This window comes from Paenibacillus sp. 01T442, assembly GCF_056398345.1.
In genome coordinates this window covers 57672-173014 of sequence record NZ_JBFTPF010000010.1, presented here as the reverse complement: position 1 = coordinate 173014, position 115343 = coordinate 57672, and the positions used below count along the sequence as shown (strand labels likewise).

Annotated in this window: 71 protein-coding genes and 1 pseudogene (1 of these 72 only partly in view); 3 read left to right on the top strand and 69 right to left on the bottom strand. The window is 45.7% G+C overall.

Translation table 11 applies throughout. The features are described from left to right. From AC1DLM_RS11730 to AC1DLM_RS11660, 15 genes are all read right to left on the bottom strand, one after another. Positions 1-719, bottom strand: partial view of an aldo/keto reductase gene (locus tag AC1DLM_RS11730; RefSeq protein WP_477570009.1) — the 5' portion only. 133 nt of this gene lie to the left of the window's left edge; 719 of the gene's 852 nt are visible here — the first part of the coding sequence; the start codon lies at positions 717-719; its stop codon lies off the left edge, out of view. A 22-nt stretch (positions 720-741) separates the two neighbouring features. After that, entirely contained in the window at positions 742-2502 is a 1761-nt protein-coding gene (locus AC1DLM_RS11725; protein ID WP_477570008.1) for a glycoside hydrolase family 2 protein, read from the bottom strand. Between the two features lie 83 nt (positions 2503-2585). Further along, complete coding sequence (locus AC1DLM_RS11720) at positions 2586-4658, bottom strand: sialidase family protein (protein ID WP_477570014.1); 2073 nt, start codon at positions 4656-4658, stop codon at positions 2586-2588. Positions 4659-4757: 99 nt separating this feature from the next. Further along, complete coding sequence (locus AC1DLM_RS11715; protein ID WP_477570007.1) at positions 4758-7124, bottom strand: family 43 glycosylhydrolase; 2367 nt, start codon at positions 7122-7124, stop codon at positions 4758-4760. 101 nt (positions 7125-7225) lie between these two features. Then, complete coding sequence (locus AC1DLM_RS11710; protein ID WP_477570006.1) at positions 7226-8062, bottom strand: carbohydrate ABC transporter permease; 837 nt, start codon at positions 8060-8062, stop codon at positions 7226-7228. An 18-nt stretch (positions 8063-8080) separates the two neighbouring features. Then, the gene (locus tag AC1DLM_RS11705; RefSeq protein WP_441989275.1) at positions 8081-8980 is read right to left on the bottom strand and encodes a carbohydrate ABC transporter permease; all 900 of its coding nucleotides are present in this window, start codon (positions 8978-8980) and stop codon (positions 8081-8083) included. Positions 8981-9061: 81 nt separating this feature from the next. Beyond that, positions 9062-10450, bottom strand: a complete 1389-nt coding sequence (locus AC1DLM_RS11700) for an ABC transporter substrate-binding protein (RefSeq protein ID WP_441989274.1) — start codon at positions 10448-10450, stop codon at positions 9062-9064. A 298-nt stretch (positions 10451-10748) separates the two neighbouring features. Further along, positions 10749-11672, bottom strand: a complete 924-nt coding sequence (locus AC1DLM_RS11695) for an ArsR/SmtB family transcription factor (protein WP_441989273.1) — start codon at positions 11670-11672, stop codon at positions 10749-10751. Positions 11673-11921: 249 nt separating this feature from the next. After that, a complete protein-coding gene (locus AC1DLM_RS11690) occupies positions 11922-12860 on the bottom strand; it encodes a malonate decarboxylase subunit epsilon (protein WP_477570005.1) in 939 nt (312 codons plus the stop codon). A 14-nt stretch (positions 12861-12874) separates the two neighbouring features. Beyond that, positions 12875-13501: a malonate decarboxylase holo-ACP synthase gene (locus tag AC1DLM_RS11685; RefSeq protein ID WP_477570004.1), complete on the bottom strand. Its 627-nt coding sequence runs from the start codon at positions 13499-13501 to the stop codon at positions 12875-12877. Continuing rightward, positions 13492-15207 (bottom strand): biotin-independent malonate decarboxylase subunit beta, encoded by a 1716-nt coding sequence (locus AC1DLM_RS11680; RefSeq protein WP_477570003.1) that lies wholly within the window; start codon positions 15205-15207, stop codon positions 13492-13494. The genes AC1DLM_RS11685 and AC1DLM_RS11680 overlap by 10 nt, the downstream gene beginning before the upstream one ends. Next, positions 15204-15497, bottom strand: a complete 294-nt coding sequence (locus tag AC1DLM_RS11675; protein ID WP_441989269.1) for a malonate decarboxylase subunit delta — start codon at positions 15495-15497, stop codon at positions 15204-15206. Before AC1DLM_RS11675 ends, AC1DLM_RS11680 begins: the two co-directional genes overlap by 4 nt. After that, a complete protein-coding gene (locus tag AC1DLM_RS11670; protein ID WP_441989268.1) occupies positions 15472-16368 on the bottom strand; it encodes a triphosphoribosyl-dephospho-CoA synthase in 897 nt (298 codons plus the stop codon). Before AC1DLM_RS11670 ends, AC1DLM_RS11675 begins: the two co-directional genes overlap by 26 nt. A gap of 8 nt (positions 16369-16376) precedes the next feature. Further along, entirely contained in the window at positions 16377-18035 is a 1659-nt protein-coding gene (gene mdcA / locus AC1DLM_RS11665; protein ID WP_441989267.1) for a malonate decarboxylase subunit alpha, read from the bottom strand. A gap of 15 nt (positions 18036-18050) precedes the next feature. After that, complete coding sequence (locus tag AC1DLM_RS11660) at positions 18051-19493, bottom strand: carboxylesterase/lipase family protein (RefSeq protein WP_441989266.1); 1443 nt, start codon at positions 19491-19493, stop codon at positions 18051-18053. A 100-nt stretch (positions 19494-19593) separates the two neighbouring features. On the opposite strand from AC1DLM_RS11660, the gene AC1DLM_RS11655 reads away from it, so the two are divergent. Then, positions 19594-20472 (top strand): LysR family transcriptional regulator, encoded by an 879-nt coding sequence (locus AC1DLM_RS11655; protein WP_441989265.1) that lies wholly within the window; start codon positions 19594-19596, stop codon positions 20470-20472. A 327-nt stretch (positions 20473-20799) separates the two neighbouring features. Continuing rightward, positions 20800-25488, top strand: a complete 4689-nt coding sequence (locus tag AC1DLM_RS11650; protein ID WP_477570002.1) for a X2-like carbohydrate binding domain-containing protein — start codon at positions 20800-20802, stop codon at positions 25486-25488. 289 nt (positions 25489-25777) lie between these two features. Here AC1DLM_RS11650 and AC1DLM_RS11645 read toward each other — a convergent pair whose 3' ends face one another. From AC1DLM_RS11645 to AC1DLM_RS11635, 3 genes are all read right to left on the bottom strand, one after another. Continuing rightward, complete coding sequence (locus AC1DLM_RS11645) at positions 25778-26629, bottom strand: carbohydrate ABC transporter permease (protein ID WP_441989262.1); 852 nt, start codon at positions 26627-26629, stop codon at positions 25778-25780. Beyond that, complete coding sequence (locus tag AC1DLM_RS11640; RefSeq protein ID WP_477570001.1) at positions 26589-27551, bottom strand: carbohydrate ABC transporter permease; 963 nt, start codon at positions 27549-27551, stop codon at positions 26589-26591. Before AC1DLM_RS11640 ends, AC1DLM_RS11645 begins: the two co-directional genes overlap by 41 nt. Before the next feature lie 69 nt (positions 27552-27620). Further along, positions 27621-28937 (bottom strand): ABC transporter substrate-binding protein, encoded by a 1317-nt coding sequence (locus AC1DLM_RS11635; protein ID WP_477570000.1) that lies wholly within the window; start codon positions 28935-28937, stop codon positions 27621-27623. A gap of 242 nt (positions 28938-29179) precedes the next feature. On the opposite strand from AC1DLM_RS11635, the gene AC1DLM_RS11630 reads away from it, so the two are divergent. Beyond that, positions 29180-31507, top strand: a complete 2328-nt coding sequence (locus tag AC1DLM_RS11630; RefSeq protein WP_477570013.1) for a helix-turn-helix domain-containing protein — start codon at positions 29180-29182, stop codon at positions 31505-31507. A gap of 124 nt (positions 31508-31631) precedes the next feature. On the opposite strand, the gene AC1DLM_RS11625 is transcribed toward AC1DLM_RS11630, so the two are convergent. The 51 genes and pseudogenes from AC1DLM_RS11625 to AC1DLM_RS11375 all read right to left on the bottom strand — a co-directional run bounded on the left by AC1DLM_RS11625 (position 31632) and on the right by AC1DLM_RS11375 (position 115338). Beyond that, a complete protein-coding gene (locus AC1DLM_RS11625) occupies positions 31632-31862 on the bottom strand; it encodes an ATP-binding cassette domain-containing protein (protein WP_477569999.1) in 231 nt (76 codons plus the stop codon). A gap of 96 nt (positions 31863-31958) precedes the next feature. Continuing rightward, positions 31959-32290: pseudogene (locus AC1DLM_RS11620) on the bottom strand (sigma factor); the annotation flags it as partial. A gap of 210 nt (positions 32291-32500) precedes the next feature. Then, on the bottom strand, positions 32501-32782 hold the full coding sequence (locus tag AC1DLM_RS11615; RefSeq protein WP_477569998.1) for a hypothetical protein: 282 nt from the start codon (positions 32780-32782) through the stop codon (positions 32501-32503). A 25-nt stretch (positions 32783-32807) separates the two neighbouring features. Further along, positions 32808-33113, bottom strand: a complete 306-nt coding sequence (locus tag AC1DLM_RS11610; protein ID WP_477569997.1) for a hypothetical protein — start codon at positions 33111-33113, stop codon at positions 32808-32810. Positions 33114-33488: 375 nt separating this feature from the next. Beyond that, positions 33489-34931, bottom strand: coding sequence for a four-carbon acid sugar kinase family protein (locus tag AC1DLM_RS11605; protein WP_477569996.1), 1443 nt, complete (start codon positions 34929-34931; stop codon positions 33489-33491). 6 nt (positions 34932-34937) lie between these two features. Further along, entirely contained in the window at positions 34938-36197 is a 1260-nt protein-coding gene (locus AC1DLM_RS11600; RefSeq protein ID WP_477569995.1) for a ribulose-bisphosphate carboxylase large subunit family protein, read from the bottom strand. Positions 36198-36231: 34 nt separating this feature from the next. Beyond that, on the bottom strand, positions 36232-36918 hold the full coding sequence (locus AC1DLM_RS11595; RefSeq protein WP_477569994.1) for an aspartate/glutamate racemase family protein: 687 nt from the start codon (positions 36916-36918) through the stop codon (positions 36232-36234). A 46-nt stretch (positions 36919-36964) separates the two neighbouring features. Next, entirely contained in the window at positions 36965-38689 is a 1725-nt protein-coding gene (locus AC1DLM_RS11590; RefSeq protein ID WP_441989252.1) for a glycoside hydrolase family protein, read from the bottom strand. A gap of 13 nt (positions 38690-38702) precedes the next feature. Then, positions 38703-40271, bottom strand: a complete 1569-nt coding sequence (locus AC1DLM_RS11585; protein WP_441989251.1) for a response regulator transcription factor — start codon at positions 40269-40271, stop codon at positions 38703-38705. Between the two features lie 36 nt (positions 40272-40307). Next, on the bottom strand, positions 40308-41126 hold the full coding sequence (locus AC1DLM_RS11580) for a carbohydrate ABC transporter permease (RefSeq protein WP_441989250.1): 819 nt from the start codon (positions 41124-41126) through the stop codon (positions 40308-40310). After that, positions 41126-41995 carry a carbohydrate ABC transporter permease gene (locus tag AC1DLM_RS11575; protein WP_441989249.1) on the bottom strand — a complete coding sequence of 290 codons (870 nt, stop codon included), beginning with the start codon at positions 41993-41995 and terminating at the stop codon, positions 41126-41128. The genes AC1DLM_RS11580 and AC1DLM_RS11575 overlap by 1 nt, the downstream gene beginning before the upstream one ends. A gap of 78 nt (positions 41996-42073) precedes the next feature. After that, positions 42074-43435, bottom strand: a complete 1362-nt coding sequence (locus AC1DLM_RS11570) for an ABC transporter substrate-binding protein (protein WP_477569993.1) — start codon at positions 43433-43435, stop codon at positions 42074-42076. Positions 43436-43544: 109 nt separating this feature from the next. Further along, positions 43545-45353, bottom strand: coding sequence for a sensor histidine kinase (locus AC1DLM_RS11565; RefSeq protein WP_477569992.1), 1809 nt, complete (start codon positions 45351-45353; stop codon positions 43545-43547). A gap of 119 nt (positions 45354-45472) precedes the next feature. Beyond that, positions 45473-48079, bottom strand: a complete 2607-nt coding sequence (locus AC1DLM_RS11560; protein WP_477569991.1) for a family 78 glycoside hydrolase catalytic domain — start codon at positions 48077-48079, stop codon at positions 45473-45475. Positions 48080-48392: 313 nt separating this feature from the next. Beyond that, on the bottom strand, positions 48393-49640 hold the full coding sequence (locus tag AC1DLM_RS11555) for an OmpL47-type beta-barrel domain-containing protein (protein WP_477569990.1): 1248 nt from the start codon (positions 49638-49640) through the stop codon (positions 48393-48395). Positions 49641-49655: 15 nt separating this feature from the next. After that, entirely contained in the window at positions 49656-54551 is a 4896-nt protein-coding gene (locus AC1DLM_RS11550; RefSeq protein ID WP_477569989.1) for a pectinesterase family protein, read from the bottom strand. A 59-nt stretch (positions 54552-54610) separates the two neighbouring features. Continuing rightward, positions 54611-57001, bottom strand: a complete 2391-nt coding sequence (locus AC1DLM_RS11545) for a hypothetical protein (protein ID WP_477569988.1) — start codon at positions 56999-57001, stop codon at positions 54611-54613. Positions 57002-57328: 327 nt separating this feature from the next. Then, the gene (locus tag AC1DLM_RS11540; RefSeq protein WP_477569987.1) at positions 57329-61198 is read right to left on the bottom strand and encodes a glycosyl hydrolase family 2 protein; all 3870 of its coding nucleotides are present in this window, start codon (positions 61196-61198) and stop codon (positions 57329-57331) included. Positions 61199-61269: 71 nt separating this feature from the next. Continuing rightward, the gene (locus tag AC1DLM_RS11535) at positions 61270-62580 is read right to left on the bottom strand and encodes an ABC transporter substrate-binding protein (RefSeq protein ID WP_477569986.1); all 1311 of its coding nucleotides are present in this window, start codon (positions 62578-62580) and stop codon (positions 61270-61272) included. Positions 62581-62689: 109 nt separating this feature from the next. Beyond that, a complete protein-coding gene (locus tag AC1DLM_RS11530) occupies positions 62690-64603 on the bottom strand; it encodes an ABC transporter ATP-binding protein (RefSeq protein ID WP_477569985.1) in 1914 nt (637 codons plus the stop codon). Between the two features lie 13 nt (positions 64604-64616). Then, complete coding sequence (locus AC1DLM_RS11525) at positions 64617-66611, bottom strand: alpha/beta hydrolase family protein (protein WP_441989239.1); 1995 nt, start codon at positions 66609-66611, stop codon at positions 64617-64619. A 48-nt stretch (positions 66612-66659) separates the two neighbouring features. Further along, positions 66660-67946, bottom strand: coding sequence for a Gfo/Idh/MocA family oxidoreductase (locus tag AC1DLM_RS11520; protein WP_441989238.1), 1287 nt, complete (start codon positions 67944-67946; stop codon positions 66660-66662). A gap of 206 nt (positions 67947-68152) precedes the next feature. Beyond that, positions 68153-71296 carry an S-layer homology domain-containing protein gene (locus AC1DLM_RS11515; protein ID WP_441989237.1) on the bottom strand — a complete coding sequence of 1048 codons (3144 nt, stop codon included), beginning with the start codon at positions 71294-71296 and terminating at the stop codon, positions 68153-68155. Positions 71297-71487: 191 nt separating this feature from the next. Beyond that, on the bottom strand, positions 71488-72372 hold the full coding sequence (locus AC1DLM_RS11510) for an ABC transporter ATP-binding protein (protein WP_477569984.1): 885 nt from the start codon (positions 72370-72372) through the stop codon (positions 71488-71490). 1 nt (position 72373) lies between these two features. Further along, the gene (locus tag AC1DLM_RS11505; RefSeq protein WP_477569983.1) at positions 72374-75274 is read right to left on the bottom strand and encodes an ABC transporter permease; all 2901 of its coding nucleotides are present in this window, start codon (positions 75272-75274) and stop codon (positions 72374-72376) included. Positions 75275-75286: 12 nt separating this feature from the next. After that, positions 75287-76330, bottom strand: a complete 1044-nt coding sequence (locus AC1DLM_RS11500; protein ID WP_441989234.1) for an efflux RND transporter periplasmic adaptor subunit — start codon at positions 76328-76330, stop codon at positions 75287-75289. Beyond that, complete coding sequence (locus AC1DLM_RS11495) at positions 76311-77012, bottom strand: ABC transporter ATP-binding protein (protein WP_441989233.1); 702 nt, start codon at positions 77010-77012, stop codon at positions 76311-76313. Before AC1DLM_RS11495 ends, AC1DLM_RS11500 begins: the two co-directional genes overlap by 20 nt. A 93-nt stretch (positions 77013-77105) precedes the next feature. Next, positions 77106-78470, bottom strand: coding sequence for an S-layer homology domain-containing protein (locus AC1DLM_RS11490; RefSeq protein WP_477569982.1), 1365 nt, complete (start codon positions 78468-78470; stop codon positions 77106-77108). A gap of 190 nt (positions 78471-78660) precedes the next feature. Further along, a complete protein-coding gene (locus AC1DLM_RS11485) occupies positions 78661-80004 on the bottom strand; it encodes an ABC transporter substrate-binding protein (protein ID WP_477569981.1) in 1344 nt (447 codons plus the stop codon). A 55-nt stretch (positions 80005-80059) separates the two neighbouring features. Beyond that, positions 80060-81076 (bottom strand): hypothetical protein, encoded by a 1017-nt coding sequence (locus AC1DLM_RS11480; RefSeq protein WP_477569980.1) that lies wholly within the window; start codon positions 81074-81076, stop codon positions 80060-80062. Between the two features lie 210 nt (positions 81077-81286). Next, entirely contained in the window at positions 81287-82015 is a 729-nt protein-coding gene (locus AC1DLM_RS11475; RefSeq protein ID WP_477569979.1) for a hypothetical protein, read from the bottom strand. Positions 82016-82040: 25 nt separating this feature from the next. Then, positions 82041-82778 carry a hypothetical protein gene (locus AC1DLM_RS11470; protein ID WP_477569978.1) on the bottom strand — a complete coding sequence of 246 codons (738 nt, stop codon included), beginning with the start codon at positions 82776-82778 and terminating at the stop codon, positions 82041-82043. A gap of 42 nt (positions 82779-82820) precedes the next feature. Further along, entirely contained in the window at positions 82821-83519 is a 699-nt protein-coding gene (locus AC1DLM_RS11465; protein ID WP_477569977.1) for a hypothetical protein, read from the bottom strand. A 29-nt stretch (positions 83520-83548) separates the two neighbouring features. After that, positions 83549-84505, bottom strand: a complete 957-nt coding sequence (locus AC1DLM_RS11460) for a carbohydrate ABC transporter permease (protein ID WP_477569976.1) — start codon at positions 84503-84505, stop codon at positions 83549-83551. Between the two features lie 34 nt (positions 84506-84539). Continuing rightward, positions 84540-85406 (bottom strand): carbohydrate ABC transporter permease, encoded by an 867-nt coding sequence (locus tag AC1DLM_RS11455; RefSeq protein ID WP_477569975.1) that lies wholly within the window; start codon positions 85404-85406, stop codon positions 84540-84542. Next, on the bottom strand, positions 85403-87682 hold the full coding sequence (locus AC1DLM_RS11450; protein ID WP_477569974.1) for a DUF5696 domain-containing protein: 2280 nt from the start codon (positions 87680-87682) through the stop codon (positions 85403-85405). The genes AC1DLM_RS11455 and AC1DLM_RS11450 overlap by 4 nt, the downstream gene beginning before the upstream one ends. Further along, positions 87679-89799, bottom strand: coding sequence for a YIP1 family protein (locus tag AC1DLM_RS11445; protein ID WP_441989223.1), 2121 nt, complete (start codon positions 89797-89799; stop codon positions 87679-87681). The genes AC1DLM_RS11450 and AC1DLM_RS11445 overlap by 4 nt, the downstream gene beginning before the upstream one ends. Before the next feature lie 32 nt (positions 89800-89831). Beyond that, positions 89832-92921 (bottom strand): glycosyl hydrolase, encoded by a 3090-nt coding sequence (locus AC1DLM_RS11440; RefSeq protein WP_477569973.1) that lies wholly within the window; start codon positions 92919-92921, stop codon positions 89832-89834. 56 nt (positions 92922-92977) lie between these two features. Next, positions 92978-95017: a beta-galactosidase gene (locus AC1DLM_RS11435; protein ID WP_477569972.1), complete on the bottom strand. Its 2040-nt coding sequence runs from the start codon at positions 95015-95017 to the stop codon at positions 92978-92980. Then, complete coding sequence (locus tag AC1DLM_RS11430) at positions 95014-97107, bottom strand: hypothetical protein (protein WP_477569971.1); 2094 nt, start codon at positions 97105-97107, stop codon at positions 95014-95016. Before AC1DLM_RS11430 ends, AC1DLM_RS11435 begins: the two co-directional genes overlap by 4 nt. Beyond that, positions 97062-100139, bottom strand: coding sequence for a glycosyl hydrolase 2 galactose-binding domain-containing protein (locus AC1DLM_RS11425; RefSeq protein ID WP_477569970.1), 3078 nt, complete (start codon positions 100137-100139; stop codon positions 97062-97064). Before AC1DLM_RS11425 ends, AC1DLM_RS11430 begins: the two co-directional genes overlap by 46 nt. A 43-nt stretch (positions 100140-100182) precedes the next feature. Beyond that, positions 100183-101838, bottom strand: a complete 1656-nt coding sequence (locus AC1DLM_RS11420; protein ID WP_477569969.1) for a hypothetical protein — start codon at positions 101836-101838, stop codon at positions 100183-100185. 3 nt (positions 101839-101841) lie between these two features. Beyond that, positions 101842-102690, bottom strand: coding sequence for a sugar phosphate isomerase/epimerase family protein (locus AC1DLM_RS11415; protein ID WP_477569968.1), 849 nt, complete (start codon positions 102688-102690; stop codon positions 101842-101844). Beyond that, positions 102687-103784 (bottom strand): Gfo/Idh/MocA family protein, encoded by a 1098-nt coding sequence (locus tag AC1DLM_RS11410; protein WP_441989216.1) that lies wholly within the window; start codon positions 103782-103784, stop codon positions 102687-102689. Before AC1DLM_RS11410 ends, AC1DLM_RS11415 begins: the two co-directional genes overlap by 4 nt. Before the next feature lie 247 nt (positions 103785-104031). Further along, entirely contained in the window at positions 104032-106401 is a 2370-nt protein-coding gene (locus AC1DLM_RS11405) for a glycoside hydrolase family 95 protein (RefSeq protein ID WP_477569967.1), read from the bottom strand. A 21-nt stretch (positions 106402-106422) separates the two neighbouring features. Then, positions 106423-107901, bottom strand: coding sequence for a DUF5605 domain-containing protein (locus AC1DLM_RS11400; protein WP_477569966.1), 1479 nt, complete (start codon positions 107899-107901; stop codon positions 106423-106425). Positions 107902-107904: 3 nt separating this feature from the next. Then, on the bottom strand, positions 107905-109332 hold the full coding sequence (locus AC1DLM_RS11395) for a DUF5060 domain-containing protein (protein ID WP_477570012.1): 1428 nt from the start codon (positions 109330-109332) through the stop codon (positions 107905-107907). 41 nt (positions 109333-109373) lie between these two features. After that, positions 109374-110273 carry a carbohydrate ABC transporter permease gene (locus AC1DLM_RS11390; RefSeq protein WP_477569965.1) on the bottom strand — a complete coding sequence of 300 codons (900 nt, stop codon included), beginning with the start codon at positions 110271-110273 and terminating at the stop codon, positions 109374-109376. Beyond that, positions 110274-111248 carry a carbohydrate ABC transporter permease gene (locus AC1DLM_RS11385; protein ID WP_441989211.1) on the bottom strand — a complete coding sequence of 325 codons (975 nt, stop codon included), beginning with the start codon at positions 111246-111248 and terminating at the stop codon, positions 110274-110276. Beyond that, a complete protein-coding gene (locus AC1DLM_RS11380) occupies positions 111235-114201 on the bottom strand; it encodes an extracellular solute-binding protein (RefSeq protein ID WP_477569964.1) in 2967 nt (988 codons plus the stop codon). The genes AC1DLM_RS11385 and AC1DLM_RS11380 overlap by 14 nt, the downstream gene beginning before the upstream one ends. A 15-nt stretch (positions 114202-114216) precedes the next feature. Then, a complete protein-coding gene (locus AC1DLM_RS11375) occupies positions 114217-115338 on the bottom strand; it encodes an ABC transporter ATP-binding protein (protein WP_477569963.1) in 1122 nt (373 codons plus the stop codon). Positions 115339-115343: the final 5 nt, after the last annotated feature.

Sequence of the window (115343 nt, the reverse complement as noted above, 5' to 3'; positions counted from 1 at the left end):
TTAGAGAGAACAAAATCTAAGGCGATCCTATGAGGATTGATCGTCTCAAGTGACTCTGGCGCAACGCGCTTCATAAAGCGATATAGAGATTGGCTCGTCAGCGGCCTCATGACGACGACTCCAACGTCATGCTTAGCGGCTTCTGGAATGATTGGATCTGCAGCACCCTGATAAAAGAGATTATACCGAACTTGAATGACATCGAAATATCCTGATCGAATGGACCAAAGCAATACGTGATCAGGAACCTCGTTCGTGATTCCGATGAAACGTATTTTACCTTGTTCTTGACATACTTTTAGTGCATCCAGCGGTCCGTCATTCACAATTCGGTGATAATCCTCTTCTGTTAAATACCCTCCATGGAATTGCATAACATCGATGTAATCGGTTTGGAGATTCTTCAAGCTTGCATCGACGGATCGAATCACATCGTCATAGCCAAGATTTGAGGGAACCTTTGTAGCAATATACGCCTCATGACGACGTTCTTTTAACACGGCTCCGATTATACTTTCGCCTAACCCATTTCCATAACCCTGTGCCGTATCAATATAATTAAGTCCCTTGTCCAAAGCCATATGAAGAGAATCGATAACCACGTCACKGCTTTTCTGAGCTTCATAAGGTTCCAAATAGTTATCCAGCCCCATCGGTGCGCCACCGAATCCAACACAAGAAACGTTTAAATTCGTACGTCCAAGTCTTCTATATTCCATTCTCAACACCGCCTCTTAACTTTTATGCGAGGTTAATTTCTTTGATAAGCTCTAGTGGAATCTTCGGTCTCCGTGCTTCAGTGAGAAGTCCGTTCATTTCCTGCTGGACATCAGTCACTTGCGTATAGCAATACCCGCAAATGTAGTCGATATCCTTAATCGCTTGGGTAATGCTTCGGAATCGCTCAATAAATGCCTCTTCCGTCACCACCTGATTGCCGTACCCCCAGCCTTTATCAGTTTGGAAAGCGATCCCGCCAAATTCACTAATGATGATGGGCTGGCCACGATACGTGTATCCTTGGGCTAGGGCATATTTCCCTTTGTTGAATGCCCATTCGTTGTTTACGATAGGGGATTTATCCGCGTAACGCTGGAGGAATTCCGAACCGGCTTCCACATAATCATGTAAAGTCAAAATGTCTGATATGGTATGTTCCCATCCGTCATTTGTGATGACAGGACGATTCGGGTCCATCGATTTAGTCAAATGATAGATGCCCTCAGTGAACTTCTGCTGCTTACGGTCATTCAAAATTTGCATGACGCCCCAAGACTCATTAAAGGGCACCCACGTTATGATGCTATGATGATTATACTGCTGCCTTACAATCTCGATCCATTCCTTGGTGAAGGTCTCAACTGCCTCATCATTAAATTCAAAGGTGGCTGCCATCTCAGACCATACCAAAAGCCCTTTGACATCGCACCAATATAGGAACCGCGCATCTTCAATTTTCATGTGCTTCCTCACACCGTTGTATCCCATGGCGAGAATAGCATCAATATCCTCTATTAATGCTTGCTCCGAAGGCGGCGTCAAATGACTGTCGGACCAGTACCCTTGGTCTAAAATTAACCGCTGATAAATAGGCGTATTATTGAGGAGAACTTTACCTTTTTCGATCGAAATCTTCCTCATGCCGAAGTAAGAATACACGTGGTCGATCACCACATCATCTTTAAATAAAACAAATTCCACATCATATAAGTTCGGACTTTGCGGAGACCATCTGCTTACCTTCCATGGACCATTAGCCTCATGCAGCAAATCTACCTCCAATTGCAGCCAAGCCCGATCCACGATCAAAGCGGTTTGTTTGAGGATCTTCCCCTTAAAACTAATTCGAGTCTCTAAGCGAAGCTGCCCCTGCTTTAAATCACCATGCGTTTGGTATTCGAAGCGTACCGATTGACGGTCTAGATCAGGTGTCATTTTCACGGATTTGATATAAGATTCCGCCACATATTCCAACCATACACTTTGCCAAATTCCAGTTGTTTGAACATAAAAGCATTCGAAATTGTCTTTTACCCAACGCTGCTTACCGCGTGGTTGCGTGCAGCTCTGGCTGTCCTCTACCTTCATGACGAGGCTATTTGACTGACCAAATTGAATATAGGGCGTAATATCAAATGAAAACGCAGCGTATCCACCTTGATGTTGACCTACACACGTTCCGTTCACCCACAATTTAGCGAGATAGTCCACCGCTTGGAAATGCAGGATGATCCGTTTGCTTTCTTGTTCCTTCGGAACTTCGAGCAATCGGTGATACCATATTTGAGGGTGAAATGCCTCTTCCCCAATACCGCTGGCCTTCGTTTCATAAGTGAACGGTACCATGATCTTGAGGTCCCCATTAAACTCCTCGTACCACTTTTCTTTCTCTCCAACGTTCCCGTCATCAAACCGGAATTCCCACTCACCGTTTAAACTATTCCATGATTCTCGCACAAACTGAGGCCTTGGATAGTCCTTTATATACATTTTTGTCGACATCTTGTGATGATCACTCCTACTTCTTATGATTGTGTATAAGTTGACCGCGCACAAACCATCTTGTACGCGGGAAATACATTCAGTTAATTGGTCCGGAAAAATTCAACATTATCGATATCTGCCCATTGGCTGCTGCTGCTATTTGAGGCGAAAAATCCGACGGCCGCTTGACCATTAGTCACGCTAATGCCGGAGATCGTCACCTGCGTCCAAGTCGAAGTAACCGGGAAATTGGTTTGTCGAGCAGTCCCACCATAGTCTTTCACTTCCATATAATTACTGGTTTGGCCGCCACTGCTCCTCAAATAAGCTCGCATCGTATACGTTCCGTTTTGCAGACCTGTAATTGTCTGACCAACATAAGCTGTACCTGGTGAACTAATGCCTGCAAGACCGATGAAGTAGTTCCCTCCTCCAGGTGCACGCGCGATGCCGTCGTTAATGCCATGAATGTGAATCCGATCTGGATAATCGGACCCATATGTCGTCCATCCGTTCACATTTGCCGTTTCATATCCCCAGTTATTCGTTAGATTGACATTCAGCGGCGTGGTCGAAGCGGTTTTGATAAATTCAACGTTGTCAATATCCGCCCATTGGCTGTCGCTTGTATTCGCAGCGTAAAAACCGATAGTCGCCTGTGTATTTATTACACTAATACCAGTGATGGTTACCTGCGTCCAAGTTCCTGTAACKGGAAAATTAGTTGTCATCGTAGGTCCACCATAGTCTTTCACTTCCATGTAGTTACTGGTTTGGCCGCCACTGCTCCTCATATAGGCTCGCATTGTGTAGGTACCTCTATCCAGACCTGTGATCGTCTGACCGATATAAGCAGTACCAGGAGAACTAGTTCCTGCAAGACCGATGAAGTAGTTTCCGCCACCCGGTGCACGTGCAATACCATCATTTAGTCCATGAATGTGAATCCTGTTTGGATAATCGGCTCCCGAAGGTGCCCATCCGTTCACATTCGCCGTTTCAAAACCCCAATTATCGGCAAGATTCACGTTCGAGGGAGTACCTGCATTTCCCGTCCGCAAGTAAATGCCAGTACTAGGAAAGTTGGCGGATGTGACTGCCATAACGCGAGTCGTATCAACAGCCATTAATGAATTCCAGTTGGAAAACTTCGTGTCCGATACAGGGAATACATTATATAAATAACCCCAAGTCGCGCCGTTATCGGAGCTGATCATCGTTCGCATCGATGAATAACTGTCTCCCGTGTTGGCGCTGTCATCATCCGTTTGGAAGCTGGCCATTAATCTGCCATCGCCCAGTTTGACGACAAATGGTGCTCCGGCTTTTTTCCCTGTATTCGTTGGAATAAACATGGTTTGACGGGAACTTGACCAGTTTATACCATCATTGGAAATTTTGTACTTGATCACAAATGGATGCCCACTTACGTCCGTGGCCTCAAACACTACAATATACCTGCCGTCTGCCATTTTTGTGAAAACCGGCATGCCGTCTCTGGAGCTATTAGCCACCCCGTCGCTGACAACTGTCGCGCTGCTCCAACCGCTTCCGTTCCAGGTTTTCATCAATAATTTCTGCTTTCCCGAGGTACCGACAACGGCCGAGCTATCATCCGCATACATGACGGAAATCGTGCTTCCCACATAACCGAGGAATGGCTCCCATACCCCAGTGAAAGAGGTTTCCGATTCGGTCGCTATTTGTCCATTTGCCAGATCCGACCAGGTGCTGCCTCCATCGCTGCTCTTTCGAACTTTCAAATAAGTGGTATACGTGCTGCCAGAATGTATGACCACGCGATAAGCCAACCAAATATCTCCATTGGTTAATAGGAGCATCTGACCGTTGCCGACATCCCCATTCGCATCAGAAGCGGCTGTAATAGGCGCTCCCCATGTAAGGCCACCATCCGTGCTTTTCGCTACCTTAACTTTCGTAAAACCTCCGTCCGCATTTGAATCAAAGGAAGCCAACATGTTGTTGCTACTCAGCTGAAGCATCCTCGGATACCAGACTCCACCTGTACCGGTAGTGTAAACTGTCGTGTTTGATGTTGGCCAAGCCATCCCGCTCGTTGCCGCTTGAGCCATATTGAAAGGAATAATAAGCGAAGCCACCATCATCAAAACCATCATGAATTTACCCAAGCGCAAACGACTTTTAGCTTTCATCTTTACATTTCCTCCTTTGAAAAAATGTTAATCTAACAGCTTGATTCATTTCGAGCTTGTGTCGTATCTAGAGGCAATATAAAGTAATTAAACTATGAATCACCTCCTTACTAAGGATAAATTGGTAAAGAGCCACGATGGCGACGCTGAACGAATACCGATTTTTCCGTGCATCCATGCATTCGCATCCGTCCATTCCAAGGCAGGTTGCTTCGAATCGTTTACATATACCTTCATTGTTGCTCCACTTACGTCTACAGCGATGTGTACGATTGATCCAGTGGCAAAACTGATCGGAGCTGAATCTACTTCATTCTGGTCATAATTCATTTTCTTCAGGATCATACGTCCGTTGCGGAAGGTCAGTTGATAACCCATGAACGAATCCCTTACTTGTTCGGGAAATTCAGATTCGTTCGTGACACGAAACAAGAGCCCTGCCTCTTCAATAGAATCTGCAGTGGATTTCAAATCAACTTCCACCCTATAATCCGTCCATTCATCGCTGCCTGCATACATTTTGGCATCGGAGCCCTCAGTCTGTACGGCATACCCTTCTTCACGTTTCATCCATTTGCCATACATATCTTCAGGCAAAATTTGACTAAACATATTTGAGTTCTTTTCAGTCGGCAGTTCAGAGATTCTGTATATATCTAAATAGCGGTAATTCAAATTTCCTTTAACCAGTTTTACTGTCAAAATATGCTCGCCTTGTGTTAGCTTCATATTTCCTATGTGCTTTTTAACCCACGGGTTTCCTTCGCTCTGACTCATATGGCCTAATTCAAAACGTTGAGGTTTCCCATCAACCTGCAGTTCCACCACATTTTCATTCCCGTCTTCCTTCATCATGGCATCAAAACCRTAGGTTCCGTCTGACTCCACATTAATTCTATATGCGAGCCAGTCTCCTTTTCCCGCCATCGTAACGTCATTACTGCCGTCTTCACTCGTTTGGATCGGAACACCGTCTTCTTCGCGCATAACAGACCCTTTAATGGGATGCCCGACATGAAATCCTTGATCTTTTTCTCCCAAATAATGAACTGCTTCAATACTTCCGGGAACCGGTTTGGCTGTCTCATAGTCACTGCTGCCATCCGCTTCGTTAGAAAAAGCTGTGTATTCCAACGTCGGCTTGATGTGGCGATATGCATACCCGATTTTCCCAGGTTTCGCATGGATATCTGTAAGAGTAAGCTTGTTCATTTGATCGAAATAGATGTTAGTACCTCGCGCATTACTCTCAACTCGAATGGTATGCAGCTTAGTAAAGTCCATTGCTTGGGGAAGCTGAGAAGTTGCAAGCTGCTTCCTATTCCCACTCTTCATCTCGAACAAGGCTATACTTCGCAATGCGGGATCAATACCAACAGAGTAATAATTATTGTCATCCGTATAGGAAAAGACGGTCTCGAAAGAAGCCTCCGCCACTCGTGTATTCTCCATGTTCATGCGAAAATTAAATTCTGCTGTAAACCGATTCTTATCGGCAGCTTTACTGCTCAACCATTTCGTTTCATTTACATTGTCACGAACATCCCAAAGCTTCTGATCCAACGGCTTATTGACGCCATCATAAAAATCCGGCATTCGTGGAACTGGTTGAGGAAAATGAGTGCCATCGCCAAGAACAACCATTTTCTCGCCATTAAAAACGATTCGGTCCATATTTAGCATCCGAACCGGAGGCCCTTCCTTCGAATGGCCAATTAAATTATGATAAAAAATATAATAAGCATCAAGGTTTGGACCTATCACACTGGAACTATGGCCCAGCCCATTAAAATCTTGTTTCGTGCTGATGACGATCGGGTTATTTTCTGGCACTTTGTAGGTGCCGATTGGCGAGTCCGTCGCTACTGCGTAATTGATCCGATATCCTTTACTGAACACGTGATTTCCTGTATAAGTCATGAAATATTTGCCGTCGCGTTTAATAATCATTGAACCTTCCGTCCAATGGCCCAAAAAAGCGCTAAGCGTCTTTTCCTCAGTCATTGTGTAAGGATCCGACATTTCGTGTCCAATAATACCTTTACCACTCGCGTGCGTAAAATACCACTTGCCGTCATCATCAATAAATACAGAGCCATCAATGGATAAACCCAGATTTTCAGTTTGAATCGTAAACGGTCCAGTAGGGCTCTCGCTGCGAAGCACATAATGGCCTTTTCCGGCAGGCGAGGTGTACATATAGAAAAACCCATTCCAGTAAACGACTTCCGGTGCGTAAGCTCCTTCGGTCAGTGGGTCTTCCGTAGCTAGCCCTTCATATTTCCAATGAATCAAATCGCTTGAGCTCCAAGCTTTAATGCCCACACGAAAATCCTTCGTACTGCAATACAAATAATAGAGTCCGTTATATCGCATCACATAGGGATCGCCTATCCCGTAATCAGGCCATTCCTGCTCAAGCGCCAATGAATTCTGATACGATTCCCCAAGCGTGGAATTCAACATAGGACCTCTTCCTTTCCCGCTAAATGAAATTGTAATCACTATGGCTAATAGGGATATAACTAGACCAATAACTATCCGTTTTGACCGTATCCTACGTTTGGTCATTTTAATCCACTAATGCTTAAGGATTCGATAAAGTACCGCTGGCAGAGAAAAAACACCAAGACAACTGGCACTAAGGCGATCAATGAAGCAGCCATCATGTTGGGATAGTTGGCTTGCGAGATATAGTTTGATTGCAAACTCGCAATAATAACTTGAATCGTTTGTTTTTCAGTCGAATGCAAATAGATCACCGGTCCAAGAAAATCGTTCCATATCCCCATGAATCCAAGTGCAGCCTGCGCGGCAATGGCCGGCTTAACGATGGGAAGCGCCACAGTAGTAAACGTTCGGAAATAGCTCGCACCGTCTATTTTGGATGCATCAATTAAATCCGAAGGAATGCTCCCTTGCATAAATTGCTTGAAGAAAAAGATCGTGACGATATTTCCGAATAAGCCAGGTACAATGAGAGGAAGCAGCGTATCCACCCAGTTCAAGTAAGAAAAACCGATAAATTGAGGAATCATCACCACGGAGTAGGGAATCATCATCGTGCCGAGCAAACAAAGAAAAATAGTCTCTTTAAACGGAAAATTAAATTTGGAAAACGAATAAGCAGCCATCGCGGAAACAAACAATCCCACGCTCAAAACACAAATCACAATAATAAGACTATTCATAAAGCCGGTTAACAACGGGGCTTTATTCCAAACCTMCACAAAGTTATTCCATGTAAATGGGGCCGGTATCCATGTCGGCGGGAGATCAAAAACATGCTCTTGCGTTTTAAATGCTGTCGAGACCGTCCATGCAAATGGAGCCAGCATAACAAAAGAACCGAGAAGTAAAATAGCGTAGGCCATTACATTCGTAGACCGCTCATTTCTATTCATCGCGCAACCTTCCTTTCTCTAGTCGTTATATACCCAACGTTTGGATAATTTAAATTGAATGAGTGTGATGATGAAGATTAAGATACCTAATACCCATGCGACCGCACTCGCGTAACCCATGTTGAAATACTTAAAAGCTTCATTAAAGATATAGAAGACGATGGTTGCCCCGCTGTATTCCGGTCCACCATCTGTTGCCATAATGTACATTTGGCTAAACGATTGGAATGTACCGATAATCCCCATGACAATTACAAAGAAATGAATCGGTGAGAGTAAAGGAAATGTAATATAACGAAATAGACTCCAACGGTTCGCACCATCAACGGTTGCCGCCTCATAATAATCGGAAGCAATGGCCTGAAGCCCCGCCAAATATAAAACCATGTTTCTGCCTATGCCCCCCCATAAGCCCATAAGTATGAAGGAAGGCTTTACCCAATGAGGATCACCTAGCCAGTTAGGTCCCTGGACGCCAAATAAACTATAAATCCAATCATTAATCAATCCATAATCATTATTCAAAATCCATTGCCATAGCAAAGCAACAGCAATGATTGGGGAAATGACAGGAATATAGTAAATCGTTCTCAGGAAAGAAACCCCTTTAAGTTTGCGATTCATCAGAATAGCAATAAAAAGAGAAAAGGCCATTCCTATTGGTATTTCAATAAGTAAATATAAGGTGTTGTACAACGATTTATAAAACTTCTCATCCACTATCATTTCTTTATAATTTCCAATGCCATTCCATTTCGCAGGACTGACCATGTCCCAATCCATAAAACTTAACACAAACGATGATACGAGGGGCGCGAGCCCGAAGATCATAAATCCGAGAACCGGAATAGCAACAAATAAGTACGACCATACGATTTCACGCCGTCTAAAACCTGGTATTTTTCTTGCCGTTATCATACTCATCCCACCTGTTTTTAGGACGAAGGACGAAACTGGAAGCCATCGGCTTCTATTTTCGTCCTTCCATATCCTTATTTATTATTTCTTGTTTCCTTTATCGTAGAGCTCTTGAAGCTTAGGTTTCATTTCTTTAGCCCATTCCTCAGCTGTTTGTTTCCCTTCCCATACGCGGCTTACTTCTTGGTTAAAGGTGTCGAGCCATTTCGTATCTACGGATCCTGCAGCAATCGGCGAATGTCCGTAATCTTCAATGATGTCTAGGAATACTTGGCGATTTGCCGGAGCCTTATCCATTTTCATGAACTCACCTTTCGCCATATCGACCAGGTTCGGAACCGCTTGACCCAACTGGTAGTTTTCTTTCTGTGAGTCACGATCTAGACTTAAATAAGCAGCCAAGTTAAATGCATCTTCAGGAAATTTGGTTTTGCTGGAAATTACGAAACCTGCTGAGCCTAACCAAGTTGCCGTTTTACCTGTTTTCGGACTTGCAGGCCACGCCGCAATGTCCCATCCGAAAGGCAGCTTCCAGAAACCAGGCTGATCCCACGGTCCCATTGGGAACATACCTATCTTGCCTGCAACAAAGCGGGCATAACCACCTTGCGCTTTCTCATCGGTTGGCGAAGGACTAACTTTATATTTCAATTTTAAATCAGCTACGAATTGTAAGGCTTCTATGAAAGCAGGCTCATCAATTTTGATGGTTCCTGTATTGTAATCAATGTAGTCCCCACCATTAGCCCATACAGCTGACTCTAATGAGTAGCCCGCTACTCCAAAAACATCGGTTTTTCCATTAGCGCCTTGTGTTGTGATTTTTTTGGCAGCTTCAATCATATCATTCCAAGTCCATTCGCCAGCTTTTGCGCTTGGATATTTTACCCCCGCTTTATCAAACAGATCTTTGTTATAAGCGAATGCCCATGGGCCGACATCTTTAGGTAAACCGTACAGACTTCCTTTCCCTAAAACTTTACCATCGAAGCGATAACGGTCTAGCCCTTTTTTCCAAACATTACTCTCTTCAAAAGATTTTGATGACTTGATGAGATCATCCATTTTTAGTAGAGTTCCGCTACCGGCAAGCTTTTGAAACAGAGGCTCACCTGCATAGAAAACATCCGGCGCTTTACCTGAAGCAACTAGTGTTTCCAACTTTTGGGCATATTCAGCAGGAGGTACTATGGTATATTTCACTTTCTTTGTAGGATACTTCTGCATATAGGAATCAGTTAGCTTTTGAAATACCGCTTTTTCCGTATCGCCGCCCCAACCCATAAAGGAAATCTCGGAATTCTCTGCTGGTTTGGCTGTTGCAGCTGCAGGTGTTGCCTGGGCAGAAGGTTGCGTGGTGGATTTGTCTGTCGATTCCGTTGTGCTTTTTGAGCATCCCGTTACAACCATAGCAAAACTTAGCATTAGAGGCACTGAAAGCTTAGCCATTTTACTTTTCAATACGTTCATTTAAACTCCCCCAAATCAGATTTTGGTTTAATAAGGCATAAAATTAATAAGCAAGAATTATGAATTGTGAAGCGGTTACACAAACAATATTTCCTTCCTTCCCTTATTTTCAAAAAAAACATTTAATTCGTTTTATTACAAATAAAATGTTTATATTCATACAATACTTAATTTTTACGTAATTGTCAACGCTTTCATTCAATTATTATGTTTGTTTTAACGAAATATACTGATAAAGCCCAACCGTTACATATAATACGTAACAGTTGGGCTTTATGGTATTTCCTATTCTATATTTTTATACATATTGAATTTTCATCACAATTGCTTGGGCATAATCGCCGAAGCCGCGACCAAATAAGTTGATTCCTCCATGGTGCAAAGCATCAGGTTTAACCCCAATTTTGAATCCAATGAAAGGATATTTCTCAAGATGAAGATCCGCAATCGAGACAGAGGACGTTTTCTCATTATCGACGGAACTCCGCTTTTCATCCACCCTCCATGTTTTCAGAATACCGTATTGCGTACTGCTGTCATTCCACCACAAAGGATTAAGCTTGCCTCTATGGTCGCCGAAATCGCCTGGTGATGTCCAGGTTCCTATCTCTATACCATTGACCCATACTGTAATGTCTGAAGGCCACTCATTGTTATAGTTAGGCGCTTCAGAACAAATTTCCAACGAAAACTCGATGGATGTAATCGTTGCATGCTGTGGAATCACTTTAGGAAAACGGTATTCAATCCATCCCTGCCGCAACCATATGATTTCAGCTGTTTTACTCTCTGGGTGATAAAAGCTAACCGGATCATCCTCCGGAATCACCATGCCGTTTAGATTGGCCATACCACAAGTCGGAGATACTTCGAAGTTTATAAAATGACCGATAGGCATCTCGATCTCATACAAATTGTTAGGATTTTTATACATGGCAATTGGATTCAAACACATGTGCACGTCATCAAAGTTACGGCTGCAAACCTTCATTGCCCCTCGAGATGCAGGCTGTAATTCCGTTAAGATAAGCCCTGATTCCTCCAATACCTTGACATTAATCGCAGTAGTCGAAACTGGAATTTTAAGCATCTCGGCAATTTCAATGATATTCAGATTATGATGTTGTAAGAGGAGTTTGATTATATTAATTCTGGTGTGAGAAGAAAGTGCATGAGCAACAGCGACTAATTGATTTGGTTCATTAATTGATAATTCCAACATACATAATCCCCCATTACCAAACTAAATTCTCGAACTTGTAAACGTTTATTACAATATATTATCGAATAATCCCATCTCTTGTCCACTTATTATATAAGAAATTATTTTTTAAGTAATAAAACACTCTTTATGTATTAAACTCACCCCGCATCCATCAATGCTATTGAAGTAAAATTAAAAAGCCCTACGATTTCTCGTAAGGCCAGTTTTATGGAGCGCAGATACACTATTGCGAAAACGCGCCCTTATTCATGTTTCGTTCCATTTATGCTCCCGGTTTATTAAGTAGACAACCGAATCAAGCCTTGTTTCCCCCATTGCTATGGATTGAACGGAAGGCAGCGCTTGACGAGCAAGATTGGTAAGAACTTGACCAGGAAGCATTTCGACAAACAAACGAACACCAAGCTCACTCAAAAGAGTTGTAGCTTGGTGCCATTGGACCGGATTCGCCACACCGCAAGCAAGATCATTGCGAATCGCATCCGCTGATCGTAATAATCGTGCGTTCGTATTCGCTACATACGGAAAACAGGGCTCTTTGAAAATCACTTTCTTCATTGCCAGCTCCAAATCATGTGAAACCTGACTGAGGAGTTTACAGTGGGACGGAACTGAGACTTGGAGAAGCTCAGCTTTTCGTGCTCCGTTCCTTCGAGCCTCCACAAACAGGTTTTGGATATGCTCCAGCTTACCAGCTATCGTGATTTGATGAGGGCCGTTGAGGTTAGCAATGCATACCTCTTGACCGCACTTGAAGGCTTTTTCAACCATGGAACGCAATTTCTGCTCTGCGATGCCTACAATGACCCCCATTCCGTAACCGAAACGAAACGAATTCTCCATCCATTCGGCACGCAATTTCACTAGCTCACATGCATCTCTAAATGACAGGACTTCCGAAATCACTGCTGCTGCGAAGGTTCCAACCGAATGCCCTGCTACGAAGTCTGGCTTTGCACCTTCCTGTATGAGCGCACGACCACTGGCAACTCCTGAGTAGAGAAGTGCCAACTGTACGGAAACCGTAGAGGATAGTGCTTCAGAAGTATCTATTGCAAGCGCATCTTTGTCCATGAACGAAGTCGCTTCATCGAGGGTTGTCTCGATCACAGGATGAGAAGGCAATTGATGCAGCATACCTGGAAATTGCGATCCTTGACCTGAAAACAAAAAAGCCACGCTCATCTTCTTTGACCTCCTTATACGTTGACCCAAGGATCCTTGACCAAACGAGGTCCTAAGTCCGCTCTCAAAAGCATGGAACCACTTCCTCTCGCATATTCCATTAATGAAACAGCTCCTAATGGCGTTTCAAGCTGAACATCGATTCGGACAGGAAATGACTTATGAAACTTGATTAATTCCTGGGCAACACTTTGCCCCAAACGTTGCGGAGTACGAATAACCACATCCAGATCACTTCCTGCGTGTGCTGTAGGTACCCCGCTGGCCAGTTCAAATCCGATACTGCCAGTTGGTCCCCACGATAAGCTATAAGCGGAATAAATCTCAATCAATTTATCAAGGAAATTAAAGGCTTCAATCTGTGAGCGCCGCGGACTTCTTTTCCATAACCGCTGCTCAATCAAGTCCTCTGGCTCAACCTTCTCTATGATGGCATCCATCGGCAAAAAAGCGGAAAACCGCTGACAGCGTGAATTCCCGCGAATACCAACAGGTATCCTGCCATATTTGGCAGTATCGCGGCGAACTACAACCCAGTTCGCATGATCTATGGAACCACCAACCCAATCCGGAATCGGGGTATCGACGATTAGGGAGCCTACCGATGGTATCCTCAGCAAATCATGTACCCTTATATCCATTGTTCCGCCAGCTTGAGACGAACTGCAATAGAAGCGGCTCGATTTATTTTCGCCTCTCCGGAAAGAAGGCGGCTGCTCAGGTCCGGTGAAGATTTACGCGAAGCCGAGATGGCATCCATCAGAAGATGCAGTTTGACTTTCACAATATCCGTTGAAGTTGGCTGGTCAGCATTAATGCCGCCTGTCAAACTGTGTAATGCTCCTAAGGTCGCAAAAGATTCGATGTCGTATGCCGCAGCTGGGATCTTTTGCGCCGTTGCCTCTAACTCTTCTATACTCCGTCGAGTCACTCTTGCAGCCGACTTCTTGGACATGACCTGCACCGAGACTCCCGGATCATTCAGCGCAACTAATCGGTTGGCTTGCAGTCCATGGGCCAGAAATGCACCGGATATCGCATTCCCAACCATAAAAGCAATCACTGTGTGCCCTGCGAGTCGTGCACTCGCATAAGCATCCGCCGCTGCTGCACAAGCTAAATAAATCCCAAGCATTTCCTCGCGATACCCGTATGCTTGACTCGGAACGTCGACGATCGCTACAATCGCCCTGCGCTGTCCATCCTTATCTTCTTCCATGGCCTGCCGAACATAGTGTGCAATCGTCCATCCTTCATCCAGACCGACTTCCCCGCTGCGGGCGCGATGGAAACGGTTGTTCCTATTCGGAACAACCGCGATGTATCGTACCCGCTCGTCTCCAATGATAGAGTCTGCGCACAGTACAGTAGGAGCTCCGTTTTGCAGCGGTTCCTGATTTCCCGTCAAGGCTTGAAACCAAGTTCTTCCCCTGCTAATTAATGTTTCTGGATTCGATTGCTGCCAAAGCGCTTTTAATGTTTGAATGTCACTATTGTCGGTATGGAGAGGGGATCTACTCCACAATGTCCGAAGCGATTTTGGTTGAATGGTTTGCTCGGTATCGATCAAGGCAAGTCTTGCAAGAAACGATTCTACTTGTGCACTTCGGAGATTGTCATGGATACCGCTCCGATAGACGCTGCGTATCGACAGAAAGATGTCCTCAACATCATCCTCAATAAGGAAATCCGCCATTCCTGTTTCATAGCGCTGCTCACCGCCGACGGTTTGCCAAATCAAAGATCTGTCTCTCGAATCCCACTCTAAGATCCCGGCTTCTTGTTCGATCACTTCTGGGCCATTCAATTGAAGTCGACCTTGCCGAGTCATCATAACCGTACTGCAGAGGCCTGCCGTAATGGACATACCGCCGAAGCAACCGATCATTCCAGCGATCACACAGACAACTGGCTGGTAACGACGCAAAGCTACGATAGCCGTGTGCATTTCCGCGATTGCAAGGAGACCGTAGTTCCCTTCTTGCAGCCTGACTCCTCCTGTTTCGAGCAGTAATACGGCACGAGTGGGTATTCCATTCCGATTATCTTGAATAGCCAGTTCCAATGCTCCTGCGATTTTGGCACCCGATACTTCACCAATGCCTCCCCCCAGAAAAGCACCMTCGATGGAGACAACAACGGCGGAATCCCCCTCTATCGTCCCTCTTCCTATGATAACGCCATCATCGCTCTGCGGAACGATGCCTAGAGCCTCCAGATGGGGGGATTCCATCTTTTCGAATGGACCTAGAAGTTCCCTGAATGTTCCTTGATCGATAACGGATTGGGCACGTTCTCTCGCATTCAGCTCGATAAAACTGTTTCTTTCCCTAATAGGAATCGTCATAACTCCAACACCTCAATGGCTTGGGCTAATCGCAAGGAAACAACTCCGGGTGTGGCTCCAAAATCGTTAATTTCAATACGAGCAGCCACATGATGTTTCAGAAAGAATCGGTCCATAATGGCTTTCCACGTATCCTCAAATCCATCAGACTGCGTGCGGATATGAACCTGTGCGGTCTGTTCTGTTAGAGGTTCGATTAATATTTCCAAATCACCCGAGCCGGCTACACCTACATGGGCACGTCGGGAAATAGACTTATTCGCATCATAGTGAAGTGTAAGCTTTTCCATAGTAAACGCCTCCCCCCGTTTCCTTGTGATGTAACGATATGTTCGACAAACGATCCACAAACAGCGTTGCTGCCAGTAAATCCGCACTTCCCCCAGGTGATACATGTCTCGTTACGAGGTCTTGGTCCAATCGCTGCAACGCCTCCCATCCGGTGACGGAAGATACCCCACCGAAATCAAGAACTTTTTGAGCGGCCTGCTGTACAACTAGTAACGTTTCCATGCCACCACGATGAATCAAACAGGTATCATCTAGGTTGGCCATGATGGCAAGCAATGCGTTTAACCGTGCATGTTTTTCAGATATCTTGCGCCTGCGAGAGTCTCGCAGCACGGGGAGTCCGACCTTCACTACGTGCGGAAAGCCATCCATTGCTTCTCCACGAGCACCTTTAACTCCATGGGTTTGCATAGCCTTTGTGCCGTTGGAGGTTGGTACTAATGCGTGGCGATCAGGAAATCGAGCTAACGTCCCCGCAGCTTCTGCGATTTGCTCCGGAGCATCTCCATTTCCGCAAATGGCAGCCCCCGCGATAAGTAAACCTAATGCCCAAATGGCGCCGCGGTGCGTATTAATGCCTCCAGTAGTATGCAGCATGTTCTGTTCCCCGTCACGTCCAATGCATGCAAGGGTCTCCCGCAGCTCTTGATTCGGCTCTCCGCCATAAGCCGCATAACCCATTGCCTCAAAGCTATCGTACAAGGACCTAGCCGAAGCAATCATAAGTGCGCCGTTCATATCCTTATGGCTGCCGGAGGACTGTAAATCCACCAATCCGGGCTTAGGAGTCAACTCCACTTCGTCAATTAGCGCTGCCACTGCCAGGTCTCCCAAGCATTGACCGCATTGTTCGGCATTCCTCCATATCATGGCTTCACCTACCAACTGCGAAATTTACCGGGAGGTTTATAAAGTCCATCTGACCATTCCACAAGTTCTTCAACACTTTTGGCCGCAAGCAAGGAGCGCTTGGCGTCTGTCCGGCGAATTCCCAAATCTTCCGGAAAGGCGATCAAACCATCTTTCCTTAATTGTTCGTTAAGGGAAAGGTTATGATTAAGGCCTAGAGGTGTAACACCAGCGATGGCAGCCAAGGCTAGCTTGCGTTCTTCCAGATTTTGCGCCTTGTATAAATAGGCGATCCCTTCCTCCGTAATCACGTGAGTCACGTCATCGCCATAAATCATAACCGGAGCTATCGGCAAATTGGCATCCTGCCCAACTGCGACGGCATCCAAGGACTCGACAAATGTCGGCTGGTCTCCTTTTTGAAATGTTTCAAACATTTGGACAACCAGTTTTTTCCCACGAACGATCGTCCCCTCATTAGAAACCATATCCAGCCAGGCTGGGGACGAATGCCTGCGCCCATGAGGATCACTGCCCATATTCGGTGCTCCGCCGAATCCCGCTAGTCTGCCTGATGTAACTGTCGACGAGTTGCCTTCCTCATCCATCTGGAGCGTTGACCCGATAAACAGATCGACACCGTACATCCCAGCCATTTGACAATAAGCGCGATTCGAACGGAGACTTCCGTCTTTTCCTGTGAAGAAGATATCCGGTCTTGCCGCAATGTACGCTTCCATTCCCACCTCTCCACCAAAACAGTGAATACTCTCCACCCAACCGCTCTCAATAGCTGGGATAAGTGTTGGATGCGGATTCAGCGCCCAATGCTTGCAAATTTTTCCGCGAAGGCCAAGACTTGCACCATAAGTAGGCAGCAATAACTCAATAGCTGCAGTATTAAATCCGATCCCATGATTTAACGACATCACTTCATGCCGCTCATAAACGCCTCGAATGGCCATCATAGCCATAAGAATCTGCATCTCCGTAATTTGTCGCGGATCTCGCGTAAACAAAGCTTCAAGCTGATAAGGCTTATCCGCTACAACGATGACATCTACCCAAGACGCTGGAATGTCCACTCGGGGTAACTCATCTACGATTTCGTTCACCTGTACAATGACGATCCCATTGGAAAAAGCTGTCGCCTCAACAAGTGTCGGTGTCTCCTCCGTATTCGGTCCCGTAAATAGATTACCAGCAAGATCCGCTTTATCTGCAGCAACCAAGGCGATGTTAGGAATTAAATCAATAAACATCCGGGCATACAATTCGAGATAGGTATGTATGGCACCCACTTCAATCAGACCGTCTTCGATCATTTGTGCAATTCGTAAGCTTTGAGGTCCTGCATAGGCAAAATCCAACTTACGAGCTATCCCTTTTTCGAAAATGTCAAGATGTTCAGGTCGCGAGATGCTGCTGATAAGCATATGCAGGTTGTTGACTTTAAGGGTATCCAGTTTAGAGAGTGCTGCAGAAAGGAAAGTCGCTTGCTTTTGATTGTTACCTTCAAGAGCTACCTTATCACCCGGGAACATCAATGCCTCCATGGCATCCACGATACGATCCGTCGGAAGGATGGCACCTCGTAACCACGATTTCACCAAGCTCATTCGGCGATTTTTTTCATCTCGCCTCTTCGTCCATTTGCGCACTTCTTGTAATTGTTCCACCACATTCATAACCTCCATAGCCTATTACAGGACGAAAACCTGCGAAGGAACGTCTTTTATAGGCTGACTAGAAATAATCTGGCACTCCTCATCAAAAATCATGGTCTTACGCTCCATAAGATCAAACTTACACCAATGCACATCGTCCACTTCCGGATTTGCGAAGTTCATGAATGAAACCCATGCTTGGTGCATGCGGTCAACTAACCCCTCGATCTCTTGCGGTCTCGTCGGGAGTTTCCAGATCAATGACATTTCCGCCCCATGGGCAGCACCCATCGGTCCCTTGCTGCAATCAAATCGGTACAGCCAAACAGGAACATCGTTCACTGCAAGAGCCTCTGCAAGTTGAACAACTGCGTATCCATATAGATAGTTAGTTAATGTTTCAATTGCAGCTTGTTCCCTCGTCGCTTGAGTGCTGGAAACTTCATACGCTTGTAGAACCCCCACACTATTTCTCCCAAATAAAGCTTGAATTTTAGATTTCTCAAAAATGCTTAAACCTTCCAATTGAACCTGAACTAAAGCCTCTTCCCTATTGGAACCGATTAAAATAGGTACTAAATTCGCTTCACCCATTTGAATCGATTCTAACGGAGGTCGTACAATCGTTTTGCCGTCAATCACAGGGCCAAACTTATGAAGTCCAGTCATTCCTCCAGAGAAAATCGATTGTGCCTCTAACAGCTGGGAAACCGGCAGCTCCAAGAGAATATCCCCTTGTTCTTTGGAGATATTCAAAGCTTTAAGAAATTGACCGGTAATTTCAGAAGCCGTATTAAAATCTCGTATCGATTGAACGCCTCCGCTCTGAATAATGGCCCTTTGGAATAATCCCTTTGCATCTAGAACGCAGAGTAGCGAGGAAGCCAATTTCGCTCCAGCTGAGTGCCCCATAACAGTAACTCGAGTAGGATCTCCCCCAAAGCTCGAAATATGTTGTTGAACCCAGCGTAAGGCTGCGACGATATCTAACAATCCGCAATTACCAGAACCTCTGTATGCCTCACCCAATATATCACCTAATTCCAAAAAACCTAACGCACCCATTCTATAATTGATCGTTACACTAACGATTCCACTCTCAGCGAATACCGAACTGTCATGTAGTGATCCTGCCCCCATAACAAAGGCTCCGCCATGAATCCAAACAACAACAGGACGCTTTCGATCATCACAGGCAGGTGTCCATATATTCAAATACAAGCAATCTTCTGACTGCTCTTCCATGATTGGGAACACAGGCTGTCTAACTTGTGGAGCTATTTTGCCAAACTTTGACGCATCCAAAATACCTTCCCATGGTTTTACCGGTTCAGGAGGCTTAAATCTTAGTTCCTTGACAGGCGGGCATGCATACGGAATGCCTTTGAATATATGCAATCCATTCTCTTGAATACCTTCAAGTTGTCCATCACTAATTGAAACTACCAATTGGACACGTCCCTTCTTCAACGTAGACATACACTTCCTTGCTGTTTCATTTTATTACCGAATCATATATAGTGTAAAATATATAAATATATATATCTTATATAACTTAATGAATATATACAGGAGGACTATGGAGTTATCTCAGCTAAAATATTTTAGACATACAGCGCGAACAGAGAATATCACCAGATCAGCTGCTGAACTGCATATTTCACAACCGGCTCTAAGTAAAATGATCGTTACCTTGGAAAAAGACCTAGGTGTAAAGCTGTTTAACCGGGAAGGAAAACACATCAAGTTAAACCACCATGGGGCTGTTTTTTTGAAATACGTGGAAATTGCTCTGGGAGCTTTGGAGGATGGACGGAAAGAACTGGATGATGTCAGTGGACGAATGGATGGGACACTGAACATAATTTTTGACGTAGCCTCCCAATTGATGCCTGATTTGTTGAAAGAGTTTCGTGACCGCCATCCTGAGGTGACTTTTCATCTCTTGCAGCATGCCAGAAATCCTACGCAAACGAAATTCGATTTTTGTATCACTTCATCACTAGTTGGACCAAGCGGAACCGAAAAAATTGCATTGCTCAAGGAAGAAATTTTTCTCGCAGTACCTGAGACACATCCTCTTGCTTCCAAAAAAAGTGTCCATCTCTCCAGTTTTGCGGAAGATGGATTTATCACTTTGAAACAAGGAAGCAGTTTGCGTGAGACAACGGATGCCTTGTGTGCACTAGCCGGATTCAAGCCAAGCATTATATTTGAAAGCGACGATCCTGCAACGGTGCGCGGATTGATTCGGGCAGGTCAAGGAATAGCGTTCGTTCCTGCCATCACTTGGAAAGGCGCAACTGACTCCTCCGTTGTTTTGCTTCATGTTAAACATCCTGAATGCACGCGTATAATCGAGCTGCACTGGATGAAGGATAGCTATCTTTCCATTGCAGCCCAAGCATTTCATCAATTCACGATAGATTATTTCTCAAGATTACCTCATTCTCCCTAAAAGTTGTGGATCAAGAATAAAAAATGGATGCCGCTTTACCGAATATTTTATTGAGCTATTCAACAGCAAATAGGACAGACGAGTTTTTTCGTCTGTCCTTTACTTATTATATCCTTGGCCTCTTACACTAGGAGCGAATCTTCGGTTCCCTTGGACCGTTCTGAAGGAAGAATGAGATCTAGTTCTTGTCAAAATTGGTCAATTGTACGGTTTAAGGTAGAAGTGTACCTATCCACGCTCAGAATTTATCTTATATAATCGGTCGTGTGCAAGTGCGGTAACGCTTACATAAAGATGTCAGTTCAACGACAAAGGAGACAAGTGAGGATGAAAAGCAGATTGCAACGCCGAAGAAAGCTCTGGCTGGGTTTGCTGCTCTCTATCGTTGTCATTGCTCAGATTGGCTACGTCCCGTCTGGCGGAGGCACGGTCAAAGCAGCCGACAATAGCTTAGCGCAGAAGCCGTATATGGGCTGGAGCAGTTACAGTATGCAGGTCTACGACGGTCCATCCGGCAATTGGATTTCCGAAGCAAAGATCAAGAAGATGTCTGACGTCATGCACGAGAAACTGCAGGCCCATGGATACAACTATATTAATATCGATGCGGGCTGGAACGGCAGCATGGATGAGTACGGCAGACCGGTGCCAAGCACGACGCTTTATCCGGGAGGTTTCCAGAATCTCGTCGATTACATCCATGGAAACGGGCAGAAAGTCGGCCTGTATCTCCTCCCCGGTGTCTCGCCTGACGCGGTAACCCAGAACTTGCCTATTTATAACGCACCTGGTTGTACGATCGGTGACATTGTTGTAAAGCCTCACAAGTTCGCTGATTACTGGAACATCGGCTACAAAATTGATTTCAGCAATCGGTGCGCCCAAAAATATATTGATTCCGTTGCGGATGAGATCGCCTCCTGGGGTGTGGATTTTGTCAAATTCGATAGTGTAATGCCTGGTTCCGGACACAACGATGTTAGTATCGATGCACGCGATGACGTCAAAGCCTGGTCAACGGCTCTTAGTAGACACAACATTTGGTTTGAGCTGTCCTGGGCGCTTGACCACAACTACGTGGATTATTGGAAAAAATACGCTAACGGCTGGCGGGTCGATTGGGATGTGGAATCCTACGACCGCGAGGTTGGCATGACGCAATGGGCTAATATTGCGCGTTTGTTCCCCGACGCTGCGCTCTGGTGGCGCGATGCCGGACCGGGAGGCTGGAATGACTTCGATTCCCTGAATGTCGGCAACGGGTCTACCTCCGGTTTGACCAAAGATGAAAGACAAACGGCGGCAACGTTGTGGGCAGCTTCATCCGCTCAGTTCTATACAGGCGATGACCTGTCCAACCTCGACGCCTATGGTCTTGACTTACTTACGAACGACGAAGTCATCGCTGTCAATCAAGCCGGACGACCCGTACACCCGGTATCTACCTCGACCAACCAACAAGTGTGGTATGCCAATAACGGTGATGGTACTTATACGGTAGCTCTTTTCAATCTTGGAAACAAAGCAGCGCCTATTACCGTTAACTGGAGCGACATCGGTCTGAGTGGCTCTGCCTCCGTTCGCGACTTATGGAGCCATACCGAACTCGGCACTTATGCTTCTGGTTATGGTCCGATTTCCTTGGAGCCGCATGCCTCGCGTTTATTCAAAGTAACGGCGTTGGGAGGTAAATCCCTCGTCAATGACGATGACACTGGCTTGAAATACACAGGCACATGGACGCGCAACGGCGGTAAAGAACTGGCTCGCGACGCCCAAGACTTGTCCATTGCCGTAACGGACTCCTCTCCCGCTCCTGCTGTTCAGAGCGAATATGTTTCGGCGCAAGCAAATGCTAGTGACGCTACGGTCTCTCATGCCGTCTATATTAACGACACGGATCCGTTGATCCAATATTCGAACAAGTGGGGACATAACAGCGGAAGACCTTTTGGTGATTACCAAGGTGACGTTCATTATGGAGAATCCGACAGCGGTACAGATCCGGAGTTCAACTTCTCCTTTACGGGTACCGGCATTGAAGTATTCTCTGAACAAGGAACATCCAATGGACGGATGGACGTTTACATCGATGGGCAACTGAAAGGCACTGTGGACGCAGAAGGTACACAGCAGTCGGGGCAATATTCCGTCTATCGTATCGCTGATCTTCCGCAGGGTGCGCACACGTTGAGAGTGGTAAGAAACGGTAGCGGTCAATATTACCTCATTCTGGACGCTTTGAAGGTGACAACCGAAACGCTCTTAGGCCAAGCTTCCGCGAACAATTTTAACAAAGATCAACCTGCTGATATCACCACGACTCTTATCTTTGGCGATAGCTCGCTGATTGGCATCAAGAATGGCTCAGCTTCGCTGCAGCCAAATACAGATTACACGATAAATAGTGGCAATCTTGTAACGATTAGAAAAGAATACCTGCTCCAACAGCCTTCGGGGAGCCCGATCCAACTAGACTTCACTTTTGCCGGCGGGGACTCGCAATCGCAATCCATCGCCGTTACGGGAACGTCGCTTAATCCTTCAACCGCCGTCTTTGACAAGAAAACATCCGCACAAGCGGACGTCTCTGCCACGCTAACACTTGGCGGCAGCAACACTCTGATAGGCATTATGAACGGCACAGCCGCCTTAACGCCTGGACAGGACTACACATTTACAGACGGCGTAGTGAAAATTTTGAAGTCCTATTTGATCCAACAGCCTGTTGGACTGACCAATTTAACCTTTACGTTCAGTTCGGGAAATCCGCAAACTCTAGCCATAACCGTCAGCACCTCGGCATCCCCCGGAAGGTTCACCTACATCAACGACGACAACCCGGATATTCACTTCACTGGGGCTTGGAACCGCAGTACAAACCGTCCTTTTAACGATTACGGCAAAGATGTTCATTATGTAGAGCAAAATAACGACTATTTCACCTATACGTTTAATGGCACTGGCATTACCTATATAACCGAAGTTGATCAGGGTCAAGGCGATGTAGACATCTTTATAGATGGTCAATTACACGGAACTGCTCATACATACGGAGCGAATTCGCATAACGATGCTGGGCAAGAAGTCTATACCGTTATGAACTTGACGCCTGGCATTCATACGCTAAAAGCTGTCAAAAAGTCTGGACAGTTCATGCTCCTTGATGCGCTTAAAGTGCAGCAATCCGACTTGATTGACATCTCTGCCGCCGACTTCAACAAAAAAGCAGCTGCAGATGTGAGCGTTAACATCATCGGCAACGCTCAGAGTTTGCGCAGTATTTCCAAAGGCACCACGGCACTCATTAATCCGACTGATTACGAAATTAGCGGCAATCAAGTGACAATTAAAAAAGAATATCTCGCTGTTCAACCTGTCGGTAACTTGAAGCTTTCTTTTGCTTTTCAAGGTGATTATGCGGATGATGTTCATGCAACGACCGTGAACGGAGACTCCTTCCTTTACACATTCACAGGAAGTGGAATTGAGATCCTCTCGCCAACAGGGCCGGAATTGGGTGACATTGACATCTACATTGATGATAAGTTGAAGGATGCCGTTAGTACCTATTCGACCACTCGGAGTGCTGGAAACAGTCTTTACCACATCTCTTCTCTTTCCAAGGGCTCTCACACCCTAAAAGCAGTCAAAAAATCAGGCAGCTACATTCTTGTAGATGCGTTCAAGTTCGATATTGCTACGGTTGACAGCTCACCTTCCTCACCGCAAACTGGCGGCGGCTTAGCAGGTGGCAATACTGACACGAGCGCACTTAACATTGTGCGTACAACACAAGCTGATGGCTCGAGCAAAGAGGCAGTCAAGCTATCGGGCGACAATACGAAAAAGTTAATACAGAAATCGCAGACTTCTGGCGCCAAATCGGCTGTGGTTTCTCTGCCCGATGACAATGATGACGTGGCCGTAACCAATGTTGCAGTAGGTAAAGATTCGCTCGGTCTGCTAAGTGAAAGCGGGCTTGGATTAGACCTCGATACAGCCAATGTCAAAGTCCAAATTTCGAACGACTTGCTGAAAAACTTGAAAGACGACATTTATTTCAACTTTGTTCCTGTAAAATCTTCGGATGCAAGCAAAGATTTAGAAAAGCGCGCCAATACTGCGACAGTCGTGCTGAGCGTTGCCGGAGACGAAAAAGCGGCACTGGTTGGCCGTCCAGTAGACATTGTGACTAACCTGCAAAATCATGAGGTTACTCTCATTCTCCCACTTCCTGGAGACTTAATTGATGCCGATATTCAGCAAATCGGAGTCTACATCGAACACAGCGATGGGACTACGGAGTTTAAAAAAGGTAGCGTCACAACGTTTGAAGGCGGCCGTGGCATTCAATTTACAACGAGTAAATTCAGTACGTATGCGCTTTTGAACGTCGATGGTAAGACATTATCCTTCTCGCACCAACCGTACATCCAAGGCTATGAAAACAACTTGTTCCATCCAGACAACCAGATTACTCGTGCAGAAATGGCTACGATTCTCTCGCGAATTACGACCAATCTGGCATCAGGTAACAGCGGCGAATATGTTGACGTGGCCACAGATGACTGGGCTTACAAAGCCATCGTACAAGTATCACGCCAGGGATTCATGCGAGGTTACGCAGACGGCACATTCAAGCCAGAGCAACCCATCTCCAGAGCTGAAATGGCAGCACTTGCTGCTCGGTTCGCGGTGAGCCCTACTGGAACTGGAGATGGCTTTACCGATACGACTGGTCATTGGGCCGAAAACGCAATTAAAGCTGCACAAGGTGCGGGCTACTTGAAAGGTTACGCAGATGGCACGTTCGGCCCTGCCAAACCGCTAACGCGTGCAGAAGCGGTCACCATAATCAATCGTGTACTCGGTAGAGGACCGCTTTACGGAGTGAAGCACTCGCCTTGGACCGACGTCCCGAACGATCATTGGGCAGTTTATGACATTGAGGAAGCTTCCGCCAGCCATTCGTTTGAGCCCTTAGCAACCGGTGGAGAAAAAACGGTAGAGTAATCCCAACAGCTATGCACACATCAGAAAGAGGCAACCGATTAACTCAATCCGGTTGCCTCTTTCTTATACCCAATAAAGTCACGCCTAGCTTTTGTACCAAATCGGTATGCGCTTTCGGGGAAAGGCAGCGACATTTTCATATTCCAGAACCCGACGGCCCAATGATAGCAACAAATTCACCTTTGCGTTATATCCAGCGAAATGTCATACTTTCATATCGATTTAAAAAGACAGCTTGCATACTCTCCGGCCCCGCAAGCGGGATGACGAGAGTTCTGCAATCTCCTTCTTATTCTTTTACAGCGCCGGCTGTTAGCCCAGCCACCATATACTTTTGGAAAAACAGGAACAGAATTACAATCGGAATCGTCGCTGTCACACAAACCGTCATAATATTCGCCCAGTCATAAGCCACCTCGCCCATGTATCTGATCGAAATGCCGGGGTTCAACGTACGCAAATTATCTTTATTAATAAGAGTTAACGAGTACAACAAATCATCCCACGAAAGAATAAACGTATAAATCCCAACCGAAAAAATCCCCGGCTTCGAAAGCGGAAAAATAATGCGGAACAGAATACCGAACCGGCTGCAGCCATCAATTTTGGCTGCTTCTTCGAGCGAATGCGGGATGTTGTCGAAGAACACCTTGATCATCCAGATTGAGAACGGCAAGGATGCCGTCGTCAGTGCAATGACCAAACCTGCATGCGTGTTCAGCAGACCGTACGATTTGTACATCGCATAAAGCGCAATCAGCAGCGAAACAACCGGAAGCATTTGCGTCGACAGGATGGCGAACATCAGAAAGTTTTTAAATTTAAAATGAAATCTGGAAAAACCGTAACCAGCAAACATGGCTACAAGCAACGTAATCAACGTCGTGCAGCCGCTGACAAACAGGCTGTTGCGGTAATAAATTACGAAGTAATTGTCCGCAAACAATTTGACATAATGCGCAAGGACAGGCTTCTTCGGTATCCATTCCGGCGGAATCTGGAACAGCACGGAATTATCTTTGAAAGAAGTGATAAACATCCAGTACAACGGAAAGATGAGGAAGAGAATGAATAGGAGCAAGCCCACATATTGCCCAAAATTAGGTAGCTTGCTTTTGCTTGACGGAGCCGATCTTAGCATGCTTCTTCTCCTTTCTAGATGCCGGTGTGTCTTCTCCCAAAGCGAAGAGCTTGTTGTAAAGACTAGAAATAAGGACCATTATAATGAGCCATAGTGCGCCGATTGCAGCGCCTTTTCCCAAGTTCATCTGTACAAACGCCGCTTTATAACTATAAATGGCCAACGTCGTCGTTTTGTCTAGCGGTCCTCCGCCTGTCATGATCCAGAAGAGCGGGAACATTTTGAAGTTCTCAATAATTGAAATCAGTGTAATCGTCTTGATGTTGTTCTTGAGCAAAGGGAGGGTGATGTTGATCAAAATCTGTCTGCGGTTCGCGCCATCGATACGCGCTGCCTCGTACATGTCTTCGGAGATGCCTTGCATGCCTGCGAGAAGCATCGTACTCATGAATGGCAGTTGGCGCCAGAGCGCCGTCACGATCACCGCTGGCAGCGCGAGATCTATATTCGTTAACCATACCTGCGGCTTGTCGATAATGTGGAGCTGCTGGAGCACGTAGTTAATCAAGCCGTATTGCGGCTGGAACAGCCACATCCAAAGCAGCGCAGAGACAATCGTCGGCACAATCCACGGAATGAGAATGAGCGTACGAAAAAATTTCTTGAAGCGGATTGAGCTGTTTAGAATCAGGGCCAATGCCATACCCAGCACAAACTGGACACTTACGATACAAAAGACATAGGTTAAAGTGACGCGAAGCGCAGTGAAAAATTCACCGTCCTGCAAAATTTCCTTATAATTCGCAAAGTTGTTCCACGGCTGATTTTTCATGCTGAGCAATGAAACTTTAAAGAAGCTCATCGTAATGGACTTTATGATCGGTATGCCAATCGTAAAGAGTAGCATGGCCAGCGCCGGTAAAATCAACGCGAGTAAAAAAAGGCGGTCCTTCGCCAGCTCGGAGAATCTTGTTCCTCTCATGTACTATTCACTCCTATCCGCTTCTAACGGGAGAGTTCCCGATGGGACTCTCCTGCCAGATGATTGTTGTTATTTCAGGGATGTTTTCAGCTTCGCATCAAGCTCTTGCGCAGCTTTTTCCGGTGTAGCGGTATCAGTCGACACTTTAAGCAGCGCATCGGCAATGTCGATGTACGCTTGCTCCATACCTGGATGATTCTTAGGTAGTGGTTGAATGTTATTCATTTGCTGCATCAATACTTTGTCAAATTCGCTTTCCGTGAACATCGAGCTGAGCGATTTGCGGGCGGAAATCACGTCGTTCTGTTTATGATAAATCGAGATCGCATCTTTATCCGTCAAATATTTAATGAAGTCAGCAGCAGCCTGCTTATGCTTGGAATCCGCCGAGATGACGAGACCGTGCGCTTCCCCGATCGACACGCTCTTGCCGGTTGCACCTGCCGGAATCGGAGCCGCCCCCCACACTTTGTCAAACTCTGCGCCTTTGCCGCTCAAGTTGCGGAACACCGCTTTCCCGTAGTTCCCGTCGACATACATACCCAATTGGCCGATAGAGAACAGGTTTCGAAGGTCCTTCAGCTTCGCGCCGGACGGGCCGATGCCGTCTTTCACCAAACTTTTATAATAGTTCAGCGTGCTCACCATTTCTGGCGTATTCGCATTTACTTTTCCATTTTTATCTAAAATAGATCCGCCAAAGCCGTACAAGTTCCGCATCGCGATCTCGCCGTTAATCGCCAGCTTGTCCGAAGGCTCTCCGAAGCCGTAAATTTTCTGACCGCTGTCTGTTTTCAAATTCGAAATCGCTTTCGCCGCCTTCAGCATTTCATCAACAGTCGCAGGTGCTTTATCCGGCAAGCCCGCCTTCTTAAACAGCTCTTTATTGTAATAGAGAATGTATGGCGTTGGTGCCCAAGGCACACCCATCAGCTTTCCATTATAAGAGAAATCTTCCTTAAAGCTCGGCATTAAATCATCTACATACGATTTGCCCATGAGATCATCCAACGGCGTAATGATATCCGATGCTGCATAAGAACCGAACCAAGCTGGGAACGTTTGAATAATATCCGGAGCATTGCCCGTCGAGGCCATGACAAACGTTTGCTGTTTAATATCTGCAAAAGGAATACCGACAAACTCAATTTTGACATTCGTATTTTTCGCCTCGTAATTTTTCACCATTTCTTCTAATGCACCCTTGGTTGCTGCTTCACTAATACTCCAAGATGCGAACGTTAATTTAATCGGTTCAGTGCTCTTTCCTGCACTCGCTGTTGCTTCTGCCTCTTTAGTTGTATCCGTGTTCGAGCCGCAAGCAGTAAGTGCACCGGTCAGCAAGGCTGCCGATAACGTTAGGTACGCCGCTTTTTTCATCTTCATATAGTAATTCCTCCCTTTTGGTTGAAGCTTCATTTGTCGTGTGAACTTCACACTTTTATTATCAATGTCCGCATGAAGGCCGTATATCTCCAATGCGAGAGGTACACACATAAATCATGACTTTACGCATCATCAAGTATTGACATCTCTCATAAATTCATGACATTTGGTCTGTATTTTAGTTTAATTTTGACTGTTCAGCTCATATCTATGGCATAATATGAGTACTTAAATTGAAGCAGGTGAGCGTTCTGATTTCTATCGTAAAACTTAAAAGATCCCTCCAAGAATTGCCAAAGCTTTTTTGGACGTATTTCATTTCCTACTTGGTTGTCATTCTCTTACCGCTTATTGCGCTGAGCTATGCTTCCTACAATTTCACCGTATCCACACTGGAGAACGAATTGAGTCAGGCGACCATCTACGCGTCCAAACAGAAAAACGCTTCCATTGAAAATACGATCTCCGTAATCCAATCGATTGCAATTCGAATCGGACTGGATGGTCGGATCACCAGCTTTCTGAACGACTCGACGAACCCATTCCTTTTAAATGAGACTCGCGATATTCTAAAGACTGCCGCTTCCGCAAACGAAGCCATCCAGTCAATCGACTTTTACGCTAAAGAAGCTAATCTGATTATTGCCTCTGACGGCTATACGCGCACATATACGAACTCAACACAGGATATTTGGATCGATGAGGATCTCGGCAAAAATGAAATGGGTTTCTGGCTAAGCTCCCGTCAGGGCAATGGCATTGATCTGGATAAGATCGTGACCTATGTCGTCAAGGTGCCCGTGCAACGGAATGGATTCCAAGGTCTCTTGGCCGTGCATATTCATGAATCCGTCTTAAGCAGTCTGCTTCAGAAAATGGAAGGCAATGCACACACCATTACCTATATTATGGATCCTCTGGGCAACGTCATTTCCACCTCCACTGCAGCTTCAATGAAGCCAGAGCATGTCCAAGCCTTATTCAATGAGAGCAACAAGGCCCCTGCCAGCATCGGGTACCGTATCTTGAAACAAGATGGCGAACGAAATCTCATTACCTATGTAAAAACGCTGCATAACCAGTGGAGCATTGTCACCGAAACGCCCTTACAGTATTTACTCTCCAAACTATCGTATATTCGGACCGTCGCTTGGGCAGCTTTTATTATTTTAGTTGCTCTGGGTCTTATTTTATCCTATTTCATATCCAGAAGGATGATCAGTCCAATCCAATTATTAATTAAAAAGGCGCTTCCTTATAACAAAAGCGGCAATGAAGCAAAGGATCCGCTCCGCCCGCAGAAAAACGAACTGGAAGCGATCTCTCATATTCTGGACCATGTTTTCCGTAAAAATGAAGCTTGGGAGCAGCAGTTTCATATGAATCTGCCTGTATTACGCGAACGCTTCCTACTTGCCCTTATCAATCATAAATACAGTAGTATTCACGAAATGAACGGCAAATTGGAATTTCTGCATCTCCAATTTCCATTTCCGCAGCACGTCGTTTTTCTCATTGAGATCGATGATTACAGCTTGCTCGTCGGCAGTTATTCCGTCACAGACCAAAACTTGTATAAATACGCCATGATGAACATTGCGGAAGAGATTGCAACCGGCAGCCATATCGCTTTGGCTGCAGAAGCAGATGAGAATCAGCTCGCGCTGCTGGTCAATATCGGCGGCGACCCGGAGCATGTGAAACACGAGCTTGCAGCGCTTGGTGAGCAAATAAAGAATGTGATTTACCAACTGCTAAAAATCTCAGTCACCATTGGCATTGGACGTCCTTATCCGCAGCTTTTGGACGCCCACTATTCCTACAAAGAAGCGTGCGAGGTTATTCGCTCCAAGATTATGGTCGGTACCAATACCGTACTCACCTACGAGGATTTGATTAAGGAAGCGGATGACGAGTTCTATTTGCCGCCGCATTTTACCAATCACATGTATAACTTCTTAAAAGCCGGGCAGCTGAACGAGGCGCTTGGCAGCCTAGACGAATTGTATCAACAAATGAAGGCACGCACAAAGCTGAGCGAGGAAGCCATTTTCCGGACGTATAATTTGATCGTTGAGGATATTTTACGCAATATGCAGGAATTTAACGTGCAAACCGAAACGATTTTCGGCAAAAACCATAACCTTTTTCGGGAGCTTGCCTCCAAAGAAACGATACATGCAATCCATGAATGGATTTGTGGCATGGTTCAAAAAATTTATCACACACTAGAGCAGCAACAGCCCAAAAAGAATGTTCACATCGAAACCGTCATCACCTATATGGATGCGAATTACAATCAAGACCTCTCGGTCGAGATGATCGCCGAGCAGGTGAATTTGAACCATGCCTATGTCAGCCGCATGTTTAAGCAAGAAGTTGGCAAAACCATACTGGAATATCTAACGCTGAAGCGTCTGGAGGTCAGTAAGGTGTTTCTGAAGGAAACCGAACAAACGATTCTTGAAATCGCGACGAATGTCGGCTATAACAACGTCAACAGCTTCATTCGGTTCTTCAAGCGCTATGAAGGGCTAACCCCGGGAGATTACCGCAAAACGATTCGCTGACATCAAATAAGAGAGCTTCATCACTTCTTCGAAGTGATGAAGCTCTCTTTCTTTTGCGATTCAATTAACTAGCCGCCCATCCCTAAACCGCACACCCCGCTTCGCCTGCTCCTCAATCTGCCGATCATGCAATCACAATAATCGTCCGACCCTGCTCGTTCAGCTGCCGGAAAATATCCATGATCTCCGTTCCAGTCTTCGAGTCCAGAGCTCCCGTAGGCTCATCCGCCAAAATAATTGGCGGATCTCCCGCCAACGTCCGAGCGATCGCTACACGTTGCTGTTGCCCACCAGATAGCTCCGACGGAAAATGCTTACGGCGATCCAGCAAATCGACTGCTTCTAGCGCTTGCAAAAACCAGCGGCTCCCGTTGTTTTCTCGATAATCCGCGATAGATCAGTGGTAACTCCACAATATTATCGATAATTTTGAATAGCGAGCCTGCATTCGCGAACGCGAAATCCCCAGCTCCTTCGCGAATTCCCGCTGCGTCCGCTCTTCGCCGCCTCGCTGCCGAGCATGTCGATGAGCGTAATCTCATTCCCCTCTTTGTCCGTTCCAATAGGATCATGCAAAAATACATCTTTACGTGTTTTCTTCAGCGAGCGCAAATGCATCAGGATCTCATTCTCAATACAAGGCGCAGCAAAAGTCGCCAACTTCGTGCCCTTGTTCGGGGAGAAGGATTCGATTGCTTTGATCAGTCCAATCGTCCCGATGGAGATCAAATCTTCCAAATCTTCCCCCGTATTATCGAATTTTTTGAGGATGTGAACACGAAGCAAGGTAAAGTAGGCGAAAATCTCAATACCTTTGGCCGTGACCATAAGTATGGATTTTCGCTTTTTTTAATCAAGATTTGTCATCATTTTTGATAACTCACACTATATTTCTCTTGGTTACGCAGCCGCAGCATGGGCTATAGCGGATATACATGAGAATAGGTCAAGTGAGCTCGCCGCCAAATATTGTTTGCACCCGTTGTTAAGATATCAGCGAAGCAGTAAATTACTATGCGCAGGCTTCATTTCATAGGCATACTCATGATGATCCAAAAGGAGACTTACCGCTGGAGAATCTCCCAGTGACCACATTTCTCCTTTCGGGAACCGTGGATTTCCAGCTGCTGCATGGTTGAAATCCACTATTTGCTGGAACAAATAATTACCGATATCTCCGTAAGGGCGAAACTTCAGAGCCAGTTCTGCCAAGCCATCACGAATCGTTGAGTACACATTACGAGGCACTACCCAAAGCGGAATAAGGGAAGCCATGACCACGTTAGCCGCATCGATGTCATTACTTAAGTTGAACTCCCTTTCCCCTTCTGGGCATTGCCTGCTGTGCGCCTCGATACAGAGTAATATCCTCACTCATGTTCAGCAAGGAAAGAATCTTCTCGCATTCCTCGTAACTTTCCTCCATCGATGCTTGGATTCGTTCCGTACCAAAATGTGCTGCGATAATCCCTTTAATTAAAAAACGAGGCGTCAACAAGGAATGCACGATTGCGAATTGGTCGTCCACTTCATTTTTGGCATCGGTATTAATGATTACACGAATTTTCTTACTTTCCGGTACCTCATAAGGTAAAAAGTTAGTCACTGTGTCATCTCCATTCCCGCATCTACGAAAGGCTTACTACTTAAAATCTAATTAAACTGCTATAAATACCACCATCACGTTCCCAAGGATGTATCGGTGTGGGTTTTCGGCACGCCTGAACTGACGACCGTACATGTCGCCAAAGAGCAAATAGCTCATTTGGCTGTGGACATATTGATCAAGTCAATCGAATCAGATGATCTGATCACAACCAAAATAACTGTAATACGTTATTCGCGAATCGCTTCATCTATGGTGACACCTCAACACCCGGGAGATCTTATCAGGAAATTTGAACCCCATTAATTCGGCATTTAGTACCGTATATCTCATAAAAAAAAAGCCCAAAGATTATTTTCTCCCTTGGGCCTCTACTCATTTATAACTAGCAACCTTCTCAAAGAAATTCACACCGCCAACCTGCCCACCCTTGAGTACGAGCTCCAGACCGTCAAACTGCGGGTCATTCGAATAAGCAAGACAGAGCGGTCCGCCTGGATCCAGTACAGACAGACATTCTAAAGCATAGATCCCAAGCTCCMTCGTCACATACCCCGAAGTGTCTCCACCTGCAATTAATATTCGTGAAATTCCAAGCTCCCGGACTAGGTCTTTCGTTAGAGAGCCAAGAGCCATGCCCAAAAGACGGCTGCTGTCTGTTGATCTCATTGCCTGTGCTGCTAGCACTTTACGAGTGTATGCTATGCTTTCATCGTTTGGCCCCGTTGCCGAGTAGATAATGACACTTTTCCCACTTGCCAGCCATTGCTGTGCTTCTTGTTTCAAAGCAGCTTTAGCAACCTCTTGAGTTTCAGCTAGTATCAACTCATCCACAGGAGCCCGAATGCCTACAAATCCTGCCCTCAGTGCATGTTGAATCTGCCCTTCAGTGACCGGCGAACAGCTGCCTGAAATGACTAATAGTGGCGATGGCGATGCCTCTGAGACTGCCATCATCTCCAATTCCATTTCGACTAATCCGTCCGCAATTGCACCTGCTTCCTTGCGCCAAACCTCACCAAGCGCATACTCAACACCAGACGAACCAATGACAAATAATCCGTCATTCGATTGTGCTTCCTCCCAAATCATTCTGCCTGCCATTTCTAACCGTTCTTTATCCAAGACGTCAAAAAGAACCAGATCGGGGCGTTCCTGACGAATAATCGACTCCAACCGCTCACGTACCTCAGTTTCCGAGCCGCCGAGCGCCAAAATATCAAGCAATGAGGTTTTCAGCGTGGTCTGCCTCTCTAGATGCTGGCGAAGATCAGCTTCCGCCATCGGCGTAACCGGGTGTTTGGCCATCGTCGGATGACGATCCAGCCGATGCACGGTGCGTCCCGCTCCGCCAGCTGCAAAATGGTTGCCGAAAACTGTATATCGGCCTAGATAGGGTACTCCCACGAGCAGTGGAATATATCTGCCTCCGAACACCTCTCGCCCGATTTCCGCCGCTTTGCCTATAGAACCCATACTAGCTGAGGAGTCGAAGGTTGAGCATATTTTATAGTGGACAACTGCAGCTCCAGCCGCTTTTAACATCGTAAAGATCGGGCGCAGCTCCTTCTCCATCTCTTCAGGGGTTAACGAGCGTCCCACGCCAGCTACACCAAAACAGTCAACGTCTTGAAAACGCGACTGCAGCAATTCAGGCTCAGGAGGTTCCAGAAAGAGGACGGTTTGGAGCCCCGCCTGAAATAATGATTCCAACACATCCGTAGAGCCTGTAAAGTCATCACCATAGTAACAGAGCGGTCGCCTAGAGACTTGACGCTCGGCAAGTTCGAGGCCACCTTGTGCAGGGATATCGTCCATCTGTCTTCAACCCTTCCCGTATTTCTCAATTGCCTTAAGCAATGAAGGATGCTGAGCCGCATAAATGTCCAAAGGCATTCCCTGAACCGCTGCCTCCCAGCCAAGCTTCATGCTCTCAAAGCCTGCAGCCGGGCCATCGGGATGGGCCAGCATACCACCTCCGGCCAAATGCATCACGTCAACCGTCCCCGTTGCCGCATAAGTAGCCGGCGCTGTTCCTGCCCATTGCGCCGAAGAAACGACAGGCATCGTGCTGTAGCCCCCGAGCAGCGGCTCCGAACAGGCTGCAATGGAACGAACCACAGAATCGTTGCTTTCGTAAAATTTACTATTTAATCCATTAACATGGAGGTGATCCGCCCCAGCCAACCGACAAAGCTTCTGATAGGCCGTAAATTCAATACCAAGCAGTGGCGAACGCGTCAACATCCCCCATTGATTGCGATGGCCATGGATGGGAACCTCACTGTATTGGTTCAAATGCGTAAGACCCGATAACCCAATACTAAGGATGCTGACCATCACACAAGTGCCGCCTGCTTTCACAACCAAATCATGATTTCGGTGCAATTCATCGTAATCACCTGTGATGTTAAAGGCATACATCAGCTTCTTGCCGGTTGCATCCGCAGCCCGTTCTACGGCCGCCATGACAGCCTCTACTTTATCCGCCAAAGGAGCATAGGGGGGATTCGCATTTAATTCATCATCTTTGATGAAATCCATCCCTGCTCTCGCCAGCTTTTCCACCAAGGCCGATAATTCCTCCATCGATAAACCTACACTGGGCTTCACAATCGTCCCAAGTATCGGCCTATTATATACCCCTGTCAGCTTTCGAGTTCCTTCTATGCCAAACTTCGGACCAGGATAGCGATCTGCAAATGCATCAGGCAGCTGCAAATCCAGCAATCGGAGTCCAGACAACTCCTGTAGCTCATACAAATTGCCAGCAAYAGCAGACATTAAATTTGGAATGGAAGGTCCAAAATTATGCAAGGGAAACGACACCGTCACTCGCCCGCGTCGATACTTGCCGTCATGATTCGGCGGTTTCTTTGCCCCTGGAAGAGATGGCACATCCGTCTCTTCTAGAGGTTCAATGCGCTCTACGATAGCACCATGTCGTTTTTTAAGCGCATCCGTCTCTCCGGGAACAGCCGTGAACGTTCCAGTTGATTGCTCTCCTGCGATAGAAGCGGCAGCTCGTTCCAAGGAATATGCAGTCTCTACCAAATAAATAGCTGTAACACGATCTTGATTCATCCTGTCCGCTCTCCTTCTACTTTCTTTGCTCGTGTTAGGAACCATTCTTCGCGTCACTGGCTGCCTCAAGAATGGCCTTCACCTGTTCAACGCCCGATCGCGGCGAAGAAAGCACAGGCTTCCCTGTCGCCTCCGCCAGCGTTTCCTCCATACGTGCCATTGAGCCTTGCGCCAAAACTAACACATCGGCCGTTTCTGCAACCCTCTTCGCCGTTTCCAGCAATAAGCGGTCATGCTCTTCAGGCTTGCCGCTGATCAAAGCGTCAAATGCGCCTTCAGCGAGCCCGCTCACAATCTGCACCTGTCTTCCTGCTTCATCTGCCTTACGGCTAACTAATCGTAATGTCGGTTCCAAAGTGGATGGCAATGTCGCCAATACCCCAATTCGAGCATAGCTAGCCACTGCCTTGTCAGCCATCCACTCATCGATACGTACAATCGGCACACCGATTTGCTCTCGAGCTTCATCCGCAACATCTCCTACAGAGGAACAGGTGTTGAGAATGACATCCGCACCAATCTCTTCTGCATGCCGGTAGTACTGAATTAAATGACGATTCACGACCTCTGGAATGTGCCCTGCACGCACGACATCACCGATGAGGCTATCATCGATAATATTCACAAGTCGTACCTGGGGCAGCAGTTCTTGAAACACCTTTTTCAAAGGATCGGCAAGACCCTGACCTGTATAAATCGCAACAACGGTTTGCATTGACATCAAAATCCTCCTTAGAGCCTCCCGGATGAGAAGCTAAGTATTTGAATTACCATACGAATTCCTTATTTAGTCGACGATACTCCCCTTCACGCATAGGAGACTGATCAAAAACTTGACGCCCGCTGTACAAAGGCTTCTTCGTGCCTTTTGGCGTAATATTAACAACATCATCACCACGCCATTCCGTCTCGAAGGTTTGCCCCACTGCATTCTCCAGCGTTCTACGGAAACTCAATGGGAAGGTGATCGTAATTTTCTCACCTGCTACTGCGGAGCCAAGCAAGAGAAAATGCTTGTTGACCCAGCTGCTCGCTTCACTTCCTTTGCCTTCGATCACTTCACCACTACGTTCGCGTACATACTTGATTTTCGTAAAGCCAGCCCACTCTGGAATTCGAATCTGYAGACGAGAAATATCCGTATGAATATCAAGCACTACCTTACCTTCGTGCGGCAGATAAGAGCTGACGTCCAGCCATTTAGAACCGCGGTTTAAAAGGAAATTAACGCTGATCGTGCCGTTCTTCTCGGTGATCGTGTGACTCCAGCCCATGAAGAGGCCTCGTGTTCCCGAGCCTAGGCAGCAAATTTGCAAATCGTTGGTATGGCCGCGGCCCTCGTTCACATCACAAACGAAATCGTTGGGTGCCGAGTAACCGGCAAAAGAGCCCCGTGTGCGCTCTGCTACTTTATAGAAGCTTTTGTTCGCAGGAATATCATCCGACTTGTCATCAGACTCTTCCACCCAATCCAGATCCAGCAGCTGCGATTCCGCCAGATGATTGCGCAAGAAACGTTCTACAGTTCCCCAATATTCCACATATCCGCTGCTTGCTAAAGTAATTCCCGTTGCAATCAAATCGACCAGAGAGCACGTTTCATGCTCATAGGCTTGTTCGTGCAGATCACCTGGCGTCCAGCCAAAGTTCGTACATTTGGTCAGTGCCCAGTCGTAGCTTTTTTTGACCCAAGCAAGCATTGCCGCATCGCCTGTGAAAACACCGAATCTTGCGATAGCATCAAGTGTGCCTATTCGCGTATGAAAATGCCCGCTCCGATAAGCAAGTGCATCATTAAAGCTGCCGTCTTGATTGAATACGCCGCTGCGTTCCATAATAAGTGCCGTGAAGAATTGGCAAAGTTCAAAGGCATCCGGATTGCCCGTCAGCTCATGATATTTCAATAGAGGCATAACCAATCGACCGCAGAAAGCTGCGGGATCGGGTGCTAATCGCAGCTGTATCGCATTGCTCGACGGCCAGCCCGATTCTTTGTATTCGGATGCCGGATAATACCATACATCGCGCTCTTTGATGGCGATTCGCTTAAGTGCCGCAACGTGACGGTCTGCCGCTTCTTTTACCTTCTGATCCCCGGATTCCATATACCATGTTGTAAGAGATAAAATAACCGCACGCTGATCAATCAGGTTCGCATTCGGCTCCCAGTCACGTGTTGGATTGATCTGTCTGTAGCTCATCCCATCTTCTTTGAAGAACGAGAGTAGGTTTGCCCGATAGCGCTCCTCAACTTCTTTGCCAAACTCTTCTCCGGACATATGGCGGGCAAGAATTAATCCGTCAATCATTCGTCCATGAGATGAGCCATAGTCCCAATCGCCATGTGTCATGAAGGCAGGTTTATGCATCAGATCTGCAGCAAAAAATGGGATATAGTTATGGTCGCGATCCGCCATGCCAATCATGGCATTGATGGCATGGGCCGCACGTTCTTCGAGCATTAGCGTATCGGGAATTAAGCGTTTTGACATCACATTTCTCTCCTTAGTGGTCCGCCTGTCCGATGACTTTGCGGTATTCACCGATGGTCATGCCAACTTTCCGTTTGAAAATCTGGCTAAAATATCGGTAATCCTCATAGCCAACCTTTTGCGCGACTTCATAATTTTTATATTTTGTTTTATTCATCAGCTCTTTGGCTTTGTGCATGCGGATATCGGTTAAATAGTCGACAAAGTTCTTCCCTGTCAACTTTTTGAAAGTCCGACTTAAATAGTCAGGATTCAAATAATAGCTGCTGGCAATTTGATGCAAGGAGAAGGATTGTTCATAATTGCTTTCCAACCATTTTTTCAACTCGCCTACAACCTTTTCCCCTTGTTTTTCACCGGAATGGCTGTAGAAGCTAAGCACGACGGGAAGCAGCTCCTCTTTGAATAGTTTCTTCACAGCGCTCAAATCATTGCGTTGGTGAATCAATTCGGAATACATTAGCGTATTTTTACCACAGATCTCCTCAATTCGTACATCCTTCTCCTGTAGCTGCTTTTCTATCGCATGAAGGAGTATATCCGCGCACCACTGCAAATGCCCTACTGTCGTAGAGTCACTCACGAATGACGCAAACAATCGCTCAAATTCTTGTTCCGCATCCTGTATATTTCCGGATTGGAGCACCCATAAGAACGAATCCTCTTTATCCTGAGGATAATTCCCAGATAAGTGCATCCCATTCTTCTCTGCAAAAAGCAATACGCCAACGGCTTCCAAAGGTTTACCCGATAAAGCTTTTCTCGCTTCGTTGTAAGCCTCCTCCAGCATAGCAACCTCCGGCTTCCCCATGCTCAAGCCAAAGCTGAAGCTAACGCTCTCTGCTTGTTTCAAGGCATTTTGCACTGTCGCATGCAGTTTGCAAAAATCTTTGGGATCCAGCACGGCTCCCGTAATGGCAAGTATCATCTCACGGCTGCCTTCCTGAATAGTCATAAGCTCATATTCCCAGCGCCCCCCGAAAAGGAATGGCTTCTTTCGGTTTAATTGCTCATGAATAGCCGGAAGCAGACATGCTAAATCACCATATTCTTCGAAAGTGTCTGACTGACCAACAAACAAAGCATATTCACCAGTCTGCCAGGTTGACGGAATGAACGGTTCCTCCCTATCTCCCTTACGAAGTAAAAGCTGTCTCAACCAACCCTCCCCATGAATACGAGACACCTTAAGCTTCTCTGCTTCGCGTCGATCCAGCTCTAGGAGGGCACTTTCCACCACCGCTGCAAGCTCTTCCTTTTTAACCGGCTTCAGCAGGTAATCAAAGGCTTTATGTCGTATAGCTTCCTTCGTATACTCGAAATCCGAATACCCACTAATGACGATCGTTAACAGGTCCGGCACCTCTTGGCTCAACATGGCAAGCAGCTGTTTGCCGTCGAGACCCGGCATACGCATATCGAGGAAGAGTAGATCTGGCTTTTTGCCCAGGGCCATTTCATATCCTTCTGCCCCATCACTTGCTTCGCCTACAAGCTCTAAGCCCCATTCGTTCCAGGAAATAGACTGAATCAATCCTCTGCGTATCCACTTTTCATCGTCAACAATCATGACTCTTCTCATTTCCTGTACCTCCTCAAAGCTTAGATTTGGATTTTATTATCCTTTCATGGAACCCGCCGTCAGACCGTCAATAATATATCTTTGCAGCAGTAAGTAAATGATTAGAATGGGTGAGACCACAATCACCATGAAGGCAAACACAACGCCCCAATTCGTGCTGTACATCGTGACAAAATTAAAGATTTGCAGGACAATCGTCCATTTCGTGCTGTCTGTCATCAGATAGAACGGACCGAAGAAATCGTTCCAAACCGAAACCATCACAACAATGGAGACGGTCACGAGCACCGTTAGCAGCAACGGTAAAATGATTTGCCAGTATAACCGGAAATACCCGCAACCTTCCAGCAAAGCCGCTTCATCTAGTTCTCTCGGGATCGATTTCATGAACCCCACGAGTAGAAACACTGCAAATGGCAGCAGCACCGCTGTGTAATACATAATCAGACTGAAGTAGGTACCTCTAATATGAAGATCTCCAAGCAGTTTAATCGTTGGTACGATGGACACGGGAACTATAAGCCCCATAATGAACGTGTAATATGCCCCTTGTAGAAAGCGATTGTCTCTGCGTTGAATGATAAACGCAGCCATGGAGGCAAATACATTCACACAGATGACAACTAAGCCTGAAATTAGAATACTATTTTTGAATCCCCGGAGAATGTTAGCCTGTTGGAAAATTTCCTTATAATTGGTAAACTGCCATTCGGAAGGAAGGGATAAGCCGAATAGTGCTGATTCTCGAATTCCTTTGAAGGAATTGATCAATATCATTAGAAAGGGAATCAGAATCAGGCAAGCCAAGCATACCGCGACGATTTCCAGCATCCAGAGTGTCCATTTTTTTCTCATTACATCTCGACCTCTCGCTTCTTCATCGCCATCAGCACAGGAACGCCAATAATGGTGACAAGGATAAATAACACAACGTTAACCGCCGTCGCGTAGCCGAATAACCCCGTACTGAACATACCGCGAATATATGTGTAAAAAACTTCTGTGGTGTAACCCGGTCCTCCCTCTGTCAGCACCATCACCATTTCAAACACCTTCATGGAACCAATCATCGAAAGGAGTACATTCACAGTTAAGGCTGGAGCTAACAGCGGGAATACAATAGAACGGAAACGCTGCCAATATTGCGCACCATCCATGGACGAGCTCTCGATCAGATCCTTTGGAATGAATTGCAAACCAGCCAAATAGACAACCATCGAGAAGCCTGCAACTCGCCATAGGTCGGTGACAATAATAGAGAACAAGGCATACTTAGGATCATTCAACCAATCATGCACCATGAAATGAAGCCCTGCTTTGTCTAACATGGTGTTGATAATGCCATGCTCAGGATGATAGATTGCTCGAAAAATATAACCTATTACAATCGGCGCAATCACGTAGGGCATAAAGAAGATCATGCGCAGCAGATTTCGCAGTTTAAGCGCTTCATTCAAGATTAAGGCTAAGCCTAATCCCAATAAATTTTGCATCAAGGTCACGACTGCAGCAAAAATGAGCGTATTGATTAAAGCCGTTTTCAATCGAGGTTCTTTGAAAAGCTCGATATAGTTCTCCAAGCCATTAAAGCGAATTTGGTCGGCATTAATATTCCAATCCGTAAAGCTGTAGTAAAACCCAATCAAAGTTGGGGTAATGAAGAACAATAGAAAAACGGCGAGGGCCGGGAATGAAAAATACAATGGATATTTCACCTTTCCCATCTCGTCTCCCCTCCTTCGGCTATGAAATGTTCCGGCCGGAAGCTATGTTCCGACCGGATAGACTTGGGTTAAAATAACTTACTTAAATCCATCTAGCAACTTGGCTTTTCCGTCTTTTTCATAGTTCGCAGAGAATTCTTTCAGCGCTTTGTCGACATCTCCGTCAATGAAGAACGTTTGCAGTGTCTTTTGGAAATCAGCGAAAGTTGGCGTCAGGCGATTCTGTACATTGATTTTTGCTTTATTGGCATCGATCAAGTCTTTCACGGTTTGCTGTACGGGGTACAAGCTGCTCTTAGCGCCTTGGAAGATAGGGATTCCAGGGCTCGTTTGATAGTAGAGGTCAACCATCTCTGGTGAAATCATGAATTTCACCAATTCTGCAGCCACATCCGCATTTTTCGCTTTGCTTGGAATCATTAACTGATTAGGTGGTGTAATCATGGCTGTTCCTGCATCAGAAGCGGAAGGGAACGGGAAGAAGCCAATTTTATTGGTCACGAAATCTTTCCCGAATTTCTTTTCCAGCTGCGGAATAATGCCGTCCAGCATGAACGTCATGCCGACTTTGCCTTCGCCMATTAGATTCTGAAGCTCATCGAATGTCCCCGCGAGCGGATTAGATTGCAGCAGTCCCAGATCCTTCAACTCTTTTTGTTTGGTGAATAAGTCTTTTAATGCCGGAATATCTGCCAGCTTGAGCGCATTCTTCTCTAAATTTGCAACGCCTGCATCACCAATTGCCGGGTCTACATTCGATACCCAACCTGTGAAGTAGAATACTTGGGGTGGCCAACCATCTTTGACCCCTTCATAAAAAGGTGTAACCCCTGCTGTCTTGATTTTCTTCGCACTCTCGATCATATCCGCATAGTTTTTCGGAGGCTGAACGCCCGCTTTAGCAAAAACATCCTTGTTATAATATATACCCATCATGCCCGTGGCGCCGAAAGGGACACCGTAAATCTTCTTATTCGCATCCGCCTGAAAATCTTTCATCGTCGGAATAACGCGATCCCATACCGCCTTATCTCCCGACCATTCGCGAAGCGTCTCGGAGGCTCTCAGTTTGACGTATTGCTTTGGTCCAGGCTGCATGAGGAATAAATCCGGGAAGTCGCCTGTGGAAAAGCGGGTTTTCATCATGTTATCAAAATCTCCGCCTGGCAGCGCTTGCAATTCAACCTTATTGCCTGTCTTTGCTTCAAATTCTTTGAAAATTTTATTAAAAGGTGTAGCGTCAACCGTATTGGCGATCGCAAAAGTAAGTGTTACAGGGTCTTTTTTGGTTGGAGCTGGTGTCGCTGCAACCGTTGATGCAGCAGGCGTCCCTCCAGCTGGCGTTGGGCTGCTGGAGTTAGTGCCCCCGCTTCCACAAGCTGTCAAAGCCATAATTGCCGCAATGGATGTTGATAGTGTTACCGTTTTCATATTCCTCATTTTCTGTCCCCCTCCTTTAATTTCGCTTACAGGATTAATTATATTGCAACCGCTTACTTTCGACCCATGCACGATAACGACTTTCTATGTTGAATATTCCTACATCATATTAGTAGCTCTGTTGGKAGGCTAACTTCAAGGTTACCGCTGTCCCTACCCCTTTTCTGCTTTCAATACTGAATTGAAACTGCTCACCGTAACGAATCGTATACCTCGCGTATACGTTCTGAACGCCAATGCCACCGCTTGCAGTAGACAACTTGTACTCCTCCTGATAGAGCGGTTGCCTAAGCGACATAAGGATTTGATCCAGCCTCTTCTCCGAGATACCGACGCCATCATCATTAACTTGGATATACACCMATTCCTCTTCCTTCCATGCGCGGAGGTGAATTGTACCTTTGCCTCTTTTGCGTTCGATCCCGTGGAAAACCGCATTTTCAACTAAAGGCTGGAGTGTCATTTTTAACATCGGATAATTGTAAAGGTCTTCTTCAATTTCTAAGCGATACGCGATTTTGCCATCGAATCGAATGCTCTGGATGATGAGATAAGCATCAATTTGTACKAGCTCTTCCTGCAGTGTGACGATTTCATCTGTATTTTTGGTATTATAGCGAAACATATCAGCTAAGGACTGTGCCATTTGGCCAATTTCCTCCACTGCGTGGTAGTCGGCCATCGCTTTAATACTATCCAGCGTGTTGTATAAGAAATGCGGATTAATCTGAGAGTAGAGCATCGCCAATTCCATCTGCTGCAGCTTAATTTGATACACATACTTTGTTTCTATTTGCTCCTGAAGCTCATCCTGCATGGCGTTGAAATTCATGGCAATTCGCCCGATTTCATCTTTGCGCTTCATATCCACCCTGACGGAGAAATCGCCACGTTTAATATGGTTAACGGTTTTGTAGAGATTAAGAATCGGATTGGTAATACTCCTTCCGAACAGCAGCGATAAGATTCCAGAAATGAAAAAGGCGATCAAAGCCGTCCAGATTGCTGTTGTTTTGATTTGATTAAGAGAAGCAAAAATTTCTTTTTTCGGCATAATTAAGACAGTTTTCCAGTTGGAGTATTGAGAACGCGTGTACGAAACAAGCATGGTCTGATCACCGCTACCCGTCCAGAACTTTCCGCTAGTCCCTTTGATCTGAGCTAATGTTTGTTCATCGATGTCAGTTGCAAGTCCATCCGAAGAGTCGAATATTGGATTATTAATCTCATTCAAAATAAGAAAGCGGCTGTTTGCCGTCAAATCCGCACGCTGTCGCATTCCTTTAAATAGACCGAAATTGTAATCAGCACGCACGACGATAAACCCTATTGGATTGGAAAAATCGCGAATGAGCATGGAGGTGGAGAAAGCGGTTCCCCCCTCTTCCTGACCACTTACTGGCGGGGAGCTGAAGAAGTTAACTAACCCATCCTTCGCAATCGTTTGTCGAAACCATTCGGCGTTCTGCACCTGGCTAGCGTTACCTAAGGAGGTGTTGTCCGACGAATTGAGCAGCTCTCCATTGCTATAATAAATCTGAAATCGGATGAAATCCGGAATGGGCGTAATGTTAAAGCTTTTTGAAAATAAATCACCAAGTTTCTGGCGAAACAGAAATTTATTCTGGCTGTCCATAGTCGGGTAGGCATTAATGTTGTCAATATATTCCTGGTTGTAATATGGAGCGAGTAGTAGATTTCGTTTATTATGAAAATCGTTATCCATGTTAAACTCGATCTGCCTGACAATTTGAGCGCTAGCCGTTTCCACTCGTTCTGCCATGGAGTTGTAGGAGATATAAAATGAAGCAGTACCAATCAATGAAATGCAAATGAGAATGATGATAAAATAACTCAATAATAGCATCGTACGAAATCTCGGAAATAAGGCCTCTAGCTTTTTCTTTATGCTATCCATCCAACGCATCCTGATGACCCGCCTCTCTTTCTATGCGAAAACAACCGAAACCGGCTAGAAGGCAGCATGTTACGCTTTACCCTCTATCCGATTCCGGTATGTTTCAAAGGAACTTGCCTTTAGTTTAGCATAGAAATGCTTTCAAACACATAATTTCCTGAACCAACCTTGTGTACGGATGCCGCTCTATCTGGCAAATGGATGGTTGCCGTCGTATTGGCAGGAACCTCCACTTCGAGACGGAAATCGCCTGCCTCCGTTCGGCTCCATGCTACCGCAATACGCCCGTACAGCGATTCATAGCTTGCTTTCACCCAGCTCAAGCCCCCACCCGGTTTCGGGCTTATGATCACATGCTTAAAGCCAGGTGCCTTTGGATCCGCTTCAATACCGGCCATATACCGGAACATCCACTCACCGACAGAACCAAGGGAATAGTGATTAAAAGAATTCATTGAAGGCGTTTGAAAGCCTTGCTCCTCTGTCCATCCGTCCCAACGCTCCCAAATTGTGGTTGCTCCATGCTTGATTGAGTACATCCAAGAAGGGAATGCTTCTTGCTTCAGCAATTTATAGGCAACATCCAAGCTTCCAATGTCCGTCAACGCCGGCAATAAGTAGCCTACACCGAGGAATCCTGTCGACAATCGATCTCCGCGCTCTTGAATGTCTGCCACAAGACGATCCTGTGCTTGTTTGCGCTGTTCTTCGGTCAGGAGTCCAAATTGCAGCGCTAAGACGTAGACCGTTTGTGTATCGCCRTGAATTCGACCATCGTTAGCGACGAACGCCTTGCGAAACGCTGTAGCGATATTGCTGAATAAAGCCTGGTACCCAATCTCATCTTCTGATTTTCCTAATACACCAGCAATGAGCGCAAGCAGCTTCGTACTGTAGGCAAAATAAGCGGTCGCCAACACTTCGTTTGGCGTGTCAGCCCCTATCGATAGCCAGTCGGCGTAATTGGCATAACCCGGACGAACCAACTCGTTCGTCGTGTTTTTTAAATAGCACACCCATTTCACCATAGCTTCGTAATGGGTTTCGAGGATGCGTACGTCCCCGTACATCACATAGATCGTCCAGGGAATGATGATGCCGGCATCTCCCCAACCGGAGTTGTCCGGAGCGAACCAGTTCAGCCGCGTGTTCCAGTTTTTGTGCCGAATCCACCCTGCATCCGGTGCAACATCCGTAAAAGCACCCGAAGGCTGCTGGCAATCCACCATATCCCAAACATATTTACTGAAAAATCGGGATACATCCATATTGTAAGCGGCTGTTCGGGCAAAAATTTGTGCATCTCCAGTCCAGCCAAGCCGCTCATCCCTTTGCGGACAGTCTGTCGGCACAGACAAGAAGTTGCCGCGCTGACCCCATGTAATGTTGGAATAAAGTTGATTCACCATCGCATCGGAAGTCTCAAGCTGCCCCGTGACGGACATGTCGGAATGAACGACTTTGCCTACGATCGTCTCCAAATCTGGCTCACTAGGGTAACCTATCAACTCGACATATCGAAAGCCGTGGAACGTAAAGTGCGGCTCATAGCACTCTTGCCCCTCACCTTTCAGGATATAGTGATCTTGCTGGCAGGCTTCTCGCAAGTTAGCCATATACAATGTGCCGTCAGGATTCAGCATTTCCGCATGGCTTAGCGTAATCTGCGTCCCACGTTCACCCTGAACCTTTACTTCCGTCCAGCCCACCATGTTTTGACCCATATCATAAATGTAAGTACCAGCTGCTGTCTTCTTCATGCTAACCGGCTTCCTCGTTTGCGTAATGCGGATTGGCGGCTCTACTTCAGCTACAAGTAGACCGTTATAGCCGGAACGAACATCCGGCGCTTCCCAGGACGAATCATCGTACCCGTGGAGAAGCCAACCCGTTAATTCCTCTCGCGCATCGTACGTTTCCCCTTTGATCATATCGGAATAGTGGATCGGTCCCTTACTCGTTCTCCATGAGCTATCCGTTATAACGTTATCTATCGTTCCATCTTCATAATGTATGCTAACCTGCATAAGGAAAAAGGGTCTTTCTCCGTAAACATTATTGCCGAGGAACCCTACGGTTCCCGCATACCAGCCATCTCCCAGGATAGCGCCTAACACATGCCCGCCTACCTCTAACTTTTCTGTGATATCTACAGCCTGGACTTGTACACGGGTGTTATAGTCCGTCCATCCTGGGGCAAGACGTTCACCAATCCGCTCGCCATTGAGATGAAAATCATAAACACCTAATGCCGTTGCATAGGCAATGGCACGCCGTACTTTCTTCTTGACTTCGAACGGTTTACGCAAAAATGGTGAGGGTTGCATGAGGGCTCCCGGCTCGGTTTTACGACCGATCCACTGCGCTTTCCACTCTCCACGCGATAAAATCCCCATCATCCAATATGCCGTTTCGCTCCATGCAGACTGCATATCCGAGCCGTCCCAGATGCGCACCTTCCAGTAATATTCCCCTTCAGCTTGAAGCGGTTTACCGTCATATGGTACATGCGTTGAAGTAGTTGAACACACTTTGCCGCTATCCCACATATCCGCTTGGTCATGCTCTAGCTTATCACGAGATGAAGCAACCCTAATCTGATAGGCGCTCTGCAAGCCCCCCTCAGTATCGGAGCGCATTTGCCAGAAAAGTCGGGGCTTTACAACATCGAGTCCAATTGGGTTTATCCTGTATTCGGTTTTACATGCTACAACTTGTATCGTCATTAGGTATGCCTCCAATTTATGTTATTAAATGTGAGATAGTTGCCGTAAGTAAGGGCTTACATGAGACGCTGAATGAAAAGGGCTCCCTTGGCTGCAGCCAACAAATTGTCCATTTAGCCTAAGATGGAACCCAGAATGCACCTTTAGCATAGTCGATGACTAGGCAGCGTGAACATTCAAGAAACCGACTTGTTATGTTATTAAATCCGTTATAAACATGTCGTGATTCCTATTTTCGGATTTCATTCAAACTGTTAACGGAAGAAAGGCTGCCTCAATATCCGGCAGCCAACCCGTACATTAGATTAAATGACTAATTCCCATTCTCGCTTTCCGTTAACGGTTCATCGCCAGTGTGCCCTTGGTCGTGAGGCACTTTAACTATTGCTGTTTGTATTGTTCTATTCCCTGCTAGGTCTGTAGCCGTGTACGTTATGGTATAGACCCTCCCTGAGCCTCCCCCATTTCTCTCTGCTCGAAGACTAAAGGACGTATCGAACATGCCGAAACGCGCATCCTGAATATCGTCATTCTGTAACTTCTCATTGCTTGTTATTGAGGTCAGTACGATGCTGCTGATTTGGGATATATCATCCCTCGCATATACATTGGCTGTAACGGTAATCAGCTTTTTATTCGCTGGCCATAATGTAGTTTTATCCAACGCGACACTTAGTGTTGGTGCGACATTATCCAATTTTAGTGTTAACGATTTTGCGGTTTCTTCATTCCCAGCTTGATCCGTACTCTTGTACTCAAGTGTATGCACACCATAAACGGACAATGTAACTGGTTGGGAGTATGTTGACCACTCAGAACCATCGATACGATATACCGTTTGTGTAACGGAAATGTTATCCGATGCCATGAGGTTCACTGTCGGGTTCGACTTATACCAACCGTTCATTCCATCAATCGGACTTGCTTTTGCGGTGGTAACCGGTGCTTTAGAATCCAATTTAATAATCGTTGATTTTACATCGCCGGGAATTCCTTGCTGATCAACACTTCGGTATTCAATCGTATGGATTCCATCTGTCTTCACATCAATCACTGTAGTGTATGTTGTCCAGTGCCCTTGATTGATGCGGTATTGGATCACATTGTTCTCTGGCATTCCGTTTGTAGCTTCGATGGTAACTGTCACAGGATGTAAGTACCAACCCTCTTTGCCGTCAGGCTGCTCGGGCGACACTTTGGACTCAAGCTCCACGATGGACGGTTTAACCGTAAATGTCGCAGTGGCACGCGAGTCGGCATTCTGGCCGCCAACGGTTACTTGATACGTTCCCGTAACTTCTTGACTGATTTTATAAATAAACTGGTAATTTCCATCTAGACCGCTAATGCTTTGATTCAAATAATCGATTTGATTCAATGGGTTCCTTACTTGAACACTTATGATGTGCCCTGCCTCTGAGCCTAATTGGCCTGAAATCGTTGCGGTTCGGGTGATGTTGTCAAACGATGCGTTTACCGTCAAAGATGACGCCATCGCGAATGGAGCCATCATGCCAAAGCACAACAGGAGCGACAGTATGATTATTGACCATCTTCTCAATCGTTTCCCCTCCTTTTAAGGACTTATGATGGTGTTGGAAATTGGCGTGATTTCGGATATTTTAGTTAGTGCAAACACCTTTACTTTGTAACCAGTGACATCCTCTGGCATATTAACAATCGCCTTKACTTGTTTATCCCCTTCTCCGGGAACCAGCTGTTTGACGAAAGCGTATTTGACCTTCCGGTCTAATGGATCATAAAGGGCCATGACAAATACCCCGTTTTGGGCTACTTTGGAATTGTTATGGATGTTCACAGTCACCATCGTATCCTGCGAACCTTTTAAACTAGAAAGCTCGTTTCCACTCAAATCATGAAATGACAATCCTGAGAACTCAAACAGTCCGCTGCCCCAATCTTGCGCATAAGTTATTGCGTATGAATTTGTCGCAGCTATGCCATACTCATCGACGGCATAAATGACGATTTCGTTTGGACCCTCCTGTAAGATTAATGGAACATGAAACGGTCCATTTGCCTGTTGAGCAGCCTGATCCAACACCGTAGTTCCATTCATCTTGACCGTAACACTGGCGTTTCGGCTTACACTCGCCAATAAGTTAAAGTTAGAAGCATGAACCGTCGCAGGTACTTCACTTGTTATGACTACCGCGGATTTGTTGTAGGTTACGATGATTGTTTTGGTATTTATGACATTACCCAGCGTGTCGCTGCTTGCTGAGATTGTGATGATGTTAACACCATCCCTAAGCTGAATCTTGTGCTCAAAGTCCGTTCCGGGATCTGTATTTACTGCGTCTACGACGGTTGAGCCATTATTCGTTATCGTCAATTTGGCACCATCAAGCATTGTTCCCTCGACGGTGTATACAGGAATATTAACGGTTTCACTTACTGGGTTTTTCACAGTAAATCCGGCAGATCGCTGAAAACTCACATCTGTGAATGTTGCAGCTGTTAAATAATCAGAATTGCTTGTTGCTTTCCCTGCGTCAACCGCCATACCGACGAAGACTTTATCCGGTAATGTGACATCTGCAGAGTCTACTAGCGCCCAACTATTTTTGTCCGTAGACACAAAACCGGAAACAACATGTTCATTTCTTACAATTTTCAACCAGAAAGGTGCTTTGAGCGTGCTCGATGTCACACTATTGGTGCGATAGCTCCCCCCCGTATTGGTACGATTCATAAAAAGTGCTTTTCTTCCGCTCGTATCAATGGTTTCATCCGATTCTGGAGATAAGACAACAGCTGCTGCGGGTGAATTAGCTGCTAAACTGCCGCGTATCATCAAACCAGCCTTAGCCGCATCATCGATTTCAGAATCAAAATTAATGTAGGCTAGCATCTCAAAGTTACCATGAACAGACTGGTACACATAATGGAAAGAATCCGAACCGTTTCTCACTTCACCCGAACCTTTCACTGTGTATGTCGTTCCCTCCAAGCTAGCGCTCCCTGCAATGGCTACAGGGCCAATATCTTGCGATGTCCAAGGAGCAACGTTGTTAGGTCCATTTACATAAATGATGCTTACTGCGGATAGAGTCATAAAACCTGCGTTGTCAATGGCTTTTGTGTAAATGTAATGCTCACCTTTCGGCGCATTTTCCCAGTTGAAGGAATAAGGCGCTGTTAGGTCTTCACCAAGCTCCTGATCACCGGAATAAAACTTAACCTTCGCAATTCCCTCATTATCCGTTGCATTTGCTGTAATCAAAATTGGAGTTCCAGCCTGAAACGATGCTTGGTGCACAGGGCTTGTTGTCGTAATTGTCGGGTTATCTGAAACCGAAACCACCAGAGAATTGATATAGTTTTCCAAATAGGTGTACCCGTTGCCAGCGATGCCTTTTCCGTCTGATGGATCATTCGGATTGAGTAGCTTGGCTGTTTCCCAAGCATCCGGTATCCCATCGTGATCGGTGTCTTGCGGAGCAGATGCCGAATACAATTCGGGCAGTCCTCCATCGCTTTGGATTGTATTGGTGATTCTACCAGATCCATTTCTGACATCATTCAGAATACGAGCATCCAACGAATCCCGTTTAGGCAATGAGGCGCCAGCCCCTTGAAGTACCTTCTCATAGGCGACTTGTGCAGTGTCAGTCGTTACAGGACCGCCGATAGGATCGGCTGTATCCGGTATCACCATTGGCTCATACTTGCGGAGCAAAGGTCCTTCTGGATTGATGACTTTCCATGAACCCTTGCTGTTCGTCACCCAGTTATTGGCCGAAACATCGGCTGCGCCTTCGATGAAGTTGCCGTCAATATACCAGGTACCGCTAAAGCTTGCGCCAGACGGGGCGACAATTCGGCTTTTTACGTTATCAAACGTACTTGGTCCAGGTTTGTAGTAATTGTTGATCATGTTGATGCCCGTTGCCTGCTCGCCGCCATACGCAGAGTTAGCCCCCCAGTTATAAACAACATTATTCCGATAGTCTATTTTCGTCGGATAATTATCCGGATCGGTTTGCCGGTCAAAACGCGGGTTTCTGCTGTTATGATTGGCAATCAGATTATGATGATAGGTTGCATTCGTTCCTCCCCATATTCCCCCGTAGCCATGTGCTCCCTTACCATGAATCGACTGATTCAGGCTGTCACTAACGATGCTCCACTGGACTGTAAAGTTTTTACGATTTTTCACAGTGAACGTCTCATCTGAGCTCCAGCTGAAGGAGCAGTGATCGACAATAATATTGTTGCCCGAAATATCAGCCGAATCACTTAACACGTTAATGCCATTTCGAAAACGAAGATAGCGGATAATCAAATCTGTTCCTACATCGTTATTTCCAAACTTGACCATATATCCGCTAATTGCAATACCGTCTCCCGGCGCTGTCTGACCCGCAATCGTCAGATTCCCGGACGTAATATCCAATCCTCTCTTTAGATGAATTGTACCGGATATTCGAAACACAACCGTCCGATTTCCCGTGCTCACGGCGTCGCGCAAAGATCCCGGTATTGCGGCTTCGCCCTTCGTCGTGTCATAATCCAATAGGTTCGTTACTTCATAAACCTGTCCTCCACGGCCACCTTTGGCATACATGGCCGCTCCTTCAGCCCCAGGGAAAGCAGGTACTCTCGTTGCAGCTGTTGGCTCGATTTCAACGCTTACATTCTTAATTGCACTTGCATTACCTGCTTTGTCAACATACCGATATTCGATTAGATTCTTACCGGTTTTATCGACTTCGAATTCAGCCGTATATGCCTTCCATTCTCCGCCGTTTATTCGATACTGAACTCGATTATCCTTCGGAAGATTACCATCCTCTTCCATATAAACGACCACTGGCTTGGTATAAGCACCGTTAAGCCCATCAGGAAGAGCAGGAGCAACCGCAGTTGTTATTTGAGGAAACATCTTGGGAATAATCACTGCTTTACTCGGATCCCATCCGTCAAACATACGTGGAATCGTCAATGCGCTGGCTTCCTCGGCTGTCATTTGAGTTCCCATGACCCGAGTTTCTGGACTTGCCCCCGGACCACTGCTGTTATATTCGCCGTAAAAGTAAGGCGGAACTTGCATAGGTGTCCAGCCTTCCGTATGGATATGACTATCCATCCAGGTGTTAATGTAACGCGTCGACGGTTTATCCTGCCATGGACGGCCAAGATAGTGAAGGCCATTTGTGGAGCTGTCTCTCAACAGCCTTGAATTCATGAACACAAGGCCAGGGTCGGTTTCATTTTTTGTTGCAGCAGCCGTTACATAACCGCCAGAGTCCCCTGCATTAATACTGACCGCATCGACATGATCGAACACGGCTGCGCTGGCTGGACCATAAATAAAGTCTGTACGTCCCCTAATCTCACTGTTGTGATAATACTGTCTTCCAAGTCTTGGACTAGCCGTTCGGATACCCGCGTACAATGTATCCTGATAACCGACAAGCTTAACGTTCTCAAACACAGCTTTGTCCGCATTAACGGATAAGGCCAATGCCTGACCATCGCTCGGCTTGGAATCATTTTCAATCGTCAGATTAGCAGCAGTAAAATTGTCGCCGCTTACAGCTACCGTTGCGCCATTGACAGCTTGGTTAGGCATATCTGCGTTTGAAAGATCGTAAACAATTGTCGTCTCATCCTGCCCAGCCCCTACAAGGCTTACATAAGGAGCAGTTACGATTGCTCTTTCCCGATAGGTCCCCTTTTTCACATAAATAACCGTACGAGCATTATTGTTAACCGGTATAGTTGCAAGCGCGTCTGTAATGTTGGTGAAATCACCGCTTCCATCCTGTGCTACCGAAACAACTCTAGCTGGGGCTACAATCATTTCTTCCGTATTTTGGCTCTCACCGTTCGTATTGACAGCAGAAACGACATAATAATATTGCTTTCCATTAGTAACGTTAGCATCCCTGTACGTCGTTGAAGTTTGATTACTGTTTACAATCGTATAGGGTCCGCCGCTCGTTTCACTTCTTTTTATGTTGTAAGAACCCGCTCCTGCCACTGACGACCATGATAACTCTACACTGCCGTCGTTTGCTGTGGCTGAGAAATYCGCAGGCACCGCAGGTGCTCCCGGCATCGAAATATACGGAAGAGCTTTGGTCTGGTTCGAGATCATACTCTCTAGTGTTGAACCGACGGCTGTCACGACATAATAGTATACCGTACCGTTCGTAGCCGAAGTATCCGTAAAGGATATATTCGAAATATTGCTTGAGATTGTTTCATAAGGTCCACCATTTACCAAACTTCGCTTTACTTTGTACGAAATGGCACCTGATACTGAATTCCAAGATAAATCAACTCGATTATCGGCTGAAACAGCCGTTAATCCGGTTGGATTCGAAAGTACCGATGTTGATTGTGCCGACGGAGCTGTCGCCAACGTTTCAGCATGCATGATGAGCGGGAATACGTTAAATCCAAGCAAAAGACACATCCCTATGCTTAGGGCTTTCTTCATGGTTTAACCTCCTTAGAGTTGTGCTTTATCAAAGCTAATTTCACCGCAATGCTCCGGATCTATTGAATGATTGATTCATCCGATAACGGTTTCATCCCATCCAAGCTGTCCCATATAAATGCTTTTAAACTGTAGCCGCTCACGTTTGTAGGAAGTAAAAAACCAGTGCTCAACGTTTTCGTTTCCCCAGGACCCAATACTTCAATAAGTGTCGAAAAATCCACCATTTTCTTGTTTGAATCTAGCAATACGACAAACAGGGTAATTGGCTTCGGAGTCTGTGTTGCATTTGTGATTTGCTTCTGAGCAATCATATCCGTTGATGAGACTAACGTTGTCATTTGAATTTCGTTCAAATTGTAAAATTCAGGCTTACCGGCCCAGAACGTGTATTCGATCGCGAAACTTTTCTTACTCTCATTACCAGCAGCGTCCATTGCGGAAATCTCAATCTGGTTCAATCCTTCAGCCAACTGCACGGGGTAGGTAAATGGTGTGTTACTTGGTATGTAGACGGAATCTACAACCGACGTTCCATTGTTCTTGATCGTTATTTGCGACTCCTCATCAACAATTCCTTGCACATTGAACAGAAAGTCTTTGACAGTTGCAGGTGGAACATTCATTTGTAAATCGGGGGCATCCGAATCCAGCTGAACAACGCCGGAAATGTGATCTGAGTAAGAACTGCCAGCTCTTCTTGCGATTATTTCAATGTTATTAACGCCAGGGGTCAGCGCAACATCCAAAGAAAATTCCGATTGTGCAATCACGCTTTCATGAACAAGCGTTTGATTGTTGTAGACTGCCAAAGTTACACCAGCTTCTTCTAAAGAACCGTTCAATGTGTAAGATGTTGTATTCGTCCAATTCACAAATGGATCCACTTTCAATCCAGTCGGGACCCGCTCAGCCATTACGAAGTACCCTGCGTTTTTGCCTGCATTATAATCGGTTGCCTGATTGAGACCMATCGTCACCGTTTCACCGGAGGCAAATTTCTTTTCATAAATTTTAAATGAATACGTCAGTGCTGTATCGGCTAATTGTATGGTATCGCCAGTATCTATCCATCCTGATGAAGACGATAGCCATTCTGGCGGTGTTTCCCTTTGGTCCATAGCCACTAAAACCGAAGCTCTATCGCGAACAGGGAAAGTAGCTATCTGCATACCCGTGGTGCTTCCGGTATATTTCATAGTGTCTGCATGCGTTTTGATCCAGTCCATGCTGCTGAATTTTGCGGGAAGAGCGGTTATCTTGAGGACAGCCGTTCGGTCTGCAAAAGGCTCATCACCTACATGAAGTCCGGAGTTGATCGACCACCTATTCGCGTTATAATTGTTGTATGCCGTAACGGTGCCAATCACGTTCGTATCAGGTGTTTCGATCGGTGTAACCGCATAGGGGGTGGCCGTAAATTCGGAAATCTCGCCCTCATAATCAATTTTTGCTGTTTCATCTCTGGTAATAACCGCTACACCTACGATGTATGTCTTCCCATTGGTTAAAGCAACAGCCGTATTGGTCACAGGATCCCAAATTTTACTCGCTGAAGGAGACGCATAAGGTGGAATTGACGTTGGAATAGATGTGTAAGTGGCTGTTGTATACCACGGATCTTCCGCTTTCTCTTTTATTTTAATACTGTACTTAGAAGCCCAAGCATCCGGTTCGATCCACATCGCAATGGATTTATCCCGCCCAACCCAATAAGCAATTGTAGGCTTTGCAGGTAAATAATTCGGGACTGTATGCGTTACTTTGATACTTCGTACATAAAGCTCGCCATTGCCTGCCGGGGTGCCGATGGAGATCTTTTTCACATCAATGGCATCGTTTGTATTTTTTCTGGCTGAAATAAGTGTCCCGTCAAACCACATGTTAAATCGCTTCGTCAATGTATTAAGTTCAACTTTAATGGTGTGCCAGGTATTTAATTGATAGGCTGTTTTCAGATCGACTGGCGCTGTATCAGGCCAGTAAACCACACCTTTCGAGGCATCCAATCCCGCAATGACCAGCGATTTGGTGCCTGCCCCATTCGTGAGGTAAATAAGCTGATCTTTGGCTTTGGAAGTACCTGGCTGCAGAAAAGTTATCTCTGCTGTAACGGTACCGTTTTTGGATTCGCTGAACGTTTTATTGATCAGGAACTGGCTAGTACCCGCACCGTTTACCTTAAGATGCATCGCTTTCTGGCTGGTTACGGGCTCAACCTCAACGACTGCGCTGCTCGTGGCCCCTGAAGGAAGTGTGGAGTAATCGAACCCAAGCTGTGACGCCGATTGTCCTTCTGCCGCGTTTGAGAAATCTTTGTCCAATAAAGTTGTAGGAGCAACTGCTGAGTCTGCTGCAACTGTAAGAACGGAGTACCCCGGCATTCCGCCTCCTATAAGCACGATCAATAACAGTGTGAAGCAAAGGATTCGTTTTAACTGATTACGCAAATGTATACACCTCCGAATGTGGAAAAATAGGTTTTAGTTAAACCTTTAAAGTGAGTAGCATGATCATTCTTGAATCCCAATGTTTCCCCCTTTCTCGACAGCATTTTTGGTAGCGCTTGCATTTTCGTGTAAGTAATTGATTCCTATGGCAATTTTCTCGATGTTTTGTCTAAAATGTATCCTAAAATAAATCCACCTTCATAGGGCATTAATTCCATGATTATAGGTTGTTTACTCTTTTAATACTAAGCCGGCACTCGTTAACTTACGAAATACCGGCCTTATTGTCTTTCCCCATAGATCATCAAATATCCAAGTCAATCTGGTCTATTCCTCTGCTAAGATGATCTCGACAGGCCCATATAATCCCCCCGTAGGGAACCATTCCTGCCAACCTGCTTCTTCCTCGCTCCGCTCTCGGTTCCAGTAGGTTATGTCAGGATTCCCTCCTACMAGACTTGTTGGCTTGCCGATTTCGTAGTGAGTACCGAGTGTGTTCGTCACTCTGATTCTCAGCCGAAGTTTGCCAGCAGGCAGAATTGGCAGTTTGAACCGATATGGCCTCCATAGCCTTACGCCTAATGGCACGTCGTCCGCCCAAACTTCTGCGGTTCCTCTGACATGTCCTAAATCAAGTTCGGCATCAGCAGCGAGAGCTGAAGTCTCAATTTCAGTTTCGTACTCCACTGCTCCGCTATGATGTGGCAGACAAAGCGCAGTTCGCCAATCACCTAAAGTTCCTTGCACAGGCTCAGTCTCGAAGCGGATCGGTGCCAGAAGTACGGCAGCTTCCGTGAATGGTACGTCAGGGTTTATTCTAACTGCTGCCATGGCACCGGCTTGCTGCGCCTTAAACGCTATTTGGCTTCCGTTTGCTTTGACTTCTGAACCGTTAATCCAGACACGCTTCTCCCCTACGCACTCGATCCGCATGCCATTCGCTCCTATGGGCAGCGGGAAACGCAGCCAAACAGGCTTTCCATTACTTGAGGGATCCGAAGAGAAAGGAAGCGGTATCTGTTCAGGAACGGATTCAGGCATAAGCCAGCCTACCATCGGAAGCGGATGAGGTCTCGGGGAAATCCATAGTGACTCCGTTTCAGCAAATTGAAGAACAGAGAAATGATGGATACCTGGAACACCACCTTGTTCGTCGAACCAATGATCCCCGGTAAAGAAAGAGACTACTTCACCATTCTGCAGTTCGATGACACCGTCAACAAACACTTCTCCTTTCCCTTCGGGCAAAGCAACTCTGATTTCATTCCTGCCCAATTGCCACAGAGCCGTTACATCGACTTCTTCCTGGCCTTGTCTGATATAAGGATTGAAATCCCCGTGCTCTGTCACATTGACTCCGTTCACATAAAGCACAGCTCTCCCTCGAACGGCAAACACGATTCGAACCCGCCGAAAGGGGTGATTATGCCTGCTTTCGATGTGATTTATCAAACTGGATTGTATGTTAGGATTCTGGGTAAATAGCCATTTCGGAAGCGGCTGACGCGCGATCGTGTTAACTTCAATGCTTGCCCTTATGACACCGTTGCCAATAGCTTGAGCCCTTAGAAGCAGCTCATTGCTCCCTTCCTGCAATTCAATCCATGCCGTCTGCTCCTCGGGTCCCCCGCTCCAAGTAATCTCTTTATTATTGATGCGTCCCGCGATGTTGGAGTTACTTTCCGTTCGAATCCAATAGCGTCCATCCGATGGCGCGATCACACATGTCTTTGCCCAAACATACTCTCTTTTTTTCAATACACCTAGATTCAGAAATCGACGAGGAACCCGCCCCATTCTCCCCGCCCAAGAACGCATGGATAAATCGCCAAACACGTTGCTGTATACCTTCTGAACTGAACGTAGTTCGTCGTACACTTCTCCATAGCAAACCTKCCAATAAGCGGACTCGCTCCATAATCTCGGCAGCCAATTGGATTCATCCAACCCCGGTTTATGCCAATCAGCCTGCTCCCCCTCTGTTTCTTCCGTCTCTACGCGCACATTCATCATGCGACGTTCAATGGACACAAGCCCTTTATTTTCCCCGTGCAAATCAAAGTCTCCATATCGATTGTCCAAGGTTGGCTCCACTTGAATGCGCCAATCGTTAGATGCTAGCGCTAACCTGCTCCCACGCGTTTTCAATGGACCGATTCGTGCAGGAAAAGGACGAGCTAGAGAGTTTCTAGGTGTACTTATCGTAGTTACAACAGCTGCTAACGTCTTTGTGCATACGATCAATGCGGCAGGCCATGAAGTGAATGGTGCTTGCACTTCAATCCATTCCCCTTCCCGTTTATACGGCATCGCCTCCATCGATCCATCAACCGGATCCCAAAGCTGGGGCACATGATCCGTCTTTAATCGGTAAACGGCAGTCGCAGGTAGAACGGTATCTGGACAAGCAGGTTGATGCATGCTTAACAAAGCGCCGGTCTCCGGGAGCAGTAAGAAGATATCTGCATCGTTGATTCTACGTTGCAAGGATTCACCCGGACCCACCACCCTTCTCGGAATACGTGTTTCCATGAGTACAACTGCATCTTCTGCTGAATCGACATAGATAGCCCCTGTCAGATCCTGCTCATCTTCGGGTACAGCTACAGCAATCACGAAACCGCCTTTGTCCAACCAAGCTTCGGTTCGTATGCGCGCTTCCTCTTCCATGACGGTTGTTCCGCACAAAAGCAAAACAGAAAAACGCTCATCCGCGATTTTAAGTTTGCCATTTTCTGATAATGCTTTCTGCAAGGCGCTATCATCGGCAATATCGAAATCCATTTGTGCTTTTCTTAGCGCACCTGGCTGTTTATGATCTCTGCGGCTCCAACTGCCTGTTAATTTCTTATAGACGTTTTGGATATGGGCTACATAAGGGTTTGGATCACGGTTCGATACCCCCATCGGATGCTCATTTGGTTTCCCATCCGTCAAAGACAAGTGTCCACATATGGCATAAGACGGATAGTGCACAGCTACATCGCAGACATGCGTACCCTCGCTCAATAAATAACAAACACGGCTGATTGTATCGGCAAAAACCGGATAATGCTCGAAATAAGGCTGACGCCATCCAGTATCAGGCGGAGCCCACTCCCACCAACCACCTCGGGTGCTATAATAGACAGCGTGGGGACTATAGACCGTTGCTCCCGCTTGAAACCAGGGTATCAACCAATGCATGGTTTCTTCCAATGTTCCTCCCCATCCACTGGAATGGAAGGCTTCTAAGAATACGCGTGAACCACCATGCAAATGCGTCATGGACGAATGCGGCTTAATCTCGCCATCCATGTCACTTCCCGAAGCGTTATACCATCGATGTGTCCTGAAATAATCCAAATAAAGCCGCTGTGCCCCATGCGGATCGGCTCTTCTCGCTGGTCCTGCCTGATCGCAGCAAATAAGCATTCCGCGCTGTCGGTGCCATTCGCCGAGTGGCATAAAGAAGGATTGTTCGGCAAGTTCAGCAGCAAGCCGGTATACACGTCGACGCACTTGATCAAATCCTGGAAGCGGATCGAACAAGGCGGGAAGCAGAGGCGTTAAATCTTCTCTATATCTTTCCTTGTAACGTGACGTCAACTCAGGTGTCCACAGTGGAAGCGGGGGAAGTTCATCCTGAAAGCTCCCCGCTATCGTCTTGCCGAGATCACCCGGGAAACGACGCTCCATCTCACCATGAATCCGGTCAATTAATAGTCCCGTTGCATGAGGGTTGAGCCAATTGAAGCCTTGGCGTACTGCCACATAAACATGCTCGTTCGTTTTATAAAGAACTTCCGAAAATTCGGGCATCTCTTCGCCGTAAGCGAATCGGCGCAATTGATATCCGGCCAGTTCCGGCTGCTCCGTGACGAGACGAGACGGCATGTTGGATCCTGAGAATCCAATTTGATCGTAAAACCACAGGAACATGCCCAATCGCTCCGCTTCTCGCAGGGCTACCTCAAACATGGACCACCAATCTTCGCTCGCATACACCGGAAGATCGCTCACTGAACCGTACTGCGGTCCTGTAGGTGCCAAATTTATAATGCCGATGTTGCGCAGCCCTCCGTCGCGAAACTTTTTCATCTGCCAGCGAATCCGCTCCGGCGTTACTTCTTCCGCACTCCACCACCAGAAGGGGACCGGTCCGAAACGCGGATCCGCCTGAGTAAATCTGTGTTGCAATTGGGATACGTTCATCATTCGTGATTCTTCCTCCTCGCAGCTTCATGAAAAAACTCCAGTCCTCAAACTGGAGTTTCAACAATTTTCATTTATTTACTAGCTTTCTCTGTTTGAATACCTTTGGTTGTTTGTTCTTCAATCATCCGCAGCGCGGTCATCGAATCTTTGGATTCTCCAAAAATCAAAGGAGAAAATACATTATGGAGCGGCACATCAACATAGGTTAAGCCACTCGCACGTGCTGCTGGAGGCATCGCATTTTGACCGTAGAAGATCGACTGAACATGTTTACCCTGCATTTGCGGCAGGTTTTTCCCAAACGCTTCTTGAACCGCTGGGGTTTGCAGCGAGCCGATAATACCTTCTTTGGCTAAATTGACCTGCATCTCTTCGGAAAGCATGTATTGGATTACTTGGAACGCCTGGTCCTTCTTCGTGGATTGCTTCGTAATAAATGCGGCATACATATTAGGCTGCGCTTTCGTATTAGGAGCATCGGAGAAAGACGGCATGGCGGCGATATCGAAATTCAGGTTTTTATTTTGCTCATACCACTGTACAATTTTCTCGGAAACGTGCACACTCATCGCCATATTCCCTTTAGGGAAATCGTCAACAGAAGTAAATTGATTGGCCGGAATTTCGTAGAAGCGTCTTAGGTTGTCAACTTCCTTCTTCCATCCATCTGTTGCCAGTACGGCCTTGTCCTCCGTCAAACTGAAAGGTGATAACCCGAGTTGATTATACGTCATATATAAACCGGGATGCTGCTGATAGCCCTTATACGTTTTTTCGCCTTCTACACGCGTCAGCTTTTTAGCCAATTCGTAAACTTCATCATAAGTCATGCCATCTTTGGGATAATCAACTCCGAATTTATCAAAAATATCCTTGTTGTAGAAAAGCACGAAATCGCTTAATTGATATGGCAACCCGTATATTTTTCCTTCCGGCGTCTTATTTTTCATTTTCGCCATGGCCGCTGGGTTTAATTTGGTCGTATCAAAATTATACTTTTTGATCAAGTCGGTCATATCGTATTGGAGATCGTTCTGAATAATGCTCTTTTCATAGTTGCCGCTCGAATTCTCGATAATAATGTCCGGAATCGTACCAGCTGCGATCAGATCCTTATACTGTCTGCCAGGATTATCCCAATGAACATGCTTAAAGGAGAGATCAGGAAACTTTTTCTTCAGGTACTGCCCGATTTGCTTCTCGTAATTTTCTTCTTTTGCATAGAAAGCCGGGTACACTGTATAAATAAAAATTTCGTTATCTGGTGCTTTCTTTGCGGTGCCTACACTCGGGGATTCTTGTGCTGTAGGCTGTGATTCACAGCCTGCAATCACGGTTATTGCTGTCAAGATCAACAAGGATGCTTTAAGGTGCTTTTTCATATTTCTTTGAACCTCCTTAGAGTTGTGCTTGCGTATAACTTTCTTAATTCTTACTTTAATGGAAAATTGCAACGCTTTCATTGGGTGGTATTACATAAATATAGGCTCATCATACTTTCAACTTCTGTGGTAAATTCAACTCTTCAGGTCTCATTGCTTTCAGCTGCTTATCGTATAACTCGCGATATAAGCCATTTTGAGCTAGCAGCTCTTGGTGTTTGCCTTGCTCCACAATCCGCCCCCGGTCGATGACAAGTATCTGATCTGCCCGAACAACCGTAGCCAGTCGATGCGCTATGACAAACGTCGTTCTGTTTGTCATCAATCTTTCCAAGGCTTCCGTAACCAAGAATTCTGACTCTGCATCCAACGCAGAAGTCGCCTCATCCAAAATCAGGATTCGAGGATTTTTAAGAAGTGCCCGTGCTATTGCGATCCGTTGTTTTTGCCCACCCGAGAGTCGGACCCCTCGTTCCCCGATGACAGTATCATACTGCTGTTCCCACTCTTCAATGAATTCATGGGCATTAGCTGCCTTTGCTGCCGTGTATACTTCGTCACGGGTAGCTTTAGGGTTGCTATAGGCGATATTCTCGTAAACCGTTCCAGAGAACAATATATTGTCCTGAAGTACGAGAGCGATATGGTTGCGTACATCTTCTAAGTCGTAATCTCGTAAATCCATCCCATCCAACAAAACCTTGCCTTTGTCCGGATCATAGAAACGAGGAATGAAATGAATAATGGTGGACTTACCGCCACCGCTAGGGCCGACAAGCGCCACGACATCCCCGCTTTTCGCATGGAAACTAATCCGCCTTAGGGCCTTTCTTTTCTCCAAGACAATTGGAGGAGGATTCGTTTTTGATTTAGGCGGAATCCAATAGAAACGCTTGTCAGGCTTTATGTTCGGCATCCTATGCTGATCCCTCTGATGAGCTTCGCCTTGCCGCTCGGGTCTTTCGATGACATACTCGAAACTGACTTGATCAAATTCAATCTCGCCTCGACAATCCTTCAAGGGAAGAGGGTTCTCCTTATTTCGAATGTCCGGTTGAATGTCAAAAACCTCAAAAATCCTCTCAACGTTCGTCAGCGAATTTTGGATCGTGACATTGATATCAGAAAATCGTTGAATAGGACCATACAGCTGGGACAAATAGGCTTGGAACGCGATCAATTCCCCAACTGACATCCTTCCTTGGATCACCATGCTCCCCCCTACAAACCAGATAATCAGGCCACCTGCGTCTTGGAACGTTTGGCTGATACGTCCTAATGCATTAGACAAGAGGTGAGCAGACATCGTATAGGCATAATGATCAGTGGCTTGATTCTTAAATCGATTAAGCTCCATCCTCTCTCGATTAAATGCTTGAACGACCTTCATCGCTGAGATCCGTTCCACCAATACACCGGAGATTCGCTCCATCTGTCGATGGACGGATCGCCAAGCATAACGAATCCGTACATTAAGATTCGTAAACGTTAAATAGTAAAAGGGTAGAAGCCATAAGGATAGCAAGGCAAGTTTCCAATCCATACTAAAAAGCATAAATCCGGCGAAGAGGACAAGAAAAAGGTCAATCAACAAGTTGATAACCCCTCCGCCGACCAAGTTTTGTGCGCCGTTCACATCATTAAGTATGCGGGACAGAATGCTCCCTACTTGGCGACTGTCGTAATAACGTTGGGAAAGCTTCTGCATATGTTGATATAACTGAAACCGGATATCTATAATCATGGAATTACCCATTTTTGCCGTTATATATTGACGAAAAAAGTTGGTCGCTATACTAAACAGATAGACGCAAGCCAAAATCATGATCACCTTATGCAGGGACCATACGCTCTCTTTTAGCGGAAGCACTTCATCGACCATAATCTTCGTCATCCAAGGTACAGTCAAAGGAGCTGCGAATTGAAGAATGCCCAGAACAATAATCGTCAGAATATACAACCGGTATGGTTTCAGAAATGTGATATAGCGCCGTACAAGTTGAGAACTTCTAGGATTAGACAACCTCATCTCCCCCTCATATCACAACATCACTTCCAACAAAAGTAGAATGACAAAGTTGGCCAGCCTCGGCAAGCCATCTATCCATATCGGGAAGATCGAAATATCTGAGCATATGGGGTAAAATAAAGCTTAAAGAATCCATTTCATCGTAAATGGGTTCCTTAATCCAATCGGAGATGCTGGGCATTCGGTTCTCCATGGAAACCTGTTGGATCCGTTCGTCAAGCAACGCAGCCAATCCGGCATAAATCGCATAGCGTCCGTTTCCATATAACCGAATGTCCGAAGGATCGATATTGGTCGACTCACAAGCAAGCTCCACGGCTCGCAACACATCATAAGTTCGTAGTGCGGCCATGCTATCGCCCAACCACATCAATTCGTCCGTATATCTGTCCATCATCCCGAATCGTTTGAACGGTTTATCGGTCGGTGAATTCAGATGCGGAAGAAGCGGCCCAATCCCAGTTGGATTGAGGACCATAACCAGCCGGCCAGAAGCGGTTGTTTCTTCAATCCACTTGGCATGCATTTGGAGCTGGTTGGATCCACCGTCCCAAATGGCAATGGTTACCGGAAGTTTAGCACCCGCAAGCTTTGAATCGAAAAATTGCAGACCATGATTTAATAATCCTGTCTGGCTCCACCAGATTTTGCGGATTATCCACATATTCGCTACATCGCCTCCACCAGAAGGACGCGGGTTCAGATCGCACTGCTCTCTTCCCGAAAATACTCGCTTTCGAAGCCATTCGATCGCTTGCTTTTTCAGTTCCTCCTCTGTCAAAGCTTGACGTGATCGTTCAAATATCGCTAACCGCCCCATATTTTCAACGTGTGTGCTTTTAGCATGCTCCAATTCACCGATGACCTGCCCGCTTTGTGTGCACCATAGCTGCTGAGCAGGGATCAACTTAATTTCTTCTTCCGTAACATTTCTAGCTGTGCGTCCAAGCAAATGCTTGGAGAAAAACTGTGCCGCCGCACGTGCTAAGGGAACCGTAAATCGATGAACATTTTCATCTTCGAAAATGTCAAGATTTTCACTTCGGCCGTACATCTCCCAAAATCTTCGGTTGATAGCTAAAGTATGCCTTGGACCTTCTATAGGGACGGAGTCATACGTCGTAGCAAGAATTCGCACAGGCCTTGGTGCCATCGCCAAAACAATGTCTTCATGGTCAAATCCGAGTGCTGAGAAGCCAGGCCATTTCTGTTCAGCATCCTGGGCTTTGCCAGTCAGCAGAAAGTAATGTCGGTTCATAATAAATCCGCCTGGCGCTGCTGCGGCAATACGATGATCGTACATCATCACCAGCGAAGTCTGCGTTCCGCCCCCTGAATGACCTGTCACACCTATACGTTTCGGATCAACCTCTGGCCGGGTGCATAAATAATCAATCGCCCTTACGGCGTCATGGAGCATGTAACGGGCTAAGCTATCGCCTAACGGCATACACTGCCGTCCGACATTTTCATGCTCGGTAACGCTGGTCATCGGAGCCAGTTTCGTTTCAGGATCATAAAATCCGAACCTCTCTCCCTGACCGACGGGATCTAACGACATCACGATAAGACCGGAATGAACCATATAATGGCAAACCGTTTGATATTCGTCACAATGTTTAGCTTGTTCGCGATGACCACATAGAAGAAGCACTGCTCCACGGGGGGCTGATACCCCATCGGGTATATATAAATTGGCAGTCGCATAGACATGTGGCCTTGGTTCAAAAATAATCTTTTCGACACGGAAACCGTTCCCTATTACCGTTCCAGTAATTTTCGGATTTAACGGAGTATCTGAGGGAGGCATACCGCCGATGCAGCGTTCAAGACCAATACGGATGTCTTGCTGCCTCAGCTTAAGTTCTGTCTTATTCGTGATGGCCGAGCGCGCCTCTACACCCTTCTCTGCTGCCCTCATTGCGGATTCGTAAACCCAGCGAGGAAGCTGGCTTTTTACATCAAAATGGGCGATTCCCACATTCTCTAGTTTCTCATACACAGCATTAGGTTCCCCCTTCTTTCCAAAAATAAGAATTATTTGTACCAATTAGTCAGATGAAACTAACAGGTCGGCAATGCGAACAGGCATCCCTGTTAGAACGGACTTCCATATCGCTTCACCAGTCAACACCGAAGCAGCTCCCGCTTCCGCTCCTGCCATAATCTCATAGGGGCGGAGCGGATCTGCTCCTAAGAACAAGTCTTCCAAAATGAGAGGATCTCCGCCTCCATGCCCACCTGGCCGAGGTACCACATGGATTGTTTCTTTCCCGCCAAACAGTGGAAAATAATCAATGGTTTGTTCAGTTATCTGATTCGTTGCCCGCTTGGAGAGGATTTCTTGCGTTTCAATTCTCCCTTTTGTCCCGTTAATAGCCAGTCGATATCCTTCATAAGGCAGCGAAAAGTTAACGGAATAGCTCATCATAGCACCTTTGTTATACTTAATGGCTGCAACGTAAGTATCCTCAATATCGATGTCCGAATCGAATATACAGCTGTCCGCACGGTAGCCTATGTTACTGCTCGGTTCTACAACCATATTCGTCAAATGATCGTCTTCAGGCACAACCTCTTTGCTACGAGTCGACCATCGCATGAAATAAGCGCAATTCTGTTTGACTTGGCATGTACCGCAGTACCTGCCATCTTCTTTGTGCGGGTTGAGCTCGCCCTCTGGACCGAAATAATTCAATGCTCCGTAGGCAAACGCCTCCACAGGCTTTTGATCAATCCACCAATTGACAAGATCAATATGGTGGGTGCTTTTATGTACTGATAATCCGCCGGAATTGCCTCTTTTACGATTCCATCTTTTAAAATAACTGGCACCATGATACGTATCGAGATACCAATTTAAATCGACCGAAGTGACTCTCCCGACTCTACCTTCAAGAATCAGCTCCTTAATTCTCGTATGAATCGGAGCGTAGCGGTAATTAAATGTCACGAACAGCTTTCCCCTGCTATTGTTCTGCGCATCAAGAACACGCTTGCAATCCGCCCCACTCGTAACCATCGGTTTTTCCGAAATGACATTAAGATGGTGTTCCAACCCTTTCACAATGTAATCCGCGTGGGTATGGTCCGCGCCTGCGACAATAACGACATCAGGGCTCGTTTCCAGGATCATTTGTTCGAATTGATCGGGCAGGTAAACCGGCAATTCGTTCAACGTCGGGAATTTCTTGAAACAATTCGTAAATCGTCCGGGGTCTGTGTCCAGCAATCCAACAACTTCACAATGCGCCTGAAAAGTTTCCAGCATGTGTTTGATGAACATACCGTTCGCTCTTGTACTGACGCCGCAGATGACATATCTTTTTCTTGCCAACGTATTCGCCCTCCAATCTTAGGTTAAGTATACAAAGATGAGAAGGTCAAAGAATTAGTAAATACGATCTTGATTATAGGTCAATCCTGTCGAAGGCGTGTTGGAGCAATATGATAATACGCGTCATGCCATTATTTCTTATGTCCCATGTAAAAGAAGTCCCTGCCGAATTAACCGACAGGGACTTCTTTATGAACAAGTTAAGATTATTGCAAATTCACTACAAACGATTTGGAATACGTTCCTGCAACGACATAAATGGTAAACTGCTTCATGTTGCTAGTGCTTCCTTTTTTGGTGTAAGTTAAAGTGAAATCGGGATTGACCGTGATCGAATCCTGCTGAGCAGTCGTCGTACCATCAGCATAAACTAGGTCGCTGATGAAAGCCTGAACCCCTGCAAAGCCTAATAAATAAGTAGCTGAATGCAGATTAACTGTACCATAATTTGTGGTTGACTGTAATTTGCCCAACAGACTGGAATCCCAGATGTACTTACCGTTCAGCGTAGTCGATGGGTCACCTGTAATCGTAGTTGGAGTACCATTTGTTTTTATCTCAGTAATAATTAGTGTATCTGCATTGGCACCTTTTGTTATAGTGAGCTTCTGTATGCCTCCAAGCGGAGAATCGTACCAAACCGTCAAGTTGGTTTTACCCGTATCGAGCCCAATAATTTTATTTCCTCTGGTACCGATAACTTTTGGGTTATCAGAAGTAACCGCCTTTGGAGTAATGGAAAAGGCTTCTACACTTGATCCATCTTTAACTTTAATAACAGCGGTTTGGGTAAACATCGAATAGTCAGTCATTAAGTACGTTATATCCGTAACAGAGGCGGCTACTCCAGTGTCGTAAAGCGTTCTTTGGATCGCAAAGAGATCACCGCTGCTCGACATCTCAACAGAGTAGGTCAAGTTCGCATTGGTTATATTCTTCACGTCTACCGTTACCGAATCGGTGCTCAATGTCTCTAAAATTTGCCCATTCGTGTCAAGTTGAACGACCAAAGCCGTCAATTTATAACTGCCTGATAATGTAGTAGATGGGTTAAACGTGATGCTTTTTGAGCTTATATCCGCAATTCCTTTTAGTGCCGTCGGACTCGCATCTGAGAGCGATACAGCTCCAGAAGTATTTATAATCGCCCCCGTATCACCGCTGATTTTCTCGAGTTTCATTTGAACCTTATAATCAGTTCTGTTCGTTTTGTATTCTGTACCTGTCTGATCGTAAATGATGAATTGCGCTTTGCCTGTCGTCGTCGTTGCTCCACTACTGGAAAACTTAGGATTTATCCCATTAAGCGCCAAAACGTTCGGTGCAGAGCTATTCAGATCAACCTTTATGGAATCGGGCTTGCGGGCAGCCATGATATTGATTGGAAATGATATTGTTTGATCGAGCCCATTAATTCTCACATTAACAGACGCTGGACCTGCCCCCGTCGCCTGCTGAACGATAATTGACCCCGTAGAATTAATTGCCGGATTAGCTAATACGAGCCCTCCTGTGGTGTAAATCATAATTTTTCCTGTCGTTAGGAGATCTGCTCTTTCTGTGGCAGACAACTCATAATTAGCAGAATCGACGACTTTCAAATTGATAGAAATGTTCGTATCGCCTTCTGTCAAAGGATTCGTTAATGGACCGATCTTGATCGTACTAGGCGTCTTAGGTGTCTTTACAGTAACTGTCTGAGAGACCTTCTGACCTTCACTGAATAATGTGACGATCACTTCCTTATCACTGTCCAAATTTGGATAGGCCATCAATTGCAATTCAGGATATCCATCGTTCTCAAAATCGATGAAATCATTTTGCCCTTCATTTCTAAGCACATTTCCAATAACTCCAGTAAATAGCCTGCCTACTCCCATATTCAAATACAGGGGATCAATGACACGATTTCCATACTGGTCAAACGCTTTGAAAGAAAGGTAAGCTTTCTCTCCGGCTTTAAAGGATAACTGCCCGATAGGGAGTTTCAAATTGTTTTTCGTATCACCTAAATCGATTTTCTTCACTAACGGAGGTTCTCCAACAGTGAAGGTTTTATTGACGGATATATAACTGCTCTTTTCGAGTATCATAACGGTTATTGTGCTATTTGGATTAATCTCACTCAGATCGAGACCGATTACACTGTTGCTGGAAAATACAGTCGGGGTGACAATCTTATGTCCAGATACGATGATACTCGCATTGCTTGCTGATAACAGCATCTTCTCGCCATACTGATTCGTCGCTTTATACTCAATAAGCGTTTTAGCTTTTGGAAGCTTTTCAGTTGCAGTTACGATCTCCAGTTTTGTTACCCGTTCATTATCTGGAGAGAAGTTTATTTCCCCATTTAAAACATCAACCCCAGTTAATGCAACTTGATATGTACCAAATGTGAATGGATCGTCCATATCAAGTTTAGCGGTCGTATTGTCATCGGTCCAGTCGGTACCTCCAGTGAATATCACGGGCTTATTATCGGAATCTAAAGCCCCTTCTTTCGTAACAGTCAGAACCGCCTTATTAATATCGACATCTCGATTCAGCCTTACGGTCATTTTATTTTTCCCGATCACTTTTATTTCGGCAATGGAAGCTTTTGCAGGCTTCGCTGTTGTCAAGTGCAGCTGCATGGCCGCATAAACAGTAAGAGCGAACTCCTTTTTTGTAACAGGAACACTTCCGCCGAATTTGCCATCAACCTGATTTGTCATGATTTTTTGCTGAAGTGCGTAGGCGACGTAGCTCTTGTATGTATTGTCTACCGTTTCATCCTTGGTAGGAGTCGCTTGCTTCACCTTCTCATCCAATCCAAGTCCTTTGAGCAGCAGCATGGCAAGTTCTTGGCGGGACATTTGCCCGGAAGGAAGAAACTTATCTCCCGCATCGTAGATTAGACCTGATTTCTTCAAAGCCTCGATATAAAGACGTGCGGGGTCATCCGATTTAACGTCGGAGAAACTCGATGTAGTAAGCATATTATCAATACGCAATCCTAAAACGATAGCAACCGTTTTCGCTACTTGCGCGCGAGTAACCTGTTGGTTAGCACCAAAAGAATCTGCCGATGCCGTGTCGATCGCTTCGATTTTCAACAACGAAGCTATCTTTTTCTTGTCATCCTTCGAGCTGCTTTTCAAGTCCGCGAGCTGGTCAGCCAGATACGTATCAGAAGTAACTGTCGCTGAAGGAGCTGTTGATGCGTTCGAAGTCGCAGGTTTAGTAGCTGTAGATGGTGTCGCTGATGTTTGTGTGTTTTGCGATGTGGCTTCCTCCGCATAAGCCAATGGTGTTAAGCAGTAGCAGAAGAGTAGAAGCGATAAGAATAATGCAAGTTTTTTATGCATACGATACAGGCACCTCCCCAATAGTATAACCTCTAGCGAAACTAAAACGCTTACATTTTTGACGAGACACTGAATTATCTCTAGACACGCCAACCCACTCTCCAATCTCATATTTACTGCGTAACCTAACTATATGGCAAAAATGAGAACTTTCCATAGGTGCCTTTATGCATCTTTATAGGTTGTTTATTTCATCCTGCTGCTGGAGGCAGAAGGACAATTCTCCCCTCCTCCAACGTTACCTGAACTTTATTCGTGTCCTTCAGCCCGATAGAATCCAAGTAACCCGGAGGAATTTGCAGCCGACCTGCTTGGTCCAACACGGCATATTCGACATGGGACTCTTCTTCCTGGTCTTCGAACCCGTTTTCAGCATCCAGTAGTTCTTGATCGAACGATTTACGCCGCAAAATTTCCGATGACGTTTTCCCGTCTCGAATGGCAACTACGCGATCCACCTTTTTGGCAATCATCGGATCGTGCGTGACAATAACGATTGTAAGTCCTAGACTCCGGGTCAAATGACGGAATAAATCAAGAATTTGGTTGGCCATGTTCGTATCGACGGAGCCGGTTGGCTCATCAGCAAGCAAAAGCTTCGGATGGTTTGCCAGCGCGATCGCGATCGCAACCCGCTGCTGCTCACCGCCCGAAAGCTGATTCAATTTGTTTTTTAGCCGGTGGCTTAGGCCTACGGCTTCCAGAAGTTCCATAGCCCGTTCTTGCTTGCGCTTGCCCTGTAGTAAAATGGGCAATTCCACATTTTCCTGTGCAGTCAAATAAGGAATTAAATTCCGCGCATTGTTCTGCCATACGAAGCCAACAGTCTCTCGTTTGTAACTCACAATGTYTTTCTCTGACATGCTTAATAAATCTTTACCATTCACACTTAATTTGCCTGCGGAGGGGCGATCAAGCCCCCCAAGCATATTCAACAAGGTGGATTTGCCGCTTCCGCTGTTGCCGATAATCGCCATTAATTCACCAGCCTCTACATGCAAATCCAAACCTTGTAAAGCAACTACCTCCAAATCAGCCATTTTATAAATTTTGACCAAATTTTCACAATGAATCATACTAGTCCTCCCCCAGTTTAACCGCTTGATGAATCCGAATTCGGGATACGAAAGATCCGAGCACGCCTAACCCTATCGAGATCATCACCGTGATAATCCAGTACAGCCGGACTTGATCACGAGGGTCAAAGGTAACTTCGAATGGCGGAACCTGCGTTTTTGGATCGAACGATAATTCAAATAAAGGAACGAACAAATGACTCGCTACGTTACCAGTCAGAATGCCAATAACGATCGCAGCACCCGAAACCAAGATTTGCTCGCCAGCAAGCATCCATATTAACTGATATAAGGAAATGCCCATCGCTCTGAATATGCCAAACTGCAGCGTTCGTGCGAATAAGGATAGCACCCAATATAACAAGAATCCAAAAAAACAGATGAAAATCGAAATCAGAAACCCAAGCGTCATCACACCATTAATAGCCATTTGGAAAGGATCTTTGATCGACTTGATCTGCTCCTGGTTGGCATCTCTTAAAGATTCGATCTCATAGCCGTGATCAACGATGGCTTGATAAACCGTTTGGCTGCTTGCCCCTGGCTTCAGCTTCAGCCAAACCTCATAGGGCTCTAATGCCAGATTGTTCTGAATATACGGCAGTTGGCCGATTACAAGCTTTGGTTTATTAACTTTCGTGGTAGTGCCCGTCTTTGTCGTAGTTGTTAACGTATCATTAAACCCTGGATTTGGATTCCAAGAGGGCCAATAATCAATTACACCATACACAGTAAATTGGGCTCCTTCCACACCTTCCCAACCTAAGGTTAGGGTGTCGCCGGCTTTCAGACTATATTCTTCAGCCATCGATTTCGAAATTAGAACAGCAGAAGGGTTGCGAGCGATCAAGTTTAAATAGTCATTGAAATGATGATCAAGTAATCGATCTCGCAGCCAAGCGGTTTCACCAAATTGTTTGCTTTCGATTCCCATAAGCTGAATCTTCTCTGTTGTCTTTCCATGCAAATAAGTCGCATCTTTTTTATTAAACACCTTTGCGGCGTGTTCCACACCATTTAGCTGTGTAAATGGCAAGAATGAGGGCTCCGTATACTGTGTCTTAATTGGAGCCTCGGATCCCGCCGCAGAACTGGACTCCTCCTCTTCCGAATCTTCTAGCAACCCGGTTAAAATAGCCGGAGGGGCGTCATTCTCCCAACGAATTTGCATCGTAATATCGGCGCCTGCGGAATAAAGGATTTTATCCGCAGTATTCTTGTTGATTGTGCGTGTTGCACTGGCACTGAATAAACCTGTGGCAATGGTGATAATTAGAAAAACCATAATAAATTGATATTGGATGGTTGAACGGCTGACTTGTATAAATGTGCTGTATAGCGAAGGAGGCCACCATCGTCTGCCAAGCTGAAATACCAATCGCATAATCCAAGGATAGATTCGCAGAATGAGCAGACCCATCCCTAATATAAACAATGCGGGAATGAGAAATAGCAGCGGATCAACCTTCAAGTCACCGGATTTTAAGCCGAGTGACAGCAGCTCCTTTATTCGCGTTTTATAATTATTCAAGCCATAAAGAGCTACCCCAATCAACACGACATCAATGAAATACGTATGCCAAAAGGATTTTTTCTCCTGCCTGGCCGACTGCTGTTTTTGCCCAACAATCGTAACTCGCATGGCAAGGAATACTGGAATCAACGTCATCACAAGTGAGCTTGCGACAGCAATCAACCCATATAGGAAAGCATCCCGATTCACCTCAACTTCAAGCTTGGCCCTCTGTACGAATTCCAGAAATCCGCTGGAAGCCCCTAATAATTTAGTCAGAAGGGCGCCAAAATATGGGCCAATCAAGAACGCAATCGCACCAAGGACTAGTCCCTCCATAACATAACTGAGAATGATCTGCAATCGACTGGCACCGCGACTGCGTAATACAGCGATCTCCGTTTTCTGACGATCCGTGATCAAATTTGCAACCATATACAAGTAAAAGGCGAGCATGAGCATAACAGGCACATTCAATGACCAGAGCATGAGCCTTAGATTGGTTTCTTTCACATAATAGGCAGCAAGTGTTTGTAAGGCTGGCGCATTCATATTATGCGTTTCATAACGTTGATCCATATGGGTCGTAATTGTTCGATGGGCATCAATGAAAGTGTTCGTGGATGCCAACGACATTTGGCTGTAATCAAGCGCCAAGTACCAATAGCTAGACTGAAGATTAAGCTTGCTGCCTGCTGTGAACTCTTTTTCAAATAAATTAAAATCAATCAGAAAGCTGTTTTTATAGCTGCTTGAGATGTTATACCAGAATAAATCCTCGTAATCCTTACGATCAAATACACCTACAGGCTTAATGTAAACGGGTTGTTTCAGTTTCTCATCTTGGATTGTAAAAACGGTGTTAATCACCATGCCGAGCTCTGTCAAAGCTTCCTTTACAACAAGCGCCTCATACACCCCATTCACGGGTTCTTTCTCCGGTAGTCTTCCGTCTAGCAACCGAATGTGTTCCTCCATGCCATCAATGGCAGAGAGATCCGCCGACCGCTGTCTGTTAACATCGACTTTGTCTGGCTCGGCCGGAGTAAGACCATATCGCTGTGTTGATCTTTCACGAACAAGCTGCTGAACAGGGATACCGAAGCTCTTGCTTGCTTTGTTCAGAAATACATCGGTTTCAGAGATTTTTTCGTTCTTTTTCTGATCCTCAGGCGCCATCGTCGCTGACAGCCAGTAGATGCCGGGATACTGACTGCTAGTGGTTTGCAATTGCTGCAGCTCTTTAATCAATAATCTTTGCAAGATAGCATTCGTATATGTCGGCATTGTACTAGCAAGAGCCACAGATAACACTAGTCCGAATAGCAGGCTAAGCTCCAGCCATTTATTATTGATCATTTTGCGCAGGATCATGATAAATAATGCCAATCTCTTAACCTCCTAATTATTTAGAATAATCTTCTGCCCTTCCGTTATACCTTTGCGTATTTCCACTTCTCTTGCTGCAACAATCCCTTTCTCCACATCTATTTCTTTCCTGCTTTCACCTTCCATGACCTGAACGTAGTCCCGCCCCATGTAGCTTCGAAGCCCTGATCTAGGTATAACCAGCACATTCTCTCTCTGTTCCGTCACAATGGTAATATCTGCTTGAGAACCGATCGACACTTCTGCTGGAAGTCCCGGAACATTAATAAAAAGAGACTTTGAATTTTTATCTTGAACCGTTTTATTATCGCTAATCGGAGCGGTCATTGGCGTTTGAACAACTTTCCCTACATACGACTTGTCTTTTATTTTGACGTTGACTTCCATGTTGATCTCTACGCCAACCAAATCATTCTGACTGGAGGCCGTATACACAAGTTTCATACTATTCGGGTCTGAGATCGTCACTAGCTGTTTGTAAGCCGAGACTTGGTCGCCCAGTTTCATCGGTTCAATGTAAGTTATGATGCCGTCAACTGTTGCAACAAGCGTCGATCTCTCCAATTGGCTCCGAAGCGACTTTAACTGGAGTTGGGCACTTTCATAATCGAGCATTTTCAAACGAACATCAGGATCATCACCGCCCTTATCAGCTATTACTTGTGCCATTGAAATTTTGATTTTCTCGATCGCTATTTCCTGCAGACGAATTTTCATTTCCAAGTCGCCCGTCTCTGTTGAGGCTACGACATCGCCGGTATGGACTTTGTCTCCCAATTTCACATTGAATGATGTCAATCTACCGCTGGATTCTTTATAAAATAAGTAATCCATTTTATCGGATGCAAACGTCGCAACTCCCGTAATTTGCTTAGCTATATTAGCTTTCTTCGCTTCAAAAAGGGTTAATGATTCTGTAACAGGTTGAACAAGCGGAGGTTTCAACTCTGGTTCTTCCATTGGAAGCAAAGAGCATCCTGTCAAGGTTCCTGCCAAGCAACATACACCCAACATCGGAAACAGTATTTTACTAATTTTATTTAACAATTTGACCATCCTCCAATGTGTATACATGATCGGCAACGCGCATGATTGAGGGATCATGAGTCGTCATTATAATGGTCATCCCCTCCTGTTGAACCAAATCCTTGAATACTTTCATCACCTGAAGACCCATCCTACTGTCCAATTCGGCTGTCGGCTCGTCTGCCAGAATCAATGATGGCTTATGTGCAATCGCTCTGGCTATCGCTACGCGCTGCTGCTCTCCACCAGACAACTCATAGGGCCGATGCTTCATTCTTGTTTTTAACCCTACAAAATCGAGCGCCCTTTCCGCATAGTCCTTATAATGTACGGATGGAATGCCCGCAATTCGTAATCCGAACTCCACATTCTCATAGGCCGTCATCAGGGGAATTAACGCAAAGGATTGGAATATTAATCCCATGTGTACACGTCTTAACTCATTGCGTTTCTTTTCTGAGAATCCACTGATTTCGTTATTTTGAAAATACACTTTGCCTTCCGTTGGCCTGTCAAGAGCACCTAGCATATTCATTAATGTTGTTTTACCTGAACCTGATCGCCCTTTGAGAGCAACTAATTGATGTGGCGCAATCGCCAGATCAGCTCCTTTAAGAGCGTGAACGGCCGTAGAGCCGCGTCCGAATACCCTGGTGATGCCCTCTGCTTTAATAAGAACTTCGGTATTCTGTCGATGTTGTTCAATGATCACGGAAAATTCACACTCCTATGGGTGCTGGTTAAGCCATAATTATTGGATTTAGAAAAAACTCCAGTCCGCAAACTGGAGTTTAACGATATGAGATTAGCCGTTTTGCAATGTCCATAAAACAAGTGCATCAAGAAGCTTCCATGCGTCATTAGTCATTTTTTCATAATTACCAGTCTGAAAGTAGAACGAAAGTCGTGCTTTAACTTCATACCCGCTATCGGAGTGGGTACCCTTATTATAGTAGTAAATGGCTGCTTCATTGCTTTTGCCAGGAATGGTGGCAACTTTAACTGCTTCTTTGCCTGGAAGACCGTAACCTATTGCATATTTAGGGTTTGATTCTGTATACACTTCTACATCGCCGGAGAATCCAGCTGCAGCTTTTAATTTAGTGTCTGCAATTGTGATTGATTTGAGGTTAAATTCATTCGTGTTTTCCTCTTGTGATGAAAGGCCGAGATAGTACATGCCATGGTTTTTGGCATAAACGGTTGGAATCGCAACATCTTTTAAAATTCCACCTTTCAAATACTTGGAATTCAATGTATTGCTGATATAGAGCAAATCATATCCTTCCGTTTTTTCAACTGTGAATTTTCTATCGACAATATTGGTAACCCTGAAACCAAGCGCCTTCAAACGATCTTGAACAAAAACATCCTCAGCAGGGATACTGGATGCATCCCTTCCTACATATAGCACTCTTTTACCTTGAGCGGAAATTTCACCAGTAGGTGCAGCTGGTGTGTCCGGCTTAGTTGCAGGTGTACCTGGCTCAACTGTCGTTCCATCTGCCTCAATCAAATTCTTTGCTTCATAGCATGCGAGCGCTAACATTTGACGAGTAGCAGATTTCGAACCGCCAAACGTTCCGTCCTCTTGGTTGGTCATCAGATTCTTTTCGAGCGCAAGCGCGACATAACCTTTCGCCCAAGCGTCTACGGAACTATCAGAGACTGGTTTAACGGTTTTAGCATCTTCCTCCAAGCCTAGCCCCCTGATCAGAAACGCCGCGAGTTCTTGTCTGGACACTGCGCCAGACGGTTTGTACGTTTTGCCCTCTGCGTCATATCCGTTTGTTAGTCCTGCCTTCTTCAGCGCCTCAATATAAGGAAGCGCATAGGAATTTGCTGGATCATCCGAACGAACATCTGTAAAACTAGAGCTTGTAAGCGTTTGATCAATTGCCAATTTAAAAATGATGCCAGCGACTTTGGCGAACTGAGCACGATTCATTTGGGCATCCAAACCGAATGTATCGTCCGTTAATCCATTAAATACGCCACTTTGAATCAGTGAATTAAATTTGTCTTTTAGATCCTGTGGAAGATCCTTCAAATCTGTAAAATCATCTGCTGATTTTGCGGAAGCCGAATCCGTACCTTCTGCAAACGCCAATGGAAGCAAAGAGAAAGATAACAGAAAAACGATTAATAACGAGGATATAAGTTTTTTCATAGAAATCTCCTTTTATTAGATTTTTAAGAAACAAGCATATGTCAGTTAGTAAGTACCGGGATGAAACAATCGACGAATACATGTACACCTCCCTTACAATGGCATTAAAAGCACTATCCCTACCTTAATATGAATTTATGAATCCATTATAGGGGCTTTTACTCATGTTTATAGGTCTTTCAGAKGTTGATTATTTCTTAGCAACGTTATCAACAGCAGATTTTTCAGCCTTTCTCGTTTCTATTGCTTTTGTCGATTGTTCTTCGATCATACGCAGTGCCGTAACCGAATCTTTAGACTCTTTAAAAATCAAAGGAGCAAAAACATTCTGCATGGGGACATCGATATAAGTTAGGCCAGTTGCGCGCGCTGCAGGTGGCATAGCTGTTTTACCGTGGAAAATAGCTTTCGTATTCTTCCCTTTCATTTGCGGCAAGTTTTGTCCGAATGCATCCTGGACGGCTTGGGTCTCGAGCGGTACAATCACACCTTCTTTTGCTAAGTCGACTTGATGCTCTTCAGAAAGAATAGCAGCCATCACTTCAAACGCTTTATCCTTTTTGGTGGATTGTTTCGAGATATACATAGCGTAAAGGTTCGGTTGATACCTCGTATCCGGCACATCACTAAAAGAGGGTGCTGAAACAACGTCGAAGTTCAAGTTTTTGTTTTGCTCATGAAACGAAACAATATGGTCCACTGTCGCAACAGCCATAGCGATATTCCCTTTCGTTGCGAAAGTTTCGACGGTGTCGAATTGATTGGCCGGAATATCATAGAAACGTCTTAAGTTGTCTACGACCTTTTTCCATTCCGGTGTGTTCAAGCTCGCCTTGTCTTCAGCTAGACTTAGCGGCGAAAGTGAAAGCTGATTGTAGTTCATGTAATGACCTGGGTTTTGAGAAAATCCTTTATAGGTAATTTCACCCTCCACACGGGTCAGCCTTTTAGCCATTTCATAAGCTTCATCATACGTCATACCATCCTTTGGATAGTCGACGCCGAATTTGTCAAAAATGTCCTTGTTATAAAAGAGCACAAAATCATTATTGTTGAACGGTAGACCATAGAGTTTCCCATCGGGGGTCATATTTCTCATCTGGGCCATTTGGGCCGGATTCAATTGGTTAGTATCAAAGTTGTACTTCTTAATCAAATCACTGATGTCATACTGAAGATCATTATCAATAATGTATCTCTGTGCATTCATTCGGGTATTATCGAGGATTATGTCCGGTATGGTCCCCGCCGCAATCAAATCCTGATATTGTCTGCCTGGATTATCCCAATGCACATGCTTAATCGTCAAATCTGGAAACTTCTTTTTCAGAAATTGACCAATCTGTTTGTCGAAATTTTCTTCTTTTGCATAAAAGGATGGCCAGACGGTGTAAATGAACAATTCGTTTTCTTGATTTGAATTCACTGGTTTGTTCGTAGTAGCGACAGTGCCTGAATCTAGACTGCTTTCACAGCCTGTCAAAAGGGTGAGCAAGGATACGATTACAAAGGTATGCTTTGCAAATTTATTCATGGTTTAAGCAACTCCTTCGAAGAATAATTGCCCAATCTGAATGTGCTAATATGCATTAGCCGTTTTGCAAAGTCCATAGGACGAGATTATCCCAAAGCTTCCAGCCCTCTGCCGTGGAATTATCCTGCAGGCCATTGCTCCAATAATAGAAAGACAACCGCGCTTTAACCGTGTATCCGTTGTCAGCCTTCGAACCTTTATCGTAATAATAGAGCGCAGCCTTCGACTTATCTCCTGGGATCGTTGCAATCACTTTCGCTTCCTTGCCAACGACACCATAGCTAACACCATAACCGGTATCGGCTTCTTTATACACATCAATGGTGCCTGATAACCCGCCAGCTATCTTATGCTTGCTGTCAACGATTTCGATCGATTTTATTTTTTTAACCGTGGCTCCTTCCTCAAGCGAGGATAAGCCTAGATAGAACATGCCGTGGCTTTTCACATAGACGGTAGGAATCGCCACATCTTTCATGACACCATCTTTTAGGAACTTTGAGTTTACGGTTTGACTGAAATAGAGCAAATCATACCCTTTCGTTTCATCGGCAGTAAAATCTTTATCGCCTAGCCTCGTAACAACGAAGCCCATCCCCTTCAAACGATCAGCCATAACAACATCTTCCGTTGGAACAGGAATTTGCTCCCTTCCAACAAAGAGCACTTTTTTACCTTTTGGTGAAATGTCAGGTTGAGGCGTCGGTTCGGGTTGCGTCTCGGGCGTAGCAACAGCCGGTTCTGACGACACGATAACCTTAGGAGAATCCTTAGGTACAGTCGTTGCAGAAGCTTTGGATGAATCTGTAGGTGCAGAAGTCACAGTAGCAGTTGAAGATTCCATAGGTGCAGGCGTTGCAGCAACTGTAGAAGCACTTGGAGCAGGTGAAGGTGAAGCCGTGGAAGATTCCGTTGGCGCTACCGACATCGTGGGTGCTGGCGATACAACAGGTACTGCGGATTCGGTGACTTTAGGTGAGACACTCGTCTCTGGTTTTGTTTCCGATGAAGAGCAGGCGATCACGGTTATCGTCATCAAAGCGATAATAAGCAGTACGAGAAAACGCTTCATATTAACTAATTCCCCCTTAATTGTTAAAAAATTTCCATTGGATACGTTTGGCACTCCGTTATATCTTTACTTTATTACGAATTAAATGCGCTTACATTAGGGGAGGAGTTCTATTTTATAGGTTGTTTGTTGCATCTTTCCGATTGTTACAAATAAAAATAGGCCCTCCAAAGCGGAGTGGCCTCTCAATTTATCTTAATACATGGAGGATCACTTGCTGCCGATCGCCCATTTTACGGCTGCATCGAAGAGCTTCCATCCCTCATCGGTTTGATTTATCTCTTCTCCGCTTACCAAATAAATGTATACTTGGCGTGCCGGTACAGGATCGTTATTCAAGTTTTTCATACCTTTCTCAAACGCGCAAATAACAGCTCTTTGGTCATCATCAGGAGCTGAAGCAACAATGACAGCCTCCATGCTTGGCACAACAAAACCGATCTTCCCGTCCAGATTATAGATGTCCACATTGCCTTTTAACCCAGCTGCCATCGGATGTCCGGAGTTTTTGATCGTTATCGTCTTCCCCGTGAAATCGCCATTATCCGTATCCGTTTCTTTGCCCGACAAAGCCACATCACCTATATTTTGAGATTCCGCATAAATGACGGGAATCGGAGAAGCAATCAATTTGTTGCTAACTCGGCCGGAGTTTACCGTAGAGCTGACAAATACCAACGAATATTTCAATGCTTCGACAGCGGTAAGTTCTTTATCTGTCATCACTGAGACCTCGAACCCAAGTGTTTTCAGATGTTTAATTGAAATGCCATCACCCCCGCTCTCCCTGCCTACAAAGAGTGCCTTCTTGACTTTTCCGGACAGCTCCGGAGCATTCCCCCCCTGACTCACATCAGGATTTACCTGAGTTGTTGCTGTGCATGCCGTAGTGAGAATCAGGGTAAAGGCAATAATGAACAGGCTCAATAATCGCTTCATGAAAACTCCTCCCTAGCGGTAAAAGCTACTTATTACCTGCTGCCCATTTAATTGCAGCATCAAAGAGCTTCCAGCCATCGTCAGTTTGGTTTATTTCTTCGCCATTGAACAAATAGAAAAACACTTCGCGTACGAGTACAGGGTCACCTTTTGCGTTTTTTACGCCCTTCTCATAAGCGAAAATAGTTGCTTTTTCCTCGTCATTCGGAACCGTAGCCACAACGATAGCTTCGGCACCTGGGGTAGCGTAGCCCATTTTCCCCTCGGCTTTATAGACATCCACCAGATTCTGCAGCCCAGCTGCAAGTTGATGCTTACCGTCTTTTATTTGAATCGTTTTTGCCACATTCCCTGCATCCAGTTTCCCGTATCCCTCGTTAACCGTCATGCCGGTATCCGAGGTTGATTGCGGCTCGGCATAAATAACGGGCACTGCAGCCTTTACAAAATTATCTCGAATTTTACCGGAATTGACGGATTCGCTTACATAAATTAGCGAATACCCCTTTGCTTTCTCGGGACTTACTTCTTTGTCTGTAATTATTGTGACGTCAAACCCATGTACGTCCTTTAGCCGTTTAGTCACAATCGCATCCCCGCCGCTGTCTCTCCCGACAAAAAGTACTTTTTTCCCATTACTTTGTGTCTTACTCTGAGCTGAAGGTTGATTGGTCACGCCATCCAATTGGACAGGTGTCGCTGTACAAGCCATCAGCACCATAAACAGCAGTAAAACGGTTATCATGTTCAGTGTACGTTTCATGGATCAAATCCCCTTTACTCGAATAGTAGTAAAAAACTGAAATTACTTTTTCCCATTTTGCGCAGCCCATTGGATCGAGGCGTCGAAAAGCTTCCATCCGTCATCCGTCTGATTCATTTCTTGCCCGGATGGTAAATAGAAAAACACCTGACGAGCCGGAATGAGCTCATTCTTTATGTTTTTCGTTCCCTTTTCATAACCGAAAATGACGGCTTTCTTATCGTCTCCTTGAGCCGTTGCTATAATGACCGCTTCTTTTCCTGGAATCGCGTACCCCATATTACCCGTGCTGTTATAAACTGTTACCTGATCCTTCAATTCGGCTGCAAGTGGATGTTTACTATCTTTCATTTGTATGGTTCTCACATCATTCAGTTGTCCATAATCCAGAATTCCCGTCATACCGGCGATGCTAACCGACTGCGTTTTGGCATAGACAACAGGTACATCGGAATTTTTCAACTGGGGATCTAACTTCGAGGAGTTGACCGTATCGCTGATAAATACCACACCATAGCCTTTCGCTGCGTCAACTTTAAAGACGCTGTCTGATGTATCCATAACTTGATAGCCCAGCTTCTTCAAATGATTCATGATAACGGGATCGTTGGTGCCTTCGTTTTTTTTAACATAAAGCAATTTTTTGGCATTTGCTGGCGCAGATACCGTTTCTGTTGATGAACAAGCCATCAAAGAAACCACAACTCCAGTAGTGATGCAAAGTGCAAGGAACCGTTTCATTTCCATTCTCCTCCAGTTCTTACATGACCCTATTCCACTAATCCAGTTCTTTCTACGCCTTCTACGAACCAGCGCTGCGTGAACGTATACAGAAGCATCGGCGGAATAATCATCATGAAAGTGGTAGCCATTCGAATCGCTTCATCATTAACGGAAGGCCCGTATTGTTCGGCTTGCTGCCGGAGTGCTGAGGCTATGCGTGAAATACCCATGGACAGCGGCGCGGTTTCAATATCTGACAAATACATGCTCGGTAAATAGAAATCATTCCAGGTCCAAACAAAGGAAAATAGAAATACAACCAGAATGGCAGGCTTGGCGAGCGGCATCATGACCTTATAAAAGATCTTAAACACATTCGCACCGTCAATTCGGGCTGCTTCCTCCAATTCCTTCGGTTGTGTCGAGAAAAATTGACGATAAATGATGACAAATAGCGCTCCCTTTAAGCCAAGACCGAAAAACGCGGGAACAATAATGGGATAAATCGTATTGAGTAGCCCCAATTCTCTCGCATATATGATGTTCGGCAGGATCGTTACTTGCATCGGAACTATAAAAGTCAGCAGTAATAGGAAAAACATCAATCTCTTAAAAGGGACTTTCAATCTTGCGAAGGCATATCCAGTCACAGCACAGGACAACGTTTGCAAGATGGCCACAGATAGAGAGAGAGTCAAGCTGATGCTGAAAGCTTTGGGATATTTCAACCATTCCCAGGCTTCCTGAAGATTTCCAAGATAAAGTGTTCGCGGAAACCAGTTAACAGAAGGATCTAGTAGGTCATCCGCGTCTTTGACCATCGTGGTGATCATGTGCAGGATCGGCTTTAAATAAATATAAGCCGTATCCAGCAAGATTAAATAGATAAAAAATTTAAACAGCAATCCTTTATCCGCTTCTCTGCCAATGATCGTGTAGCGGGCTTTATTTAACCAAAGCAGAAATGATTGTGACTGTTCTTTCTTAATTTTAAATCCGATCATAGCCTCACCCCTCCTAAGTTTTTTGGGTTGCATGTTAAACCGTCTCTCTTTGCGACTTTGTTACTCTGTTGAAAATGATGAATATAATTGCGAGGAAGAAGCTGATGATCAAGAAATAAATCCAGATCAATGCGCTGTACGACCCATATTCACTTTCTCTTACTTTTCCCAAAATCGGATTTGTCGGAAACGTAAACAAATCAACGACCGTATAGATCAGATTAAGAAAAATAAATGGTGTCATCGCTGGAAGCGTAATTTTCCAAAACGTCTCCCACGGACCGGCGCCGTCTATTCGAGCCGCTTCATAAGCCGAGTTTGAAATCGTTTGCCTGCCTCCAAGGAAAATCAGGATTTGTACCCCTGAATACCAGAGAATTAACACAAACGAGTCAAGAATCTTGATGAGCGGCCCAGACCATGTAGACGATAAATTAGCAGTAATGAGGCCGGAAACGTTGTACTTGGACATAAAGCCCAAGTCGCCCTCGCCTTGCGTGAGGAATTCAGCTACGACTTGACCTGTTGCCAAGATGACGGGAAGAAAGAATATCGCACGAAAAAAAGTTCGCCCTGCAAATTTTTGATTCAGAATAATGGCAATCATCAATGCGAATAGGACAATAATTGGAATCATAAACAAGGCTTGCCGGAGAAACGGCAATAAATCGTTGTATAATAATTGTCCATTCTCGAAAAGAATATACCGGTAATTCGTCCAAGCAATATACTCAGTTGTCGTTTTCGTTGCCGTAATCGTTACTTTTTGAAAGCTCATATACAAGGAAAAGCCAATTGGGAAAGCCATGAAAATGAGAAAGCCAATAAACCAAGGAGCAATAAAGATCGCGCCTTCCACATATTCGACAAGGGATGAATTTAATCTGAACTTTCGTTTCATCGTTTTACCCCTCCTCGAATCACAACGAAGTTTTGTGCAGGTACATCCAGATCGCCACTGCGGTAGGGCTCCAAATTATAGTTCACGATAATCCGAGTACCATTCTCATAAGTTGTTTCTTTTACATTTGGGGCGAGCGTTTTGTGATTAGCAATAAATTGATCTTGTACGTTACCAAGAGCCTCATTGTATCGCTTATACTGCTCCACAGCGAATGTCTCCCAGTAGGGAAAATAGGTGTTGTAGTACCGAATACCGAACGAATTCACATATTTTTTCGATTCTGCTTGTGTGAATACAAAAGATGGCTCTGCGCCATATTCGATATCCCGTAAAAAGTCGTGCACATCCTCTTGTCGGTTATTCACATATTCCGAAGAATAGCCTACTAGGCCATGCGTAGCAATCTGAACAAAGGGAACCGCCTCATCGGAAAATAAATCATAAGAATGATCATACACCAGCGATTGAATATACTTCATTTGGGGCAGGGCATACAAATTGGCAGACTTCCCTTCTACGCCGCCTAACGAATCTTTGATCGTTTTTAAAATTCGTTCCTGAACATCCCGAGCATGATCTCTGGTCGAACCGAACCCTGAATTATAATCACTGAACAGACTTTGTCCGAGTATATTGACTGCAATTCCGTCCGCACCCATGGTTTTATAGTGTGTCAAGTCTTTCTTGACCATTTCTTCTGCAAATTTATAACTAACCGCTGGTGTTTGTACTCTGTTATATAGCGCACTTACCGATTGATTGCGCCCGGCCAAATTGACGATGGCATGATATTTCTCATCGAAGCCTGCTGCCCCCGTATTGTTCAACGCATATTCGGCCTCCAGATAAACAGGTATTCCGTAGCTGTGCGCATTGTCGATAAATGCTTTCATGCCTTTATCGCCGCCAATACGGGAATCAACGGGAAACGTGTTTCCAAAGACGCTGTAGCCACCTTTTTGCCAACCCTTAAATGTTAGGGACATATTGGCTATGCCTTTTTCATGCAAGGTATTAACCATATGTGTGGCATCATCTGTCGTGGTCAAATTGAGATATCGCGAGGTGACTAAGCCGTCTTCTTGATCCCCCCCGATAAAGTCTACATGCATAGGAATATTAGGATTAGTGACAGTGACGGGCTTCGCTCCCTTTTCTTTTATCAGATAATTCCGGTACGTTTGAGCCATACCCACATAATCTGACTTTTGGCTGTCCAGCAGATAGTAACGCACAATACGATCACTGCCGAACACTTCATCTCTGTTGTAATCGATGTACCCCCATGAATCGGGGACATTCGTATTTCTCGTAGTAAACTGCAGGAAGCTTGATCGGAAATTCATTTGAGACGTCACCCAGTTATAGTTGCTGAGAACCCCGGCAGGGGCTGCAACGATGTTGGCATATTCATCTCCGTCATGAACGATCGCTACAAAACCTTTGGAACCCGTCTTCATCCCGAATACAGGCATCACAATTTTGTTGCGGTTATTACTAAGTCCTGCGAAGGTATTGTCTTGACCGTATACAGACTCATCATATATTTTATTGACATTCAGTTGATTATCTTTAAACCGCACCAATGCTCCAGCGCCGTCTGGTATGAATAGATAACTGTCCTGCCCAGCAGCCGTATATTCGGCACCGAAGAAGGGAAACAATCTGGCCCAGACGAGGCCCATGCTCGTTTCCTTAACGCCTTCGCGTATAATCTTCGTCTCTACATAATCGTTTTCGATTCTCACCTCGATCGGGATCGTGAATCCAGTTGCAGGCAGTTCATACACCAATGAGAACCCGCCGGGAATCATCTTAACCTCTTTGACTCGTCCCCCATCCGCTGCCAAGTTTGTTTCCTTCGCTTGCAGGATATTTTTCGAGAAATCGACGTATTGGACCATCAACGGTGAAGCCAGATGCTTTTTCCAGGTCTCGGAAATCTTCTCCTTATCCCAAGAATCCGGGTTTGGAAAAGATCGGTAAACATTTGCGTTCCGTTTATCTTCCACAACAAAATGACCGGTTTTTTCATCCATTTTTAAACGCAGAAGATCGGTTTCGGCAACTTGTTTAAAGTCGCTCTCCTTTGGCAATTGAGAAGCGGCGCTCTTCACCGCAGAAACACTACTTCCCGTCTCTGCCGGCACAATAGCGCGATTTTCCGATGCTTTGAAGGTTACTTTGATATTCGTCACTGCCAAATAAATGGCGACCAAGAGCAGGATGGTGATGACTGCTGCGGTTTTACCACGTTTGATTATCCTTATCATCTCAAGATCGCCTCCTGATACATTTCTAAGATTAACGATACCAAATCATTGGTCAGTCCTGCTGTAAGAAAGAGGAGAACGCCAATGACCAGCATGGTGCACAGCGTAAACAGGATGTTTAATAGTGTTTCTCCTACACTGTAATTATGAATCCATTGGATTTTCCAAAAGATCAATAAACCGATCCATACAATCATCCCTTGTTCGACATAATGATAAATGGTGGACTCCGACATCGTCAGGACGTTCGAAATAAAGGCAAGGGGGACGCCAATAATGATGTAAGGAATGAGTGCATATGCGCTGGCGATAAAGATATCTCTAAACCTTCCCTCTCCTCGATATATGGAGCTAACGAGATAGTTCGAAATGACCCACGCAATCCATACTGTGAAAAATTGTGTAAATATCGAGTAAATATCCACATGAGTCGAAGCGTTAAATGAAAAACTGGTAACAAGTCGCTTGATCACTAGAGATGCATATACGCAAGCTAAGATGATAATCGCACTCAAATAGCTTCCTTTACCTTCATACCTTATCGCGATAAAACCATCAATCGGATGTTTCATCATGTAAAATACATGCTTAAAATTCATAAGAAAGCTAGTTTGTATCCGCTGCCTATTGCGCCATTTATCACGAAGCCTTCTTGTATAAGTCACTTTACTAAGCAGTACGTATAATAGTCCGCTGATAAAAAGTAAGCTGGCAATCCAAGAGAAGTTTTGTTGCAGCCAACTCATTCTAATTTGCCAAAAGGCGTCCGAGTACCCTTCCTGATTCCCTGCCTCCTTATATAGTCTTAACGCATCAGGATACTGTTCCTTTGTAAATGCCGCTTGGGCTAATCCCATGATGGCGGGTGTAAATTGCGCATTCATTCGAAGGACTTCCTGCCAAGATTTTTCACTATCTTGATATAACCCAGCAAGCGTCTGTTGATTCGCTTGATCTACCTTTTGACCAAATTCCGATAAGCGAAACACTTGAACGATATTCTCCTGATCGTCCAATATGTATAATTCATTCCTACTGTTCACATCAAGCGCAACAGGACTTTTCAAGAGGCCGACTTGAGATGACCCGACTGCTGAAGCGCCGCCCCAAAAGTACAACAGGTGGCCTGACGCATCATAATGACTAATATATTTGAATTGCTGATCCACAACGATCATATTGCCGCTTTGGTCAACGGCCACATCAATCAGCTGCGGACCTGAAGTTACAGGGCCTACCGGCACTGCTCCGGGAACCACTTCGCCGAAATTTCTATTGCCACTGCGAAGTAAATTGTTTCCTTTAATATTTAATTTCTTTAATTGGTCGCTCTTGGCCATACCTCCGGTGACCGTATAGATATAGCCATTTTTATCGGTAGCAACACTGTTGATCGTCTCTGGTCTCTTAGCGACTTCATTGGCATACATTTTTTTGGTGTATAACATGCGCTTCAGAGCGTCTAGCGGAGAAAGAGCCGTTTTGTTTGCTCCGAAAAAGCCCTGAAACTTGCCCTTCGGATCAAGCAGGACGATTCCCTCGTAACCGCCATGCACCGCGATATACAGGAATCCCCTTTCATCTACCATCACCTTGGCTGGATCGTAGACAAATGTCGCCGGGATGTATTTGGATTCCGGGCGTTTGAATTCCGTTTGCAGCTTACCGGTCTTATCCAGCTTTACGACTCTTTTGTTTCCCGTGTCTGCAATGTAGATATCGCCTTCCTTGGTAACAAATATCCCTTCTGGCTTATTGAGAGGGCTTTCATTAAGCGTCAAATAACGAATAAGTTTCCCTGTTTCCGTCAGATGAACGATCCGGTTGTTCCCTGTATCTACAATATAGACTTCGTTCTTCGCATCGATAAAGATGTCCTTCGGATTACTAAGTGGTGAAGGGACTTTAACGGATGGCTGCTTAGGATCTGTTGTATACAAATCCTCTCCGATTACATCGAGCGGAAAGTAAGCTGGTTGAAGCCATATTTGATTATTGTAACTGTCCTTCGTATAGGTCTTATATTTCACTTCGGCATGTGTAGTTGTTGGCAACAGCGCCGTGCACAAGATGATCAAGGAAAGGAATAGCCTCCACCTGTGGCATCTTATTTTCATGCTCAAACCTCCATTTCTGTCTCTTCCTTCCATTAGATACGGTACAGCTTTATCTGTCCAAACAAACCGTATGAACGCAGCTTATATTCTGGTGTATAACCGTCGCCTTCTTTGCGGAAAGAGGCCCAATTGGTCGTCGATGTATCACCGGATATTTGGTGAAATGGGCCGAGCATGTTACGTGGGCTCCCCATTACTTCGATTTCAATTTGGTTGTCTCCCTCGTTGAGATACGCCGTCAAGTCAACTCGGTTGGCAGCCCGCCAAGGCACGTGCCCCGCCGTTTGCCCGTTTGCTCGAACTTCAATCGTTACCGCGGAGTACTCACCAAGCTCCAACACTGTCCGTGCCATTGAATGGTTATCCATAGTGACATCGAAATGGTAGATGATACTGCCGCAATAATGCGCATATCCTTGCTTGCACCAATCTCCGAAAATCAACGTTTCAGGCTCTGTCACAACATACCTGTCAGCATCAACACCGAAATCACCGATTAAGTACATATCCTCCACTTCCATACGGTTATGGTACTTACAGGATATTAGCAGTTCATTCTCACCTTGCTTCAGTCCAGGAAGAAGCACCTTATCAAACGTTCGGTCGAGAAACCAGCCTACAGGAAGATTGGAAACCGTTTCACCATTGAGCGCAATATCGTAATAAGCCGCAGATTCTATAACGAGATACACATCATGAATCGGCACGTCCGACACTTGAAAGGTAAATCGGAATGCTGCCGATGTCCCGTTCTGTGGATGAGGATCGTCAATCCATTTATACCTTTGCTCAAGGCCGTTATAATAAATTTGTCTCATATCCAAAGCTTCGCGAATTGCCCTTTGAGCTTGCCAAACACCGGTCTCTTCCGACCAATCACCATCCCTTAATCGATAGGAGCAGGTGTCCAGCGTCAATACGTTAGGCATCGTGCGTGTAAAACGCCAAACCGGTCCTAGCTCAAGAGCCGTCGAGGAAGTCTCATCCACCCTGCACGAAGATTCTTCCGCTATTAAATCAACTGCTGCTTTAGTCGTATTCATGATGAACAGCTTGGAATCTGCCGGACCAAACACAGCTTCGAAATGAACGTACCCTTCACGGACGACGATCTCTATCTCCTTCACCTCACCAGTCAGCGCATCCCATTCTTCCACACATCCTTCGCTTTCCATGCGAATGGTTATTCGATGTGTGCCCGCACGGTCGTTATTCACGACAAACAAGGCTCGGCAATCGCCTATGTCCCTTAACATATATAACATTTCAGGCGCTTCTTTCGATTGCCTGTTCGTCAAGCTGACTCGCCGTGGCAGAATGCCCTCCAGGGCCGAAACTGTATCTGCAACGTCACCTACGACGGTCATATTCACATGGTCGTATAGCTCAGGTAGCAGCTCTGATTGTCTGCCCTCGATCATCGTCGGAGGCGACCCGACGGCAATCACTTTTCCCCCTGCCTCCAGGAACGCTGACAGAAGCCGAAAAGTGCTGCTTAACATCGTCTGTATAACGGGAATGACGACGATACGATAGGTCACTAGATTCACAGCTAGTTTATCCCCCTGTATTTCCCCTGTTTCCGCCAAAATCGTCTCATCGCCGAGATCGAAATCATAGTGTGCACTGAGTAATTTGCCTAGAAAAGCATTAAATTCATGACCATATGTATTCGTTGCGGAGACATCCCTATCTTTCCCGCGGGCAGGGAAGCCGTACGGACCTGTCCCAACCATACTCCAAGCGGTGGAAGAAGGATGCAGGACAAGCACATCGCGAATTGGCCTGCCTTCCGTCAAAACTGAAGCCAATCTGGCAAAATAATTGTCCACCACATGATTGTATTTCCACCAGCTCGTATTGTAGTTGAATACAGGAGGATAATCCCTCTTCCTGCACCCCTTGATCGAATAAAGTGCCAAATGCTGCGACCTCATATTGACACCGAGCACGTATTGAAAATCTCCCACCCATTTTTGTCCCTCGAAGGTGAACGCCCAACCGGTGCATCCATACGTTTCGGAGAGAACGAACTTTCTACCGTATTGATTCGCTACACTTGTGCATTGCTTAACCGTGATGTATTCGTTCGTCTGCTCGTTTAACATATCGATTCCCGGAACATGCTGATACCTGTAGTTAGGCATAATGGCTCCACAGACGCGGGTGGCAGTACCCAAATTATTTTCCCAGAGGAAATGGCCAGTGAAGTCGATCCCGTTATTCTCGCACCATTCACCCAGTTGCTTAGAGTACGATTCGCTGAATCGTTCGGTGAGCGTCCACCAGTAATCATGACGCGCTTGCGAGGAATACGCGCCATTGAAGTACATGTAGGGGATGACATCCAAGAGATCATAACCCCGTCTTTCTCGAAAAAAGTCAGGAAATGTTAGGGTCCACGGGAGCCAACCGCGGCCAGGAGTAAACTTACAGTGGCTGTCATGCACGCTAGGTTCATCCGTAAATACGCCGCGAATCGTTTTGCCAAAATGATCCCCTACTTCTTTCTTGTAGGCTTCATAAGTGATGTCAATAAAGGCCTGAACTGTCTCTGGATTCAAGTTGTCAGGCGGCGCTTCGTTGTTGAACCAAGCACTGCGCTCAGAAATTTCTACGCGAAATACTAAGAGGACTTCATCCTCATTCAACGCGATATATTCGCCATCATGCAGTCTTTCGCAGCGAACCAAGTTTCTTTCGTCGATGACAGCCTTAAACAGCGCCATACTGTCTGTCAAATCGTGCGGACCAATCTGCATGCATATCTCCAATGTCAAACCTTTGGCACGGAAAGCGTCCCCGCCTCTGTCCTGCACAAGTCCGCCAGCAAATCCGGATGGCCAGCGGTCCTCGTCGTACAACCACACCTGCATGCCGAGATCTTCAGCTGTTTCCACGGTCTTCCGGGCGAGTGCCATCCACTCGCGACCCATGTAATCGGTTTCTAATCCATCGCGGGAATGGATAAAAAAGCCGCCCATTCCCTGTTCCTTCATCTGATTTACTTGACGGACCAGCTCATCTTCTTGCAATTCATCATTCCAAGCCCAGAATGGCACCGACCTGCATTCGACCGATGGATGATCGAATTTATGGCGTAATTGTTCGCTTACTTCCATCGGCATCCGCCTCCTTTTCTGAAACCACCTCTGACCATGGTCATCTTCTAGCCATTTTACGCCTGCAGGATCAGGATACTCTTGGGCTCTAGCTCAATATCACCGCTGATGCTTAGATTGCTCAGCAGCTCCTTCTGAACGCTGCTGCCTACATTCATTTTTTGAATTTGTTCGGTGTGGTTCATAACAAAAGTAAAGCGATCTCCGTCTTTCTCGCGCTGCGTGACCTCAACTCCCGGCGGTGCGTCGTACAATTGTGAAATCCCTTTCCGTTCGCATAAAGCCTTGATCCATAGCTGCATAAATTCTCGACTTGGGTCTGTAGCTGCATACCATGCCTCGCCCTTCCCGAAGTGATGATAGGTCACGCACGGTGATCCGCGGTAGAAATCACGGTCGAATTCTGCGAGCGTTTCCGCTCCTTCCAGATGAACAATTTCACAAACTAAACCGCATTCATACGATGCTTGAAGCTTTCCAAACCCCTGCTTCATGACCATACCATTTCTTTGGTCTGGAAAAAGAGGATCGATTTCTTCTACCCAGATGCCCAGCAGCTTACGCAGCTCACCTGGATAACCACCAGGTGTAACCAAATCGTTTTCATTCACGATCCCGCTGTAAAACGAGGTCACAAACGTCCCGCCATTCGCTACAAAATGCTCCAGCTTTTGCGGGTACCCGGGTTTTACCATATAGAGCAATGGGGCCAGTACCAAATCGTATTGACTTAATTCCGTATCTACATGGATGAAATCTACTTGAATATGATTCTCGTAAAACGCATCATAATATTTTTGAATTTGATCTAAGTACTTGATATGAGCAGATGGTCCGCCACCAAGTTCTACAGACCACCAATTCTCCCAGTCAAACAAGATGCCGATTCTGCTCTTCACTCGCGAATCCAATAGACGATCGCCTAATTGCTGTAATTCCTTTCCGAGCTCCGCACATTCCTTGAAAACTCGCGTGTTCTCGTGGCCTGCGTGATCAATGACAGCTCCATGGAATTTCTCATACGCGCCAAGGGAGCGCCGCAATTGAAAGAACATAATGGACTCCGCACCACGGGCAATTGCCTGATAGCTCCTGAGCCGCATGACATCTGGGCGCTTGACGGGATTCACGGTTTTCCAGTTAATCACACTAGGACTTTGCTCCATTAACATAAATGGAGCGCCGTCTTTCAGTCCGCGCATGAGATCGTATCGGAGTGCCATATAGCTTTCCGGTGTATGATTCTCGGTGTAGATGTCCAGCGCCGCAATGTCTAAATGGGGTGCCCATTTGAAATAATCAAGCGGCTTGTAAGTCCCGTTTCCTTGGAAATTAGTCGTCACAATCGCATCGGGTATTTCAGCTTTGATGGCATTGTATTCGATCAGATAACAGTCTAGCCAGCTATCGGAGTTAAATCGGTAATAATCGAGCGTAATGCCTTGAAAAGCCGTTTGATCGGAATTTCCGCCTGACAGACCCTCGCTTAACGCGCTAGGGAGTACAATTTCATCCCAATCGTAAAATGTATGTCCCCAGAAGCGGGTATACCATGCTTGATTTAACTGCTCCAAAGTGCTGTAACGTATTTTCAACCAATCTCGAAACGCTTTCTCGCAATTCTTGCAGTAGCAGCGATTGCCAATTTCATTGTTTACGTGCCACAGCAGCAAAGCCGGATGATTTTTGTATCGTTCGGCCAGCTTCCGTGCCATGATTCCGGCAAAATGACGGAAGGTCGGGCTGTGCGGACAAGAATTATGTCGTCTGCCGTATGTTCTTTTTTTTCCATCAGAGGTCACGGTTAGAACATCCGGATATTTCCGCGCCATCCAAGCCGGATGTGCAGCCGTACTTGTTCCCATGCACACTTGAACGCCATTGGCATGCAGCATATCCATCACTTCGTCCAGCCAATCGAATCGGTAAGTCTCCTCATCCGGCTGATTCAAGGACCAAGAAAAAACATTGAGTGTTGCGATGTCGATACCGGCTAATTGAAACAGCCGCATATCTTCCTCCCATATTTTCTTCGGAAACTGTTCGGGGTTATAATCACCGCCGAATACTATTTTCCGGAACTTGCGGCTGATCATAGGTTAACCTCCAGTTTCACAGCATCTTGGAATCGCAAGCCATTATGCAGGACAAGAGCAGTCACCCAGGATGGGTTCCATTTATTGCTATGACCCCGGTGATGCCAGTAGGTTTGAAAAAAACCTTCTCCCTGCTCGCCAACAATAGTAAAATTCCATTCTCCGGACTTTGTGCATATTCCCTGTCCCATTGCATTGAATACCATTCGTCCTAATTGCTCATATTGGGTTTTTCCGGTTAACTGGCCGAAACGCCAAAATTCGAAGGTCGGAAAAAAAACATCAAGATGATGATTTTGCACACTGACTCCCGGCCAGCCTGTGGCGGTAAATCCCATGTTCCTGAACTGAGATCCCCGATCAAACACCGGGTTCCACATATATACAAAAGTAAGGAGCCAATCCGCCGATATTTCGGCCCATTCACAATAACGCTCATGATTGGTAAGCATAAATAATTCATAAGCAGCCAGAAAGAAGTACATGCCAGCTTCCTTATCCTCGCAGCTCGCATCGAGCGTAGAACGAGCAAACGGTCGTTCAAATGTCATGGCGTGCTGCTCGTAATAACACTGCATCATTTGCTCAGCAGCCTTCAAATACTTGATTTTACCTGTGACACGGTAAGTCTTTACAACAGCGATCAGACAAGGCAACCCAGCGGCTGTAATCCTATCTTCGGCCGAACGGCCATCGGACAGCCAGGCTGCTGGATAAATACCTGACGGCATGGCCGCGGTAAGGAAGAAGTCACTCGATTCTTCAACAGCCTTCACCCAGGAATTTGGCACTTCCCTGCCCATTTCCCGGAACAGAAGGATGACTTCCGCCAAATCAGCTATGCTTTCCCCGAGAGCTCGGCTGGAGACAACAGCCTGTTTATTCCACTTGAAGTCATCCCATTGCCCATCCGCTAGACGGTAAGAACTGTGCCTTATTCCCGAAACCTCAGTCCGACTTTCACGCAAATAAAAATCGATGGCCTGTTCACAACKGGCGATTCGTTCTTCCTCTTTGTGCATAAACCCTAGCTTGGCGTCGCACCATGCCAACTTCAAACATTGTCCAGTCCACCCGTACATATAGTGAAGCGGACGATTGGAAGCGTTACCGAAATCATTCGAATCCGTAAATTTCACGTATCCCGCGGCACCAAATTCATTTGTCCGCCATCTATCATCCATTGCGTTCTTCTTCAACTGGATCATCTCTTCGAGCGAGTGCGGATTTGCCCCTTTCGGCGCATACAGCTCTATGCCTTTCCGAACAATTTCGCGAAAACCTTGACCAGGATGAGCGACAGATCCCCAATCCAGAGCGTATTCTTTCGTTAAAGAAAACCCGGAAATGAAGTCCAAATAACCGCCGAGGTAAGGGGCTGTTTTGTTTTTACCGACATAATACATGTCTTTCTCACCATTAAACATCAGAACACCGCTCATAGCAGCTAGAATCATTCTCTGTTCCTCTTGAACCGCTCCAAGTGAGCCGTAGTGCACAACGCCATCCGCTGTTTCCTTGTACGCAGGTAACGAAAACAAAGAAAAAAAGCGAGCTTCTGCAGCATCGTTCCATGCCACATTCACGCAAGGGATCGGTAATCGATGTTCCTCGCATATCAAACCTTTATCCTTACCTAATCCAAGTCGCGGAACAACACGGCTCGGATCTGAGGAAGGATTATTGTTGTAAATGAGATGAGGAATGGTCACCATTTCATTGCTCATCTTTGGCAGTGCGAAATGAAGTCCTATCGCTACATCACGCAGGATCCCATGCGTCAAATTTTTCCAAGTCGCATTCATTTTTAGTACATGATGCTCATCGAAGGTTAACTCCATCGTAAACGTTAACGCTTTCAATGATCCGCGGAACCGAATCAAGTTGGGTCCTGCAGTGATTTGTACACCCTCTAACCCTACAAAATCTGAACGCCACGGTCTTCCAGTGGAAAAGCTCAGCATCTCATTCAAATATCCTGAGAAATGAGGGGACTGTTCTCCCTTGTTTTGCAAAATAAGCTGAATGCCTTTAGGCGTACGCGTTATAGCTGCCCGTTTTTGCTTATCTCGGCTAACAATGGTATACATGTGTCGTCCCCTCCTCTGTCGTTCAATATGGAGATCAAGAATCGATCCAATGTTGGGTTGAAACCTACTCTACCCGTAAGCGGCAAACAAACGAAGTAGAACTTCCCTTTACCAACTGGCTTCACTCCAATAACTGGCAGCTTTTTTTTGCCGTTCGGTTCTCCATGAGACTCATAGGCGAAAGCAATTGGATCAAATCCTTCTCCTTGCAAATAACAATTGGTTAGTCCATCTATCCTGTCATTCGTCAAGTTATAAAAATAGGAGAGATCATCCACTTTCATCCACTGCAAATGCGGATTCTCGGTTTGGGAGGCTAACGTGTACAATCCGCGTAATTTATTTGTTCGAACAAGCGTATTTTCGATCTCCCAAGGGTCACTGTCCGGACCGCGCAGAAGCAAAACGGCCGTGGCTCCTTGACGAACCTTCTCGAGAATGGATGTCTGATGACGGTGGAACGCTGCCTTAGAAGAAAGAAGAAGCGAGCCTTCTTTCTGTGTATCTCCGTCATACGATTTGCCTTCAATGTTTAGCAGGGAGCAAATCAGTTCGGCTTCGGCATCTAGATAAGCGATCTTCTGGGAATTCGGATTTTTCGTTTTGGCAAACGCCTCAAAAGAGAATCTTTCCTGATTGATCAACTCCCCGTTTTCATCCAGCAATACGACGTCCAAGTACAAATTCTGTCGATCTAGTACAGATGGAACTGAAAAACTTATTGTTCCTGCATATTTGGAAATCGCCATAGGTACAGAGCCTGTCATTTCGTAATTGCCGTAATCCCGATTATCGTCCCGAAGTGTAGCAATGAAACGGCACCGGTCATAATCTTTGGCTGTATCATTCAATATCCAGACTTCGATTTCCAGCGTTTCCCCTTCATACACCTTCCAACGGTCGCACCTTAAATGGATCCTTACCGGTTCCAAGCATTCCTTATAGGTGAAGTAGGCTGGTTTCGGAATACGATCCACACCAACCAGGGCTTTCATCCAGCCTGCAGGCCATGCGTCAATGAGCAGATGAATGGCGGTTGAAACCACCAAATCGGCCCTTCTTCGCCATGCGTCTGTCATCAGTTTCGTCGCCAGACATTGGTGCTTTTGGCTAGCCTCGACCCATTCATGAATCGTAGACTGTTCTGCAAACCAATCGCCGTGCAAACCGTAGGTTTGCGCTCCAGTGATTTTATTTGGCAGCCATTGCTCCGTCTCTGAGGAGGGAAGCCATTCGCTCGGGTAACGGCTCATCATCAATTGGACATGATCCAATCCTTCCGTGCCATATTCTCCACAGCCGGCTTTCCATCCCGTCCGAATCGAAGGAAGGAAACCTTTATACATTTTACCTACGGATATCGTATTGTTCGTATACCACATGTTATAACAATGAAAATCGGGCAGTCCTTCATGGGTGGGAGGATTGTAATCCCCGTCCGCGTTTTTGACTACACGATCCGGATTTTCAATGAAAATTGCCTGTCTAGCGGCAACGAAAAATGCTTCCAGCTCGTTCCGATGCAGATGACGGTGGCCTTTACGCCTCTTCTCCGTTCGCGAAGGTTCATTAATCAATGAAACCATGATCGACGATGGATGACTGCGGATCAGTCTCTCCATTTCCGCTGCTTGTCGGACGCCTTCTACAAATTGGTTGCGGCGGATAAATCCAAATGTTGGAAGATCACATTGATGCATCATGCCGAGCATATCGAAATAGTCATATATTTCTTCCTGAACAGGGCGCTGTGTTATACGGTAAAAGTTCAAATTAGCATATTTGGCGATCAAAATATCATCAATAAGCTGTTCGAAATCGTTGTTCATGACACATTGCTGCAAGTGCCCCATCTCATTGGCGCCTCTTAACATAATCGGCTGGTTATTGAGATACAACGTTCCTTTCGGTGTGTCCGTTTCATCCATATGAAATTTGCGCATCCCGAAGGTGCGGTCTTGGCTATCCAAACATGCTGTACTGTTCTTTACTTGTACACGAGCCATATATAGAAATGGTGTTTCCGTTTCCCACATCCAGAATGACGGAAAATCCACCTTGTAACGATAGTAATTAAGACCTGGACCAGCGTAAGCAGCTTGAAAAGAGATCGGCCCTAAACCTTCACCGGTAAAATTTTTCGGTAAGATTTCAAGAATCAATTCGAAATTTTCCTTAAGCATATTCGTCGTATTAACGACATCAATCCATACTTCCACGAAGCTGTCATCGATGTTAGGCCGAACAAAAATGTCCTGAATAAACAGCGTTGACCGCTCTTCCAAATACACCGAGTTATAAATACCGGCACCTGACGGACAATGGCTCCATCCGCTGGATGAATTATCCCATCCGGGCCCAGTTGCTGCGTACATTTTATCTCCGTCCAACTTCGTGCCGCCTACCCCCATCATTGGAAAGTCGTTTACTACTTCAACGACCAATGTGTTAAGGTCCTGCAGCAAGTCCGTCACGTCGAATTCAAAAGGTGCAAAGAGTCCCTCATGGCTGCCTATGCACTTACGATTGAGATATACGGTCGCTTTATAGTCAACCCMTTTAAATACAAGGTAGACTCTCTTCCCAACAGGCACGGCTGAATAGGAAAACTCTCTGCGGTAAAACCCCGTCCATTTGCCGTTTTCACCCGTCGGCCCGCGGAAATCAGGAACCATCACATTCTCCCATTCCCCAGTTCCTTCCAGCACATTCGTAAAATCAGCATCCTCCGTTGCTTGATACCGAAATTGAAATTCCTTACATATTTGCCGTTTGCGTTTCATTGCGGAGGATGGAGCCAAATTTCTCATAAAAGGGCTGTACTTTTCACGCAACAGCTTCAAACCCTCATTGAAATCCGCGATTTGTTCCTCATAGGAGAGAACAGAAACGTTCTTTGCTTTTTCCATACCCGGCGTGAAATATTTTTTCTTATAAGCCACGGGAGGAATCTCCCGCAATCCGTCTTTATTTCCGGGATGTTCGCGGAACGCAATCTCCGCAAACGGATCCTGATGTTTGATTGGCTCCAAACTTATCTCCCCTTCTGCGGAACCCATACCGCATAGATTCAACTCAACCAGCTGCGATTTCAAAATCGAGTGTGTACCCTTCCGTGTCCTTAGGGTACATCCTTACTTCTGTCGTGCCAAAGCGCTGTATCCAGCAGCGTTCTTCGCTCAAGAACGGTTCAACGATCTCTTGGATGCGTTCATCTAAAAAATTGTCCGTAACGTTCCATGTTCCGAAGCCCATTTTCCCGCTCGATCTTAGTTCTACAGGACAATCGGAGGGCAGCAGCCAATCGGCGATCACAACGACGCCTCCATTTTCAGCTCTTTTGACTACCGCCTGCAATGTTGCATTGGAGAGAGATGAGCCTCCCACCATAATCAATTTTGGACTTCCGAGCTGCTCTGCGCTCACTTGTTCGTCAAATACTATCACATTTTGAACAGGATAAAATAATGGATGAACCCTTCTTCCATCGCTGGAAACATACCCATGTTCTAATGGGAATTGTTCATAGGCTACATTACTTTTCAATTCGTGTCTCGGAAAGTCGTAGCCTGGGATATGCATGCAGCTGCCGTGAGCAGGTATTGCACCTCTGCTGAGCAGATGCCAGATGTGGAACACACTTTGGGAACCACCCAAATCAGTGAGTGTCCGATTGCCGAACAATCTTTCATTTTGGCCGTAATTGCTGTCATCTGAATGAATGATGACGATATCCGGATTTGCTTGTGAATGGTGCCAAGACAAGGTATGTTCAGGTATGAATTTATGAACGAACTCTTTCCATACATCTCCGAATTCAGTTGTTTCAAATCCTGTATGACGATGTTTCATTAAAACATCGATATTTTCTACGAACAGATGGGATGGTCCCATCAAGTAGCCCAACCTTAATGCTGATGCGAATTCCTGTGGAGAATGCCCAGGGAATCCTTGAAAGCGGGTGAACCACTCTCCCGTATCCGGCCCCCACAAATCGGCGCATATCCATAGCGCTCTGCCATATTGTTTGGCCGCTCCCAAAGCGGTGGATAACTGCAAGGATTGAAACGATTCCTTCATGATCTTAGGGCAAATGTCCATCCCCGCTCTGGCAACCGTATGAAACATAGTTGGAAATACATGCTCCGCAATCAATGGCATGGATGTGCGGGATGCTCCATTTTGTTCTAAAACGTTTTGTACATGCTGGACATGTGACCGAATCGACCGCTCAACCTTGGCGCGCGACTCTGCCAAGTCCCTTGCATCGGTGCTGCCCCAATGCGGGAACCAGCCATCATGCCGATATTGTCCGGCGTTTATTTGCAAATGTTCAGGTTCATCATACAGAAGTCCGATACACCGTCCCGAATTTGCGGCCTGCACAATCGCCTTATCGGGCAGGTCGTACCGGTTCGTTCCTTCCGTCCATGGCCCGTTTATATTTCCGTATTCATTGCCGAGGCAGATGTCTAATCCCGCTTCCGCGATATCCGTCAAGAGTTCTGAATACCCTTTCATTTCTGGAATCACATGATGAACATAAAAGTCCGCGTCTAACTCTTTTAGAGCTCGAAGAAATTGATCAGGCTCTGGCTTTGGATCTTGAGACGGACTGAGACTCCCCGTTCCAGTCCTCATAATAAGCTCAGAAGCATCTCCTGCCCATGAATCCTGCCATGCAACAACTGGGCCCTGTATGCCTAATTTCGGTTTATGCGTCATAGACATTCTTCACGTCCTAACTGCGCTCTCAAAGGATTTGCGGATCAAATCCAAACATTCCGCTACTTCTTCCGGCTTTGCATGCTCCAGAATCAACGGGACATCCGGCAATCGACTGGCAAGCAACGCTGCATACACATGCCAGTCTGCTTGCCCCGCCCCTACCCGAGGTGTCGTGAATACGCCGTCATGGTAGAGCGTGTCTTTGGCATGCGCAATCGGAGAATAGGTAGCAATGCAGTCGAAAATATTCGACATAGCCGCTTCCTGTCCGCTCAAATCTTCTTGCGTCAAATAATTGAATGGATCCATAATGAGCGCCACCCCTTCGGTCCCAAGCTGTTTCATCATTCGGACACCTTGCTCAGGACTCGCCAGCACATTAAGTGCAAATCCTTCGATGACTAATACCGCATCTTTCTTCACTGCTCGGTTCCGTAAACGGTCAATGATGTTCAGCAGTTCATTCCAGGCTTCAGGAGTCCGATTACCTTCAAAATCACGCCAAGCATTGGTAGGGTGAAGACTTCCCGTTTCCGTCGCGATATACCGTGTTCCATAGGCCGAACATAKGTCGATCATCTTCTCTAGCTGTTTTAGCTTATCTTCCCGTTTCTGAAGGTTCGGATTCAATAAATTGGTATAGGCCGACAAACCTACGATGGAAATCCCTTTTTTCTCAAAGATGGCTCGAATTTTTTCAGCTCGTGTCAGTGAAAATGGTTCATCATCCATAACCTGCATAGCCTGCTTGGGGTCGATTTGTACATAAGTCAACCCATGTTTGCAAGCGTCCTCGGCGATAGCTTCCGCGCTCCAGCCTAAGTATATGTAACTCATAAAACCGAGTTTGTTCATAATCCATCGCTTCCTTTCAGCACGTCGCTTCTTTCCACTACACAGCCTTCTTGGCTGGAAATAACCATGGATGTCGTCATAGCAACCGTTTGTAAGTTATCTTCCGAAGTAACCGGCGGACGCTTGCCTTCCTCCAGGGCAGTCATGAATGCAAGCATGGACCCTGCGAAGGCGTCCGGGAACCATGTTCCTTTCAGCTTAATCTCATGTACAACGTTTTTGTGCTTATTTAACGCCATATAGAGCGTTTCTTGCGTACACCAGAGGCTCCCTTCCGTCCCGTCAATCCACCATGTGTTGCTATGTGAACGGTTTGCTTTGGCAATATTGTTAAAAAGCAGCGAAGCCATGAGCTGGTTTCGTCCCCCTTTTGGACCAAACTCGACATTAGCTGAATAGATCAGAGGGTCAATCGCGTTTTGCTGCTTCAATTGAGCTGTCGTGCAGTGTACTCGAGACCACTCTTCTTCTGGGTTAGGATTGAAATATCGGCATAAATCCACATAGTGGACACCGTGATCGACAATATTGAAATTAGGCATGTTCGTCCACCACTTACCGGCTTGGTCTTGGAACGAACGCATCTCATGATGGATGCTGTATACCTCACCGATGAGATCCTGTTCAAGGAGCATTTTCAGCGCTTTATGAGCCGGAGCCCAACGAGCCTGCTGGTTGACGCTAAGTACGATACCCAGTCGGTTTACTTCTTGACTAAGCACTTGAGCGTGCTCTAAATTTAGAGCTAATGGCTTTTGGCATAACACAGGCCTAGGTGCCTTGCCAATCAGTTTCAGCACTTCAAGTCTTGGTTCTGGATGGATCGCTAAATCTATGAGACCAACTTCATCATTTTGCAATAATTCATTAACATCAGTCGTCCAATGCGGTATATCAAATTTTTGTGCTGTCATGCGAGCCGCTTCCTCGTTAACATCACAGACAGCCGCAATATGCAAGCCATATTTACGATAAGCGGGCAAATGCGCTGTATTCGCTATGGTACCGCAGCCAATCAAGCCGATTCCGTATTTCTTCAAGTCCGGAATATGCTGCTTTCTTGGCAAATAATCCTCTGGTCTAATGAATTCCATGGTATCACCTCTTAATTACTACATTACATCACTACGAAAAAACATTTATAGGCTGTTCATGCTTTTTTTAGGGAGCATTCAACCACATCGATAKGATCTTTTGCTCGCCATATATCATCCTATATTCCATGATAAGTAACACAGTGGTGCAGTCGTAGGCAAGAAAAAACCACCGAACGCTATGCGCAAGGTGGTCTACTCAAATAATTAATTGCATGGAACATCAACTTTGCAACTGTGAATACAATCATGAATGACGAACCAATGTCCCTATTTGCGCTTTGCTTTGCTTCTCCGCAATCAGCAAGTAGGTTTTCCCCGCTACCGCGTTAAACTTTGTTAGAAACTCCGACGTAATGGTTTCAACCGGTTTTCCATCCGTTTCCACAATAAGAGCCGATTGCGGACGTCTGCACGTTACTGTGCATAATTGGCTTTTCGTCGCTTTAATGACGCAGTGGGTTAGTTCGCCATCCTCCCACTCCATCTCGATCTCGAAGCCTCCACGGGCGCGAAAACCACTGATTCTACCGCGCTGCCAAGCCTTAGGCAATGACGGTAGCAGCGCAATCTCCCCACGGTGCGATTGCAGGAGCATTTCGGCAATTCCCGCTGTTGCACCGAAATTTCCATCAATCTGAAACGGCGGATGATTGTCAAATAAATTCGGCAGTGTCGAGAGGGAAAGCAGTAAGCGAAGATGCTCATAGGATTGTTCCCCATCCTCCAAACGAGCAAAGAAATTAATGATCCAAGCCCGGCTCCAGCCTGTTTGTCCGCCCCCATTCTCCAACCGGCGCTCCAGTGTCCGTTTGGCCGCTTCCGCCCACTCCGGCGTGTGCCTTGGATGAATGATTTCTCCTGGATGGAGCGCGAACAAATGTGATATGTGGCGATGGCCCGGATGAACTTCATTCCAATCCTCCACCCACTCCTGCAGCTGTCCGTGCTTGCCGATTTGCGGCGCCGGCAGCTTACGCAGCGTAAGTTCCCATTTCTGCCGAATCGTCTCGTCCGTTCGAAGTATGCCCGCAGCTTCCATACACGAACTGAGCAATGTATAGATGATTTGGGTATCCATGGAAGGACCTATACTCAGACATCCTACGCTTCCGTCAGGGCCGATAAATTTATTTTCAGGAGAAGTAGAAGGCCCGGTAACGAGACGCCCCTTTTCGTCTTCAAACAAATAGTCCAGGAAGAATTCAGCCGCTTCCTTCATTACCGGATACGCCCGTTCACGAAGAAATTGTTCATCCAAGCCGAACCGGTAATGCTCCCAGAGATGCAGTGATAACCAAGCGGCACCCATTGGCCAAATTGAACCTGGAATATGATTCCCTTCAATTTGCGTGGATCCCCACATATCGGTATTATGGTGAGCGACGAATCCATTGCATCCGTATACCTTCTGCGCTGTTTTCCTGCCATGTGGCCGCATACGATCGATCAAATCAAACAACGGCTCATGGCATTCGGACAAATTGCAAACTTCCGCAGGCCAGTAATTCATCTCCGTGTTAATATTGATTGTGTATTTTGACTCCCATGGGGGTGTAAAACTTTCATTCCATATGCCCTGTAAATTCGCAGGATTTGAACCAGGGCGGGAACTAGCCATAAGCAAATAACGGCCGTATTGGAAAAACAGAGAAATAAGCCCCGGATCTTCGCCACCGTCTTTGTACCGTTGAAGTCTGACATCCGTTGGCAGTACTTCGATTTCACTTGCATCTTTAGGACGTCCCAACTCCAGCTTTACTCGACCAAATTTGGACGTATGATCCGAAATGTGATCCTGCTTGACCCGTTCGTATCCCTTACTTGCCGCATGAACCAACTGTTGAATACACTCGGCTTGGGGGTCCTCATGACGGAAGGTAGTTGCTGCCGAAAGATAAATGGTAACCGCTTCCGCCTGTTGAACAGTGAGGAAATCACCGATTACTTCCACCGTTCCGCCTTCTGGTACGGCTTTCACTGCCGTGCAGTATGTCACACCGTTTTTCCCGCTTTCACCACTCATCACCAAAGTATCGTTGTCGACCCTATGCGTACCTTCGTCAAAAGGTCTGCGACTCAAATGCATTCGGAGATTTAAGGTTGCAGGTCGATTGCAGGTGATTCTGAGCACCAACACCTGATCGACCGCACTGCTGAACAATTCCCTTTCATGCAAAACATCGTTTAAACAATAGTTTACATGGGCGATACCCTGCTCAATGTCCAGATCTCTATAATAATTGGAAATCATCTTTTTCTCCCCGTCGTGATAAAAGTGCAAATCACCTAACGGCTGATACGGACGCAAGGACTTTGGATTGGACATGAGTCCCATTTGTGCCAGTTCTTCTGCTTCTATTTGTTTCCCTTTTTGTAACAAACGGCGTACTTCCGGAAAATATTTTCGACCGTCAGGATTATCTCCGTTGACCGGCCCGCCGTACCAAACGGAGTCTTCGTTCAGCTGCAGCCGTTCTTGATTCACTTTCCCGAATACCATAGCACCCAGACGCCCATTTCCAATAGGCAGTGCATCATTCCATGTTTTTGCTGGTTTTTCATACCATAGCTTTGAAGTCTTTGAAGTACCCGTTGATTTCCGTAATGGTTCCAATGACATCTCTCCCTTATGAAGCTATTTGTAAGACGTTTCGGTCATCTTGCGAATACGCAACGCGTAATAAAGCTTTGCAGGCAAATCGATCCGGAATCGACCTTCAAATGTACCGGTAAGAGGTGCGATGGTCATGTTCCATGTATCGATCAGATCTACTTCATATTTACCATCCGGCAGTGAAAATTCGCGATAGGCAAATCGATGCGGGCCAAAGTACTGTAAATAATATTCACCCCTTACCTCCAACGTTGCAGCATCAAGTCGATCGCTGCTGTATGTCATTTGAGCCGGTGCTTTTTCTAGTATTTCGCGCATAAACTCGATTCTCCGAACACTTCTTCCTTGTAGTTCCCCTCCACGAGACGACCAGAGTACATGCTCCACATTTAAAAACGTTTCTCCGTGTGTCACATAGCCTCCACGACAATTTCCTTCCCACATTCGGCAAACTAACTCTTCAGGCGTCAAACTGCCCCAACTTGTAGTCAGATTTCCTTCAAATCCACATTCATCAATGATAACCGGCTTTCCAAATTGTTTGGTGCATTCTGATGCAACTCTTACGTCCGTAGTTTTGATACTCGCATGAGTCACCCACGGGACGCCGAAATCGTACCAAACCCGATCATTATGAATGGAGCGCAAATGTCTGCCATAATCGCATTCCTGAATAAGTCGAAATAAGCGCTTCCAATCCTCACTATTTTTATGTGTCATGCCATCATAGTCATTCGCGAGTGCCCACCACACATTGTGTTGTGCCCCAAGCCGTGCGATGATATATCGCAGATAACGGTCATCCTCATCCGAAGACATTTCATCGAAGCCCCAACGGCCATTGTCATATGGATGCCACAAAATGAGTTCTGCTTGTACGCCGAGATCTGCTAAATCCTTCACCCTTTTCTCCAAATGAGAAAAATATTCCGGACGAAGACGGCTATAATCGAATCCTTGTTCTCGCGTACCTTCAAACGGGTAGTTATTTGGTTCCGCATCACGAAACTCATCGTTTTTCGGAAACACACTCATGCGGATTTTGTTAAATGGCGAATGCTGCAGCGTAAGCAGCGTTTGCTCCTGAAGTTCCTCGCTTTGCAAATGCCACCCATAAGAAGTTGTGCCAATTGGAGTAAATCGCTTTCCATCCGCGTATTGAAAATGTACATTACCCTTCACCCGAACCGGTCCGTTATTTCCTGATGTTGGTCTGGTACACGCGAACTCTCCCGTTATTCCGTCCAGCTTCGAACAATTGCTTGACGTTGAATACGTCCACACACCCTCTTCTTCTGGCATAAACCGGATCCGATAGCTCCCGTTACCGTCGTAAAATCCTTCAGCTTCCGCATAGGTTCGTTCTTTCTTGAAAACAGCGCAGAGACGTATGTCTGTGAACGGGTTTCCATGGCTGGGACCTTCGAGCGTCAATTCGAACACACCCCAACGCTCCACTTCATTGGCTACTCTCAGAGAGACCTCCTCCTTCCCATTCATGGTTCAAAGCTTCCAAATTCGCAATGCAAGATTAGGTTTTCCGGGGAGGTCAACCTTGGTGAGTCCGCAAAACGTGCCTTTAACCGGCGTTATGGTCATGTCCCACGTATCAATAATTTCTAGGCGGTAGGAAGCATTATCAGGGAGATCAACGAAAGTATACGCATGCTGATGATGGCCGAAATATTGAAGCCCATACTCTCCTCGCTGCCAAGCTTTCATCCAATCTGCGGGACCTTCCTCCATCAATTTACKGAGAAAAGCGATTCTCTCCATACTATCTCCATACAATTTTCCCCCGGATGAAATCCAGGCCCTTGTCTCCTTGTCGATAAATGATTCCCCATGCCCGACAAACCCGCCTCGAGACATGGCCTCCCAGAATCGGTGGGTCATTTCCTTGCCCGAAATATTACCCCAACGTCTAGAGCTGTTGCCTTCATAAGAAATTTCGTCAATGACAACCGGTTTTGCGTTCGCTTCCCGCCAGCTTGTCGTAAGCTCTGCATCCCAGTGCTGTATGCTTTGATGAGTGATCCATGGTTTAGAAAAGTCGTACACCCACGAGGACTTATACATCTTTGTTCCGTTATGGATTGAACGAAGATGTTGATAGGGGTCATGATGCTGTACGAATTGGATCAGTCGATCCCAATCCTCAACCGTTTTGAATGTGTTAAAATCGTACTCATTGCAAAGCGACCACCAGACATTTCGAAAAGAGGAGAGTCGCGCGATCACGTAGCGCAAGTAAAATGCATCGGTTTCAGCGTCCATGTTATCGACGCCCCAAAATCCTTTATCATACGGATGAAATAAGACCAGATCGGCTTCTATGCCAAGATCCATCAAATCATCGATCCGCTTTTCTAAATGGGTGAAAAACCCGGGATTAAACCTCGTTCTATCCACATCTTCGGGACTCGAACCCTCGAAAACCAATCGAAGAGGTGCTTTCATATCTCTTGTTGGCAGAAGACACATTCTTACTTTATTAAACGGAGATTCTTTTAAGGATTGAAGAGTAAGCTCCTCAAGTCGCTCATTTCCGTGATGTGTCCAGTGATAGCAGGTAGTGCCGAACGGCATATACGGCGTACTGTCCTCAAAAGCGAATACATACTGATCCTTTACCCTTACAGGTCCATGGTTTTCACAAGAAGCCTCCACACACACGAATTCACCGTGTTGACCATCAAGATCAATGTGATTGCTTTGCGTAACATAAGTCCAAACACCGACTCGGTCAGGCATGAAGCGGATCCGGTATGTACCGTTTCCATCATAAAAGCCATCTGGTTGAACCATGTAGTTTTTGTACTGAAATCGAGCAGATAGCTGAACTTCCTGAAAGGGATTCCCTTCCGACGGCCCCTGCATCGTCAGTTCAAACCGTCCCCATTTCTCTATTTCTTGGCTGTTTTGTTGCATGCCCATCATTATGTTACGCTCCCTTCATCCGGTTTGATCCTCTACTTGATGCCGGAATGCRCCATCGTCGCAATAACCTTACTTTGGAAAGCTAAGAACATGATGAAATTCGGCAAAAACAAGATTAATGCAGCTGCAGCAACAGCCCCTTGTCTGGATACACTGTTCGCCAAACCGGAAGTTAATGTTTGGACATAGAACTGAAATGTTCTCAATTCTTCATCTTGAATAAAATTTTCCGATGCTTCTGTGCTGAGCCATGTGGAGTTAAATGCAATGATGCTTACCGTCATGATCGCAGGCAGTACGACAGGAATGACAATTCTTAAAAAAAGTGTAAACTCTTTGGCTCCGTCCATCCGAGCGGAATCGAGTAATTCATCTGGGAGCTGATCAATGAACTGTTTCATTAGAAAAACACCTGTAGGAACGGCTACAAGCGGAAGAACATGCGCCCAATAGGTATTGAATATGCCCAATTGGCTGATGATCAAATATCTCGGGATCGAAACAGTTTCAGGGACGAACAGCAGAGTTAGCAGAATCGTCGCGAATATAAACTTGTGCCCTGGAAACTTATGCTTGGATATCGGATACGCGCACATTGCACTTGCAATTACGATGGCTATAACACCTAGCGTTGTGGCGATCACACTGTTAAACAAATACCGCGTGATCGGGACTGCCGTTCCCTTCGTGATGGACGCTAATTCTAAAAAGCTTTGAATTGTAGGATGTCTCACGAAGATATTTGGCGGATAAATGAACAGTTCCTCATAAGGTTTAAAAGCATGATTAAAAATATAAATCAGAGGCAGCATCAAAAAAATACTCATCAAAATAAGAATGATAATTGATACTTTTTCCATAAAACTGAATCTGCGCAGCCGCTTGCGCATACGCCAAGAATCGAATTTCCGAAGAGATCCAGCGACATTCATTTACTCGCCCTCCTTCGTGCCAAACAACTTCTCACATAGCTTGTTAGCAAAGTAAATAAAAATAAGGAGAAGTACGGATAATGCCGTTGAGTAACCGAGCTCAAAACGGGTGTATCCATAGTCATGCATGTGTGTTAAGAGAACATGACCCGAATATTGCGGCGTTGGATTCATCCCCGATAACGTCTGACCTATTTCTCCCGATTGAATCGCTCCGACAATTGCCATAACAGCTCCGAACAACATTTGCGGTTTTGTGGAAGGGATAGTAATATACCAGATTTCTTCCAGCCTGCTTCGAATGCCATCTATCCTACCTGCTTCGTATAGCTCCGGATTGACATTCAGAATGCCAGCCAACATAGCCAGGAAACCAATTCCCATACTTTTCCAAAGCGTAACAAAAACCATAGAACTCATTAAATACTCTTTGCTGGTAGCCCACAATATTGGTTCGGTAATGAACCCAAATTTAAGAAGAACACTATTCAAATAACCTATTCGATCGCTTGATAACATAGGAACCCATATAATACCAATCGCTATCGTGCCTGCCAAGGAGGGCGTATACATAGCGAGTGTAAACCATTTGCGATATATACTAGGTAAGATCGAAATTAACCACGCTAGTAAGAAAGCGGCTATATATCCACCTGGACCTACTAATAATGCGAATGTTATTGTGTTCGGCAGCGCATATTTGAGCAGGATCAAATCTTCCGACACCATGTAACGGAAATTGTCCCAACCTGCGAAGCGTGGAGGTCCTATGGAATCGTAATACGTAAAACTGAGTACGATCGCAGATAGCACGGGAAGGAAGATAAACAGAATGAAACAGATCATAAATGGCGCTATAAACAAATAGGATACACGGTATGACCAAATTGTTTGCAGCAAGCTACGATCCTTCTTCTTCACTCGGTTTGTGGACATATACGAACTAGGGAGCGTAATCGGCTCACTTTTTAACATACTTATCCACCCCTTCCCAAGGTTTTGTAATAACCGGTAAATCCAACGAACGGACCAACTTTCCATTTTCGTCGATAAATTTAAATTCCTGTAGTTTTCTCTTCACTTCTCGGTCCACTTCTTTCGCGGCCAGTTCAAGTGATGTCCTGTAGTTCATCCCGTCTATGACGGTTCGATTCCATGCATTTTTCATTTCACGCTCCATTAAATAGCTGCCGCCAGGTACGTTCGGCACTTCCCTGTACCATTTCCATTGCTCCAAAATTGCTTGCAGATCATCTTCCTTCCACGGAAGCTGCGTGAACGCTTCCATATTGGACGTGAACCATCGGAATGTAACGCCGTAAAGCGTTTCCAGCTCAGTACCAAACCTGCTCTGCACATCTGCTGATGTCCACCATTTCAAAAATTCCCAGCTCTCATTCGGATGTTTGGCGTTTTTCATAATCATCGAAGAGTACATGTTTCCGCCCATCCAGCGAGCTACCGAACCGTCCTCCTGACGTTCACCTGGAACCGGAGCAACCCCCCACAAACCATTCAATTCAGGAGCTGCTACATTTAATTGCAGATACGTATTCAAATCAGCAATACCAAGGGGATACGACCCATCCTTGAAATGTTGGTAGAAGCTGTCCATCTGTTGATCAATGGCATATTTATTTTGCAGTTCGGTCCATTGCCTGAACGCATTCAAGCTTTTCTCCGAGGACAGCCCCGTCTTTGAACCGTCTTGCAAATAGTATTCGGCCCCATGCATCTGCAGGAATATACCGTGGTCGTTAACCGGCGTGAAGTTCATTCCGTTCTGCTGCAGTACTGGGAGCATCTTGTAAAGATCGTCCCAAGTGTCAGGAACTTTCAAGTCTAGTCTTTTTAAAAGATCTTTCCGATAGTACATGACACGGAACTCTTGTGTTTCTGGCACCGCGTAATAACCGCCGTTATAATAAAAAGCTGGCCACGTACCTGGAGAAAATTGCTTAGCGTACTCATCGAAATCCGGAAATTGCTTCAGATTATAGACGCCGCCCCGAATCGCGTAATCGAACGGAATGGACTGCTGCAAGCCTAACGCAACGTCAGGCGCAATTCCTGCTGCGTTCATCATAACAAGCAGTTTTTCGTCTTTTAGCAGATTTACCCTAACTTTAATGCCGGATTGCGGTGTAAACATCTCATCTGCCAAACTTTGCAGCATGTTGACGTAATCTCTTCCACGCAGCATCCAAACATCAAGCACCATATCTTCGTTATTGGTTTTTCTTTTTGATTTAAAGGAATCGATAAAGTTGATGATTCCGCCTTCCAATTTCTCATAAAAGGTCGGGAGCATTTTCGGAAGTGGCTGCTGGGCTGGCACGACAAATATGCGATCCAACTGAAGAGGCTGATAGGAGAGCTGCTTGATCTGTTCCGCTACCTTGCCTTGAAGCCTGTTCAAAATACTTGCATTATAAGGAATTTCATCTGGATCTTTCAGCAAGCCTTCCAAATCTTTCTGCACGGTAGCAAGCGCTTGCGTAACGGCATCTGGTCGGCCATTGATAGCTGCCATCCGCTCTCGCACACCGTTCAAATCATCATGTACACCTTGCATTTGTTCAATAAAAGTAGGAAGGTCATTTTTGAGATCCCAAGTCCGGTTTTTGTCGTCCACATTACCTGTTAATGTTCTCAAATCCTCGGATAACTTAGACAATTCACTAATCGTTCGTTCCAAGTCCGATGAAACTGAACCTAACGGTGCCCAAGTGGCACGCATCGAGATCGTATTGCTTCCTTTTTCCAAGTAAAATTCGTATGGATTATTGTGTTCATCGGCCAGTGTAATACTTTTCCAACCGGTTGCATACATAAACCGATAGGCTTTCAGCTCAGCAAACGGCACTTTGCCGTTTATCATGATCTGCCGGAATGACGAGCGGTTAGATACAAAAGACTGTTCCGCGCGCATCGCAATTTTATAGTACCCAGTTTCCGGTACATCAAAGTTCCAGCTAATCTCTTGGTTATTCGAAGACCACCGAGCTCCGTCTATCACATTGTAAGTAATATGTCCGCGGACACTGGGTGTTGACGCAATATCATTATCGAAGGCCAATGAGATGGCTGAATCGTTTTTCCATTGCATCTGCTCAGCTTCGATCTTGATCGGTTCCGACTTTACAGGAGGAGCACCGGTTGGCCACTCCCTTCTCACATCTTTATATTCGCCTGGTAGATGAGGTGCTTTTAACGTTATAGACTCGAGCGCAAATGGATCGCTGCCCGCCAATCGGATTCTGTGCTTCCCCGGTTCTAAATACCACGTCAGCGGATCCTCGTATGCACCTGATATATCGCGAAGTTCCCAAGATAACCAGCCTGATTTGTCTTCCGCCGGTGGCCGAATCTCATCGCCTTTGTCGTCCTGACGAATCGGAAACTTATCCTTCCATTGTCTGTATAACTCGACCGATTTCGATTCCAAATAAGGGCTTGAACCATCAATGGTCAAATTCAGCGCAATCGGCTTTCGGTATTTCGTACCGACGAAAGGATTATAGGTCATTGCAATGGTATACAATCCACCTTGCGCCACATTCACCTCATATTCAATCCATTCGTCCTTTGAAGCGCTCCAGATCAAAACGTCATTTTTTTCATTATAGGTCCCGGTAGAAATATTGGCGTTAGCCGACTGGCTGGCCAGCTTCGATCCAGGGATAGTCAAACTCCCATTATGATCGATCGAAGCACCTTCCTTTTTCCACTGTTCCAACTTCTCAGAATAAGATGGATCCAACTGCTTGGATGAATTCACTTGCTCTTCCGCATTCGTTGTCTTTGATTCTGTTCCCAATGAAGTACCTATATCCGCAAAACCGGGAAGCGTTTGACTGAGTAAACAGAAGAGCGCCAGCATCGTTGAAATCCATACCCGGGTTCGAAAAGAAACCTTCAATTTCATCCCTCCGCTGTCTATTTAATACATGAGATTTTCCTTTGAATCTTTATCGAAAAATAGTACTTTTTGCATATCAAGAGATAGAACAAGCTTCTCATCTTCAACGAAGTTGTGATCAGCACGGGTTCGAACGATCAGTAAATTAGGCACACCAATGTCCATATACAGGTACATATCTGCCCCCATTAATTCATTGATCTTTTGGACCCCGTTAATTTGTGCGTGCTGGCCCACATCTGCCGCTGTATGATTTACATGTATATTCTCACACCGAATTCCTAGAAAAACGGATCTATTTACTTTATTTTTCTTTTTCAACATGTTCGCCTGCTGTGAGGGGATTTCTAAATAATATCGATTGGTGTGAAACTCTAATTTGCCGTCTGTGCCTTCCAGAATTTTACCCTCAATGAGATTGATCGGCGGCGTCCCGATAAATCCGGCGACGAACATATTTCTCGGATTATTGTAAATCTGTTGCGGTGTATCTACCTGTTGAATAATGCCGTMTTTCATGACAACAATGCGATGCCCCATGGTCATGGCTTCTACTTGATCATGTGTCACGTAAACCATTGTTACGCCGAGCTGCTTGTGAAGCTTAATGATCTCTGTTCGCATTTGAACCCTCAGTTTGGCATCCAAATTTGACAGCGGCTCATCCATTAGAAAAACCTGGGGATCACGGACAATGGCTCTGCCTAAAGCTACACGTTGACGCTGACCTCCAGAGAGTTGCTTAGGCTTCCTATCGAGAAACGGTTCAATTTCCAGTATTCTTGATGATTTTTTAACCGCTAGGTCGATCTCATGTTTKGGCATCTTACGCAAGCGCAAGCCGAATGCAATATTTTCGTACACGCTCATGTTCGGGTATAAAGCGTAATTTTGGAAAACCATCGCAATATCCCGATCCTTCGGCGGCAAATCATTGACAAGCTGATCTCCAATATAAAGTTCTCCTGATGTGATATCCTCTAAGCCAGCAATCATCCTGAGTGTTGTTGATTTCCCGCAGCCAGACGGACCTACCATGACAAGAAATTCTCCATCGTGTATTTCCAAATKGAAATCTTTAACTGCATATCCGCCATCTTTGCCATAACGTTTTTCTACGTGATTCAAAAGAATGCGCCCCATTGCGG

What these genes read in the sequence shown, in the direction of transcription:
- AC1DLM_RS11725 (WP_477570008.1), bottom strand. Translation starts at nt 2,502, where the DNA reads ATGTCGACAAAAATGTATATAAAGGACTATCCAAGGCCTCAGTTTGTG.
- AC1DLM_RS11705 (WP_441989275.1), bottom strand. Translation starts at nt 8,980, where the DNA reads ATGATAACGGCAAGAAAAATACCAGGTTTTAGACGGCGTGAAATCGTA.
- AC1DLM_RS11700 (WP_441989274.1), bottom strand. Translation starts at nt 10,450, where the DNA reads ATGAACGTATTGAAAAGTAAAATGGCTAAGCTTTCAGTGCCTCTAATG.
- AC1DLM_RS11695 (WP_441989273.1), bottom strand. Translation starts at nt 11,672, where the DNA reads ATGTTGGAATTATCAATTAATGAACCAAATCAATTAGTCGCTGTTGCT.
- AC1DLM_RS11690 (WP_477570005.1), bottom strand. Translation starts at nt 12,860, where the DNA reads ATGAGCGTGGCTTTTTTGTTTTCAGGTCAAGGATCGCAATTTCCAGGT.
- AC1DLM_RS11685 (WP_477570004.1), bottom strand. Translation starts at nt 13,501, where the DNA reads ATGGATATAAGGGTACATGATTTGCTGAGGATACCATCGGTAGGCTCC.
- AC1DLM_RS11675 (WP_441989269.1), bottom strand. Translation starts at nt 15,497, where the DNA reads ATGGAAAAGCTTACACTTCACTATGATGCGAATAAGTCTATTTCCCGA.
- AC1DLM_RS11670 (WP_441989268.1), bottom strand. Translation starts at nt 16,368, where the DNA reads ATGATATGGAGGAATGCCGAACAATGCGGTCAATGCTTGGGAGACCTG.
- mdcA (WP_441989267.1), bottom strand. Translation starts at nt 18,035, where the DNA reads ATGAATGTGGTGGAACAATTACAAGAAGTGCGCAAATGGACGAAGAGG.
- AC1DLM_RS11660 (WP_441989266.1), bottom strand. Translation starts at nt 19,493, where the DNA reads ATGTCTACGTTGAAGAAGGGACGTGTCCAATTGGTAGTTTCAATTAGT.
- AC1DLM_RS11655 (WP_441989265.1), top strand. Translation starts at nt 19,594, where the DNA reads ATGGAGTTATCTCAGCTAAAATATTTTAGACATACAGCGCGAACAGAG.
- AC1DLM_RS11650 (WP_477570002.1), top strand. Translation starts at nt 20,800, where the DNA reads ATGAAAAGCAGATTGCAACGCCGAAGAAAGCTCTGGCTGGGTTTGCTG.
- AC1DLM_RS11645 (WP_441989262.1), bottom strand. Translation starts at nt 26,629, where the DNA reads ATGCTAAGATCGGCTCCGTCAAGCAAAAGCAAGCTACCTAATTTTGGG.
- AC1DLM_RS11640 (WP_477570001.1), bottom strand. Translation starts at nt 27,551, where the DNA reads ATGAGAGGAACAAGATTCTCCGAGCTGGCGAAGGACCGCCTTTTTTTA.
- AC1DLM_RS11635 (WP_477570000.1), bottom strand. Translation starts at nt 28,937, where the DNA reads ATGAAGATGAAAAAAGCGGCGTACCTAACGTTATCGGCAGCCTTGCTG.
- AC1DLM_RS11615 (WP_477569998.1), bottom strand. Translation starts at nt 32,782, where the DNA reads ATGGCTTCCCTTATTCCGCTTTGGGTAGTGCCTCGTAATGTGTACTCA.
- AC1DLM_RS11595 (WP_477569994.1), bottom strand. Translation starts at nt 36,918, where the DNA reads ATGTCAATGCAAACCGTTGTTGCGATTTATACAGGTCAGGGTCTTGCC.
- AC1DLM_RS11585 (WP_441989251.1), bottom strand. Translation starts at nt 40,271, where the DNA reads ATGAGAAGAGTCATGATTGTTGACGATGAAAAGTGGATACGCAGAGGA.
- AC1DLM_RS11580 (WP_441989250.1), bottom strand. Translation starts at nt 41,126, where the DNA reads ATGAGAAAAAAATGGACACTCTGGATGCTGGAAATCGTCGCGGTATGC.
- AC1DLM_RS11575 (WP_441989249.1), bottom strand. Translation starts at nt 41,995, where the DNA reads ATGGGAAAGGTGAAATATCCATTGTATTTTTCATTCCCGGCCCTCGCC.
- AC1DLM_RS11535 (WP_477569986.1), bottom strand. Translation starts at nt 62,580, where the DNA reads ATGAAAAAGCACCTTAAAGCATCCTTGTTGATCTTGACAGCAATAACC.
- AC1DLM_RS11515 (WP_441989237.1), bottom strand. Translation starts at nt 71,296, where the DNA reads ATGCATAAAAAACTTGCATTATTCTTATCGCTTCTACTCTTCTGCTAC.
- AC1DLM_RS11500 (WP_441989234.1), bottom strand. Translation starts at nt 76,330, where the DNA reads ATGGTCAAATTGTTAAATAAAATTAGTAAAATACTGTTTCCGATGTTG.
- AC1DLM_RS11490 (WP_477569982.1), bottom strand. Translation starts at nt 78,470, where the DNA reads ATGAAAAAACTTATATCCTCGTTATTAATCGTTTTTCTGTTATCTTTC.
- AC1DLM_RS11485 (WP_477569981.1), bottom strand. Translation starts at nt 80,004, where the DNA reads ATGAATAAATTTGCAAAGCATACCTTTGTAATCGTATCCTTGCTCACC.
- AC1DLM_RS11480 (WP_477569980.1), bottom strand. Translation starts at nt 81,076, where the DNA reads ATGAAGCGTTTTCTCGTACTGCTTATTATCGCTTTGATGACGATAACC.
- AC1DLM_RS11475 (WP_477569979.1), bottom strand. Translation starts at nt 82,015, where the DNA reads ATGAAGCGATTATTGAGCCTGTTCATTATTGCCTTTACCCTGATTCTC.
- AC1DLM_RS11470 (WP_477569978.1), bottom strand. Translation starts at nt 82,778, where the DNA reads ATGAAACGTACACTGAACATGATAACCGTTTTACTGCTGTTTATGGTG.
- AC1DLM_RS11465 (WP_477569977.1), bottom strand. Translation starts at nt 83,519, where the DNA reads ATGAAACGGTTCCTTGCACTTTGCATCACTACTGGAGTTGTGGTTTCT.
- AC1DLM_RS11460 (WP_477569976.1), bottom strand. Translation starts at nt 84,505, where the DNA reads ATGATCGGATTTAAAATTAAGAAAGAACAGTCACAATCATTTCTGCTT.
- AC1DLM_RS11455 (WP_477569975.1), bottom strand. Translation starts at nt 85,406, where the DNA reads ATGAAACGAAAGTTCAGATTAAATTCATCCCTTGTCGAATATGTGGAA.
- AC1DLM_RS11450 (WP_477569974.1), bottom strand. Translation starts at nt 87,682, where the DNA reads ATGATAAGGATAATCAAACGTGGTAAAACCGCAGCAGTCATCACCATC.
- AC1DLM_RS11445 (WP_441989223.1), bottom strand. Translation starts at nt 89,799, where the DNA reads ATGAAAATAAGATGCCACAGGTGGAGGCTATTCCTTTCCTTGATCATC.
- AC1DLM_RS11440 (WP_477569973.1), bottom strand. Translation starts at nt 92,921, where the DNA reads ATGGAAGTAAGCGAACAATTACGCCATAAATTCGATCATCCATCGGTC.
- AC1DLM_RS11435 (WP_477569972.1), bottom strand. Translation starts at nt 95,017, where the DNA reads ATGATCAGCCGCAAGTTCCGGAAAATAGTATTCGGCGGTGATTATAAC.
- AC1DLM_RS11420 (WP_477569969.1), bottom strand. Translation starts at nt 101,838, where the DNA reads ATGTCTATGACGCATAAACCGAAATTAGGCATACAGGGCCCAGTTGTT.
- AC1DLM_RS11410 (WP_441989216.1), bottom strand. Translation starts at nt 103,784, where the DNA reads ATGGAATTCATTAGACCAGAGGATTATTTGCCAAGAAAGCAGCATATT.
- AC1DLM_RS11400 (WP_477569966.1), bottom strand. Translation starts at nt 107,901, where the DNA reads ATGAATGGGAAGGAGGAGGTCTCTCTGAGAGTAGCCAATGAAGTGGAG.
- AC1DLM_RS11385 (WP_441989211.1), bottom strand. Translation starts at nt 111,248, where the DNA reads ATGTTAAAAAGTGAGCCGATTACGCTCCCTAGTTCGTATATGTCCACA.
- AC1DLM_RS11380 (WP_477569964.1), bottom strand. Translation starts at nt 114,201, where the DNA reads ATGAAATTGAAGGTTTCTTTTCGAACCCGGGTATGGATTTCAACGATG.